The 109710-nt window shown below is 58.0% G+C and carries 97 protein-coding genes, 1 pseudogene and 1 riboswitch; of the genes and pseudogenes, 43 read left to right on the top strand and 55 right to left on the bottom strand.

Features of this window, described 5'->3' with window-relative positions; translation table 11 throughout:
- From L6966_RS08650 to hemE, 4 genes are all read right to left on the bottom strand, one after another.
- Positions 1-1097: ferrochelatase (locus L6966_RS08650; RefSeq protein WP_237233225.1), on the bottom strand; the 1097-nt coding region annotated here is incomplete at its 3' end.
- Positions 1097-1903: a hydrogen peroxide-dependent heme synthase gene (gene hemQ / locus L6966_RS08655; protein WP_083093822.1), complete on the bottom strand. Its 807-nt coding sequence runs from the start codon at positions 1901-1903 to the stop codon at positions 1097-1099. The genes hemQ and L6966_RS08650, both read right to left, overlap by 1 nt.
- Before the next feature lie 23 nt (positions 1904-1926).
- Positions 1927-3402, bottom strand: coding sequence for a protoporphyrinogen oxidase (hemG, locus tag L6966_RS08660; protein ID WP_237233226.1), 1476 nt, complete (start codon positions 3400-3402; stop codon positions 1927-1929).
- An 11-nt stretch (positions 3403-3413) separates the two neighbouring features.
- On the bottom strand, positions 3414-4541 hold the full coding sequence (gene hemE / locus L6966_RS08665) for a uroporphyrinogen decarboxylase (RefSeq protein WP_237233227.1): 1128 nt from the start codon (positions 4539-4541) through the stop codon (positions 3414-3416).
- 88 nt (positions 4542-4629) lie between these two features.
- Between hemE and L6966_RS08670 the strand changes: the two genes are divergently transcribed.
- The 4 genes from L6966_RS08670 (at position 4630) to L6966_RS08685 (ending at position 8816) form a co-directional block, all read left to right on the top strand.
- Positions 4630-5925: a glutamyl-tRNA reductase gene (locus L6966_RS08670; RefSeq protein ID WP_143539251.1), complete on the top strand. Its 1296-nt coding sequence runs from the start codon at positions 4630-4632 to the stop codon at positions 5923-5925.
- A gap of 61 nt (positions 5926-5986) precedes the next feature.
- Positions 5987-6634: a TetR/AcrR family transcriptional regulator gene (locus L6966_RS08675; RefSeq protein WP_083093826.1), complete on the top strand. Its 648-nt coding sequence runs from the start codon at positions 5987-5989 to the stop codon at positions 6632-6634.
- A 123-nt stretch (positions 6635-6757) separates the two neighbouring features.
- Positions 6758-6982 carry a DUF3107 domain-containing protein gene (locus L6966_RS08680; protein WP_083093828.1) on the top strand — a complete coding sequence of 75 codons (225 nt, stop codon included), beginning with the start codon at positions 6758-6760 and terminating at the stop codon, positions 6980-6982.
- Positions 6983-7319: 337 nt separating this feature from the next.
- Positions 7320-8816, top strand: coding sequence for a DEAD/DEAH box helicase (locus L6966_RS08685; protein WP_237224606.1), 1497 nt, complete (start codon positions 7320-7322; stop codon positions 8814-8816).
- A 90-nt stretch (positions 8817-8906) separates the two neighbouring features.
- Here the strand turns inward: L6966_RS08685 and L6966_RS08690 are convergent, their stop codons facing one another.
- Both L6966_RS08690 and L6966_RS08695 read right to left on the bottom strand, forming a co-directional pair.
- The gene (locus L6966_RS08690) at positions 8907-10340 is read right to left on the bottom strand and encodes a GuaB1 family IMP dehydrogenase-related protein (RefSeq protein WP_237233228.1); all 1434 of its coding nucleotides are present in this window, start codon (positions 10338-10340) and stop codon (positions 8907-8909) included.
- An 88-nt stretch (positions 10341-10428) separates the two neighbouring features.
- A complete protein-coding gene (locus L6966_RS08695; protein ID WP_237233229.1) occupies positions 10429-11250 on the bottom strand; it encodes a PHP domain-containing protein in 822 nt (273 codons plus the stop codon).
- Positions 11251-11505: 255 nt separating this feature from the next.
- Between L6966_RS08695 and L6966_RS08700 the strand changes: the two genes are divergently transcribed.
- The gene (locus tag L6966_RS08700; RefSeq protein WP_237233230.1) at positions 11506-13056 is read left to right on the top strand and encodes an aminopeptidase P family protein; all 1551 of its coding nucleotides are present in this window, start codon (positions 11506-11508) and stop codon (positions 13054-13056) included.
- 41 nt (positions 13057-13097) lie between these two features.
- On the opposite strand, the gene L6966_RS08705 is transcribed toward L6966_RS08700, so the two are convergent.
- Positions 13098-14180 (bottom strand): YflT domain-containing protein, encoded by a 1083-nt coding sequence (locus L6966_RS08705; RefSeq protein ID WP_237233231.1) that lies wholly within the window; start codon positions 14178-14180, stop codon positions 13098-13100.
- Positions 14181-14302: 122 nt separating this feature from the next.
- On the opposite strand from L6966_RS08705, the gene L6966_RS08710 reads away from it, so the two are divergent.
- Genes L6966_RS08710 through L6966_RS08720 form a run of 3 tightly spaced genes read left to right on the top strand, consistent with a single transcriptional unit; the run spans position 14303 to position 17442 of the window.
- Complete coding sequence (locus L6966_RS08710) at positions 14303-15610, top strand: magnesium transporter MgtE N-terminal domain-containing protein (protein WP_083093841.1); 1308 nt, start codon at positions 14303-14305, stop codon at positions 15608-15610.
- Complete coding sequence (locus L6966_RS08715; RefSeq protein WP_237224609.1) at positions 15603-16298, top strand: DUF1003 domain-containing protein; 696 nt, start codon at positions 15603-15605, stop codon at positions 16296-16298. Before L6966_RS08710 ends, L6966_RS08715 begins: the two co-directional genes overlap by 8 nt.
- Before the next feature lie 13 nt (positions 16299-16311).
- Entirely contained in the window at positions 16312-17442 is a 1131-nt protein-coding gene (locus L6966_RS08720) for an Mrp/NBP35 family ATP-binding protein (protein WP_237233232.1), read from the top strand.
- Positions 17443-17455: 13 nt separating this feature from the next.
- On the opposite strand, the gene L6966_RS08725 is transcribed toward L6966_RS08720, so the two are convergent.
- Positions 17456-17821: a twin-arginine translocase TatA/TatE family subunit gene (locus tag L6966_RS08725; protein WP_083093847.1), complete on the bottom strand. Its 366-nt coding sequence runs from the start codon at positions 17819-17821 to the stop codon at positions 17456-17458.
- 101 nt (positions 17822-17922) lie between these two features.
- On the opposite strand from L6966_RS08725, the gene L6966_RS08730 reads away from it, so the two are divergent.
- Entirely contained in the window at positions 17923-18564 is a 642-nt protein-coding gene (locus tag L6966_RS08730; RefSeq protein WP_180377922.1) for an O-methyltransferase, read from the top strand.
- A gap of 102 nt (positions 18565-18666) precedes the next feature.
- Here the strand turns inward: L6966_RS08730 and L6966_RS08735 are convergent, their stop codons facing one another.
- The 3 genes from L6966_RS08735 to L6966_RS08745 all read right to left on the bottom strand — a co-directional run bounded on the left by L6966_RS08735 (position 18667) and on the right by L6966_RS08745 (position 20675).
- Positions 18667-18828 (bottom strand): DUF3117 domain-containing protein, encoded by a 162-nt coding sequence (locus L6966_RS08735; RefSeq protein ID WP_083093851.1) that lies wholly within the window; start codon positions 18826-18828, stop codon positions 18667-18669.
- Positions 18829-18955: 127 nt separating this feature from the next.
- Positions 18956-20287: a hypothetical protein gene (locus L6966_RS08740; RefSeq protein WP_237233233.1), complete on the bottom strand. Its 1332-nt coding sequence runs from the start codon at positions 20285-20287 to the stop codon at positions 18956-18958.
- Positions 20274-20675 carry a DivIVA domain-containing protein gene (locus L6966_RS08745; RefSeq protein ID WP_237233234.1) on the bottom strand — a complete coding sequence of 134 codons (402 nt, stop codon included), beginning with the start codon at positions 20673-20675 and terminating at the stop codon, positions 20274-20276. The genes L6966_RS08740 and L6966_RS08745 overlap by 14 nt, the downstream gene beginning before the upstream one ends.
- A 154-nt stretch (positions 20676-20829) precedes the next feature.
- On the opposite strand from L6966_RS08745, the gene L6966_RS08750 reads away from it, so the two are divergent.
- The 4 genes from L6966_RS08750 to L6966_RS08765 all read left to right on the top strand — a co-directional run bounded on the left by L6966_RS08750 (position 20830) and on the right by L6966_RS08765 (position 24175).
- Positions 20830-21618, top strand: coding sequence for an amino acid ABC transporter ATP-binding protein (locus L6966_RS08750; RefSeq protein ID WP_419721889.1), 789 nt, complete (start codon positions 20830-20832; stop codon positions 21616-21618).
- Positions 21619-21626: 8 nt separating this feature from the next.
- A complete protein-coding gene (locus L6966_RS08755; RefSeq protein WP_083093858.1) occupies positions 21627-22487 on the top strand; it encodes a glutamate ABC transporter substrate-binding protein in 861 nt (286 codons plus the stop codon).
- Positions 22488-22574: 87 nt separating this feature from the next.
- Entirely contained in the window at positions 22575-23258 is a 684-nt protein-coding gene (locus L6966_RS08760; RefSeq protein ID WP_237233235.1) for an amino acid ABC transporter permease, read from the top strand.
- Between the two features lie 11 nt (positions 23259-23269).
- A complete protein-coding gene (locus L6966_RS08765) occupies positions 23270-24175 on the top strand; it encodes an amino acid ABC transporter permease (protein WP_083093906.1) in 906 nt (301 codons plus the stop codon).
- A gap of 99 nt (positions 24176-24274) precedes the next feature.
- Here L6966_RS08765 and dapE read toward each other — a convergent pair whose 3' ends face one another.
- Positions 24275-25423: a succinyl-diaminopimelate desuccinylase gene (dapE, locus tag L6966_RS08770; RefSeq protein WP_237233236.1), complete on the bottom strand. Its 1149-nt coding sequence runs from the start codon at positions 25421-25423 to the stop codon at positions 24275-24277.
- 50 nt (positions 25424-25473) lie between these two features.
- On the opposite strand from dapE, the gene dapD reads away from it, so the two are divergent.
- From dapD to galE, 3 genes are all read left to right on the top strand, one after another.
- Positions 25474-26439, top strand: coding sequence for a 2,3,4,5-tetrahydropyridine-2,6-dicarboxylate N-succinyltransferase (dapD, locus tag L6966_RS08775; protein WP_237233261.1), 966 nt, complete (start codon positions 25474-25476; stop codon positions 26437-26439).
- Positions 26440-26543: 104 nt separating this feature from the next.
- Positions 26544-28640, top strand: a complete 2097-nt coding sequence (locus tag L6966_RS08780) for a bifunctional metallophosphatase/5'-nucleotidase (protein ID WP_237233237.1) — start codon at positions 26544-26546, stop codon at positions 28638-28640.
- 128 nt (positions 28641-28768) lie between these two features.
- Positions 28769-29782: a UDP-glucose 4-epimerase GalE gene (gene galE / locus L6966_RS08785; protein ID WP_083093867.1), complete on the top strand. Its 1014-nt coding sequence runs from the start codon at positions 28769-28771 to the stop codon at positions 29780-29782.
- A gap of 298 nt (positions 29783-30080) precedes the next feature.
- On the opposite strand, the gene L6966_RS08790 is transcribed toward galE, so the two are convergent.
- The 5 genes from L6966_RS08790 to L6966_RS08805 form a co-directional block, all read right to left on the bottom strand.
- On the bottom strand, positions 30081-31361 hold the full coding sequence (locus tag L6966_RS08790) for a citrate synthase (RefSeq protein ID WP_237224616.1): 1281 nt from the start codon (positions 31359-31361) through the stop codon (positions 30081-30083).
- Between the two features lie 236 nt (positions 31362-31597).
- Positions 31598-32728 carry a succinyldiaminopimelate transaminase gene (gene dapC, locus L6966_RS08795; RefSeq protein ID WP_237233238.1) on the bottom strand — a complete coding sequence of 377 codons (1131 nt, stop codon included), beginning with the start codon at positions 32726-32728 and terminating at the stop codon, positions 31598-31600.
- Positions 32729-32920: 192 nt separating this feature from the next.
- Positions 32921-33055, bottom strand: coding sequence for a hypothetical protein (locus L6966_RS12100; RefSeq protein ID WP_272878611.1), 135 nt, complete (start codon positions 33053-33055; stop codon positions 32921-32923).
- Positions 33056-33077: 22 nt separating this feature from the next.
- Positions 33078-33398 carry a ferredoxin gene (gene fdxA, locus L6966_RS08800; protein WP_083093873.1) on the bottom strand — a complete coding sequence of 107 codons (321 nt, stop codon included), beginning with the start codon at positions 33396-33398 and terminating at the stop codon, positions 33078-33080.
- Between the two features lie 121 nt (positions 33399-33519).
- Positions 33520-34809 carry a PIG-L family deacetylase gene (locus L6966_RS08805; protein WP_237224617.1) on the bottom strand — a complete coding sequence of 430 codons (1290 nt, stop codon included), beginning with the start codon at positions 34807-34809 and terminating at the stop codon, positions 33520-33522.
- A 178-nt stretch (positions 34810-34987) separates the two neighbouring features.
- Between L6966_RS08805 and L6966_RS08810 the strand changes: the two genes are divergently transcribed.
- A complete protein-coding gene (locus L6966_RS08810) occupies positions 34988-36586 on the top strand; it encodes a GH25 family lysozyme (protein ID WP_237233239.1) in 1599 nt (532 codons plus the stop codon).
- 195 nt (positions 36587-36781) lie between these two features.
- Here the strand turns inward: L6966_RS08810 and typA are convergent, their stop codons facing one another.
- Together typA and L6966_RS08820 are read right to left on the bottom strand one after the other, a co-directional pair.
- Positions 36782-38695, bottom strand: a complete 1914-nt coding sequence (typA, locus tag L6966_RS08815; RefSeq protein WP_237233240.1) for a translational GTPase TypA — start codon at positions 38693-38695, stop codon at positions 36782-36784.
- 186 nt (positions 38696-38881) lie between these two features.
- Positions 38882-40744: a BCCT family transporter gene (locus tag L6966_RS08820; protein ID WP_237233241.1), complete on the bottom strand. Its 1863-nt coding sequence runs from the start codon at positions 40742-40744 to the stop codon at positions 38882-38884.
- Positions 40745-41160: 416 nt separating this feature from the next.
- On the opposite strand from L6966_RS08820, the gene pgi reads away from it, so the two are divergent.
- The 6 genes from pgi to L6966_RS08850 all read left to right on the top strand — a co-directional run bounded on the left by pgi (position 41161) and on the right by L6966_RS08850 (position 48437).
- Entirely contained in the window at positions 41161-42840 is a 1680-nt protein-coding gene (gene pgi / locus L6966_RS08825) for a glucose-6-phosphate isomerase (RefSeq protein ID WP_237233242.1), read from the top strand.
- Between the two features lie 20 nt (positions 42841-42860).
- Complete coding sequence (locus tag L6966_RS08830) at positions 42861-43442, top strand: DUF805 domain-containing protein (RefSeq protein ID WP_237233243.1); 582 nt, start codon at positions 42861-42863, stop codon at positions 43440-43442.
- A 106-nt stretch (positions 43443-43548) separates the two neighbouring features.
- Positions 43549-43974 carry a DUF805 domain-containing protein gene (locus tag L6966_RS08835; RefSeq protein WP_237224622.1) on the top strand — a complete coding sequence of 142 codons (426 nt, stop codon included), beginning with the start codon at positions 43549-43551 and terminating at the stop codon, positions 43972-43974.
- A 266-nt stretch (positions 43975-44240) separates the two neighbouring features.
- The gene (locus tag L6966_RS08840; RefSeq protein WP_237233244.1) at positions 44241-46463 is read left to right on the top strand and encodes an NADP-dependent isocitrate dehydrogenase; all 2223 of its coding nucleotides are present in this window, start codon (positions 44241-44243) and stop codon (positions 46461-46463) included.
- A gap of 250 nt (positions 46464-46713) precedes the next feature.
- Complete coding sequence (locus L6966_RS08845) at positions 46714-47307, top strand: hypothetical protein (protein ID WP_237233245.1); 594 nt, start codon at positions 46714-46716, stop codon at positions 47305-47307.
- The gene (locus L6966_RS08850; RefSeq protein ID WP_237233246.1) at positions 47304-48437 is read left to right on the top strand and encodes a DUF262 domain-containing protein; all 1134 of its coding nucleotides are present in this window, start codon (positions 47304-47306) and stop codon (positions 48435-48437) included. The genes L6966_RS08845 and L6966_RS08850 overlap by 4 nt, the downstream gene beginning before the upstream one ends.
- Before the next feature lie 1029 nt (positions 48438-49466).
- On the opposite strand, the gene L6966_RS08855 is transcribed toward L6966_RS08850, so the two are convergent.
- Positions 49467-49736, bottom strand: coding sequence for a hypothetical protein (locus tag L6966_RS08855; protein WP_237233247.1), 270 nt, complete (start codon positions 49734-49736; stop codon positions 49467-49469).
- A gap of 200 nt (positions 49737-49936) precedes the next feature.
- A riboswitch (SAM riboswitch) is annotated at positions 49937-50052 on the bottom strand.
- 92 nt (positions 50053-50144) lie between these two features.
- A complete protein-coding gene (locus L6966_RS08860; protein WP_237233248.1) occupies positions 50145-50786 on the bottom strand; it encodes a hypothetical protein in 642 nt (213 codons plus the stop codon).
- A 258-nt stretch (positions 50787-51044) separates the two neighbouring features.
- On the opposite strand from L6966_RS08860, the gene L6966_RS08865 reads away from it, so the two are divergent.
- Together L6966_RS08865 and L6966_RS08870 are read left to right on the top strand one after the other, a co-directional pair.
- Positions 51045-51419 carry a hypothetical protein gene (locus L6966_RS08865; RefSeq protein ID WP_237233249.1) on the top strand — a complete coding sequence of 125 codons (375 nt, stop codon included), beginning with the start codon at positions 51045-51047 and terminating at the stop codon, positions 51417-51419.
- A 542-nt stretch (positions 51420-51961) separates the two neighbouring features.
- On the top strand, positions 51962-52600 hold the full coding sequence (locus L6966_RS08870) for an HXXEE domain-containing protein (RefSeq protein ID WP_083093897.1): 639 nt from the start codon (positions 51962-51964) through the stop codon (positions 52598-52600).
- Between the two features lie 691 nt (positions 52601-53291).
- On the opposite strand, the gene L6966_RS08875 is transcribed toward L6966_RS08870, so the two are convergent.
- The 5 genes from L6966_RS08875 to L6966_RS08895 form a co-directional block, all read right to left on the bottom strand.
- The gene (locus L6966_RS08875; protein ID WP_237233250.1) at positions 53292-54053 is read right to left on the bottom strand and encodes a hypothetical protein; all 762 of its coding nucleotides are present in this window, start codon (positions 54051-54053) and stop codon (positions 53292-53294) included.
- Positions 54054-54430: 377 nt separating this feature from the next.
- Entirely contained in the window at positions 54431-55051 is a 621-nt protein-coding gene (locus tag L6966_RS08880) for a thymidine kinase (RefSeq protein WP_237233251.1), read from the bottom strand.
- A 156-nt stretch (positions 55052-55207) separates the two neighbouring features.
- Complete coding sequence (locus L6966_RS08885; RefSeq protein WP_237233252.1) at positions 55208-56707, bottom strand: amino acid permease; 1500 nt, start codon at positions 56705-56707, stop codon at positions 55208-55210.
- Positions 56708-56820: 113 nt separating this feature from the next.
- A complete protein-coding gene (locus tag L6966_RS08890; protein WP_083090660.1) occupies positions 56821-57276 on the bottom strand; it encodes an OsmC family protein in 456 nt (151 codons plus the stop codon).
- Between the two features lie 83 nt (positions 57277-57359).
- Entirely contained in the window at positions 57360-57797 is a 438-nt protein-coding gene (locus L6966_RS08895) for an Lrp/AsnC family transcriptional regulator (RefSeq protein ID WP_083090661.1), read from the bottom strand.
- Between the two features lie 80 nt (positions 57798-57877).
- Between L6966_RS08895 and L6966_RS08900 the strand changes: the two genes are divergently transcribed.
- Positions 57878-58684: an AzlC family ABC transporter permease gene (locus L6966_RS08900; protein ID WP_237233253.1), complete on the top strand. Its 807-nt coding sequence runs from the start codon at positions 57878-57880 to the stop codon at positions 58682-58684.
- Positions 58677-59003 (top strand): branched-chain amino acid transporter permease, encoded by a 327-nt coding sequence (locus L6966_RS08905; protein ID WP_237233254.1) that lies wholly within the window; start codon positions 58677-58679, stop codon positions 59001-59003. Before L6966_RS08900 ends, L6966_RS08905 begins: the two co-directional genes overlap by 8 nt.
- Before the next feature lie 106 nt (positions 59004-59109).
- Here L6966_RS08905 and tpx read toward each other — a convergent pair whose 3' ends face one another.
- From tpx to L6966_RS12260, 3 genes are all read right to left on the bottom strand, one after another.
- A complete protein-coding gene (gene tpx, locus L6966_RS08910) occupies positions 59110-59604 on the bottom strand; it encodes a thiol peroxidase (protein WP_237233255.1) in 495 nt (164 codons plus the stop codon).
- A gap of 92 nt (positions 59605-59696) precedes the next feature.
- Positions 59697-59990 (bottom strand): DMT family transporter, encoded by a 294-nt coding sequence (locus L6966_RS08915; protein ID WP_237233256.1) that lies wholly within the window; start codon positions 59988-59990, stop codon positions 59697-59699.
- Positions 59972-60313, bottom strand: coding sequence for a DMT family transporter (locus L6966_RS12260; RefSeq protein ID WP_369127135.1), 342 nt, complete (start codon positions 60311-60313; stop codon positions 59972-59974). Before L6966_RS12260 ends, L6966_RS08915 begins: the two co-directional genes overlap by 19 nt.
- Positions 60314-60394: 81 nt before the next feature.
- Between L6966_RS12260 and L6966_RS08920 the strand changes: the two genes are divergently transcribed.
- A complete protein-coding gene (locus L6966_RS08920; RefSeq protein WP_237233257.1) occupies positions 60395-62797 on the top strand; it encodes an ATP-binding cassette domain-containing protein in 2403 nt (800 codons plus the stop codon).
- Positions 62798-62901: 104 nt separating this feature from the next.
- On the opposite strand, the gene L6966_RS08925 is transcribed toward L6966_RS08920, so the two are convergent.
- The 10 genes and pseudogenes from L6966_RS08925 to L6966_RS08965 all read right to left on the bottom strand — a co-directional run bounded on the left by L6966_RS08925 (position 62902) and on the right by L6966_RS08965 (position 75052).
- On the bottom strand, positions 62902-64278 hold the full coding sequence (locus L6966_RS08925) for an MFS transporter (RefSeq protein ID WP_237224639.1): 1377 nt from the start codon (positions 64276-64278) through the stop codon (positions 62902-62904).
- Positions 64279-64502: 224 nt separating this feature from the next.
- Positions 64503-64892: a YtxH domain-containing protein gene (locus L6966_RS08930; RefSeq protein ID WP_237224640.1), complete on the bottom strand. Its 390-nt coding sequence runs from the start codon at positions 64890-64892 to the stop codon at positions 64503-64505.
- Positions 64893-65045: 153 nt separating this feature from the next.
- Complete coding sequence (locus L6966_RS08935; RefSeq protein WP_083090669.1) at positions 65046-66611, bottom strand: hypothetical protein; 1566 nt, start codon at positions 66609-66611, stop codon at positions 65046-65048.
- Between the two features lie 413 nt (positions 66612-67024).
- Positions 67025-67330, bottom strand: a complete 306-nt coding sequence (locus L6966_RS08940) for a helix-turn-helix domain-containing protein (protein ID WP_083090699.1) — start codon at positions 67328-67330, stop codon at positions 67025-67027.
- Between the two features lie 45 nt (positions 67331-67375).
- A pseudogene (locus L6966_RS08945) lies at positions 67376-67522 on the bottom strand (type II toxin-antitoxin system RelE/ParE family toxin); the annotation flags it as partial.
- Positions 67523-67713: 191 nt separating this feature from the next.
- Positions 67714-67842, bottom strand: coding sequence for a hypothetical protein (locus L6966_RS12105; RefSeq protein ID WP_272878612.1), 129 nt, complete (start codon positions 67840-67842; stop codon positions 67714-67716).
- A gap of 30 nt (positions 67843-67872) precedes the next feature.
- The gene (locus L6966_RS08950; protein WP_237224641.1) at positions 67873-68289 is read right to left on the bottom strand and encodes a hypothetical protein; all 417 of its coding nucleotides are present in this window, start codon (positions 68287-68289) and stop codon (positions 67873-67875) included.
- On the bottom strand, positions 68282-69766 hold the full coding sequence (locus L6966_RS08955) for an ApeA N-terminal domain 1-containing protein (protein WP_237224642.1): 1485 nt from the start codon (positions 69764-69766) through the stop codon (positions 68282-68284). Before L6966_RS08955 ends, L6966_RS08950 begins: the two co-directional genes overlap by 8 nt.
- A gap of 879 nt (positions 69767-70645) precedes the next feature.
- Positions 70646-71731: a redox-regulated ATPase YchF gene (gene ychF / locus L6966_RS08960; protein WP_083090670.1), complete on the bottom strand. Its 1086-nt coding sequence runs from the start codon at positions 71729-71731 to the stop codon at positions 70646-70648.
- A gap of 87 nt (positions 71732-71818) precedes the next feature.
- A complete protein-coding gene (locus L6966_RS08965; protein ID WP_143539034.1) occupies positions 71819-75052 on the bottom strand; it encodes a DEAD/DEAH box helicase in 3234 nt (1077 codons plus the stop codon).
- Positions 75053-75241: 189 nt separating this feature from the next.
- Here L6966_RS08965 and L6966_RS08970 point away from each other — a divergent pair, with 189 nt between their 5' ends.
- From L6966_RS08970 to L6966_RS08990, 5 genes are all read left to right on the top strand, one after another.
- Positions 75242-76147, top strand: a complete 906-nt coding sequence (locus L6966_RS08970; RefSeq protein WP_237224643.1) for an ABC transporter ATP-binding protein — start codon at positions 75242-75244, stop codon at positions 76145-76147.
- A 46-nt stretch (positions 76148-76193) separates the two neighbouring features.
- Positions 76194-76958, top strand: a complete 765-nt coding sequence (locus L6966_RS08975) for an ABC transporter permease (protein ID WP_237224644.1) — start codon at positions 76194-76196, stop codon at positions 76956-76958.
- A gap of 29 nt (positions 76959-76987) precedes the next feature.
- The gene (locus L6966_RS08980; RefSeq protein ID WP_237233258.1) at positions 76988-78091 is read left to right on the top strand and encodes a sensor histidine kinase; all 1104 of its coding nucleotides are present in this window, start codon (positions 76988-76990) and stop codon (positions 78089-78091) included.
- The gene (locus L6966_RS08985; RefSeq protein WP_083090675.1) at positions 78088-78699 is read left to right on the top strand and encodes a response regulator transcription factor; all 612 of its coding nucleotides are present in this window, start codon (positions 78088-78090) and stop codon (positions 78697-78699) included. Before L6966_RS08980 ends, L6966_RS08985 begins: the two co-directional genes overlap by 4 nt.
- Positions 78700-78768: 69 nt before the next feature.
- Positions 78769-79827: a GNAT family N-acetyltransferase gene (locus tag L6966_RS08990; protein ID WP_237224646.1), complete on the top strand. Its 1059-nt coding sequence runs from the start codon at positions 78769-78771 to the stop codon at positions 79825-79827.
- A gap of 92 nt (positions 79828-79919) precedes the next feature.
- Here L6966_RS08990 and L6966_RS08995 read toward each other — a convergent pair whose 3' ends face one another.
- On the bottom strand, positions 79920-80243 hold the full coding sequence (locus L6966_RS08995) for a DMT family transporter (RefSeq protein ID WP_237224647.1): 324 nt from the start codon (positions 80241-80243) through the stop codon (positions 79920-79922).
- A gap of 43 nt (positions 80244-80286) precedes the next feature.
- On the opposite strand from L6966_RS08995, the gene L6966_RS09000 reads away from it, so the two are divergent.
- Positions 80287-81483 (top strand): DNA recombination protein RmuC, encoded by a 1197-nt coding sequence (locus tag L6966_RS09000; protein WP_237224648.1) that lies wholly within the window; start codon positions 80287-80289, stop codon positions 81481-81483.
- A 784-nt stretch (positions 81484-82267) separates the two neighbouring features.
- Here L6966_RS09000 and L6966_RS09005 read toward each other — a convergent pair.
- On the bottom strand, positions 82268-83356 hold the full coding sequence (locus L6966_RS09005; protein WP_083090679.1) for a 4-hydroxy-3-methylbut-2-enyl diphosphate reductase: 1089 nt from the start codon (positions 83354-83356) through the stop codon (positions 82268-82270).
- Between the two features lie 20 nt (positions 83357-83376).
- A complete protein-coding gene (locus tag L6966_RS09010; protein WP_083090680.1) occupies positions 83377-84540 on the bottom strand; it encodes a hypothetical protein in 1164 nt (387 codons plus the stop codon).
- Positions 84541-84634: 94 nt separating this feature from the next.
- Here L6966_RS09010 and xseA point away from each other — a divergent pair, with 94 nt between their 5' ends.
- Together xseA and L6966_RS09020 are read left to right on the top strand one after the other, a co-directional pair.
- Entirely contained in the window at positions 84635-85966 is a 1332-nt protein-coding gene (xseA, locus tag L6966_RS09015) for an exodeoxyribonuclease VII large subunit (protein WP_083090681.1), read from the top strand.
- 25 nt (positions 85967-85991) lie between these two features.
- Entirely contained in the window at positions 85992-86237 is a 246-nt protein-coding gene (locus L6966_RS09020) for an exodeoxyribonuclease VII small subunit (protein ID WP_083090682.1), read from the top strand.
- Here the strand turns inward: L6966_RS09020 and L6966_RS09025 are convergent.
- The 3 genes from L6966_RS09025 to L6966_RS09035 are packed head-to-tail and all read right to left on the bottom strand — an operon-like array spanning position 86234 to position 89017.
- A complete protein-coding gene (locus L6966_RS09025) occupies positions 86234-87451 on the bottom strand; it encodes a pyridoxal phosphate-dependent aminotransferase (protein ID WP_237224650.1) in 1218 nt (405 codons plus the stop codon). The two genes, L6966_RS09020 and L6966_RS09025, sit on opposite strands and share 4 nt — an antisense overlap.
- A 10-nt stretch (positions 87452-87461) precedes the next feature.
- Positions 87462-88544 (bottom strand): glycine betaine ABC transporter substrate-binding protein, encoded by a 1083-nt coding sequence (locus L6966_RS09030; RefSeq protein ID WP_083090684.1) that lies wholly within the window; start codon positions 88542-88544, stop codon positions 87462-87464.
- Entirely contained in the window at positions 88544-89017 is a 474-nt protein-coding gene (locus tag L6966_RS09035; RefSeq protein WP_237224651.1) for an NUDIX hydrolase, read from the bottom strand. The genes L6966_RS09030 and L6966_RS09035 overlap by 1 nt, the downstream gene beginning before the upstream one ends.
- Positions 89018-89104: 87 nt before the next feature.
- On the opposite strand from L6966_RS09035, the gene L6966_RS09040 reads away from it, so the two are divergent.
- Complete coding sequence (locus L6966_RS09040; RefSeq protein WP_180377783.1) at positions 89105-90082, top strand: mechanosensitive ion channel family protein; 978 nt, start codon at positions 89105-89107, stop codon at positions 90080-90082.
- 27 nt (positions 90083-90109) lie between these two features.
- Here the strand turns inward: L6966_RS09040 and L6966_RS09045 are convergent, their stop codons facing one another.
- From L6966_RS09045 to galU, 5 genes are all read right to left on the bottom strand, one after another.
- Positions 90110-91009 carry a LysR substrate-binding domain-containing protein gene (locus L6966_RS09045; protein ID WP_237224652.1) on the bottom strand — a complete coding sequence of 300 codons (900 nt, stop codon included), beginning with the start codon at positions 91007-91009 and terminating at the stop codon, positions 90110-90112.
- A gap of 6 nt (positions 91010-91015) precedes the next feature.
- Positions 91016-91516, bottom strand: coding sequence for a DedA family protein (locus tag L6966_RS09050; RefSeq protein ID WP_237224653.1), 501 nt, complete (start codon positions 91514-91516; stop codon positions 91016-91018).
- Between the two features lie 81 nt (positions 91517-91597).
- Positions 91598-93274: a CYTH and CHAD domain-containing protein gene (locus tag L6966_RS09055; protein ID WP_237224654.1), complete on the bottom strand. Its 1677-nt coding sequence runs from the start codon at positions 93272-93274 to the stop codon at positions 91598-91600.
- Positions 93275-93289: 15 nt separating this feature from the next.
- Complete coding sequence (locus L6966_RS09060; RefSeq protein ID WP_237224655.1) at positions 93290-94264, bottom strand: hypothetical protein; 975 nt, start codon at positions 94262-94264, stop codon at positions 93290-93292.
- A gap of 230 nt (positions 94265-94494) precedes the next feature.
- Entirely contained in the window at positions 94495-95400 is a 906-nt protein-coding gene (gene galU, locus L6966_RS09065; protein WP_083090701.1) for a UTP--glucose-1-phosphate uridylyltransferase GalU, read from the bottom strand.
- A gap of 228 nt (positions 95401-95628) precedes the next feature.
- Between galU and L6966_RS09070 the strand changes: the two genes are divergently transcribed.
- Together L6966_RS09070 and L6966_RS09075 are read left to right on the top strand one after the other, a co-directional pair.
- Positions 95629-96267 carry a 5-formyltetrahydrofolate cyclo-ligase gene (locus L6966_RS09070; protein WP_237224656.1) on the top strand — a complete coding sequence of 213 codons (639 nt, stop codon included), beginning with the start codon at positions 95629-95631 and terminating at the stop codon, positions 96265-96267.
- 62 nt (positions 96268-96329) lie between these two features.
- A complete protein-coding gene (locus L6966_RS09075) occupies positions 96330-96512 on the top strand; it encodes an FmdB family zinc ribbon protein (protein ID WP_083090691.1) in 183 nt (60 codons plus the stop codon).
- Positions 96513-96574: 62 nt separating this feature from the next.
- Here the strand turns inward: L6966_RS09075 and L6966_RS09080 are convergent, their stop codons facing one another.
- The 5 genes from L6966_RS09080 to L6966_RS09100 form a co-directional block, all read right to left on the bottom strand.
- On the bottom strand, positions 96575-96793 hold the full coding sequence (locus L6966_RS09080; protein WP_083090692.1) for a hypothetical protein: 219 nt from the start codon (positions 96791-96793) through the stop codon (positions 96575-96577).
- A gap of 4 nt (positions 96794-96797) precedes the next feature.
- Positions 96798-100751 carry a DEAD/DEAH box helicase gene (locus L6966_RS09085; protein WP_237224657.1) on the bottom strand — a complete coding sequence of 1318 codons (3954 nt, stop codon included), beginning with the start codon at positions 100749-100751 and terminating at the stop codon, positions 96798-96800.
- Positions 100752-100830: 79 nt separating this feature from the next.
- A complete protein-coding gene (locus L6966_RS09090) occupies positions 100831-101286 on the bottom strand; it encodes a hypothetical protein (RefSeq protein WP_083090693.1) in 456 nt (151 codons plus the stop codon).
- Positions 101283-102077: a MurR/RpiR family transcriptional regulator gene (locus L6966_RS09095; RefSeq protein WP_237224658.1), complete on the bottom strand. Its 795-nt coding sequence runs from the start codon at positions 102075-102077 to the stop codon at positions 101283-101285. Before L6966_RS09095 ends, L6966_RS09090 begins: the two co-directional genes overlap by 4 nt.
- Before the next feature lie 94 nt (positions 102078-102171).
- Positions 102172-103818, bottom strand: a complete 1647-nt coding sequence (locus L6966_RS09100) for an alpha-glucoside-specific PTS transporter subunit IIBC (RefSeq protein WP_083090695.1) — start codon at positions 103816-103818, stop codon at positions 102172-102174.
- Between the two features lie 527 nt (positions 103819-104345).
- On the opposite strand from L6966_RS09100, the gene L6966_RS09105 reads away from it, so the two are divergent.
- The 4 genes from L6966_RS09105 (at position 104346) to L6966_RS09120 (ending at position 109222) form a co-directional block, all read left to right on the top strand.
- Positions 104346-105176, top strand: coding sequence for an endonuclease/exonuclease/phosphatase family protein (locus tag L6966_RS09105; RefSeq protein ID WP_237224659.1), 831 nt, complete (start codon positions 104346-104348; stop codon positions 105174-105176).
- Between the two features lie 22 nt (positions 105177-105198).
- Positions 105199-106932 (top strand): glycoside hydrolase family 13 protein, encoded by a 1734-nt coding sequence (locus tag L6966_RS09110; protein ID WP_237233262.1) that lies wholly within the window; start codon positions 105199-105201, stop codon positions 106930-106932.
- Positions 106933-106936: 4 nt separating this feature from the next.
- Positions 106937-108676: a glycoside hydrolase family 13 protein gene (locus L6966_RS09115; protein WP_237233259.1), complete on the top strand. Its 1740-nt coding sequence runs from the start codon at positions 106937-106939 to the stop codon at positions 108674-108676.
- 126 nt (positions 108677-108802) lie between these two features.
- On the top strand, positions 108803-109222 hold the full coding sequence (locus tag L6966_RS09120) for a VOC family protein (protein WP_237233260.1): 420 nt from the start codon (positions 108803-108805) through the stop codon (positions 109220-109222).
- Positions 109223-109710 lie beyond the last annotated feature (488 nt).

A 109710-nucleotide genomic window follows, 5' to 3' on the forward strand; every position in this document is an offset into this window, starting at 1 on the left:
GTGCCGGGGGTGGGGGTGCGGGTGGCTGCAAAGCCGAGGCGAGCGCAGGTGTCAAGGGCCTCTGTATCGAGGTCCCATTTCACCTCCATGTGGTCAGAGACGAAGCCGAGAGGTACCAGCACAACACCGTCCACCTGACCTTCGAGGGCTTCGAGGGCATCGTTGACGTCGGGTTCGAGCCAGGGCATGGAGGGCGGGCCAGAGCGGGACTGGTAGACCAGCTCCCAGTCGACCTGGTCGAGCAGGGCGGGGTCAAGGGCCTGAACACCGGCAAGAACGGCGCGGGCAGCTTCCAGGTGCTTCTCAACGTAGGCAGAGCCGCCTTCGTAGTCAACACCGCGAGGGCCGGCCTCATTAGCGGCGCTGGTGGGTACCGAGTGGGTGCAAAACATGATGCGGATTTTTCCGTTGCCCGCAGCGGTCTGCCCGGCGGTGGCCAACTGGGCGCGCACGTCTGCTAGCCCCTCAACCAGGCCGTCAACGAAGGGGGTGACGAAGCCGGGGGTATCCCAGAATTGCCGCACCTTGTCGATCTGCAGTTTGCCTTCTAGGCCTAGCTTTTCGAGGGCAAGCCCATAGTCTTCGCGGTACTGGCGGCAGGAGGAGTAGCCGGGGTAGGCGCTGGTGGCCAGCACCAGAATCTTGCGTTTGCCGGTCTCATAGGCTTCTTTGACTACGTCAGCCACGTAGGGGTCCCAGTTACGGTTGGCCCAGGTGATATCAACGGCCGGGCCTTTCTCTGTCAGGGCCTCACGCAGGGCTACCAGCAGGGCCCGGTTCTGCTCGTTGATGGGTGAGACACCACCGTTGGCCCGGTAGTGGGTGGCAACTTCTTCGAGGCGTTCGTCGGGGATGCCGCGGCCGGCGGTGACGTTGCGTAGGAAGGGAATGACGTCGTCCTGCCCTTCGGGGCCACCGAAGGAGGAGAGAATCACCAGGTCGTAGTCCTGCGGGGTGGACGCACGGGGGCGGGTGAGCGTGCGCTCGCTGGTGTAGCTGGCGACGGTGCTCTCATCAAGTACAGCCGGGCCGTTGGAGGCGGTGTTGGCCGGGTCGGTTTGGTTGGGGATGATGTCGGCGGGGAGCTGGGCTGTCATTAGGCGATCACCTGTGCAACCTCGGCGGCTTCGATGCGGCGGCCGGTGTAGAAGGGGGTTTCTTCGCGTACATGCAGGCGGGCTTCAGTGTTACGGAAGTGGCGCATCATATCGACCAGGTCAACGAGCTCGGGGGCTTCGAGGGCCAGCACCCACTCGTAGTCGTTGAGGCCAAAGGTGGCGATGGTGTTGGGCAGCACCTGTGGGAAGTCTCGGCCCTTCATACCATGGTTTTTGAGCATTTCGGAGCGGCGCTCAGCGTTCATGTAGTACCAGTCCCAGGAGCGCACGAAGGGATAGACGCAGACCCAGGCCTCGGGGGCGATTCCTCGCGCAAAGGAGGGGGCGTGCTGGCGGGTAAATTCTGCATCGCGGTGCACGCCCATGGTTGACCACACAATGGTGGTGCCTGAGAAGGCTACAGTGCGGCGAATTTTGCGTACAGCAGCCTGCAGGTCTTCGGGCTTTTCAGCGTGGGTCCAGACCATGATGTCTGCGTTGTCGCGCATGGCTGAAACGTCGTAGAAGCCACGCAGGGTTACACCGTCAGCCTCAAGAGTAGAAACGAGCGATTCGAGTTCGGCTGTGGCGGCCTCCCCGGTTGCGCCGTCTGCCGGTGCGCCCGAGCGGGCGAAGACGGTGTAGAGGGCGTAGTAGAGCTGGTCATCTCCTTCAGCGGGGGCACCGGGAACCTGCCCCTGAATCTTCTTCGTTTCGGTGCTGCGGGCAGCGGAACTGTGGGCACTGTGTATATAGCCGCCTGGCTTGCTGTGACCGTGTTCGTCAGGGTTACTGCTGTGTGACATAGTGTTACCTTTCGTGGTTGGGTTTACAGGGTCTGGTCGTTCCGGGCGGCAAAGGCACGGATGTGGTTTTGGGTGTCTTCGGTGACGGCTGCTAGGCCGGTTCCAGCAATCCAGGCGCCGACTGCGGTGGCTCCGGGCACATCGGCCAGTGCCGAGCGGAAGGTGGTTACCCGGTTGCGGTGCCCCGGGGTTGTGGATGGCAGGGCGCTACGCCACCGCACAACGTCTGCCGCAACGAGCTGGCTCTTGCCCAGCGAGGTGTCAAGTAGTTGCGCGGCATCGTGCAGCCCCAGGGTGACGAGCTGGTCATCGTGCAGGGCTAGTTCTGAAAGGGGTGAAGTGTCGTGCTCTTTGCCGCGCCCGTAAGAGAGTCGCACCACATGGCGGCCTTCGCCTACCTTCTCAGCGATCCAGGCCCACTTGGCGGTTGCGTGGGTCAGTGCCTTGGCGCGGACGCCCGTCGCAGCTTCGCTGACCAGCAGGCCGGTTCCGCGCGGGGCTGCGTCAAGTGCGGGGGCGTGCAGGATGAGGGTGACCAGAGCAACTTCGGGTCCGGGATTAACTGGGGGTAGGGCCTGCGCAGGCAGGTGGGGGCCGAGCAGGCGGATGGAGGTCTGCGCGTCGGTGGCTACCACGAGCAGATTGCCGTGGATGATGGCTGATTTTTCGCCGTAATCGGGTTGGCGCTGAATGGCCGTCCAGCCCCCGCGAGCGGGGTTACGGTCAACGGCAATGGTGTCAAAGCCGGTGACGATGCGTACCCGGCGGCGCAAGAGGTCATCGACGAGAGCTTCGGAGAGCTGATTCATGCCGCCTTCGATGCTTGCAATCTGGGCACCTGCCGGTGAGGCCTCGCGCAGGCGGGCAGCTGCTGCGGTGAGTGACCCCAGCTCCTTCAAGCCGGTGAGTAGCCCGGGGGCGACGGAAGCGATGTCTAGCTGGTTGGGATGGGCCGAGTGCACACCCGAAACTACGGGGGCAACCAGCTGGTCGAGCACGCGCTGCCCCAGACGCAAACGCACCAGCTCTCCCAGTGTTTGGGCGCGGGCTCCTGCGGAGCGAGGCAGGACGGCGTCCAATTTGGCTCGGCGGTAGCCTGCCCGCCCCAGGATTTGTTTGAGGGCTGGGTCATCAAGGCTACCTGGAATGCCTAGCAGGCCGGTGGACGGTGCAGGAAAGGGCCCCTCGGGCAGGTAGAGCCAGGAACCTCGCGGCTCAGGTGCCACTATGCGGTTCTCGAGACCCAGATCAGCAAGGAGGTCACGGACGGCCGTGGTGCGGGTGGCAAAGGATTCCGCGCCGGAGTCAAGCACCAGGCCCGCCAGCTGGTGGGCTCCAACGGCACCTCCCAGGTGCTCCTCGCGTTCGACCAGGGTGACCTTATACCCGGCGGTAGCCAGTTCACGGGCTGCCAGCAGGCCTGAGATGCCACCGCCAATGACCAGGGCGGTCGAGGGTACCGGGTGTGGGGGGTGAGTGCGCGAAGTCTGCTCTGACATGCGAATTTTGCCTAGCCTTTATGGGTTTGGGTGTGGATATAGTCAACGAGCTTGGTCAGGACGGTGGGGTCGGTGGTAGGGGGCACACCGTGGCCCAGGTTGACCACGTGAGCGGGGGCGGAGCGTCCGCTCTCTAGAACAGCGTCGGTGTGGGCGGCAAGAGCTTCCCAGCCTGCAGCTAGCAGGGCGGGGTCAATATTACCCTGCACCACTACTCCCCCACCCAGTCGGCGCTGGGCTTCTGATAGGGGTAGGCGGTAGTCAACACCGATGACGTCCGCCCCAGCCTCGTGCATGGCAGAAAGCAGCTCAGCGGTGCCGGTACCAAAGTGGATACGGGGCACACCGTAGTGTTCAACAGCGGCCAGGGTCGCGGCCGAATGGGGCATCACAAAGCGGCGATAGTCGGCTTCTCCCAGGGAGCCAGCCCAGGAGTCAAAGAGCTGAATAGCTGAAGCGCCAGCCTCTATCTGCGCAGCCAGGAACTGGGCAGATGTGCGGGCAGCCCAGGCCCCCAGAGCCTGCCAGGCTTCGGGGTCTGCATGCATCATGGTTCGCGGGCGTAGGTGGTCACGGGAGGGGCCACCTTCGACCATATAGGCAGCCACGGTGAAGGGGGCACCGGCAAAGCCGATGAGCGGGGTAGAGCCCAGCTTCTCGACGGTGATGGAAACGGCCTCACGGATGGGGTCAAGGGCAGAGTCTTCGAGCTCGGGCAGGTTTTTGATATCGGCCAGGGTTCGCACAGGTCTATCGAGTACAGGGCCACGGCCGGGCACAATATCTACCCCCACCCCAGCCAACTTCATGGGAATCACAATGTCAGAGAAGAAAATGCCGGCGTCAACGTGATGGCGGCGCACCGGCTGTACAGTAATCTCAGCGGCGAGTTCAGGGGCGAGACAGGAGTCCAACATAGAAATACCCTCACGCACCTGCCGGTACTCAGGCAGTGAACGCCCTGCCTGGCGCATAAACCAGACCGGAGTGTGTTGGGTCCGACGGCCCGTGAGGGCTCGCACCATAGAGGACTCCCCAGTGCCCGCCGTTTTAAGGGGGTGGTTAGTAGGTAGGTAGGTCAGTTGCTCGGCGGTGAGCAGGGGGCGCTGACGTAAGGAGGTATGCTGGGTGAGACTCATATAATCCATTGTGCCAACTTTAAAGACAGTTTTTAGAGACACTCTGTCATCGAGGTGTCTGCTACCCAATGTTTATAATGGGGGTGTTGTGACTATTTTTACCCTTGTAGCATCGCATCAATCAGTCGACCTCACCACCGTGGCCTACCTCAGCGAAGGCGTTGAGAAAATACACCGGGATCTTGCACCCACTGGCATCCGTGGCGAGGTCATTCTGTCTACCTGCAACCGGCTTGAACTCTACGTTGAGATTCCAAGCAAGCCCGGTGCTACCGACCAAAATATCGCCAACGACGTCGCCGCAGCCTCCGAAAGAATTTTTGATACCATTGCCAGGCGCTCTGGCCTGAGCTACGACATCGTGGAAAACAGCTTCGATGTACTCATTAACACTGATGCCGCCCACCACCTGTTCACCGTGGCTTCTGGGCTGGAGTCGGCGGTAGTCGGTGAACGCGAGATTACCGGCCAGGTGCGCCGTGCCCTGGCTCTGTCACAGGAGGCGGGGCGTGCCACAGGCAATCTGGTGCGACTTTTTGAACACGGGGCACGGACCGCCCGAAAGGTGGGCCAGCAGACCATGCTGGGCTCGCGTGGTCGCTCAATCGTGTCAGTTGCGCTTGACATGGCTGACGATATAGCTGAAAAGACCTGGGACACCCGCCGTGTGCTTGTGTTTGGTACAGGCGCCTACGCCGGGGCAACCGTTGCGGCCCTCCACTCACGCGGCACGACCGATATATGGATTTATTCACGTTCAGACCGTGCAGCCATTTTTGCTGACAAGCGCGGGGTGAGCGCCGTGCCCCACGGCAATCTCTACGAGCACATGGCTGCCGCTGACATTATCATCGGCTGTTCGGGGGGTGCTTCACCCATGCTTCCCATCGAAATACCCTCAGGCAAGCGGGTTATTCTTGACCTAGCGCTCTCGCGTGACTTTGCCCCCGAGGTCGCTGACCTGCCCCAGGTCGAGCTCGTCACCCTAGAGTCAGTGCGCCTAGCGGCCCCCGAGGAAACCATCGAGTCCGTACGCACTGCCCACACAATTGTGGGCAAAGCGGCAGCCGAATTTTCCATCAAAGAAAAGGCTCGTAGCGTTGATGCTGCTATTGTTGCACTCAGACAACACACGATGAGTGTGCTCGATGCTGAACTAGCTAAAGTACACAACCAGTACGGGTGTACCGCAGCCACAGAGCAGCTTGAGCTGGCCATGCGTCGCATGGTCAAGTCGCTCCTGCACACCCCCACCGTACGTGCACGCGAGCTTGCACGTGAGGGGCGAGTCGATGATTACGTCACTGCGCTCGAAGCTCTCTACGGAATTGAAGTGCAAGAGAATACAGTGGCTGAGGCTCAGCCCCAACCCGATGCCTCCTAATGCAGGCGGCGCCCACCGCACCACGTCCGCACACCACTCTGATAGGTTCGGTAGCAAATCTATGTCCACCAAAGTTTTCTCAGCGTCCCAAGAGCACGACGACGCTACCGGCGCTCTCCGCCTGCCCAAAGACCTCAGACGCCAACAGCTCATCGGCAACGCTGTGCTTGTCTTTGCCTCTCAGGGCTACCACGCCACTACCATGGATCACATTGCAACTGCATCCAGCGTTACCAAACCGGTTCTCTACCAGCACTTCACCGGCAAGCGCGAGCTGTACCTCGCCGTGCTTGATGAGCAGATTGATAACCTGCTCACCCAGCTGGTGATTCCGCTACACTCCACCACCATCAACCGAGATCGTGTTCAGAGAGTGATTGCGGCCTTCTTCAATTTTGCCCGCACCAACGTAGCTGGCTACCGGATTATTTTTGAGTCAGATATTCAAAATGACTACGCGGTTCAAGACCGCACCGAAAATATGCACATCACCATCGCCGAGCACATCGCCAAGGTGCTATCACCCAACGCGGGTATGCCCTTCGATGAGGCGCTTATGACAGCCCGCATGCTCACCGGTATGGCCCAGTCTGCAGCCCACATGGTCATCGGAACCGAAGCGGAACCCGAAAAAATCCACATGGCTGAACGCGCCCTCTTCCGCCTCGCCTGGGGCGGTATCTCAATCATCGATGAGGATTGGGAGTAACCATTCCACCCGCGTACCCTGTCAGCTCAGACCGAAACCCGGCACGCGAACCATTTTTACTGGCGTAAACTGGTTCCAGCAAAGCCCCGTTCCAGTGGGGCCTGATTGAAAGAGAAAAGACCCATGGAAGTTAAGATTGGCGTGCTCAACGTACCCAGCCAGGTCGTCCTTGAAACTAACGACACCGCAGCAGAAGTGCAATCCAAGGTAGCAGCAGCCCTCGAAAAGGGCGGAATCCTCGAACTGACCGATTCTAAGGGTGCCACCACCCTAGTTCCTGCCGCCAACATCGGCTACGTAGAACTAGGGGCTGAGACCAAGCACCGCATCGGGTTCGGCATAGCCTAAACCCAGCCCGGCCGCCGCTCAATCAGTGGTCGGTGCCGGAGCTATCTGCCAGCTTGCTCGCAGGCTATGGTACAGATAGCCCCGGCATCTTATGTTTTAAGCCCCTCCCCCTGTAGAATGAAACAGTTATAGGTTGCCCGGTCGTCCCTAGATTTTATCTTCACCTGCCCCTAGCCCTCCCGCCCCGCCTCTCTACGGAGCTCCCCTTCGTGAGCCACTCGTAGGTTAGGTACAACGGCGCGGTTGATGACGCTAACTCCCCGCATGAAAAACCGCGATCGGCTCCCCTCGCCTGTGCCCGCTTGCCCGGGCCGCACCCCCTAAGGAAGACCGTTTCGTGACTACTCTCGACACCACCAAAACCTTTGCTGACTACGGCGTACGCCAAGACATCACAGATGCTCTGGCTGCCCAAGGGATTACCAGCCCCTTCCCCATTCAGGCCCTTACCCTGCCCGTGGCGCTTTCAGGCCAAGATATCATCGGCCAGGCAAAGACCGGCACCGGTAAAACGTTGGGCTTCGGCCTGCCTGCCCTACAGTCCGTTCTTGGCCCCCAGCAGGAGGGCTTTGACGCCCTGCCCTCGCCCGGGGCACCTCAGGCGCTCATCATCGTCCCCACCCGCGAACTCGCCATCCAGGTAGGTGACGATCTTTCGGTTGCCGCCGCGCAGACCGGTGTGCGCGTGGCGACCCTCTACGGCGGCCGCCCCTACGACTCCCAGGTCAAGGAGCTCGATCGCGGTGCCGAACTGGTTGTTGGTACCCCCGGCCGCCTGATTGACCTGCACCGGCAGAAATATCTGAACCTGAACCACATCAAGATTGTGGTGCTCGATGAGGCCGACGAAATGCTCGATTTGGGTTTCTTACCCGATGTGGAACGTATACTCGCGGCCGTACCGCAGAAGCGCCAGACCATGCTCTTCTCCGCAACCATGCCCGGGCCCGTGCTCTCTATGGCCCGCCGCTACATGAGCCGCCCCATGCACATCCGGGCAGAATCAGGCGAAGAAGAGACCGCGACCAAGGCTTCTATCCGCCAGGTAATCTACCGTGCCCACCCGCTCGATAAGGACGAGCTGGTCGGGCGTATTCTGCGTGCCGAGGGGCGTGGCCGAACCGTCATTTTCACCAAGACCAAGCGGTCCGCCGCTAAACTGACCGACGAGCTCCTTGACCGAGGTTTTGCTGCCGGTGCCATTCACGGCGATCTGAACCAGGGCGCCCGTGAACAGGCCCTGCGGGCCTTCCGCAAGGGCAAGATTGATATTTTGGTAGCTACCGATGTGGCTGCCCGCGGTATCGATGTTGAGGATGTAACCCACGTCATCAACTACCAGTGCCCCGAGGACGAAAAAACCTACCTGCACCGGGTGGGCCGCACCGGCCGCGCCGGTAAGGAGGGCACCGCCGTCACCCTGGTGGACTGGGAAGACGTACCCCGTTGGAAGCTCATCAATAAGGCCCTGGAACTGGGCGTGGACGAGCCGGTTGAGACCTATTCTTCCTCCCCACACCTGTTTGCTGACCTGGGGATTGCTCAGGGCACCAAGGGCAGACTGCCCAGGGAAGAGCGCACCGCAGCAGGCCTGGGAGCCGAGCAGGCCGAAGACTACGGGAGTGGGAGTGCTCCCAGGCGTGGGCGCACTGAGCGCGGTGGCCGTTCCCGTAATCGTGACGCGCGCCGCGGACGTTCGGGGGCAGCTACCTCGCGTCGTTCAAGTGAGCGCGCTGGCGAGGGCCGTAGCGAGCGTCCTGCAGCTGAGGGTAAGAACGAGGGCGCACCGCGCCGTCGCCGCCGAACCCGCCGGGTAGAGGGCAGCGACAGCTAACCCCTAGGTACCATTTAAATTAGAAATGACCAGCAACTAGCTGGTCATTTCTAATTTAAATGGTCTTTTCTGATTTAGGTGGTACCTACCCTAGCGGGTGGCGCGGGCCTGGCCCTCCGTATAACCAGCAACAGACTGAATACCCACCACAGCACGCTCCGCAAACTCTTTGATGCTGGAGGCACCGGCATAGGTGAAGGAGGAGCGCACGCCGGCAATAATGGAATCAATCTGGTCTTCCACACCGCCTGCACCCTCGGGCAGGTAGATGCGGGCCGATGAAATACCCTCTTCAAACATCTCGCGGCGGGCCTTTTCAAAGGCCTCTGTTTTGGAGTTGCGGTTGATGACGGCGCGGCGGGAGGCCATGCCGAAGGACTCCTTGTAGAGACGGCCGTCGGCCTCCTGCAATACGTCGCCGGGGGACTCGTAGGTGCCCGCGAACCAGGAACCAATCATCACGTTGGAGGCGCCTGCCGCCAGAGCCAGGGCTACATCGCGCGGGTCCTTAACACCGCCGTCGGCCCAGACGTGCACTCCCAGTTTCTTAGCCTCAGCGGCGCATTCCAGCACAGCTGAGAACTGGGGGCGGCCCACGCCGGTCTGCATGCGGGTTGTGCACATGGCACCGGGGCCTACGCCCACCTTAATGATGTCGGCCCCAGCCTCGGCCAGGTCGCGCACACCCGCGGCGGTGACCACGTTACCCGCAACGATGGGGATTGGCGGGTTCAGTGCCCTGACCTTTTTGAGGGCCTCGATCATGGTTTCCTGGTGGCCGTGAGCGGTATCAACAACCAGCACGTCCGCGCCCGCCTCAATGAGTGAGGCTGCGCGACCCGCTACGTCACCGTTGATACCGATAGCTACACCGATGCGGAGCCCACCCTCTGCGTCAACGGCCGGGGTGTAGAGGCTGGCGCGCAGTGCAGCCTTACGGGTGAGCACGCCCACCAGCCTGCCTCCGGCGTCCACCACGGGGGCAACCTTACGAGATTTTTCGTGCAGAATGTCGAAGGCTTCACGCGGGGTAACGGTGGCTGACAGGGTGAGGAGCTCGGAGCTCATCAGGTCTTCGACCTGGTCAAAGTTATCAGCCCCGCGCAGATCCTTGGGAGTGATGACGCCGATGGGGGTATCGCCGTCCATGACAATAGCGGCGCCGTGGGCGCGCTTGGGTAGGAGGTGACGCACGTAGCCTGCGGTATGGTGGGGTTTAACGGTGATAGGGGTGTCAAAGACCGGGTGAGAGTTCTTAACACGCCGGATAGTTTCAGCCACGATGTCGGTAGGGACGTCCTGGGGAATGATGGCAATACCACCGCGGCGGGCTACCGTCTCTGCCATACGGCGGCCAGATACGGCGGTCATGTTTGCAACGACTAGCGGAATGGTTGTGCCGGTGCCGTCGTGGGTGGTTAGGTCCACGCTCATGCGGGAGCCCACGGACGAGCGGGAGGGCACCATGAATACGTCGTTGTAGGTCAGGTCGGTGGTCGGCTGCATGCCATTGAGGAACTTCATGCTCACCAGTTTAGGGGAGCCGCCGAAGGGGATGAGCAGAGTCAGCTAGGGGCTGAGGGTTTGCTCCTTCTGCAGGGGCCTCGATTTATCACCCCGCCAGGTCTCTGATACGGGCGACGGTCTCAGGTCCAGTTGTGTTCTCGCCTAAGCGATTGGGCTTGCCAGCTCCGTGGTAGTCCGACGCTCCCGTCACGAGAAGATCGTGTTTGGCCGCTGTTTCTAGTAGCCAGGTGCGGCCTTCTTGGGGGTTGTCACGGTGGTAGACCTCAAAGCCCGCCAGGCCTGCATCAATCATGGCGAAAATAGTCTCGTCTCTAGCTAGCCTGCCGCGGGCGGCAGCCTTGGGGTGGGCCATGACCGGTACGCCGCCGGCGGCTCGCACCAGTTCTACCGCTGTTACCGGGTCAACCGCGTAGTGGGGCACATAGTATTTAGATCGGGTGGTCAGGATAGTTTCAAAGGCCTCGGAGCGGCTGGCTACCGCACCAACTGCCACCAGGGCGTCCGCGATGTGGGGGCGGCCGATTGTAGCCCCCTCATACACGTGGCTTTGGACTATTTCCCAGGTCAGCGGATAATCTTCGGCGAGTCGTTCGACCATGCGCTGAGCGCGGCTGACGCGCGAGTCACGGGCCCTGTTGATTTCAGCAAGGAGGGGGGTATCGGTGGGGTCGTGCAGGTAGGAGAGCAGGTGAATGCTCACTCCCTGCGCTGAGCAGGAGATTTCCATGCCCGGAATAAAATCGAGGCCGAAACTGTCTGCCAGTTCTGTAGCCTCTGCCCAGCCAGCGGTCGTGTCGTGGTCCGTGAGAGCAAAACCGGCCAGCCCGGTGGTAGCGATTTCGGCGATGAGCTCAGGCACCGACTGGGTGCCATCAGAGATGCGCGAGTGGGTGTGCAGGTCGTACATGCAACCATCCTACAATTCTGAGGTTTATTCAAACGCCCCAAACACAACTGGCGCACTCAAAGAAACCACGCGCCCCTGAGCCCCAGCGGGCACCGGATGGCAGAACTCACGAGACCTTCAAAGCCCAGGGACCTGCCTTAACGAACGATCCTCCAAAATTCCCGGGTCAGCTCTCCATGCTCAAGCTTTTCTTACGTATCACCCTAAGATGCATCAGGTGGACGCCCTGCGACCGCGCTCACTAGACTTGAACCCATGACCACTACTGATTCAACCCCCACTCCGGGCGACGACCAGCCCATCGAAGAGCGCGTCACCAACCGCTCTGCTGCCCCCAAGTCCAGCGCTTTTACTGACTTCATGGCCGCCAACTGGGCGCCCGCGTCCAACCAGCTCCCTGCCCGCGCCCGCGTAGCCGACTTCGCTGCCGAACGCCGTGCCAAGATTTCTGCACTCTTCCCCGGCGAGCGCCTGGTTCTACCTGCTGGCCCCCTCAAGGTGCGCTCTAACGACACCGACTACCGCTTCCGCCCCCACTCTGCCTTTGCTCACCAGACCGGTCTGGGCCTGGATCATGAGCCCGACGCCGTGCTCGTCTTTGAGCCCGTTGAAGAGGGCCAGGGCGATAATGGCTCTCACCACGAGGTCACCCTCTACTTCCGCCCCCTGGCAGGCCGCGATACTGAGATGTTCTACCGCGACCCCCGCTATGGTGAATTCTGGATTGGGCCCCGCCCCACCCTCGAATCGCTGGGCGCTGAATATGGCCTGCGTACCAAGGATCTGGGTGAGCTTGAGGTAGCTATCACCAAGAATGCTGGCCCCCAGGCCCTGGGCGGTGTGCGTATCCGTCTGGTTCGCAACGTTGACCTGAATGTCGATGCCCTGGTGGATACCTCCCGCTATAACACTTCTGTTGACTTAGAAGAATCAGACAAGCTCGATGCTGCCCTGACCGAGGCCCTGTCTGAGGCCCGCCTGGTCAAGGACGCCATCGAGGTAGAGAACCTGCGCCGCTCGGTTGACCTGACCATCGAGGGCTTTGCCGAGGTGGTCAAGGCCCTGCCCGCTGCCGTTGCCCACCGCCGCGGCGAGCGCGTGGTCGAGACCGCCTTTTTCGCCAAGGCCCGTACCGAGGGTAATGACCTGGGCTACGACACCATTGCAGCGTGCGGTAACAACGCCACCATCCTGCACTGGATCCGCAATAACGGCACCGTTGATGAGGGCAAGCTGCTGCTGCTGGACGCCGGCGTTGAGGACGATACCCTCTACACCGCGGACGTCACCCGCACCTTCCCGGTCAACGGTAGGTTCTCCGAGGTTCAGGCCAAGGCTTACAACATTGTGCTGGAAGCTGCCGATGCGGCCTTCAAGGCGGCCGTTCCGGGTAAGAAGTTCCACGAGGTTCACGATGCAGCCATGCAGGTCTTAGCTACCCGCCTGTATGAGTGGGGTCTTCTGCCGGTTTCTGCTGAGGTTTCCCTGTCGGCTGAGGGCGGCCAGCACCGCCGCTGGATGCCCCACGGCACCAGCCACCACCTGGGTCTCGATGTGCACGACTGCGCCCAGGCCAAGAATGAGCTCTACATGGAGGGCGTCATCGAGCCCGGTATGGTCTTCACCATTGAGCCCGGCCTCTACTTCAAGGAAGAGGATCTGGCTATCCCTGAGGAGCTACGCGGCATCGGCATCCGTATCGAGGACGATGTGCTCATCACCGAGGACGGCAACGAGAATCTTTCTGCCGCCCTGCCCCGCACCGTTGAGGGTATCGAAGCTTGGATGGCAGAGAACTCTCGGTAGGGTGATACCGGCCCGCCCTATTCCCGGCAATGTGAAGCCGGCTAACTGGCGGGCTTGTCACCGGATTCGTTCTGGGCCTCGTCTTCAGGTGCCCTACGGATTGTAGCTTCGAACTCTTCCTGTGTTTCCACGCGCAGGCCGTAGCGCTGCTCCCCTTGCTCGGAGCGAATCGCATCGACACGCTCATGGGTGGCGGGAGGTTCAGGGGTCTTACGAATCATCTGCTCGAACTCTTCAGCAGACTCTACCCGCAAACCGAACTTACCAGCGGCCCTGGAGCCGTCACGGTTGGTCGCAGCGGGCGGAGTGAACACCGGGGCGGCAGGCTCCTGGGGCTGGGTCCCCGGCTCCTGCTTCTGGTCGGCGGGGTTGAAACCCGGTAAAAAGGGTTCGGGGGCAACAGGACGCTGTGACGCAGGAGCGTTGGGGTCAAACCACTGGGGGGCGCCCTGTGGGGTACCAGCCTGGCCGCCTGGCTGCCCCTTCTGCTCCGACTGACCTGCCTGTGGCTGCTGGGCTGAGTAGCCCTGAGGGTTAGCCTGGCTCATACCCGGGTGAATATAGGGGCTGGAGGTAGGCCGGTTGTTTTCAAAGGGGTGAGCGCCCGAGCCGTGTACGCCGCTCTGAGGGCCGCTCGGATGGACCGTAACCCGCAGCAGGTGACGAGCGGCTTGGGCAGTTGCCGGAATAGCCATCAAATCAAAACGAGAAGGCATGAGCTGGGTGCGGGTACGGATACCGCGCCCCTTAGCGCGAGAAGCCACAAAGATTGAGTAGATTATGCAGAAGGCGATAGCCAGCGGAACAATCGACAGAAAGTTAGCCATAATCGAGGTCTGCGTAATCACCGCGTTAAAGAGAGCAACCAGAGCACCCAGGCTCAGCCCCTGAAACACCCCGGCGAGGGCGGCACGGGGGTAGGTGGCCTGGCCGGTCACGTAGTCAACCTGTTGCACGTCATGCCCCACCACATACAGAGAATGCACGGGGAACTTCTGGCTGGCCAGAAATTCGATAGCCTTGTTGACCTCACTCCGGTCGGTGAAAGTAGCAACCAGTTCACCGGGGGGCAGGTGGTTGGCATCAGCCATGGCCAGGGCAGGGGGTGCTTTGAGTTGATCCATGCCCTCTATTTTTTCGTATACAGCGGTGAGAATGCTGGGAGCTCGCCGAGGTATCGCCACAGGTGAACTCCCGAGGTGGTCGACGTGGCAGGTACAGGCTAAGACGAGTACCCTTGATAAGTGTGAGTAGCGTACCAAACAAAATCTTTATCGCCCGTCTCCTGGGCCTTGACGTTTTCGACCCGCACGGCGACCGCCTAGGTCGTTTGCGTGATGTGGTGGTGCTCAAGAGCGGCTTTACCCAGTTCTCTGCGGTGGGTTCACTGGCCAAGCTTAAAGAGCCGGTTGTTGTGGGAATCGTCATCGAGATTCTGGGGAAAAAACGCATCTTTGTACCAATGACCCGCGTGACCTCTATTGACTCAACCCAGGTGATTCTGACTGGTCTGGTCAATCTGCGCCGTTTTGAGCAGCGCGGCACCGAAGCCCTAGTGGTTGGTGAAATCTTTGACCGCAAAGTTCAGTTGCGTGACGGATCGGGCCTGGCACAGATTGAGGACGTTGCTATGGAGCAGCGCCGTAACGGAGACTGGTTCATTTCTGAGCTCTTTATTTCTCGTGGCCACGCAGGTCTCATGCGCCGCCGCAAAGAGACCCTAGTCGTTAACTGGGATGAGGTTATACTCTCCACCGATTTTGAACCGCAGGCCGCCACCGCCTTTGTTGCCACACACGAAGACTCCAACCCCGCAGACCTGGCAGATGCTATTCACGAGATGCCAGATAAGCGCATGGTTGAGGTAGCCCAAGAACTCCAGGACGAGCGTCTAGCTGACGTTCTCCAGGAGCTCCCCGAAGAGGACCAGGTACAGATTCTCTCCCACCTTGAGGTGGAGCGTGCCGTCAATGTCCTTGAGGAGATGGAACCGGATGACGCCGCCGACCTACTCGGTGAACTCTCTGACTCCCAGCGTGAAGAACTTCTGACCCTCATGGATCCCGATGATTCGGACGATGTGCGCCGCCTGCTTGAGTACGATGAGGGAACAACCGGGTCACTCATGAACCCCGTGCCGATTATTCTTTCCCCCGAGGCCACCGTGGCTGAAGCCTTGGCCCATATCCGCCAGGAGGAAATCTCTCCCGCTATGGCGGCGGCCGTCATGGTGACCCGTCCGCCCCTCGAATCTCCCACGGGTAGATACCTGGGAATTGTGCACATGCAGCGCCTACTCCGGCACTCCCCCAGTGAGCAGGTGGGCAACATCATCGATACCTCCATCGAGCCGGTCACCGACTCCGCCAGCATCGAAGAAGTCACCCGTGTACTAGCGACCTACGATCTCACCATCATTCCGGTGGTTAACGACCACAACCGCCTGGTGGGCGCTGTAACCGTTGATGACGTACTCGATGAGATGCTGCCCGATGACTGGAGAACCTACGACGATGGCACCCCGATTCGAAAGGTAGGCCGCCGCTATGAGTGACTCCCACGAGCGTGACGACTTCGCGACCCTGGGCACCCCCCAGCCCAAGAAACGGCGCCCTCTCTTTCAGCTGACCCCCAACCCAGATGCGTTTGGGCGGATGACCGAGAAAATCGCCCGTTTCATGGGCACTCCCGTGTTCTTGCTCTGGATGACGATCTTCTGTGCCCTCTGGCTGGGCTGGAACACCATGGCCCCCGAAGAGTGGCAGTTCGACCCGCGTGCTCTGAACTTCACCCTGCTGACTCTGATGCTCTCGCTCCAGGCCTCCTACGCTGCCCCCTTGCTGCTGCTGGCTCAGAATCGGCAGGACGACCGCGACCGTGTGGTTGCCCGCCAGGACCGCCAGCGCGACCAGCGTAATCTCGAAGAAACCGAGTATCTGACCCGGGAGATTGCGTCGCTACGTATCGCTCTGCGTGAGGTCGCTACCCGTGACTTTGTACGCGGCGAGATGCGCGACATCATGGAGGAATTGACTGAAGTGCAACGCCGCCAAGAAGAGCTTTTCGCGCGTGCCGAGTCTCTGGCCGCGCGGGCTGGGGAGGCCGTTGAGGCTGAGGACACGGTCTCTTTTGATCCCCATGCTGCCCAGCCTGCCACCAGCGCCTTTGACGTGCTCTCAGATGACCATCCCAAGATCCGCAAAAAGAAAAAGGTAAAGGATATCGACCGCTCCTTTGAGTAGCGGCTACTGCCCTATGCATACTGAAGAGAACGAGCAGCTACGCACTGCCCTAGCCACCGTCATCGACCCCGAACTGCGCCAACCCATCACTGATTTGGGCATGGTAGAACGCGCCGAGCTGGTAGACGGCACCGCGTATGTTGGCATTGTGCTGACCATCGAGGGTTGCCCCCTCAAGTCAACGATTGAGCAGGACGTCCGCACTGCCCTGGGCGCGCTCGAACAGGTTGAGCGCGTGGAGCTGACTGTCGGCTACATGTCTGCTGACCAGCGTGCTGAACTACGCAGGCGGCTAGGCCACACCAAAACCAACCCCTTCACCGAGCCGGGAGTGTTGACCAGGGTGTTTGCTGTGGCATCGGGTAAGGGGGGTGTGGGTAAGTCCTCGACCGCCGTCAACCTGGCAGCGGCCTGTGCCTCAGCAGGTCTGAGCGTAGGCATTATTGACGCTGACGTACACGGCTTTTCGGTCCCGGGCCTGTTGGGTATCACCGGCGGCCCCACCCGTATGGACGATATGATTCTCCCGCCCGTAGTTGAAGCACCGGCCGGCGGCGGGGTCATCAAGGTGATTTCTATCGGCATGTTCGTTGAGCCTGACCAGCCAGTTGCCTGGCGTGGGCCCATGCTACACCGCGCCCTAGAGCAGTTTTTAACAGACGTGCACTTTGGTCACCTGGATGTGCTCTTTCTCGACCTACCTCCGGGCACCGGAGACATCGCAATCTCCATGGCCCAGCTACTGCCCCACGCCGAAATTCTACTGGTCTCTACCCCTCAGCTGGCTGCGGTGGACGTGGCCCAGCGCGCGGGTACCCTCAGCGTGCAGACCGGGCAGAAGGTCATTGGGGTGCTCGAGAATATGGCCGCTCTGGTGTTACCGGACGGTTCCGCCCTCCCTCTCTTTGGCGAAGGCGGCGGTGAGGCACTTACCCGGTCGCTGACCGAGTCCCTAGGTTACGAGGTGCCCCTGCTCGGTTCGGTTCCCCTCGACATGGCGCTGCGTGAAGGAGGTGACGCTGGCCTTCCTCTTGTCTGGAGCGCCCCCGAGTCGCAGGCAGCCTCCGTGCTCATCGATACCGCCCGGAGGATCACCCACCGCCCGCGCGGGCTGGCGGGAACCCCGCTCCCTTTCACGGTCTAGTTAGGCGCACGGTTCAGGTGGCTTCAGCGTCGAAGGGAGCCCAGGCCCCTTTGGGCAGGCGTGAAATCACGGACGGCGCTGGGGCGGCCGTTGCTTTCTCCTCAAGTTCCTTGCGGCGCTCCTCGTCGTCCTCGGCGAAGGCCTCGCGTACGATAACGCGGGGGTCATACTGGCGGGGGTCATACTGGCGCCAGTTGATGTCACCCAGGTCAGGGCCTAGAGTCTCTTTGAGGTCGTCCTTGGCGTCGAAGGCCATACGGCGAACCCATTTGATAAAGTCTTTAAGTTGTTGGGCGTATTCGGGCATACGCTCTGGCCCGATGACAACAAACACCAGGACTGCAAGAACGATAAACTCTAGGCCGCTAATTCCAAACACACCAAGAGATTACCAGCTTTGTCTGAGGGTTATCCCCCAAACGGGGCAAGGTTGACTAAGATATTCCCAGAATCATGACCACGTACTCAGGAGGGTCACCCGTGAATGCACAGGAACTTGCCCGCAGCTGGGCCTACACCGAGGGGTTCCCCAGAGAATCCGCTGTGCTCACCAGGGCTCGTCAGGCCGCTGAGCGCCTCGATGCCTCCCCTGTGACCCCCTCAGTTGCTTCTCTTTTGACGGTGCTCGCGGCAGCAACCGGTGCCGAGCACGCCGTTGAGGTAGGCTGCGGTGCCGGTGTGTCAACGGTTGCCCTGCTCACCGGCCTGCGCCGGGGAGCAGCACTGACCGCTATCGACATTGACTCCACCCGCTGCCAGGCCACGCGATCCTTGCTCACCGGGGCGGGCCTGGGCTCCACCCACAGGGTACGAGTCATTACCGGGGATGCCGCCCAGGTGCTCCCGCGCCTCTCTGCCAATTCCTATGATTTAGCTTTTATTGATGCCGGTGCCGACGTAGCTGAACAACTGGTTTATGATGTGCTCGCCCTCTTAGAGCCCGGCGGCTTACTGCTACTTCACGACCCCCTCGCCGCAGGCGCGGTAGCCAACCCTACAGCACGCGACGCTGTGTCAGTCTCGCTACGCACCGTGCTCACCGAGGTCGCCGCCTGCACCGACGACGTCCACGTCTCGCTCCTTCACGCAGGTGCCGGGCTCTTTCTGGTCTACAAAAAATAGGGCACATCGCAAGCACACGACCAGGCCCCCGGCCACCCGCTCTTCACGGGGTAGCTGCCGGGGGCCTGTGTGACCGTCTCTCAGGCTTTTGAGCTCCTCAGCTTAGACGTTCTCTACGCAGGTTCGGATGGCTTCGACCTCTTCTTCGGTGATGTCGAGTACCAGACGCCCGCCGCCTTCAACAGGGATTCGCATAACGATGGTGCGGCCTTCGCGCACGATTTCGAGGGGGCCGTCTCCGGTGCGTGGTTTCTGAGCTGCCATGGGAGTCTACTCCTTGAAAAAATAAGTGTGGCCGGTGAGACCGCAGTGTTCTCGGTGGGCTCACCTTCTTTTAATGATAGTGCTCATCAGCACGTTTGGGGTGGTTTTTGAGCAGAAAACTCTAGGTTTAGGGTGGGTAGTCGCCGCCGCCGGGCAGTTGCTTCCAGTGCCAAAGCCAGCCGACCCAGCCGAATTGGGTAGTGGCGCCCAGCCCCAGCAGGAGCCAGCGATAGGCTTGGGAGGCTGAAAGCGCCACCACCGGCAGGAGCAGGGGGAAGAGCGGCAGAAGTAGCCGGAAGGTTGAGGACTGCGGGTTAAAGAAGGCCAGCATGTAGAGGGCATAAGCAGCGCACCAGGTAAGCAAGGCCGGGTGCAGCACGGCACGGGTAAGCGGGGCTGTGAGCGCCAGCAGGTAGGCGGCCAGCAGAAGCACGAGGACGGCTGGGCCCACAACCTGCCCCAGGTAGTTCTGGCTCTGAGTGAGCCAGGGCAGGAAGGGCGAAACGTGTTCACCGCCGGTACGCCAGGCTGTTTCAGTGGCTGTGTAGGCGTCAATGCGCCCAGTGGCCAGCCAGGCGTGAACCGGGTGGATAAACGCGAAGGCACATACAGCCAGTGCGCCAGCAAGCTGGCCAATCGTGGTGCTTAGGGCCCTGCCGATGCCCTCAGCACGGGCCCGGCGCACCACCGTCACAGCCCACCAGATGCCTACCGTGGCACCCAGCGGAACGCCAACTGGCCGAGATAGTGCAGCGGCTAGCGCCGGAATCAGAAGGAGTCCATACCGGCCCTGGACTAAGAGATACAGTGCCCAGGAGAGAAAGAGTAGGCCAAAGGCTTCGGCATAGCCGGTCTGCAGAATCGGGGCAACCGCGCAGAAGCTCACCGCTGCCAGCCCCCACAAGGCTGTAGTTTGTATGTTAGATACGGTGTTTTGAGCGGCGCTAGCTGTAGCAGGGGCAGCGTTACTGGCTCTTGCGGCAAGCGAGCTCTCAAAGAGCCGAAAGATAAACCAGGCTGCGCCAAAACCAGCCAGTAGCGACAGGGTGGGGGCAACAACCTGATAGCTCAGCCCTGTGACTCGCGTCAGTGCGCCCGCCACGAGGGGGTAGAGAGGGTAGAAGGCCCACTCGTTCTGGGCTACCTGCCCAGTGTCCGTCAGTGGTAGCTGACTGGGGTAGCCGGTATCAGCGATGGTGGCGTACCAGTCAGCATCCCAGATCATGACGAACTCCGAGTAAGTCATGGCTGCGCCCTTCCAGGGGCTATAGGTCTGGTGCAAGCCGACCGCTGAGAAAATAGCCCAGCCCCAGACCCGGCTGGCCGCATAAATCAAGGCGACTCGCGCCGCGAGAGGCAAGGAGGACGCCCGCTGCCAGGCGCCCAGCACCGTCAACGTCAGGCGAGCGTGGAGCTGGTCTAGGGTGGACGACTGGCCCGCTCCCCTAGCCGTTCCCATGCTCTGCACCCTTCAGACCGGCCGCGCCTTTCCCTGCACGGTGGGCCCCAGCGTCCTGATGAGAAGTAGTCGCCTGGCCGCGGGCCTCCGCCAGTTCAGCGCGCAGGCGGCCAAGCTCAGAGGCGGCCCGGGCTAGAGCGCCGTCTACCTCATCACGGTTATACCCCAACAGTGACGTTGCGAAACGAACGCGCTTCAGCTCTTCCTGGTCCGGGCGGGCCGAGAGAATAAGGGGCGGCTCAGCTGAGGGCATCAGGTCAATGCCGTCTTGGCTTACCCAATCAGTGGCCCTGCGCCCCGGTACCAGCCGGTCACTCCCCAGTACTGCACACCCCACCATGACCGCAACCAGCACCACACAGGTCAGGCCAACCAGTAAATAATTCATGCGTTATCCCTCTCAACCAGCCACCGCCGGCTGTATATCAACGTCAACTTGCTGTAAGACCAAGAAAATACACTATCTTATGTAACGTCCTGTTTACCTCATTAGGAGTAAGGTAGGGCACATACACCTAACGGTTCTGTGCCACCAGCACCCCATGCTACCGGCGCACACACATATCCACCATCAGGGAGGAACCAACGTGACCACAGAAGCACTGGTTCAACTCACCAACGTCAACAAGCACTACGGTGAAAACCATGTTCTCAAGAACATTAACCTGTCCATTGGTAAAGGCGAAGTCGTCGTCCTACTGGGCCCTTCAGGCTCCGGTAAGTCAACCCTCTGCCGCACCATCAACCGTCTCGAAACCATCACCGACGGCACCATCACCATTGACGGCAAGAAGCTGCCCGAAGAAGGTAAGGAGCTAGCGAACCTGCGCGCAGAAGTCGGTATGGTCTTCCAGTCTTTCAACCTCTTCGCCCACAAGACAATCCTCGAAAATGTCACGCTCGGGCCCCGCAGGGTTCGAGGGCTGAGCAAGTCTGAAGCAGATGACCTCGCCATGAGCCTACTCAAGAAGGTCGGGGTAGATAACCAGGCCTCCAAGATGCCCGCCCAGCTCTCCGGCGGCCAGCAGCAGCGCGTAGCCATCGCCCGTGCGCTGGCCATGAAGCCCAAGGTCATGCTCTTCGACGAACCCACGTCCGCCCTTGACCCTGAGATGGTCAACGAGGTTCTCGACACCATGGTCTCTCTCGCCCGTGAAGGCATGACCATGATCGTGGTAACCCACGAAATGGGCTTTGCCCGCAAGGCGGCAGACCGCATCGTCTTCCTCGCCGACGGCGAAATCGTCGAAGAAGCAACACCAGACCACTTCTTCACCAACCCCCAGTCAGACCGCGCCAAAGACTTCCTCGGTAAGATCCTGGGCCACTAACACAGGGGATGAAACCAATGAAACTTTCCCGCCTCAAAGCTAGAGCAGCTACTGTAGCTGCCGTACTGGCAACCGCTACCCTAGCGCTCTCCGGGTGCGGCAGCACCTCCAGCGCAGACACCATCCGCATCGGTATCAAGTACGACCAGCCCGGCCTTGGATACCAGGACGGCCGCGACTACACCGGCTTCGACACCGACGTAGCCCGCTACGTCGCAGCCGAACTGGGCTACTCTGAAGACCAGATCGAATGGGTCGAGGCCCCCAGCGCCAACCGCGAAAACATGCTCACCAATAACCAGGTTGACATGATTTTTGCGACCTACTCCATCACCGAAACGCGCCTCAAGACCGTTGACTTCGCGGGGCCCTACTTTATTGCGGGCCAGGATCTACTCGTCCAGGAAGCTAACACCGATATCACCGGCCCTGACTCCCTCTCCGGTAAGAACCTCTGCTCCGTCACCGGCTCCACCAGCGCTAAGAAGATTCAAGAGAAGTATTCCTCTGAGGTGCAACTGGTTCAGCAAAACTCCTACTCCGACTGCGTCGTTGCACTCAACGCAGGCATGGTCGATGCCGTCACCACCGACGACATCATCCTGGCGGGCCTCGCTTCTACTAAAGCCAATCAGGGCGAGCTCAAGCTCGTTGGCAACACCTTCACCACCGAAAAGTACGGTGTGGGTCTGCCCAAAGGCTCAGATAAGTGCGCCGCCATCAACCAGGCCATCAATAAGATGGTAGAAACCGGAGCCTGGGAAGACGCCGTCGAAAAGAACGTGGGTGCCTCCGGCTACACCTACAACACTGAACTCAACCCGCCCGAGCTCACCGACGCCTGTGCAGCGGTAGAGCCCAGCAGCTAGGATCTCCGCTGCACAGGAACACCAGCCAGGCAGTAGCGCCTGGCACCTACTTACTATCAACACACTTTTCTACCCTTGGAGGCTTTCATGTCATTCTCTGAACAGCTCTCCACGCTCTTTGCCACCTACGATGTCATCGGCGCCTTCTGGACCAACATCCAACTGACCTTTTGGGTAGCTCTTGGGTCGTTCGTCCTTGGCTCGCTTCTAGCACTCATGCGTATCTCCCCTGTGCCCTCTCTGCGCTGGGCCGGTACCGCCTACGTGCATCTGATCCGTAATACTCCGCTGACCATCCTGATGACCCTGGCAATTCTGGGCGTGTGGACCCAATTCCAGCTCTCCCTTGCAACCAGCTTCGAGTGGAACTTCTTCATCTACGCCGTCATCGTTCTGGCTATCTACCACGCAGCCTTTGTGTGTGAAGCCATCCGCTCAGGCGTGAACACCGTACCCGTAGGCCAGGCCGAAGCAGCCCGCGCCATCGGCCTCAGCTTTCTGCCCACAGCCCGCTACGTGATTTTTCCGCAGGCTCTGCGCGGCTCCATCACCCCGCTGGGCAACACCCTCATCGCCCTGGCGAAGAACACGACCGTTGCTACCGTGGCTTCGGTTGCAGAAGCCTCGGGCATGATGAAGTCTATGATTGAGTTCAACTCAGACCTCATCTTCATGATCTTCTTCGTCTTCGCCATGGGTTTCGTAGTCATTGTTGTACCTATCGGCCTAGTCACTACCTGGGCCTCACGAAAGCTGGCGGTGAAACGATGAACGCAAAACGCATGACCTCAACCTCCGTTCTCTTCGACGTACCCGGCCCCAAGGCCCGCGCCCGCACCCGCGTCTTCAACATCGTCGCTATTCTGGTGCTGGCCGCTGGCTTCGCCTACGTGATGATGGTAATGAACCGCCAGGGGCAGCTCGAAGCCGATAAGTGGACCTCGCTGTTCACGGGCAACCTCTGGGCCAACTACATACTGCCGGCGCTCTGGAAGACCCTTTCAGCTGCCCTGCTGTCTGTGGTAACCTCGGTCGCCTTCGGCCTCTTTTTCGGCCTGGCCCGCCTGTCTCCGAACAAGGTGATTCGTGGTATCGGCACCGTGATTGTGGAGTTCTTCCGAGCCGTCCCCGTGCTTATCATGATGATTTTCTTCTGGCTTTTTCTGGGCCAGCTTAACCTCTTTGCTCCGTCGCAGCTGCCCTTCATCGCGGTGGTTCTAGGCCTGACCCTCTACAATGGTTCCGTCATCGCCGAACTGCTACGCTCCGGTGTGCACCAGCTACCCAAGGGCCAGGGCGAAGCCGGTCTAGCTATCGGTCTGACTCCCTGGAAGGTACTGACCCTCATACTGGTACCCCAGGCACTCACCGCCATGATGCCCTCACTGCTTTCGCAGTTCGTGGTCATTCTGAAGGACACCGCGCTGGGCTACATCATCTCCTACCCCGAACTTCTGGCTGCGGCCCGCCGCTTCGGCTCCGGTGAAGGTAACATTCTGCAGATGCTGCTCCTTGCTGCCCTCATCTTCGTGGTCATCAACTTCGCTCTGACCCTGTTTGCGGAGTGGCTGGCTAGGTACATGAACTCCCGCTCAGACGTGGAGATTAAACATGCAGACGGTGTTCCCGGCGAAGTGGACGAAGCCCGCCCGCAAACCCAGATGATGTTTAAGATTCCTAAGCACTAGCGTCCGCGCCTCGCACTTCGACTCCAGGACCTAGGGACCCCATCTCCTGATGGGGTCCCTACTTTGCTCTCTAGCTCTGGGGCGGTAAAGGCTGACGGGTTAGGACGCCGCCAGCCACGTCTCCAGAGCCGTGTAGCAGGCGCGCACCTCCGTAGCCTTCACGTGCTCGTTGTCTGTGTGAGCCAGCAGGGCGTCACCGGGGCCGAAGTTCACGGCGGGGATACCGATTTCGCTGAAGCGGGCCACGTCCGTCCAGCCATACTTGGGCTGGGGCTCCTGGCCTACTGATTCAATCAGCGAACGTGACATGGGGGCGTCCAGGCCGGGGCGGGCTGCTGAGGACTTGTCCACAAAGTCCAGCTCGTAGCCCTCAAAGATCTCATGCAGGTGGGCTATGGCCTCGTCCAAGGTCTTGTTGGGGGCAAAGCGGTAGTTGATATGCACGCCCGCCTCATCTGGAATCACGTTCCCGGCAACACCTCCCGATATCTGCACGGCGTTGAGTCCCTCGCGGTAGGCCAGACCCTCCACCTCATAGGTGTGCGGCTGGTAGGCGACCAGGCGGTTTAGCACATCTGCCATCTTGTGGATAGCGTTGACGCCCTTCCAGGCCCGACCCGAGTGGGCTGCGATACCGGTGGTGCGGATCCAGAAGCGGATGGTGCCATTGCAGCCGCCTTCGATGGTACCGTCGGTGGGTTCTAGCAGGACGGCAAAGGCCGCATCGGTCAGCTTCTGCCGGTGGTTACGCATCAGGCGGGCAAGCCCTGAAAGCTCGGAGGCAACCTCTTCGTTGTCGTAGAAGACGTAGGTTATGTCGTAGCGGGGCTCCTTCAGGCTGGCCGCCAAAGCCAACTGGACAGCCACTCCACCTTTCATATCCACAGCACCCCGGCCGTAGAGCACCCGCTCCCCCGACTCGTCCGCCCAGGTAGCAGGCACGGTGCCTAAAGAACCTTCGGTGCGGGGTAGGGGAACGGTATCCAGGTGCCCGGCCAGCACGATACGGGCATCCCGCCCCAGGTTCGTACGGGCAATAATAGCGTCGCCGTCGCGGGTGATTTCTAAGCCACCGATTCCTTCTAGGGCCGCCTGCACGGCGTCCGCCAGGCGCGCCTCCGCGCCCGATACAGAATAGATGTTGAGTAAATCAGCGGTGAGGTCTTCAACGGGCTGGGTCAGGTTCAGGACGTTGGGGCCCAGGTGCGCGAAATCTGCGGCTTGGATGGGGCTGGGGTTATTGGTCATGGTTCCACCATACAAGCCAAAAGCCCACGGCGGCGGGTTGATTCCGTAGACTGGTAGGCATGACTGAAAACAACACCCGTGTAGCCTCCGGTCTGGGCCTGGCCACCGTTGTCGCCTCAGGCGAGAACGAGGGCACCGTCCTAGATGTCTGGTACCCAGCGCCCGCCCTCACCGAAACCGCTGACGACTCCGTAGCAGCCGACCTTGAGGCCCTAGTCGAAGCTGATGAAGATCGCAATGTTGTGCGTGAGCTGGTCAACGTAACCATCAACCTGGATGAGGCACCTGCCAATGCTGCGGACGCCTACCTGCGCCTACACCTACTCTCGCACACCCTGGTGGCCCCCAACACCATCAACCTCGATGGCCTCTTTGGCAAGCTGACCAACGTTGCCTGGACCAACTTTGGCCCCGTTCTGGCGGCTGAATTTACCGCCGCTTCGCTCAAACTGCGCCGCCGCGGCGCCCTGGTGGTCACCCACGTCGATAAGTTCCCCCGCATGATCGACTATGTGGTACCCGCCGGTGTTCGTATTGGCGACGCAGACCGTGTGCGCCTGGGCGCCCACCTGGCCTCCGGCACCACCGTCATGCACGAAGGCTTCGTCAACTTCAACGCCGGCACCCTCGGCGAGTCCATGGTTGAGGGCCGCATCTCCCAGGGCGTTGTTATTGGCAACGGCACCGACATCGGCGGCGGCGCCTCCACCATGGGTACCCTCTCCGGTGGCGGTACCCAGCGCGTCGCTATCGGCGAGCGCTCCCTACTAGGCGCTGAGGCCGGTATCGGTATCGCCCTGGGTGATGACTGCGTGGTTGAGGCTGGCCTCTATGTCACCGCAGGCTCCCGCGTCACCGTGCTCAGCCCCGGCGCAGAACCTAAGGTTGTCAAAGCTCTGGAGCTCTCAGGCGTCAACAACCTTCTCTTCCGCCGTAACTCGGTCACCGGCGCGATTGAGGTTCTACCCCGCGCCAACAACACCGTGGAGCTGAACAGCGAGCTGCACGCCAACTAGTTCACCAACTTTTCAGATTGTTAGGGCCCGTATCTTCTCCACGAGAGAAAGGTACGGGCCCTTAGAATGAGAAAGCACACATTATCTGATAGAAAGCTCTGGTCATGAAGCGCTCTCTCACTCTTTTAGCCAGCCTGGGGCTGGTCTCTTCTTCCCTTCTAGCTCCCGCAGCTTTTGCGGCCCCCGGTGACACCGAGCTCGGTGACCTCACCGTACTTGCCTCCACAGACGTCCACGGCCGGGCTCTGAATTACGACTACTTCACCGGTGCCCCTTACGGTGAGGGCGATAAGGCCCTAGGCATGGAGCACCTGGCAACGGCTATCGCCCAGACCCGCGCGGCCAAGGGCGCAGACTCCACCCTGGTACTCGATAACGGCGATGCCAACCAGGGTAATCCCCTACAGACCTATTACCAGAACAACCGCACCGCCACCAGCCTTGACCCTATGGCCTCGGTCTTCAACCTGCTCGGCTACGATGCTGGCGTAGTGGGCAACCACGAGTTCAACTACGGCCCTGAAGCTGCCGCCCAGTACACGAACAATCTCACCATGCCCCTGCTGGGCGCCAACGTCATCGATTCAGCCACCGGCGCTCCGGCCTATGAGCCCTACACCATGCTTGAGAAAACCGTAGGCGGCGAACGCATTCAGGTAGCCGTCATCGGTGTGGTCACCCCCGGCGTGCGCGTGTGGGATAAGGCCACCGTTGAGGGCAGGCTGGAGTTTAGGGACGCTGCGGCGACGGTTGCCGAGTGGGCTCCCAGGGTGAAAGCCGCAGGGGCCGACGTGGTCGTCGTCCTTGCCCACACCGGCCTGGACGCTGAAGGCTACACATATAACCCGGCCGATCTCACCGAAAACGTCGCCAAGTCAGTGGTTGAGCAGTCCACCGATGTCGATCTTGTTGTGGGCGGTCATTCCCACGTAACCAACAAGGTCCAGGAATACTTCACCAACAAGAACGGTGAGCCGGTGCTCTACACCCAGCCCGGTTACTGGGCCCGCTTCCTCTCCGAAGTCACCCTGCCCCTGGTCAAGGAAGCTGACGGCGATATTGAGGTCAAGTGGTCAGAGGATGAAAAACCTACCGCTCTTGCCCTCAATGCTGGTGACTACGCCGCCGACCCGTCCGTCCTGGCAGCTATTGAGCCCTACCATTCTCAGACGACCGAGTGGGTACAGACTGTGGTTGCCCAGGCAAGCGCTGAGATGCCCGCAGCCACCAGCGCCTGGGAAGACACCGCCGTGCTCGACTTCATCAACATGGTTCAGACCGAAGAAGTCACCCGTGCCCTGACCGGAACCCAGTACGAGGGCCTGCCGGTCATTGCTGAGGCCTCCCCCTTCTCTCGTACTGCGGTCTTCAAGCAGGGTGATGTGACTATTGCCGATATGGCCAGCCTCTACATCTATGACAACACCCTCTACGCCGTTGAGCTGACCGGTGCCCAGCTCAAGGACTACCTGGAGTGGTCTGCCCGCTACTATATTCAGCAGGAGCCAGGTACTGAGATTAGCGACTGGTCCACCGTGACCAACGCCCTCTATGAGGGAGCAACCCGCGGTATTCCTGACTACTCCTACGATGTGCTCTCGGGCGTCAACTACCATATCAATATTTCCAAGCCTGTTGGCGAGCGTATTGAGGGTTTGACCCTGCCCGACGGCACTGCCCTGGCTGATGATCAGAAGGTTATCCTGGCTCTGAACAACTATCGCTGGTCCGGCGGCTCAGGTTACCCGCATGTGACCGCTGCTCCCATCGTCTACGAAGAGCAGAAGGCCGTGCGCGACCTCATGATCGACTGGGCGATTACCAACAAGGCCATCGACCCGGCTACCTTCTTTGTGAAGAACTGGACGGTGGGCACTAGCTCCCTGCCTAGCTCTGAGGTGCCTCCCGCCTCCACCGCAGAACCGACCGTAGACTCCACCGAAGGGGCCACCACTGCCCCATCGGCCGGTGAAGCAGGCCCCTTAGCAGGCGCTGAGTCCGGTGAAGAGCCCAGCGCAGAACCCACTGCTCCACCCAGCCTCTCAGCGAGTGAGCCCGCTTCAGCTACTCCGCTCGCGGCTGAGCAGCCTAAAGGGATTCTGGCTTCAACGGGTACCTGGGGGCTTCCCTTAGCTGGTGCAGGTGCCCTGGCTGTGCTAGCCGGTGGCGTAGCTCTTCGTTCTGCCCGCCGCAAGGCCTAGCACCGATGGAGCATCGCTAGGCGACCTGCTGTATCTCACCTGCCCACCCGCTCCAAAAGTCGGGTAGGCGGGCTGCTCTACGGGTAAGCTAGGTAGCAAGCACCCAACAACTATCACAAGGGGAAAACGTGAAAATCCTGGTTACAGGCGGTGCCGGCTACATCGGCTCGCACACTGTTCTTGAGCTCCTGAATGCGGGGCACGAGGTCACCGTTATGGACAACCTGGCTAACTCATCCATGGAGTCTCTGGCTCGTGTTGAGGAGCTCACCGGTAAGACCGTCGAGTTCCGCAAGGTTGATTTGCTTGATTTGCCGGGCATGAAGCAGCTCTTCACCCTGGTTAAGCCCGATGCTGTGATTCATTTTGCTGGCCTCAAGGCTGTGGGTGAATCCGCTGAGAAGCCGCTCTGGTACTACCAGACCAATGTGGCGGGAACTCTCAACCTGCTCTATGCGATGGAAGAAGCCGGCTGCCGCTCTATCGTCTTTTCTTCTTCGGCCACCGTGTACGGTGAGCCCGAGTCCATGCCGCTTACCGAGAAAATTAACATGGACGCCCAGTCGTGCTATGGCCGCACTAAGGAGCATATTGAAGATATGCTCGTGGATTTGGCCGCGTCAGACCCTCGGTGGAATATTGCCCTGCTGCGCTACTTCAACCCTGTTGGAGCGCATGAGTCGGGCCGTATTGGCGAGGATCCAGCCGGTATTCCTAACAACCTGGTGCCTTTCATCGCTCAGGTTGCTGTGGGCCGCCGCGAGTATTTGAATGTCTTCGGTAACGACTACCCCACTGTTGATGGAACCGGAGTGCGCGACTATATTCACGTGGTTGACCTGGCTGATGGGCATCTCAGGGCCCTGGACTACATCACCACCCACGGTGGTTTGCACACCTGGAACCTGGGTACCGGCAACGGCTACTCTGTGCTTGAGGTCTTGCACGCCTTTGAGAAGGCTGCTGGCAAGGAGCTGCCCTATAAGATTGTGGACCGCCGCCCCGGTGATGTCGCGGTCTCTTACGCTGATCCTTCAGCGGCCCTGGCTGATTTGGGTTGGTCTGCTAGCCGCGATATTGACACTATGGTGCGAGATCATTGGAACTGGCAGAAGAATAATCCTCAGGGATATGAGGCGTAGCCGAATATCTTTCGTTAAAAAATCGCCACCGATGTGGCGATTTTAGAAAGCGCGCGTAGCGCGGGATAGAGGCGTAGCCGAATATCTTTCGTTAAAAAATCGCCACCGATGTGGCGATTTTAGAAAGCGCGCGTAGCGCGGGATAGAGGCGTAGCGAGTAGCGACCGTTAAGGAATTGCCACCGGTGTGGCAATTCTAGGTCTAGGCGTAGCGAGTAGCTCTTAAGCCGAGCCCCGGCGTCCTCCCCTATCTTAGGGGCAAGGACGCCGGGGCTCGGCTTTGCCTGCGGGTGAGTTGCTTAGCGCTGGGGGTAGTGGCGCTCGTTCTCGCCGATGTAGACCTGGCGGGGGCGGCCGATTTTGCGGTCTTGGTCCTGGATGCCTTCGGTCCACTGGGCAATCCAGCCGGGCAGGCGGCCTAGGGCAAAGAGTACGGTGAACATGTGTTCGGGGAAGCCCATGGTCTTGTAGATGAGACCGGTGTAGAAATCGACGTTGGGGTAGAGTTTACGTTCGATAAAGTAGTCGTCGTTGAGGGCTTTTTCTTCAAGACGCTGGGCGATGTCGAGGAGTTCGTTGTTTCCGCCGATGCTCTCAAAAATCTTGTCGGCTGTTTTCTTAACGATGCGCGCACGGGGGTCGTAGTTCTTGTAGACGCGGTGGCCGAAGCCCATTAGGCGCACGCCGTCTTCCTTATTTTTGACTTTCTCCATGAAGTCTTCGGGGCTGATACCTTCTTTTTTGATTTGGTTCAGCATCTTGAGCACAGCCTCGTTGGCGCCACCGTGTAGGGGTCCGTAGAGTGCGTTGATACCTGCGGAGACCGAGGCGAACATGTTGGCGTTAGAGGAGCCCACCAGACGCACTGTGGCGGTGGAGCAGTTCTGTTCGTGGTCTGCGTGAAGTAGCAAGAGTAGGTCAAGTGCTTTGGCGTGTAGCGGGTTGACTTCGTATTCTTCGGTGGGGAAGCCAAAGCACATGCGCAGGAAGTTCTCGGTGTAGTTGAGCTCGTTCTTGGGGTAGATGGACGGCTCGCCCTTGGATTTCTTGTAGGCATAGGCTGCCAGGGTGGGTACCTTGGATAGAAGCCGGTAGGTGGAGATTTCAACCTGGCGGGGGTCGAAGGGATCCAGAGAGTCTGAGTAGAAAGTAGACATGGCTGAGACGCTGGACGCTAGCACTGCCATGGGGTGCGCTTCGCGGGGGAAGCCTCGGAAGAAGAATTTGAAGTCTTCGTGCACCATGGTGTGGTGGCGGATCATCTGATCAAATTCTTCGAGCTGGGTGGGGGTGGGTAGCTCGCCGAAGATGAGCAGGTAGGTGACCTCAAGGAAGCTGGATTTTTCAGCCAGTTCTTCAATGGGGTAGCCGCGGTAGCGCAGTATGCCAGCGTCGCCGTCTATGTAGGTGATGGCGGATTTGGCGTTTGCGGTGTTCATGAAGCCGGGGTCGTAGGTTACTTTACCGGTTTCTTTGAGCATGCCTGCAACGTTGAAGGCACCGTTACCTTCGGTTGCTTCGACTGCGGGCAGAGGCAGTTCTTTGCCGTCATAGCTCAGCAGTGCGTGGTTGTCAGTCAATTGTGTTCCTCCTGTCAAACGAGGCTGCGTGCGTGCTGAGGGTTTGCCCGTGGGAGCAGGAGCGGCGGCACAGGGCCTTTCTCTGGGTGTGAAGGCTGACTGTACACCGCGCACACGCGGACGCATGTCATCTATGGTTCACATTACAGCAGAATAATGTGCGGGGTCACATCGGTTTCGCTGTGAAGGTTACATTACGTTCTTTAGCGGAGCTTATTTGACATTGTGAGTTTTACTTACTCTGACAGGCGGGTAGCGGCACGCTCGATATCTTTATCACTGCCTGTCAGGGCTACACGTACGTAGCCTTCACCCGCTGTTCCGTAGAAAACGCCGGGGCCTATAATAATCCCCTTCTCAGCGAAGCGTTGTACGGTGACCCAAGTGTCTTCGCCAGCGGTGGCCCATAGGTAGAGGCCGGCCTCGGAGTGTTCGATGGTCAGCCCAAACTTTGTGAGGGCAGGTAGCAGAGTTTCACGGCGGGCACGGTAGAGATTCTTTTGCTCCTCAACGTGCGCGTCATCAGCTAGGGCTACGGTCATAGCGGCCTGAACTGGGGCGGGCACTATCATGCCCGCATGCTTGCGCGAGTTGACCAGGTTAGCCATAATTTCAGCGTCGCCGGCGATGAAGGCACCCCGGTAGCCAGCGAAGTTAGATTGTTTTGATAGGGAGTAGGCCGCCAGTAAAAGCTCTTGGTTGCCGCCGCTGACGCGGGGGTCAAGAATGGAGGGCACGGCTTTGCCGCCACGGGCGGTGTCCCACTCACCCCAGCCGAGCTCGGCGTAGCACTCATCTGAGGCTACGAGGGCGCCAATCGCGCGAGCGTCATCAACAATTTTTTTAAGTTCTTCGATATCGCGGACGGTGCCCGTGGGGTTGGCTGGGGAGTTCACCCACACCAGGCGCACGCGAGATCGGGTGGCGGTGTCTAGCTCGGTGAGGGAGTCAGCGGCGACCGAGGTAGCCCCCGCGAGCTGGGCGCCGATGTCGTAGGTGGGGTAGGCGACGGTAGGGCGCACAACCACATCGTCCTTCCCTAGCCCGAGCAGGAAGGGTAGCCAGGCCACAAGTTCCTTGGAGCCGATGGTGGGCATGACTTGATTGGTGGTCAGCCCGGGGACTTCGCGGCGGCGGGCGAACCAGTCGACGATGGCCTGGCGCAGGGTGAGGGTTCCATGGGTGGTGGGGTAGCCGTGAGCGTCGGTGGCTGCTGCCAGGGCTTCGCGGATTATTGTGGGGGTGGGGTCTACCGGTGTTCCGATGGAGAGGTTGATGAGTCCGCCTGGGTGGGCTTCAGCGGTGGCACGGTAGGGGGCTAGCGTGTCCCAGGGGTAGTCGGGCAGGTCGAGGCCGAAGGTGCGCATGGTCTGCTTTCTCAGGTATCTAGTTACCAGTCTTAGTCCTGGTTCTGCGGGGGCAGGGCTGCAATCATGGGGGCGTCCTTGGCGATGACGCCCAGGCGGGCAGCACCGCCGGGATGGAGGGAAAAATTCCGAGCGAGCGAGGAAAATAATTTTTCCCGGAATGGGCTCGCCCGGCGGGTATACCCTTCTATTCTACTGGTTCTGCGGGGGCAGGGCTGCAATCATGGGGGCGTCCTTGGCGATGACGCCCAGGCGGGCAGCACCGCCGGGATGGAGGGAAAAATTCCGAGCGAGCGAGGAAAATAATTTTTCCCGGAATGGGCTCACCCGGCGGGTATACCCTTCTATTCTACTGGTTCTGCGGGGGCAGGGCTGCAATCATGGGGGCGTCCTTGGCGATGACGCCCAGGCGGGCAGCACCGCCGGGTGAGCCCAAATCATCAAAGAAGTCGGCGTTAGCTGCGGTGTAGTCTTCCCATTCTTCGGGAACGTCGTCTTCGTAGTAGATGGCTTCAACGGGGCAGACGGGTTCACAGGCACCGCAGTCGACGCATTCGTCGGGGTGGATGTAGAGGGATCGTTCGCCCTCGTAAATGCAGTCTACGGGGCATTCTTCGACGCAGGCGCGATCTTTGACGTCAACGCAGGGCTGGGCGATGATGTAGGTCATGGGTGCCTTTCTGGTGGTGGGCGCACCGTCGTTAAGGTGTTTGTCAGCTGTGGTCTAGTGTATCCGCTCACTGGTGTGGGGGCAGATTTTTGTGATGGAGGAGATAGCTTGTTGAGCTGGGTTAAGTTTTGTTGCGGCGGTGGCGGGTAGCGCTCATGATGGCGAGGGTGGCTGCGACGAGTGAACCGAGTGCCCACAGGGTGCCGGTGGCCCCTACCGCGTTGATTGGGTTGATGTAGACGAGTATGGAGTCTTCTTTGGCGAAGGCGAAGATGCAGATTAGTGTGAAGGCGGTCGCGCCGACGAGGGCTGCTGCCCAGTTTTTTTCTGTGTGGGTGGCTGCCCAGGTTGCTGCGCAGTAGACGGTGAGGATGGCCAGGAGCGCCCCCCAGGGTACCCAGATGGTGGTGGTGGGGTACCAGATGTGGGCGTGGTACATGGTGCCAACGAACCCGGCGAGGAGGCCGAGGGCTATGGATGTGACAGCTGAGTTGATGGGGCCGGGTGCTTCGACGGGTTCTTCAAGCACGGTTTCTACTGAGGGGTAGGCTGGGTTACCCCAGAGGAGTCTGTAGGTTTCGGTGTCACTGATGGGCTGGGGTACGCGGTTCGAGTATTCGAAGGTGGTGTCGTCGCTGATGATGATTTGGGTGGCGTGGGCTCGCATGGCTTCGCGTTTGACGGCGAGGTCACCCCGGATGACGGCTTGGGGGCGCACGTCGGCTGGGTCGAATTCCCCTTCGATTCCCCATACAAGGCGTGGGGCGGCGGGTGTTTCGCGCAGGGTGGCGAGCGCCGCCATGACGGCTTCGTAAGTGCGTTTGTGGTCGGGGTGCCCGTAGCCGCCGTCGGAGTCGTAGGTGACGACGACGTCCGGGCCCATCTCGCGGATGGCGTAGGCAACAGCCTGGGCCTGGGGTTTGATGGGTAGACGGGTGAGGGAGTCTTCGGTTGCGGAGGGGTGAGCGGCGGCGCGGCCGTTGGAGTCCCACACCATACCGGAGTCTCGGTAGCTGGCGTGTTCGCTGGGTATGGCGCTGGCTCCCTCGCCGAGAAAGAGGTGGCGGCTGACACCGAGGTGTTTGAGCGCGGTGCGCAGTTCGTCGGTGCGCATCTGGCCGAGTGCCCGGCCTTGGTCTGTGTTTCCGGGGTGTTCTGCTTCGAGGTGTTTGAGGGCGGGGTTGATGACTTCGCCCATTTCGCCACGGGTCATGGTGAGCAGGTGGACGGTTACGCCGGCGGCTGTGAGGGCGCCAATGGTGGCCCCGGTTGATGAGGATTCGTCGTCAGGGTGGGCGTGGATGAAGAGCACCGTGGCACCCTGCGCGTCTAGCCCCGGAGGCAGTAGGGTGGTGACCGCTCCGGGGGCAATGGTGAGGCCCTGGGCTGGATAATAGGGGGTCTGATTCACAATGATTTTCCTACTGGTTTTTAGCTGCTCGTGGTTGATCTTATAGCTCCGTGCAATTTTATCGCCTGCTACCTGCAGGTGGTTGCCTTGGCCGGGGTGACTTATGATGGAGAGCGGTCATGCACAAGCATATGTTAGTCAGATTTCCCCAGTGAGGGGCAATCTGCAGAAGGTAATCATGAAATCTATTTTTTGGGCAAAATCTGGGGTTTCGGTAGCTGTTGCTGCTCTTGCTTTGGGTTGCCTTTCTCCGGTCGTTGCTGTTGAGCCGACTCAGGAGGTCTCCCCCACCGCTGCTTCTGCGTCCGCAACCTCCCCCAATCAGGGCCAGATCCCCTACGGTGAAGCCGCCATGGGCGCTGGAGCTTACGATATAGGAGCTGATGCGCCTACCACCGATACGGGTCGTATGGCGGCAGCCGCTCCGCCGGCTCCCGGTGTTTTGGGTATGGACGTCTCAAGTCACCAGCCGTCTGTTAATTGGGTGGCGAACTACCAGGCCGGTGCACGGTTTGCCTTGGTTAAAGCCACAGAGAGCACTTGGTATACCAACCCTCGCCAGCGGGATCAGTACGCAGGTGCTGGTGCTGCTGGCATGTTCAGAGGTGTCTACCACTTTGCGATTCCTTCTGACTCTTCAGGCGCAGAGCAGGCTAGGTTTTTTGTGGCGAACAGTCAGAAGTGGGTTCAAGACGGCACTACCCTACCCGGTGTGTTGGATTTCGAATGGAACCCCTACCCCAACGACGGCAACACCTGTTACAACATGACTCCGGCCCAGCTGAAAGCGTGGGCTCAAGAATTCGCGGTGACCTACCGGCAGCTTACCGGCCGCTACCCTATTCTTTACACGGCAACCAGCTGGGTGAATCAGTGTCTTGGGTCTCTTGAAGAGCTCTCGTTCATGCCTCTGCATCTAGCCAGATACACCCAGACGGTCGGCCCGATGCCTACCGGTTACAGTGCATATGACATCTGGCAGTACAGCGCTACCGGGCCCTTTGACGGTGACTCTAACGTGTTCAATGGTTCTACGGCTGAACTCACGCATCTGGCAGTGAATCCCCGCTACCGCCCGCTCGGAGCAAGGTCCGCCGGCACGACCAGCGGCCTTTACTCCCTGCGAGGAGCTATTGGTGGCTACTACCGCGCTAACTATAAAACTCTCTATGCGCCCCGGGCTGATGAATACCCGGTGAGTTCCGGCGGTGTTACCCAGCCGTTTGAGAACAGCCGCCAGGTCTACTGGCACCCCAGCACAGGAACCCATGCCGTGTACCTGGCAGGCGCGATTGGGGCCAGGTACGCGAACACCGGCTATGAACGTACCTGGGGCTTTCCCAGCATGGATGAAGCTCCCCTAGGCTATGGCGTCCAGCAACAGTTCGTCACGGCCTCAGGCTCCACCACCGCGGTCTACTGGTCACCTCAAACCTCCGCCCGGGTACTCAACGGTAGCGGCGGCATTCACAACCGCTGGAACCAGAACCTTGCAGAGTACGGCCTGCCTGCCACAGATGAGAGTGCCTTGGGCCGGGGCGCGGTCGTCCGGTTTGAGAAGAACGTTTCTCTCTACTGGAGCCCCTCAACCCCCACCGCTAAGGTCAACACCGGCGGTGCCCTGCGAGCCGCCTGGGTGAAGGCAGGCTACCACCAGGCACTTGGTTTTCCCCTCCACGATGAACGGTGGGAGGCTGACGGTGACGTCCACCTGCGGTTGAGCTCTGGTGCCCATTTTGTGTGGAGTGAGCAGCAGGGGGTCCGCCGCCTGAGCTAGCGAAGCTAGTAGCGGCAGGCTTGCTGACCGGATACTTTTGGGGATTGAATGTAACCGCCCCTACCCGGGTGTCCGTTCAGCCTGTACGGATCCGCTCAACAAAAGGGTGTGGTTCTTCCCCCTGTCAGGGGGAGAACCACACCCTTTTTAGATGAGGGCGGGGTCAGCTACCCGGGCCCTCCTTGCGCGGTGGGCCTAGCCCTTGGCGCGGCGGCGGGCTTCGCGCACGCGCTCGTTGGAGTCAAGGATGACCTTGCGGATACGGATGGCTTCGGGGGTGACTTCCACGCACTCGTCCTCACGGGCCCATTCCAGGGACTCCTCAAGAGTCAGTTTCTTGGGCGGGGTCATGTTTTCGAAGTTGTCCGCTGAGGCTGAGCGCATGTTGGTCAGCTTCTTTTCGCGGGTGATATTGACCTCCATGTCATCTGCACGGGAGTTTTCACCAATGATCATGCCCTCATAGACCTCGGAGGTGGGCTCTACGAAGATGGTTCCGCGCTCCTGTAGGCCGATGATGGCGTAGGGGGTGACCACGCCAGCACGGTCAGAGATCATGGAGCCGTTGGAGCGGTAGTCGATGTCGCCTGCCCAGGGCTCGTAGCCGGTGGAGTAGGACGATGAGATACCGGCGCCGCGAGTTTCGGTCAGGAACTTGGTACGGAAGCCAATCAGACCGCGGGCGGGCACGGAGAACTCCATGCGTACCCAGCCGGTGCCGTTGTTGGCCATATTTTCCATGCGGCCCTTACGGGCTGCCATGAGCTGGGTGACGGCACCCAGGAACTCTTCGGGCACATCGATAATCATGTGCTCCATGGGCTCGTGAATCTTGCCGTCGACGGTCTTGGTCACCACCTGAGGTTTGCCCACGGTCAGTTCAAAGCCTTCGCGGCGCATCTGCTCAACGAGGATTGCCAGGGCGAGTTCGCCACGACCCTGAACCTCCCAGGCGTCGGGGCGCTCGGTGGGCAGAACCTTCAGCGAGACGTTACCGATCAGTTCCTTATCCAAGCGGTCCTTGACCTGGCGGGCAGTCACCTTGGCCCCCTTGACTCTACCGGCCAACGGTGAGGTGTTGATACCGATGGTGACGGAGATTGCGGGGTCATCAACCTTGATGAGGGGTAGGGGCTTGGGGCTCTCGGGGTCGGTGAGGGTTTCGCCGATGGTGATGTCTTCAATGCCGGCAACAGCGACGATTTCACCGGGGCCAGCGGACTCTGCGGGAACACGTTCCAGGGCCTTGGTGGCCAGCAGCTCGGAGATACGGACGTTCTTGGTTTCGCCGTTCTGGCGCACCCAGGCAACGGTTTGGCCCTTCTTGAGGGTGCCGTTGAAGATACGCAGCAGAGCTAGGCGCCCCAGGAAGGGTGAGGAGTCGAGGTTGGTCACGTGGGCCTGCAGAACCTCATCGGGGTTGTAGGTGGGGGCAGGAACATGTTCAAGGATGGTCTGGAACAGGGGTTCGAGGTCGCCGTTATCGGGCAGGTCGCCGTCAGCAGGCTGGTTGAGAGAAGCCGCGCCTGCCTTGCCAGAGGCGTAGACCACAGGGACGTTCAGCAGGGCGTCCACGTCCAAATCGGGCACCTCATCTGCCAGGTCGCTGGCTAGCCCCAGAAGTAGGTCCATGGATTCGCCGACGACTTCGTCGATGCGGGCGTCGGGGCGGTCAACCTTGTTGACAACCAGGATGACGGGTAGTTTGGCGGCCAGGGCCTTGCGTAGCACGAAGCGGGTCTGGGGCAGGGGGCCTTCGGAGGCGTCCACGAGCAGCACCACGCCGTCTACCATAGAGAGGCCGCGTTCCACCTCGCCGCCAAAGTCGGCGTGGCCGGGGGTATCAATCACGTTGATGGTGATTTCTTGGCCACCGGCTGCGGGGCCGGAGTAGAACACGGTGGTGTTCTTGGCCAGAATGGTGATGCCCTTTTCTTTTTCAAGGTCACCGGAGTCCATCACGCGGTCTTCAACAGCTGCATGGGCTGAGAATGCGTTGGTCTGCTTGAGCATCGCGTCAACGATGGTGGTCTTACCGTGGTCAACGTGCGCCACAATTGCCACGTTACGGAGGTCGCTCCGTGACGCGGTCTTCTGAGTTTCAGACATGCGGAAGGTATCTCGCTTACTCTTTGGGGATGATCAGGACGCCGGGGCGCAACCTAGCTACCGACTATTTCGGCAGGCGCGCACAGGGCTCTCGCACCGATTATACCGGTGGCATCTAATCCCAGGGCTATCTTCTGGAACACATTAGAAGTTAAGGGGCTTATTCAAAACGGTTCCGCCCATTTCCTACTTGTTCCAGGGTGTCTGCTTAATATCCTGGGGTTTGGCCACCGGAATGGAACCGGTAACAGCACGAATCTGTTCAATCGCAGCGGTATTAGCATCGACTTGAAGGGCTACTTCATCAACTGCCTTTTCCACAGCTTCTTCTACCTTGGCTTCGACCGCCTTATCGACAGCTTCTTCCAGGGCGGCCTCCAGGTGCCCATCAAGCCGTTCGTCCAGGTGCTCGCCCACGGCCGCGGTGACCTTATCTTCAACGCCCTCTGCTACAAGTACGTTGACGCGGTCATCGATGTGTTCGGTCAGTGAGGCTTCAATCTCATGGCGGGCGTTGCGGCGCTGGGCTCGCACAAAAAGGCGGTGTTCAACGCTCAGCGCCTTGTACAGCGAGATGCACATGAGCACAATGACCACAGAGAAAGGTAGGGCGGTCAAAATGGCAACTGTCTGAATCGCTGTGAGCGAGTCTGTTCCGCCGATCACAACCAGGGAGATAGCGGTGGCCGCTGCAACCAGCACCCAGAAGACTCGAATCCAGGTTTTAGGTTCGGGTGAGCCGTTGGTAGAAAGCATACCGAGCACCAGAGCACCGGAGTCAGCTGAGGTCACAAAGAAGACGGTAATCAGCAGTACGGCGCCTGCAGTAAGAATCGCTCCGCCCGGCAGGTTGTGGAACATCTCAAAGAGAGCGTTTTCAGCAGAAACGGAGCCGTCTTCATTCAGCAGACTTTGTGAGCCGAAAATTTCCTGGTGCAGGGCGGTACCGCCGAGCACAGAGAACCAGAAGAAAGAAGTGAGAGCCGGTACCAGCAGAACACCGATGACGAACTCGCGCACCGAACGCCCCTTAGATACACGGGCGATGAACATGCCGACGAAGGGCGACCATGAAATCCACCAGCCCCAGTAGAAGGTAGTCCAGGCGGCCTGGAACTGTTCACCCTCAACGCCGTACAGGGCCAGGGTTTCAAAGGTCATGGCAACTATGTTCTGTAAGTAGTCACCGATGGAGCCAATAAAGTTACGGGAGAGAAAGAGGGTTGGGCCAACGACAAGGACAAAGAGGCAGACAATGGCAGCCAAAATCAGGTTGCCGTTCGAGAGCCACTTCATTCCCTTTTCAAGGCCGGTTACCACAGAGAACATGGTGATAGCCATGAGCGCAATAATGATTCCAACCAGCCAGGCATTGCCCTGTGCAGGAATATTCATATAGCCGAGCCCCGCAGCGATCTGCATGACTCCCAGGCCCAGGGAGGTAGCTACGCCGAAGAGGGTACCCACCAGGGCCACAACATCAATAAGGTCACCGGCCCCGCCTTTGACGCGGTCACCGAAGAGGGGCTTGAGAGCGTAACGGATAGAAAGCGGAAGTTTGAGACGGTGGGTGGCATAAGCAATTGCCAGGCCAACAATCACGTAAATTGCCCAGGGGTGTAGCCCCCAGTGCAGAAAGGACTGGCTCATGGCCGCCTGGGCAATTTCCTCACTTGTACCGTTGCCAACGCCGGGGCGCGGGTCAACGTAGTGCATGAGCGGTTCGGTGGCCCCATAGAACACCAGGCCAATGCCCATACCTGCCGCAAAGAGGAAGGCAAACCAGGTGCTGAAGGAGTAGGCCGGTTCGTCGTTGTCGTCACCCAGCTTCACGTCGCCCATACGAGAAAAACCCAGGTAGAGGGCGAAAATAACGAAGAAGGCCACGATGGCAACGTAGTACCAGCCAAAGTAGTTGATGACGTCGGCCTGAAGGGCGTCAAAGATACTCTTGGTTTTTTCTGGGAAGGCCAGGGTGATGCCAATGAAGACCGCCATGATGACGGCAGCGGGGATAAAGACTCGGGGCGCGAGGGAGCCTTCGCGCATGTTTGCTTTTACCTCTGCGTCGATATCCCCCTTCCTCAGGTCGGGGCCGGAGCCAGGCGGTGATTGCAGTTCTGTTCTTTCCATCAGAAAGTCCTTGGTATCTCTAGTTACGAATCATTTCTGGTCAGACACGCAAAAGCATCTCTTTACATCCACCCTCTCATCACCCAACGCGCAGTAAGGTAACCGAGTGTTTAGGTCAGAAAGAGATGCTTCAACTAGCCCAATAATAACACCACTGATAATTCAAGTTGCATTAGGGGCTTGGGTTTGGGACGCCTGGGGTGGTGGTTGATGTGTTGAGCTTCGTGTGATGGTTGGAACTAAAGCCAGGACATATCACCTGGCGGGGTTCACAAACCAGGTCACCACCTTAAAATAGAGGGTAAGACTCCACCAACAGGAAGGCAGAGCGCATGTCTCTCCCCGCAATTACCGACCCCACCACTACAACCGCCTGGGCCGCCCTCACCGACCATAAGGCCTCCACCCAACCCGACCTACGCGCCTGGTTCGACGCCGACCCAGCCCGCGCCCAGAAGCTGAGCTTCACTGCCGCCGACCTCCACGTTGACCTATCCAAGAACCTCATCACTGAAGAGACTCTGGCCCTGCTCGTTGAGCTGGCAGAGCAGGTAGGTCTCACCGAGCGCCGCGATGCCATGTTTGCCGGTGAGCACATCAACGTCACCGAAGACCGCGCCGTTTTGCACACCGCCCTGCGCCGCCCCGCCGATGCCAGCCCAGCCCTCACCGTCGATGGCCAGGACGTTGATGCCGACGTTCACGAGGTCTTAGCTAAGATTTACGACTTTGCCGATCGGGTGCGCTCCGGCGAGTGGGTAGGTGTGACCGGCAAGCGCATCGAAACCGTGGTCAACATTGGCATTGGTGGCTCCGACCTGGGCCCCGTCATGGCCTACGAAGCCCTGAAGCCCTACGCCCAGCACGGCCTGAACGCCCGCTTCATCTCCAACATCGACCCCACCGACGCCGCAGAGACCGTTGCGGATTTGAACCCCGAGACCACTCTCTTTATTGTGGCCTCCAAGACCTTCGGCACGCTAGAAACCCTCACCAACGCCCGCGTCTGCCGTGACTGGCTACTGACCTCCCTGCGCGAGGCAGGTGCCCTTGACGGTAAGGACGAAAAGGACGCCGTCGCCGCCCACTTCGTCGCCGTTTCCACCGCCCTGAACAAGGTCGAAGCCTTCGGCATCGACCCCGAAAACGCTTTCGGTTTCTGGAACTGGGTGGGTGGGCGCTACTCCGTTGACTCCGCCATCGGCACCCCCCTGGCTATTGTGCTCGGCCCCGACGTCTTTGAGCAGTTCCTGGCAGGTTTCCACGCCATGGACGAGCACTTCCGCTCCGCTCCCCTAGCCCAGAACGTCCCCGCTCTCATGGGCCTGCTGAACATCTGGAACGTCAACTTTCTGGGTGCCGAAACCCACGCCGTCCTCCCCTACGACCAATACCTACATCGTTTCCCCGCCTACCTGCAACAGCTGACCATGGAGTCCAACGGCAAGTCTGTGACCGTTGACGGCAAGCCCGTAGCCACCGCCACCGGTGAAGTTTTCTGGGGAGAGCCCGGCACCAACGGCCAGCACGCCTTCTACCAGCTAATCCACCAGGGTACTCGCCTGATTCCCGCAGATTTCATTGCCTTCGCCAACCCGGTACACGCAACCCGCGACGGTGACCAAGACGTTCATGAACTCTTCCTGGCCAACTTCTTCGCCCAGACCAAGGCTCTAGCCTTCGGTAAGACCGCGGATGAGGTTCGCGCAGAAGGAACCGCCGAGCAGATCGTTCCTGCCCGTGTCTTCTCGGGCAACCGCCCCACCACCTCTATCATGGCCTCCCAGCTGACCCCGTCAGTTCTCGGCCAGCTGGTTGCCCTCTACGAGCACATCACCTTTGTGCAGGGCGTTATCTGGGGCATTGATTCCTTCGATCAGTGGGGTGTGGAGCTCGGCAAGCAGCTAGCCCTGCAGCTGGCACCGGCCGTAGCGGGTGACCGCACCGCTCTGGCCGAGCAGGATTCCTCAACCCGGGGCCTGATTGATTTTTACCTGACCCACCGCAAGTAAAAAGGAGCAAAGTTGCGCCCATGAGCTCAACACCGCATCCCCCGCCGCCACCCCAGGATCCTCACCCGGGCCAGGGTGGCCCTTGGGGGCAGAACCCTAACCCTGCGCAGGGAAACTACGGAGCTCCGGGTTTCTACGGTCTGCCTACCGGGTATCGCCGCCCCTCTGTAGGCATGGTGCAGGCGCTCAAGCTCAACAAGAAGTACCTCTGGCATTTTTCGGGCCGGGCCTCTCGGAGTGAATTCTGGTGGGCCTATCTCGTGTGGACTGTGGGCACCTCTTTGGTGGTTCTAGTGGCCTACCTGGTATGGGTCATAGCTATGTTCGTGGTATTTTCACGCACAGAGAACAGCCAAGATACGTCAACATTCTTCGTTGTAGGAGCAGTACTTTTTCTACTGCTGGGTGTTGCCCTTACTATCCTCTCCATTATCTTTACCCTGTCTGTTTGCTGGCGCCGTCTTCAGGACGCTGGTTTTCCCGGCGCCCTGTGGTTCCTCAACTTAGTTGGGCTGGGCATCGTCCCTTTCATCATGTGCATGCTGGACTCCAGCCCAGATGGCCTGCGATACGATAAGCCCGAGGACGTCAATCGTCCTTAGCCAGAAGCTACCCACCGGCAGTGCCGTGAGCTGGTGGCCCTGCCAGAGGGCCTCCCCTGCTCGGGCCGGTGGTTGCGCTCTCTGGTGATTCTGTATTCTTGAGGGTATGTCTGAGCATAAGCCTAACCGCCTGCACACCTATGACTCCCCGACCGCAGATACCCCCGAGGCTCTCAACCTTGAGGGTTTTGACGACGAAGAATACCCGGACGAACGCCGCTCAGCTGCGAGGGCTGAGCAGGTTGGTTTTGGGCGGGCTGTGCGCCTCTTTTATCGGCACTATTGGAATGGCCGGGGCGAGGCCTCGCCCAGCGAGTTCTGGTGGGCTCTGCTTTACCTTGTGCTGGGCACGGTGCTCTATTTTGGGGCGACAATCTGGCTGAACCGAGTGACGCTGGCTGAAGACTCGTCATCGGTACTACGCACCCTGTTCATGTTCCTGGTAATCACAAACCCGCTCTGGGTGGCGGTGAACATTGGGCCTACCATCACGCTCTTTAAACGACGGGCTAACGCAGCCTACAAGCGTTGAGGTTGGCCTGCCCCGGGCCTAGGGTTTTGGAGGGAGCTGGCACCCAGAGTTCCAGACGTTCGTAGCCATGTGGTGGTAGCCGCCCGCTGACACAATACAGCTGAGCTACCTATTTCTGAGGTCTTGTCGCCCCCAGGCCAGGCAAGCCGAGCCTCGCCCCCCCCTGTCACACTTACCAATTGAGCTGACCAATTTTAGAGAGCTGGGGCACATCGTTGTATTCTTGGAGAGGAAACTGCCCACACGCGACAAGGGAGACGCCCTTCATGGCAAAGATTATCTACACCCACACCGACGAGGCACCGCTACTGGCGACCTACTCCTTTCTGCCCATTCTGGAGTCCTACGCATCAACCGCCGGTGTTGAGGTAGAAACCCGCGATATCTCACTGGCCGGCCGCATCCTGGCCCAGTTCAGCGACATTCTCCCGCCCGAGCAACAGGTCGCTGACGCCCTGACCGAGCTGGGCGAGCTGGCCAAGACCCCCGAGGCTAACATCATCAAGCTACCCAATATCTCGGCGTCCGTGCCCCAGCTCAAGGCCGCTATCGCTGAGCTACAGGCCAAGGGCTACGCTATTCCCGACTACCCCGATGAGGTTACCTCTGAGGCTGATGCGGACGTCCGCGCCCGATACGACCGAGTCAAGGGCTCGGCTGTGAACCCGGTTCTGCGCGAGGGCAACTCGGATCGCCGAGCCCCCCTCTCTGTTAAGAACTACGCCCGCAAGAACCCCCACTCTATGGGCGACTGGTCTGCCGAGTCTAAGACCAACGTTGCCACCATGGGCCACGACGACTTCTTCTCCAACGAGAAGTCCGTGATTATTGAAGCTGACGACACCCTGAAGATTCAGCATGTAGGCACCGACGGCACCGTGACCGTCCTCAAGGAATCCGTGCCCGTTCTAGCCGGTGAAATCGTAGACGGCACCTACATGAACGTGGCTGAGCTCGATAAGTTCCTGGCAGAGCAGGTTGCCCGCGCCAAGGCTGAGGGCGTGCTCTTCTCGGTGCATCTGAAGGCCACCATGATGAAGGTTTCTGACCCCATCCTCTTCGGCCGCGTGGTGCGTGCCTACTTCTCTGAGCTCTTTGAGACCTACGGTAAGCAGCTGGACGCCGCTGGCCTGAACGGCAACAACGGCCTGGCCGCCATTATCTCCGGCATTGATACTCTGCCCGAGGATATCCAGGCCGGTGTGCGTGAGCTGATTGAGAAAGGCCTGGCCGAGGGCCCAGAGCTGGCCTACGTCAATTCCGATAAGGGCATCACCAACCTGCACGTTCCTTCTGACGTCATTGTGGACGCTTCCATGCCTGCAATGATTCGTACTTCCGGTCAGATGTGGGGTAAGGCCGGTCAGCAGGCTGACACCCTGGCCGTCCTACCCGATTCCTCCTACGCTGGTGTCTACCAGACCGTGATTGAGGACTGCCGCGCCAAGGGCGCCTACGACCCCACCACTATGGGTACCGTGCCTAACGTGGGTCTGATGGCTCAGAAGGCTGAGGAGTACGGCTCGCACGATAAGACCTTCCAGCTTGAGGCGGACGGCAAGGTTCAGGTTGTGAACTCTGCCGGGGAGGTGCTCATTGAACACGAGGTTTCTGCCGGTGATATCTGGCGCGCCTGCCAGACCAAGGACGTCCCTGTGCAGGACTGGGTCAAGCTGGCTGTGACCCGTGCCCGCGACTCTCAGACCCCCGCTGTCTTCTGGCTCGATCAGAACCGTGCCCACGACGCGAACCTGATTGCCAAGGTTGAGAAGTACCTGCCCGAGCACGATACTTCAGGTCTGGATATTCGTATTCTGGCTCCTGCTGAGGCTACCCAGTTCTCGATTGATCGTATTCGTAGGGGTGAGGACACCATTTCGGTGACCGGTAACGTGCTACGTGACTACCTGACCGACCTCTTCCCTATCCTGGAGCTGGGCACCTCTGCCAAGATGCTGTCGATTGTTCCGCTGATTAATGGTGGTGGCCTCTTTGAGACCGGCGCTGGCGGTTCTGCCCCTAAGCATGTTCAGCAGGTTCTGGAAGAGAACCACCTGCGCTGGGATTCCCTGGGTGAGTTCCTGGCTCTGGCGGCTTCTTTTGAGCACCTGGCTAAGAAGACCGGTAATGCTTCTGCCCAGGTTTTGGCTGACACTCTGGATAGGGCGACCGGTACTTTCTTGAACGAGAACAAGTCGCCTTCCCGCCGTGTGGGCGAGATTGATAACCGTGGTTCGCACTTCTATCTGGCTAAGTTCTGGGCTGAGGAGCTGGCTGCTCAGGGTGAGGACGCCGATTTGGCGGCTAAGTTCGCTCCGGTGGCTGAGGCTCTGGCTGCGAATGAGGAGAAGATTGTGGCTGAGCTGTTGGACGCCCAGGGCTCCCCCGCCGACCTGGGCGGCTACTACAAGCCCGAGGACGCCAAGGCATCAGCGGTGATGCGCCCGAGCGCCACGCTGAATGATGTGATGGAAGGCCTCGCTAAGTAAAACCTCGTAAGTGAAGTGTGGCCCCGGTAGAAACGCTGGGGCCACTGTCGAGGGCTTATTTACGAAACTGTTAGAGTAGCCTCATTCCCGCTGCGAAGTTACCACCTGCCAAGTGGTTGGATGGCGGATTATCTCCATCCCTTCATGCCAGCGTACATTCGCTTCCCTTTGTGAAACCTATATACCCTTAAGACATATTTCATTTACCTCTATGAGCAATCATTAATCGCTTACACAAAAGGCTTTTAATATGAAAAAAAGGATAGGCAGAGAAAAATTTGAAGAAGATTTAGCATCTGTCAACCATGACCCTGAATACTTTCTTTCTTCTTTGATGTTAGATGGAGTGCCTAGAACTTGGAGTGAAAATCTATTAGATTTTACGAAATGGCGACATCTAGTGGCTAAATCAATAGAAGTAAACCCTCTTTGTGTACTAGTTGTTGGAAGCGCAAGATTAGGCTACTCACTGAACCCTGATAAAAATTTTAAAATTTTTGACAAGGAATCCGACATTGATATCGCAATCATCTCGTCAGAATATTTCGAAAGGTGCTGGAAAGAAATAAGGAATTTAATAAAAAATGAAGACATTCCTAAACATGAGATTGGAAATATTCGAAGACTACTGGTGAATGAGTGCATACCACTTGATTTAATCTTACCTAGTCTTTCCTTTGGCCAAAAATGGAAATCCCATGAGGATAAGATAATCATGGATTTAGGAGAAAATTTTTATGGGAATGAGATAAAATACAGAATTTATAGAAATCATGATGCTCTCTTAGACTATCAACGCTTAAGTATAAAAAATTCCATGCTATTGATTGAGTCAGAAAAATGAATCCAAACACTATTAAATTTGAAATTGAATCAAAAACGATTGCAGAGTTCAACCAAATGAGAGCTAACCATGATTTAGTACTCCAGCCTGATTATCAGCGCAAGGTTGTTTGGTCTCAGGCTGCAAAGATCAGTCTTATTGAAACAATTCTTCTTGGCCTACCAATCCCTGAGGTCTATCTTTCCTACGAAACCAGCGCAGATGGTCGTTCTATTGCATCAGTTGTCGATGGCCAACAAAGATTGACTTCAATTTTTAACTTTATCGATAACGGATTTTTCCTGGAAAACTTAGAGACCAGTGAAGATAGTGAATATTTCAAATCAGCCTATGAAGGGAAGTACTTTAAGGATTTAGAAGACGAGACTAAAAAAGAAATTTGGAAATACAGGTTGCCGATTAGACGACTATCAGATATTGATGATGATGAGATTCGAAAGGTATTTGCGCGTGTAAATAGAGTAAACATGGTACTGACTTCTCAGGAGATCAAAAATGCACTATACCCAGGGCCTTTCCAGGACTTTTTGAAAGACTGTGCTTCACATCCAATCACAGAAAAATCAGGTATATTCAGCGGTTCGCGGCGCAACAGAGGTGGAGATTTAGAATTTTTCGCTGAATCTTTTGGCGCATGTTTATTCGGACTAGTAAATAAAAAAACTGATTTTGACACTCGGTACGATGAACTTTCAAAGAATTTTGATCTTGAATATTCAGATCAGGCAAAAAGGTATATTGAAATATTAGATTATCTCGAAAAAAATGTAAACTGGAGTGGCAGAACTAGATGGTCCAATATTATTGATATGTATACTTTAATATATGTCACCTGGAATCTAGATCTCGAAAACATTCTATCCGAAATTGCACCCGCTGATTTTAATCGATGTACCGACCTTTTCCAATTAATCGTGAACGATGTCAAGAAAAATCCTGAAAATAAAATCTTTGAATCCTCTAAAATTGGCCCCCTGCCTAGCGGGTTATCGGATTCATCCCATAAAGCGATTAGAGAAACGATTGAATTTTATATATCAGGTATTAGAAACTCTTCCGACATCAAAGCTAGAAGAAGCAGAGTGAAATCACTTGAAAAATGGATTAAAGGTTTTATTGAGAATGACTAAATCTTGAACCAAAGTTTCAGCACGCCCAAAAGAAACATATAGAGGCTTATTCAAAAGTGCCTTCACCCCGGCTTCCCAGGCTCGCGCTTGCTGCCAACCCTCTCGCCTGGTTCGCTTCGCTCACGAGGCGATTCACGCCAGCCGCCGAGCCAGCAGCTTCGCTGCGAGCCTGGGTCGCCTGATTACTTTTGAATAAGCCTCATAGATAACTAGTTATGTCATATTTTAACTACCAAAACCAAAATGCTCGAAGAAAATATCGCTCCCCCATATTTAGTAGTCAAATCAGCGCTTCCTCCCATCACTGGTAGAGCTTGCTGCCCGTTTCCTCCAGGTAGTAGGTGAAGCAGGCTCACAGCGAAGCTGCTGGCTCGGATGAAGTGAGCGGGTGCGAGCGCGCGAGCACACAAGAGCGAACGGAATCCGCCGTACGGCGGGGCGTGAATCGCTGGTGATGAGCACCGAGATTCCGAGCGCGCGAGGAAAATAAATCTCGGTGCGAATCTGGCGAGCCAGCTAGCGAACCAGGCGAGAGGGTTGACAGCGAGCGTGAGCCTGCGGAGCCCCTTATGAATAACCCTCAATATTGAAGCTTATTTCAAAGTTACTTTAATTCAGAGGCTTATTGTAAGGCTATTCATAGCGAGGCTTATTCAAAAGTAATCAGGCGACCCAGGCTCGGATGAAGTGAGCGGGTGCGAGCGCGCGAGCACACAAGAGGGCACGGAATCCGCCGTCAGGCGGGGCGTGAATCGCCTGGATAAGCAACGATTTTTCGCGAAGCGAAAAAGAAATCGTTGCGCATCTGGCGAGCTTGCGAGCCAGGAGCGAACCAGGCGAGAGGGTTGGCAGATGAAGTGAGCGGATGAGCATCAGTTTCCGCCCACAGGCGACAAAGAAACTGGTGCGAATCATCTGAGCGAAGCGAAGATGCAGCACACTCAGCGAACGGAATCACCTGAGCTTGCGAAGGTGTGAGCCTGGGTAGCCGGGGTGAAGGCACTTTTGAATAAGCCTCATGGCCCTCAGTTAGCGATTTTCAACGGTAGCGCAAGCGGTCAAGGGTTCAGGTGATAGATGCGCTAAAGAAAAGACCTTGCCGTCCCTTACTCCAAGAAGCTGATGCTCCTCATTCCAGAGAAGAACGGGGGCACCTGCGTCCTTTCTCTCACCCGATGCGTCGCGCACCTGGCCGTCCGTCGCATCTAAGAACTCAAAGAGACGAGCCGAATCATGGTTCCAGAAATACCGGCTCTGCCCATCGATTTTCAGTTGCACACGCGTACCGCGAACAGCCATAATCGTAGCCTCTTGCCAGGTCATATTCGAAGCGTTGATACCAACTGCCGGGACAATTCCGTGACCAGCCGAGTGCAAGATACACCGCTGATTAAGCCGTGCATTTTTCTGCTGGTCATTGTGTGAAGAGCCTGAAGCAGCTTTTGAGGAAGGTAAAAACTTAGAAAAAGAGAAAAATGAAACCACAGGGGCCTCCTACATAATCGCGCTTTCACCACACCTTGTGGCGGGTGACCGATTTTCCTTTGAGGGCACCGTCTGCGTCAGGCGGTTGCCAGCCAACAAGTCAAAGGGCTTTACGTTGGGCTTCTGAATCGTGAGAAAAACGTTAGCAGGAGTAAGGGGGCTCGCGCAAGCATGAAGCGAAAGCACTCGTCAGCCGGGGCCGGCGTCCTCGCTATCAAAGTCCTAGAAAGTTTCGTAGCCCTCCCGGCTCATTATCACGCCGCGGCCGGTCACCGTATTGGTACACGTCATAGCCTCGGTCTCTGAAGCGCACTCAACCGCCCCGTAACGGGCGGTTGTACCGTATTCGACCACCTGCGGTGCAGGGCCAACCTGCTGCCCCATCATAAAGAACATGGCGTCACCGCGCGGCGCAATCTCGATGCTCTCAATGTCATTTCCCAGCGGAAAAACCCAGGCAGGGCCAACAACCGAGTCGTCCGGGTACTTGGCATCGTCATAATACGAAATCACGCCGCAAGCGGCATAACCTTCAACCGCCCAAATATCGCAGCCAATGTTTCCCGTAGGGCTCATCAGAATACCGATCTGACCGTCTGCAGCTGTGCGCGTGTCAACAGGGAAAACGCTGGTGACCGGAGTGACCGCATCCGCACTTGGGGTTGGGGACGAGGACGCCCCGCCCTCCTGTGGCGCGGTGCTTGACTGTGACGTCGCCTGAGGTTGAGCACTGGTCGACTCCGCCACCTGCGAGCTGGCTTCTGTAGGCATGTGGGTATTCTCAGGCGCTGAGGTTGAGGAGCCTCCGCAGGCGCTGAGAAGCAGAGCTGTGGCTATGACGCAAGAGAGGGAGTGGGTCTTCATTGGCCGTTCCTTTCACTACCTCTCTCAGGGTATCGAGAGCACGGTTAGGTAGGCAAGCTAGTCAGCCTGAACAGTTCTGAACGCCCTAGAGCTGAAGTGCTATGGTTTTGACGGCACCGTCTGACTGGAACTTTAATAAAATCAACGAACAAGGTCTGAAATCAACGGGAACGGGTATGGCTACCGGCTTAGGTAAGGCGGGTAGTAGGGCTTTGAGCTCTGATGATTAGGTAAGAGTTTTTGTTTGGAAGGAGTGTTATGGGGCGGAAGAAAAGTTCTGTGGCTGGGAATATTACTGCTGTTATTGCTCTAATAATTGTTATTACGGTAGCAGTGCTCTTGTATATCAATGATCGGGATGCGACTTATAAGGTGTGTACGGTCTCGTCGGTTAAATTGGTGTCAGACCCATCTGGTGGGGTAACATCTACGTTTTTGCGTGTTCAGACTGAAGAATGCGGTAGTTTAGGTATTACCAATATGACCATGCCTGAGGGGATGAATAAGGCTGGGTTGGCTGAGTTTCTTGAGGCTAATATTGGTAAGAAGTTTGAGTTTGAGGTGAAGGGCTTGTCATTAGGTAATGATGCCCGTGATTCTGGTGGTATTACTTCGACGACTCCTATTGAATAACTTTTTGGAAAGGTAAAATGTTATGATTCTTGGTGTGCTTGCTGCTTTGATTGTGGCTGGTGTGAATATTCCCTTGGCTAATATGTTGGCGGGGCGTACGTCTAGTGCGCTGAAGTTTAGTCTCTTGTATTTCCCTTTGAGTTTGGTGAGCGTGGTTCTTGGGTTTGTTCTTTTGTCTTTGTTTTTGACGTTTTCTGCTCAGGGAGACTGCAAAAAGTTCTGCTAGGAGTTGACGCTGAGGTTGTGGCGGTGGTAAAGCAGGGTGATTTTGAGGGCTGGGTGAGGGCTGATGGCCTTCCGCCTGGTTTTGCCCAGGTGAGGTGGTGGGTGAGAGGGCTGTGTATAGCGTGGCGAATTGTGTGGCCGTCAGCCCGGTTGTACGCTGGTGTGGTAACGGTCTTTTCCGGTGTGGTTTGAGGTTATTTGTAGAGATTTAACGCTCATATTTTTGCCGCTTGGTGGGGTCGTTGTCTAGTTTGGTAGGGGTGGGTGTGTTTCTACTTTTGAATAAGCCTCATTGGACATTAAAGAAACATTGGCACGTGAATGGACACGTTATTTACATGGTGAGGTTCAAGTTAGGCCAATTAACGGCGACCACTACTCAATTTTTCGGGAAGCAGACGGATTATCTACACTTAAGGAGGTTCTTTCTGATGTTTGCCAATGAGAGACGTTGCGCGAAATTACTACTAGTGTTTTTTGCGATTCATAATTTGGAGGAGATCTCCCATTTTTCACAGGATCTGGAAAAACTACCCTACTGGGTTAGAGCAAAAGGGCCTTGGAGGGATAGAAACTCTTTTGCCCTGGCAACTGCTCTGCTGACTGCGGTAGTAGGTGCTCTTTCGAAGAGGGGGCACAGGTCAAAAGAAATACCTCATGCTATCCTTTTGGGCGGCCCTTCGGCAGCATTAGCCGGAAACGCTTTATCTCATGTAGTAAGAGCTGTGTTTCAAAGGCGATATAACGGCGGGCTTTTGACTGCACCTATTATGGGTTTATTCTCAGTTCGCGTGTTCTTCTTATCAACCCGATCGATTAGCGATTGTCTGCGACGAAGAATTTTTATTTTCGGAAATATAGCAGCATTTCCAAGCATTTTAGGTTCTCTATATCTCGGGCTATTCATAAATCGTCTTCTCAAAAATTTATATAATTTTCCAAAATATCTTATTTAGAAAAATATGTTATGACAGTTAAAATTATCAGCGGCAAAAGTCTTCAAAAAACTATTGGAGCTTATTCATAAGGGGTTCCGCAGGCTCACGCTGGATGCAGCCCAGCGGCTTCGCCTATTCCGTCGTCAGCCCTTCTTTCCTCGCGCGCTCGGAAGCTGCCGACTCCATCCGAGCAAGTGAGGAAGTAAATCTGCGGGCTTCAATGACGTAAGCCCGACCCTCTCGCCTAGTTCGCTCCTGGCTCGCAAGCTCGCCAGATGCGCAAGGCTTTCTTTTTCGCTTCGCGAAAAATCCTTGCTTATCCAGGCGATTCACGCCCCGCCGCCTTGCGGCGGATTCCGTGCCCTGAGGGCGTTGCATCTTCGCTTCACTCAGATAATTCGCACCAGTTTCTTTTCGCTTGTGGACGGGAACTGTTGCTCATCGGCTCACTTCATCCGACCCAGCAGCTTCGCTGCGAGTCCGGGGTGCCTCTATCCTTAGGAATAGCCTCTAAACAAGTCAGTTCTCCAAGCAGTACCCGGTGAAGGCGTAAAGCTCATCCACTTCGGCGAACCCGTAACCCCTGGAGCGCACCCGTCCAACAAGGTCCCGAGAAGGAGCCTACTGCCTCACTACCGAACAAAGAGAGGCTGTTTACCTGTTAGCACCAGGTAAACAGCCTCTCTCTCAGGAGACGAGATGGTGGCCCTTACGCCTTCGTCAGAGACTGGGCAATCTCGGTCAGAAGATCCTGGGTGGCAGTTGCATCACTCGTAGAAACAGTAATGATGCTAAAGCCCTGGCCCGTACCAGAGGGAACAATGAGGTAGGCTCCCTGCACAGACACACCTGAGACATCGAGGGTGTAGCTCTGCTGAGCACCCTGCCCCAAGGGGGTATCAACAGTCTTGTACTCGCCGGGAGTAGCGCCTGCAGCCTCAACCATCTGAGCCATATCAGCTTCGGTAGGAACGCTACTGGCTGCAACCGGCTCCGAATTGACATTGACGTTCTGAGTGAATCCTGAGCTGTCGGGGGTAGTAGATGAAGCCATCAAATCAAGCTGTGCCAGCTGTTGCTGAATCTGTTCAGCAGAAAAAACGCTTCCTTCTGCGGCCTGCTCCAGGTAGCCCTGAACTGCAGCATCATCAGCCAGAGCTTCACTGTTAAGCTCCGTCCAGTCACCAGGAACACCAAAAGAGATTCCATTATTAGGAGCAACCACTGCCTTGTACCCCTCGGGCATAACCGGTTCAGCTGCGGCCTCTGAAGATGCAGACTCACTAGTAGACTCTGTGGGGGCCGCTGAGCTTGAAGCAGAACTCTCAGCTGAAGAAGAGGATGAGGAAGCAGAAGAAGATGAGGACGAAGAGGAGCTAGCATCGTTGTTTGAGCCGCAACCTGCCAGTACTGCAATGGCCATGAGGGCTACCGAAGGGGCTGCAACCAAGCGTGACTTTACCGAAATCATTCTGTGTCTCTTATCAAAATCGAAGGTACGTGACCTGCTCAGTTTATCGTTTTGCAACCCTATTGCCTACTCAGGCGGCCCCTCTTATGCAAGGCCACAGCCCATTTCCCCAAAACAGAAGCGCATCTGGCGGATGGATATTAATGCTTTATACAAGAGGGGAGAACAGATAAAAAATCCCTTTTACCTGGGTTTTCATCAATTTCATATCATATTTTATATTTCCAATGAAAGTAAATTGATGAAAATTATTTTACTGTGCGTAGCCATTTATAGGGATAAGATTAGACCGCAATTTGAGACCAAGCCACAACGCGCGACAGGCCTTTTAAGCTCCCGTCCGAGCCTCATAGGTCATGCCAACAAGTGGGAGCAGCTCACTGGTAGAGCTTACCTCCCGATTCCTCCAGGTAGCAGCTGGGGCAGAGCGACTCATACCCAACGTATACGCCGTCAATAGCAACCTGGTCACCGGCAAAAACAAACTTTCCATCAACGGTACGGCCGTTAAAAAGCGCCTTGCGACCGCACCGGCAAATGGTCTTCAACTCCTCAAGGGTGTGGGCGATCTCCAGTAGACGGGCAGAGCCGGGGAAGGCCCGCGTCCTAAAGTCCGTACGAATGCCGTAGCACATGACCGGCACGTTCTCTTCCACCGCAATCCGCATCAGGTCATCCACCTGCTCAGCGGTCAAAAACTGGGCCTCATCCACCAGCAGGCAGGAGACGGGCAGGTGCCAGTGCATGCGGTCATCATCGGCGTTAGGCTCAGCAGCAGCGTGGAAGAGCTCGCCCACCGAGTCATCCGAACCCACCAAGAAATCAGCCTGGCGGGTCACCCCCAGGCGGGACACGATCTCAGTATCGCCCTTGGTGTCCACCTGCGGCTTGGCCAGCAGCACCCGCTGGCCCCGCTCCTCATAGTTATGGGCAGCCTGCAGCAGTGCAGTAGACTTACCCGAATTCATGGCACCAAAACGGAAATAGAGCTTAGCCACGCGGCCACACCTTTCAACCCAGAACACGTACACAGAGAACAAAAACCAAACCACACCATTCTAGCCCGGCCCACTCCCCCGCTCACAGGCGTCCTACCCTATGAAAAAGGGAGGGCCCCGGAAAACCCGGTACCCTCCCCTTCCTCACAAAGAAACTTACTTGCCTGAGACCTCGAGGCCTGAGGCGTCCACGTCTTTGAGCGGGATAGTCTTTGAGCCGGTTACCAGCTTGTGCACCAGCCAGACACCCACAATGATGGGCAGGCCGATGTAGGCCGAAACAACCTCAAACCACTGGCCCGCAAAAATAGCGTTGTAGTTCTGGCCAGCAATCACCAGAAGGCACATTAGGAGCGCAACGACGGGGCCAATCGGGAAGAGCGGTGCCTTGTAAGGCAGATCGTTGACGTCATTGCCCTGGGCCACGTAGGCGCGGCGGAAGCGGTAGTGACAGATAGCCACACCCACCCAGGTAATAAAACCTGAGAGACCAGAGATGTTAATGAGCCAAGTATAGGCAGAGCCCTCACCCACAATGGCCGACACAAACCCAAAGAGACCAATCGCTGCGGTCATCAACAGCGCGGGCATAGGGATGCCTCGGGAGTTGATTCGCGCAAAAATCTTGGGCGCGCGGCCCTCCAGCGCCAGGGCGTAAAGCATACGCGACGACACGTAGAGACCCGAGTTGCCGGCTGAGAGGATAGCGGTCAGAATGACGGCGTTCATCACCGAGGCCGCGAAAGCGATACCCAGATTTTCGAAGACCATGGTGAAGGGTGAGTAGGCGATGTCAGTCTCATCTGAACGGAGCAGGTTGGGGTGGGTGTAGGGAATCAGGGTGCCGATGACGGCGATGGCACCGATATAGAAGAGCATGATGCGCCAGAACACGCTTTTGAGGGCGCGGGGCACGTCGCGGCGGGGATTCTCAGATTCACCGGCAGCAACACCAATCATTTCGGTGCCCTGGAAGGAGAAACCTGCAACCATAAAAATCGCCAGGATTGAGAGGAAGCCACCCTTGAAGGGGGCTTCCCCCTCGGTCCAGTTAGCGAAACCGTTGTCGTGGTTGCCTAAAATACCGAAAATCATGGCGACGCCGGCAATCAGGAAGACGATAACGGTGACCACCTTGATGGTGGCTAGCCAGAATTCTGATTCGCCGTAGGAGCGGGCTGAGAGCACGTTGATGCCCAGAATAATGGCCAGGAAGACGCCAGCCCAGACCCAGCCTGGGACGTCCGGCAACCAGTAGGACATAATGACGCCGGCGGCCACCAGCTCGGCAGCTACGGTAATGGCCCAGTTGAACCAGTAGTTCCAGCCCATGGCAAAGCCGAAGGAGTCTGAGACGTAGCGAGAGGCAAAGGTCTGAAAGGAGCCTGCCACCGGCAGGTTGGCAGCCATCTCGCCCAGGGACTGCATGAGCAACAGCACCATGATGCCAATCAGGGCGTAGGCCAGAAGGGCGCCGCCGGGACCGGCTTCTGCGATGGTGGAGCCTGATGCTACGAATAGGCCGGTACCGATCGCGCCGCCGATGGCAATCATGGAGAGGTGGCGGCTAGCCAGCCCGCGTTTGAGCTGTTCCTTGCTGTTCGCCGAATTCTGCGGGGAGCGCTGCCAGGGCGCGGAGTTCGCTTCAGTAGGCATAGTGTGGTTGCTACTTTCGGTGGTAAGAGGCCCCAACAGTTCAGCTTAAGGGGCATAAGACAAACTTTAGATTACCACCGCGAGCGCTCTGGTCTACAGGCAGTCGGCGTGATTTAGCTCTGCTTACCCTGGTTGGTGAAGGTCACGGACGCGCCGTGCTCAACGGTGCGGGAGACGGTGCAGTCTTTTTCGGCTGAGAGTTTGATGAGTCGGTCGACCATAGAGCGGGCCTTGATGCCGCCGTCGGTGGCAGGGAAGCGCACGTTGAAGCTGACTTCGATGTCATCGAGTCGAACGGCCTTGTTTTCATCTACCTGGCGGATGCCCGATGAGTGCACCTCGAAGATTTCGGGTTCTGCTGCGCGGCCGGTCACCACATCAACGTCAATAGCGGAGCAACCCGCTATGGCAGCTAGGAGCAGTTCGACGGGGGTGAGCAGGCCTTCGCCCTGGCCAAAGTCTAGCTGTGCACCTTTGGCGTTGGTCGCCTGATAGTGGCGGGAGGCTACACGCTCTACGGTGACGGCGCGGTAGTTAGGGTCGTCGGTGCGGGCGGTGTTTTCGGTCATGGTTTTTCCTTTTCGTTTTTGAGGTAAGGACGCTCGTGCCCGGCTTAACGCCGCCGGGCACGGGTCTTATTCCAGGTGGGTTTCTAAGGGGCTTTGAGAAGTTTCATGGTAATGCGCGAGTCGATGCGGATGATGAAGTCGTGTTTGGCGGCGACTTCTGAGTACCAGCGTTCGTAGGCCTCGGAGTCTTTGACGCGTACTTTGATGTAGTAGTCGGGTAGGCCGTACATGCGGCGGAATTCGACGACCTTGTCACTGGCCATGATGGTGGCTTCGAAGTCTTGCACGCTGGTGATATCGTTGCGGGAGAGGTCTGCAAAGACGAGCACCTCGAACCCTTCGTCCATGGCTTCGTAGTTGATACGGGCGGTATACCCTTCGATGATTCCGGCTTCTTCGAGGCGGCGGACGCGGCGCAGGCAGGGGGCTGCTGTGAGTCCCACGCGGGTGGCTAGTTCTTGGTTGGTAAGCCGCCCATTCAGAGTTAGCTCTTTAATTATTGCCCTATCAAGAGAATCCATGGGTTGATTATTGCTGATACGAGCAATATAAAGCAATCAAAGGCAAGCACCTTGCGCGGCTTTTTACTTACACTGGTGACATGTCTTCACAGTCATCGCCGCACGAAGCTCAGCCCCTTACACCCCGGCCCAGCCAGCGGGGTGCGTCCACGCCTGCAGTCGAGCCTATCCCCGCAGGTTACACGCCCACCTTGCCCGGGGAGTCGGGCCTACGTGAGGGGCTACGCGTTGCGGGAATTCTCTGCCTCGGCTTTGTGGTTATGGGTATGGGCCTGGGCGTACTGGTAGCCTCGGTGGGCCTGCCCTGGTGGGTGGCCCCGGCCCTCTCGGCCATTGTGTTTGCCGGATCGGTAGAGTTCCTGCTGGTGGGCATGATTGCGGCCGCAACACCCCTGACCCTAATCGCTTCAACCACTCTGCTCATGAACGCCCGCCATCTGGTCTACGGCATCTCTTACCCCCTGCAGAACGTCAAGGGAAATCTGGCTAAGGCCCTGGCTATTTATATGCTCTGCGATGAAGCCTACGCCCTGAATACCGCCCCCGGGTCGCAGCATTTTCGTAGCTCACGCATTATGACGGTTTCTGTGGTGCTCTGGTTTTCCTGGTGGGGCGGCTCCACCCTGGGCGTCATTCTGGGGGCTACCTTCCTCTCCCATCTAGAAGGCGTGGACTTTGTGATGACCGGTATGTTCGTCGTCCTCTCCATTGACGCCTACCGGGCGGTCAAAGACAATATCACGGCCTCTCTAGCAGTGGTGGCCTCACTCACCGCCATTGTGCTGGCGCCCCACTCCATGTTGCTGGTCTCTCTACTGACCCTGGTAGCCCTGCTCATCATCCGCCACCTCGTCACCCGCAAGACTCAGGAGCCCACCCATGCCTAGCACAGGCTACATTCTTTCAGCCATTTTTCTGGCCGCCGGCATTACCTTCGCCCTGCGCCTGATTCCTTTCGGCGTGAAGTCGGCGCTCAAAGACTCAGCTCTAGTTGCTCACCTGGCCGCCTGGCTGCCCATGGGGGCCATTATCTGCCTGGGCTTCTATGTTCTGGCTGAAATTGACTACGGTTCCCGTGAGACGGCATTCCCCTACCTAGCAGGAGTCGCCGTGACCGTAGCCCTGCACCTGTGGCGGAAGAACCTGGCTCTCTCCCTCATCGTAGGTACGGCAACCTGCGTCGTCCTTGCTAACTGGGTGCTGTAGAAACAAGAGGCAGGGGCGGGCATATCTGTGTCTCACAACTACATAAAACGGTGGGCGTGCTCCTACAGTCTGAGGACTGAGGGCATGCCCACCGTTTGTTAAGGTTTTAGAGAGCGGCGAGAGCTGCCTTGTAATCGGGCTCGGTGGTGATTTCGTCGACCAGCTGGGTGTAGATAACCTCGCCGGCTGGGTTGATGACCACAACGGAGCGAGCCAGTAAACCGGCTAGGGGGCCGTCGGCCATGGTCACACCGTAGTCTTCACCGAAAGAGTCGCGGAAGGCAGACGCTGAAACAACGTTTTCGATGCCTTCGGCGCCGCAGAAGCGGCCAAGCGCGAAGGGCAGGTCCTTGGAGACACACACCACGGCGGTGTTCTCAAGCTGGGATGCTTCTTCGTTGAACTTACGGACGGAGGAGGCGCAGACGCCTGTGTCGATGGAGGGGAAGATGTTAAGAACCAGGTTCTTACCCTCGAAAGAGTCTGAGGTGACGGTGTCGAGGTCGGTATTCACCAGGGTGAATGCCGGTGCTGTGGAGCCTAGGGCGGGCAGGTCGCCTACGGTTTGTACGTCATTGCCTTCAAGATGTGTAGTAGCCATAGTTGTATTGTGTCCTCCCTAACCGTTTGATGCAAGAGTTTTGCTCAGCGCATAGTTTTGTAATTCGGGCCTAAAGGTCAGCCGGATGAGCACTACACCCAGCGGGATAACGACCACGCCAGCCACTTGTACCAGGCGCACAAGACGCTGCGGCGCCTGGAAATTCCGAATTTATCGACGATGAGAGACAGCGAGATCATGCCGGCAAGGGTTGCCACGGCTGCCGTCCCCGTGCCAAGAACGGGAACAAGCAAAGCATTGAGCGTCACGTAGCACGCACCGAGGGGCCCGCCAAGCCACATCCAGAACGGGTTTCTCGTTTGCCCCTCAGGAACACGCACCCGCACCTTCAGACGCAGGGCGCATGCTAAGGCAAAGAGCAGCACGGTACCCACCGCAAAAGAATTGGCAAGATAACAGCCTGCACTCCTCCACTTGTGGGAAACACCAGAATATTGGTGGTCAGCCCAATCAGGCCGAGCAGGCCACCTACCCAAATCCATCCAGGTTGACCGGCAACAGCTGACTCTGGGAAAAGAAGCGACCCGTTGAGAGCCCACGTCAGCACAGCTAAGAACACGGTTCCGCCCGCGAAAGACATTAAAGAAGCAAGGTAGGGGGAGCACACCGATATTCTCAGGCGCGAGTTGAATGTGGTTTGAATGGGCAAAAGAGCGCCCGCCAGCATGAGGGCAGGCACAGCAAACATAAGGTCTACATTTTCTCCGCCAGTAGGTGAATTTACTTGGTAAACTCTACTCTCAGTTCACCGAGCTAAATCCTGCCCCTCATGTGTATTGCTCGCACCTCTCAAGAAAGTTGCTCGCCCGTGGTCCACCCTGCAGATCATCACCAGGTTATCCGAATCACCGGAGCTCGTCACAACAACCTCAAGAACGTTTCGGTAGAAATCCCCAAGCGCCGCCTGACGGTCTTTACCGGTGTTTCAGGCTCAGGTAAGTCATCCCTGGCTTTTGGTGTGGTAGCTGCCGAGTCCCAGCGTCTCATTAACGAAACCTACTCGGCCTTTGTGCAGGGCTTCATGCCCCACCAGGACCGGCCCGATGTCGACGCAATTGAGGGGCTCACCAGCGCTATTATCGTGGATCAGGAACGGCTCGGAGCGAACCCGCGCTCCACCGTGGGCACCGCTACCGATGCCCTGCCCATGCTCCGCATGCTCTTTGCCCGTGCGGGCACACCCAATCTGGGCTCCCCCACTGCCTTTTCTTTCAACCAGGCCACGGTTCAGGCAACCGGTGCCCGTAAGGTCGGTGACGGCAAGGCTGAGCACGTGACCTTCTCCCGCGCCGGCGGTATGTGTAACCGCTGTGAGGGGCTGGGCCGCACCAGCCAGATTGACCTGGCTGAACTCTTTGACGAGAACCTGACCATGAACGATGAAGGTTTCTTCAAGATCCCCGGTTTTTCTGCGAGCGGCTGGTCAGCCCGCCTCTACAAGGAATCAGGGCTCTTCCCCGCCGACGTCCCGGTCAAGGATTTCACCGAAGAACAGCTCAAGGAATTCCTCTACAAAGAGCCCACCAAGATGAAAATTGCGGGCATCAACATGACCTATGAGGGCCTGGTTCCCCGCATTGAAAAGTCCATGCTCTCCAAAGATAAGGAGGGCATGCAGCCCCACATTCGCGCCTTTGTTGACCGGGCCGTCACTTTTGTGCCCTGCCCCGACTGCGGCGGCACCCGCCTTTCCCAGGCGGCCCTGGCCTCAAAGGTTAACGGCGTCAACATTGCTGAGCTCTGCGATATGCAGGTCACCGACCTGCTGGCCTGGGTGCGCAACCAGAAGATTCCCGAGGTCGCTCCCCTGTTGACAGCTCTGGAACATCTACTGGACTCCATGGTCACTATCGGGTTGGGCTATATTGCCCTCTCCCGCTCTGCCTCATCGCTCTCTGGCGGTGAGGCCCAGCGCGCCAAGATGGTACGTCACCTGGGTTCCCCGCTGACCGACGTCACCTACGTCTTCGATGAGCCAACTGCGGGCCTGCACCCCCACGATGTCACCAAAATGAACCAGCTACTGTTGCGCCTGCGCGACCGCGGTAACACCGTGCTGGTGGTAGAGCACAAGCCCGAAACCATCGCCATCGCAGACCACATCATCGACATGGGCCCGGCCGCCGGTTCAGCCGGTGGCACCGTGGTCTACGCCGGAGAATTTGCGGGCCTGGCTCAGGCTGATACCGTCACCTCTCGCCACTTCTACGACCGGCAGGGGCTCAAGGACGCCGTACGACCGGCAACGGGTGCCCTACAGGTTACCGATGCCACCCGCAATAATCTCAACAAGGTCTCCGTGAAAGTGCCCACCGGCGTCCTTGTGACCCTAACCGGGGTTGCCGGGTCGGGTAAATCGTCGCTGGTCGCTGAACTTATGGAGCAGCACGACGGCGGGGCCGAACGCATCATCTTCATCGACCAGGCCCCCATCAGGGGCTCCCGCCGGTCTAATCCGGCTACCTACACCGGCCTGCTCGAACCGATTCGCAAGGCCTTCGCCAAGGCCAACGGGGTCAAGCCAGCCCTCTTTTCCGCTAACTCCGAGGGGGCCTGCCCCGAATGCAAGGGTACCGGGGTGATTGAAACTCAGCTGGGTTTTATGGAAAAATCCACCGCCGTGTGTGAGGCCTGTGAAGGTAAGCGTTTCTCCCCCGGCGTGCTCGAATACCGCCTAGGCGAAAAAAACATCAGTGATGTGCTAGCCCTCTCAGCCGCAGATGCCCTCACCTTCTTCAGCGCCAAGGAGACCAAGCTGGCAGCTGCCACCAAAATCCTGCAACGCCTGGTTGATGTAGGGCTTGGCTACATTACTCTGGGTCAGCCCCTCTCCACCCTCTCAGGCGGCGAGCGGCAGCGCATCAAACTCGCCACCCACATGGCTGAAGCTGGCGGTATCTATATCTTCGACGAGCCCACCACCGGCCTGCATCTGGCCGATATTCAGCAGTTCCTCACTCTGCTCGACCAGCTGGTCGACGCGGGTACCACCGTTATCTGTGTAGAACACCATCAGGCGGTGATGGCCCACTCCGATCACATTGTCGATATGGGCCCCGGTGCAGGCCATGACGGCGGCACCGTGGTCTTTGAGGGGTCGCCACACGAACTGCTGGTAGCGCAGACCGTTACCGGTCAGCATCTGGCTACCTACGTGGAGTCCCGGGCATAGATAGAGCCACGCGTAGAGATTGAGCCCCGCGCTGAGAAAGCCGTGCCCGGGAGGCTCATACCTGGGTCGCGTGCGGCTTTCCCACTCATCAACCTGGAGGGAGGCTAGGAGCGTGAAAGCAGGTCTCGTTTCGCCCGGGGGTAGAGGTAGGCAATCATGATGAGGCCTACCAGGATGACCGGTATGTGGCTGGCCATGGCCCACCGAAAGGCGTCGAGCGTGTACGTCTCCGGGGTGCCCGCGCCCAGCCGATCAAGAACCAGGCCGATGAGTAGCACCGTGACGAGGGCACCCACAAAGCCACCCATGTTGGCTACGCCCGTAGCCAGGCCGCGCTGGTGAGGCTGGGCATGCGCTCTCACTACCTCAAAGGCGGCCATGGAGATAGGCCCGTTGACCCCTAAGGTCACAGCTGCCGCATAGACCAGGGGTGGCGGGGCGATACCGGGCCACAAGAAAATTGTTGACCAGAGCACAAGGTTCAGTAGGGCCGATCCAGCCGCAATGTGCACCCGGTAGGTGGCGAAGCGGGCCAGCAGGGAGCCGGTGAAGAACCCTGCTACCACAATTGCTGCGACCACCGTGCTCAGCACCCCCGAGGCTTGCGCTGTGGAGTAGCCCAGACCACCGGTTAAAAAGGGCATACCCCACAGCAGCATGATGGAGAAAATCATGGACGCTGTCGCGTAGTGAACCCAGAAGGCCAGCCGCACACCGGGGTAGGCCAGCACCTGTTTGATGGCTGCCACCAGGCCTGGTCGGCTATCTTTGCCGGGCTGGGAGGGGGTAGGGTGCGGAAGGATAGGCAGGGAATCTGTGACCGGGTAGGGGTGGTTGGTGCGGGCCTCCGTAGAGGTAGCCTGTGGTGAGGACGCCGCTCCCCCGCTCTGCTTGTGCCTGCCGGTGATGCCCTGCGCCAGCGTCCTTGTGCCGGGTCGTTGCCGGAGGGTGAGGACTGCCAGCAGGGCGAGCACCAGGCCAATACCCGCCAGCGTGAGAAAGCCTCGCTGCCAGCCCAACATACCTACCAGCAGAACTAACGGGGTCACCGCAATGAGCTGCCCCAGCTGCCCCAGGTTAGCGCTGATCTGGTTGACTACCGGTATCTGCTTGGGGGTGAACCAGTCAGAAATGAGACGAATAAGGCTCACAAAGATACAGGCATCGCCAGCGCCCACGAGCACGCGAGCGACGATTGCTGACGAAACTACGTGGCTGCCGCTGAGTAGCAGCTGGCCTGCCGTCATCAGGGCTAAACCGGTTGAGATGACCAGGGGCGCTCCCCTGCGGTCCAGTAGAGCTCCTACCGGGATCTGACACCCCGCGTAGACAACCAGTTGCACCATGATGAAGAGTGAGATAACCGTTGCCTCAACCCCAAAGTGGGTTTGAGCGGTGGCTCCAAGGGCTGAGAAGGAGCTGCGGTTGATAATCGAGAAGACGTAGGCTGTAACCGCAACTGCCCAAACCAACCATTTCACAGTGGGTGCGCCTACTTTCTCTTTCTTCTTATGTACCCTGCGGGGAGTTTTACGAGGCTTCGTCCGTGTGCGGCAGGCTCTCCCTTGCGCTCATTCTACGCGGTGCTTGAGATTGATGAAGCTGAATATAGCGGGCGGCCCCGGGTCTTGTGTCAGTGTATAACAGAATCTCCCGGCACCTACGGTGCGGGCCGGGAGGTTCTGTGAGGAGGGGTAGCGGCCAGCTAGCTGCTGGTCGGGCCCTCGTTCTGGGGGTCGGTAGCGGGGTCTGAAACTACGTCTGCGGGGGCCTCGTCGACTAGTTTCTGAGCTTCTCGATCAGCTTTTTCTGCCTGCTTCTCGGCCCTGGCCTCGGCGCGAGCCTCCTTGGCTTCTTCTACCTTTTCCTTGGCTTTTTCGGCACCGGCGGTAGCGGCTTCTTTGGCTTTCTCGGCGACAACGGGGGCCTGTTCCTTGATGGTTTCTTCGGCAGTTTTGATGCCGTTCTGCACCTTGGGATCGTGCCACAGGTTGGTGGCCTGGGTTTTAATTTTTTCGTACTGGCCGCGGCCTGCGCGGGCTCCGAGAACGTAGCCGATGCTCGCGCCAGCAACGAACGCTAGACGTGCTTTCATAGTAACCTTCTTTCATCAGGGGGCTTGTGATTCACTATTGTGCCAAAAGCATACTTATGGGAGGTAGACGACACACCGTACCCCAGCTTTGAGACGCTACACCTACCGCTCGCACATCAAGAGGTAGGTGCATTCCCAAACGTAAGTTACCCCCTAATTACTTTCAAGCGACAGTTGTTTCCGGGCTGCTATCTCAAATATGGGGTCGCTTCTTTTCTCCTCTGAGGGAAGGTTCATCGCAGTCGCCAAGATATCTGCCAGTCTGCGAGCATGAGCCATGTTCTCTTCGGAATTAATCCATCGATCGAAATCAAGCTGGAAGTTTTGATCTTTTGTAATGATATGCAACTGTGGATCGTGAGAATTGCGTTCGTCCAAACGAACATAACGAATATCTACCAGAGGGTGAAGCTCTCCAATCAGCCCTTTCTTTCGTAGGTCCCCATAACTAACGATAAAGAAGTCTGTCTCGGTAATACCCAGATATGAGTTGGTGAACCCCTCATTGACATCAGCGAAAGCCAGGAGCTGAGCGTCCGAAGGCAAAGCCCACCGTAGAATACAGTAAAGAGATTCTTCAACATCCTGATTGAACACGGTGAAGCTAGGCGCAGGTTGAGCGGGTTCACAGTAAGCCTTTCCGGCAAGTGCAGAGACAGATTGTGCCAATGCTGCTGCCCTGTCAGCAGAATTCAGGTTACGCCGCCCCTTACCAAGAGGAAGGCGGGCCAGCCCTCCCTCGGGAGTGAGTGCTTTCATGAGGTTTAGCTGCCGAACAAGTATGCTCAAGAGGTTCTCAAGCTTTGTACGCGATTCCTTGTACTCACTTTCGGTGGTAGCTAGAACGGTTTCTAACAGGTCAGTTGCGCTCTCGTCCAGGCTGATATGGGCTGACCGTAGCACGTTCCAGCGGTGCCTCGTCCACTCAGCCAGCAGAAGTCCGTTGGCATCGTTGAGGATGCTCTGCTCATGATCTTTAATGTAGGTTTGTTGTTCTTTTATGTTTGTTTCTAGCGCAGAGACGTGCTTTTGCACATTGTTCGTAAAGAGCTCACGGCTCCTAATAATTTCAGCTTCCTTTCCTTGAATAGGCTCGAAGATATGCCCTGTGACCTGACCAATTGCCCGAGCTTCGTCAAGGGCCTTCGAAACCACTTTATCCAAGGAGATGAGCGTCGCCCACCGATCCTCTTGGGTAGCCTGACGAGCTTCGTTAATAGCTTGTCTGGTTAGCTCTAAATTTTTATCGAGCTTGCGGTTAATGGTTGCAATCTGATAGGCAACGCCTGCTAGAGCGAGGGTGGGCAACAGGCCTGGTCCGCTGAGAAAGGCGTACTTTTCTGGCGAAAGATAGTTCCACTGCAGGGAAGCGCCGATACTATTCCCCTTCATGAGGGAACCGAGGTTGACCAAGCCATTTGTCATGGGGGTCATGGTCTGCAGGTCATGTAGGGTCTTGGGTGTTAGCTGTACCAGCCCCTGCAAGATAGCTCCGGTCTGGACGAGTTGGCTACCCATGCTACCGGTGTTAAGCACCATTGATAGACCATCGGCAAGGCGGCTACTTGTCTCTTTGTTCAGCAGGTCGAATGACATGGTTTCCAGCCCAGCTACTGGCTCTTTTGAGTAAAGGGCAGCAACACCAGGGCGTAGCTCAATAAGGGCAATTTCAGCTGCGGCTTGCGGGTTCTGCTCTTGATTGTTTCTTTCTTCAGACATAACACTTCTTCCTTGAATGTAAGTTATATCGCGGCTTTTCTAGTCAATCATATAACAGAAGTTACTCACGGGTAATTTGTTAATGAGAGATTTTTCGAGGGTTGCCCACTCAATCTACACCTTGTAATTTTTGTGAGTCTACAGACGACAGATAGAAACAGCCTGGAGTCATACGCCTGCAGAGGGTCTAACAAATTCCCAGGACTGGCATTACGGCGAAACCACCCCGTTACCTTTTAAGAGCGCACACTAAACAGCCAAAACAGGCCAAACTAGAAACGTAAGTAACCTTCCCGCCCGGCATGGCTCAACGCCCCAGCTCGTAACAAAAAGCCGCTAGGCTTCATCGAACACGAGCTGTGGGTGCCTCGAGAAAGAGACCTTATGAATAAGCTTCCAAGCCTCTCAGCAAGCTAGGCGACCTGAACACGGTGGTCGCCCGAGACATATTCAAGCGCAAGACTTCCGCCGATTGCCTCAAGATAACTTCTAATGGTGCTGACTTTAGTGTTTTCGATATCGCCGGCTTCAATCTTAGAGACCTGTCGTTGGCCTACACCGATCTGTCGGGCCAGTTCAGCCTGGGTGTATCCCGCCTGAATACGCAGTTCCCGTAAACGGTAAGAACGAGTCTCCGCAACCATGCGTCGCTTATGAGCATCTACAGATACTCGGTCTACCGGGTATTTAGCGACTAGTTCTTCAAAGCTAAGTGCCATTTCATTTCCCCTCAATCTGTCTTGGTGTCTATCAAACAGTCGATCAGCTTTAGGAATATTCTGCTTGTACCGTCGCCGCCAGCTACCCGCTTTGTCTCCTGCAAGTAGCATGATGGCTTTCCGCTCGATATCGAAAGCGAACAGAACTCTTATTTCAGAACGACCGGTGGAGCCAGGGCGAAGCTCCTTCATATTGCGATGTTTAGAGTCTGACACTGTGAGGTTTATTCAAAAGTGCCTTCATTACAGCTCCCAGGCTCGCGCTCGCTGCCAACCCTCTCGCCTGGTTCGCTTCGCTCACGAGGCGATTCACGCCAGCCGCCGAGCCAGCAGCTTCGCTGCGAGCCTGGGTCGCCTGATTACTTTTGAATAAGCCTCTGTATCTACCAGCGGTCCGTCAAACGAGGGCCATGCTGCTGTAACAGCTCTAAAGCAGCAAAAAGCTGGGCACGCGAATCATAATCTAGTTCTGAGACCCAGTGCTCAATCAATTCAACGTCGATGCTCCACATGAAATAACTTTAGAATTTACAAGGAACGGCCTAAGGAACCATACGGAGACTGTAGGGACGCGGCATAGGTGTGGCGCTGAGCCTGAGTTCGGCTCGAAAGCTATTTCGGAGTGCATCAAGAAGCGGCTCTAAATCGGCACTTTCACTTTCCTGTTTATTGGCCATCTGCTGCATGAACTGCTGTACTACACCGACCTCCGCACGTTCGCCCAGGAGAACGATATCTGATAAGGCAGTCTCCAGGCCCTTGCACTGATCATCAGACAAAATTTCCCGGTTAGAAGCGTCGGTCAGCCTGCGGTAGGCCAGAATTAGAAACTCAACTCTTTGGTCTCGTCTAGCTTTGTGCAGCCCTCTCCGCGCCGTGAACAAGTGCACAACGACCCCACCCACAATCGCACCAACGAGCGCAGACAGGATTGGGATTACCGCCATCCAGTTAGTCATGAGAACCTTCCGAGACCGATAGATACTTCTTCGCCCGTCGCACCGTTGCACGTAGCTGCGGGTGCTCAATCAGGATTTTTCGCTGCTGCTCAGCAGATAGGCCGACCTCGTGCAACAGATTCAATATCACCACTGCTGTGGTTACATCGACGATGGCAATGAGCTCCTCGAAGGAGTGTTTCGAGGTTCGCCCCTCGTGGGCAAGGTAGTTGCGTGCTCGCGTCGTCTGTTGCGCCCAGCGATCAACGTCTGGAAGAAGCATGGACATCGCTTCAGAGTCTGGCCGAGCCGCAAGGGCACATAACCGTTCACGCAAAGTAGGGTCATTACGTAGGGAGCCCATAATGCGCTCGCGGTGCTCCTCGGGCACGTGCGCCCGAATCGCTTCACGTATCTGCTTGAACTTTTCACGCGGCATCGGCGGCTCGTCTATGTCAAGACCGCGATGGAGCACCTCAGCCGCCCCAACCGCTGTCAGCAGGTTGTTCTCGATATACCGAGCGGGTCCATAGCGGAGCCCAAGAATCATGTTCAGCGCCGGTTGTAGCCGCTCGTGCACCTCGCACCAGCGTGGGATAATCTCTTCGAATGGAAGCGTCTTGCATGTAAAGAACACACGGTGCGGTTCGATGGCCTTCGCATCGCGATTTCCCACTATCGGAGGAGAGTAAATTGCCTCAATATTGCGGGCGTCTTGCAGAGTAGTTGCACCTGCTTCCGCGTCGCTTTCCACCAATCGCAGTCGCAGCCAGATTACTCCCGCAGCACGATGTGTAGCTAACGCAATCAAGTCCTGAACAAGCCGAGCGGAATCTATCGCCTCGCTCCACGAGAACGATGCCTCGGGCACAACTCGGATAAACGTCGTGTCACGCACACGACCTGTAATCCTGCCTCGACGCTGATCGAAGAACGGCAATGTGTGATGGTGCGCAAGAATGAACTCTGATTCATCAACCTTGACCGATTGAGCCTCTACTGGCTTTACGGAGATAGTGCTACTACCATTCAATCGGCCTCCGGGAGCACCCTTGAAATCGATGACAGAGGATGCTCCCCAGACCCCGAGGTTTTCCACTGAGACCTCCACTGCGGAGAACACTGCCTCATCCTTGCTACTGATATGCGCTCCGATGAGGGCAGTGCTAGACGTAATAGTCTGCTTGTCGGGAGTTTGGACGCGTGCACCGTACGTACGTTTGGAATAATTCGGGATACAGCCGAAGAGAGTAATCTCTCGTTGCTCGGCAGCGCCGTGGATTACTTCCCATGTTCGGAACTCTTCGTGAATCGCCTCCACACCAGGAGAGATTTGTGTGCTGATACAGTCCTCGAACAGACCAATTAAGGTAAGTTTCAGTCCGTCCGCGCTGGTGTATCTAAGGATGCCCGGCACCTTGTAGTCGGGCTCGTCCGGAAGCCACCACTCTCCGGCCCACTCGCCATCCTCATCGAGGTTTAGCAGTTCACGAGACATGTTAATCTCCTAGGTGATGCACGAGCAAAAGCAGGGGCTGATGGAGCAGATCACAGGCACTGCCTACCTCCGACTCATATATGACCTTAGCGATCTGCGGATTGCGGATTTGCTCACGAACGCGGGGCTCGGTGAAGCTAAGTGCATGCAAGAATCGATTGTCGCCACCCCTCAGCCCTCTCCGTCAGTCTTATCCACAGGCCACCAGTGCTCATCGTTCTTGACACATTCCGCAGCCATCTGTCGCTGTGTCACTTTGCGCTTCCCCTTGTCCAAATCCACCACCCAATCAACAGGTTTGTCATAGAATAGCAGTCGACCACCATCGATTGGACACGTTCCTTGCAGGCGCGCGAATCCAATTCTCCCACCCCAGCCGGTAAGTGCGGGGAGCCAAGACAAAGTTGGGAAGTGCAGCGTCTCGTTCTTTGCCACACGGCGGAGAAACATGGCCAGGGCGAAGACGAAGATGAGACCCATGAGGATAAAAGTCCAGACTGGTTGGATAGGCTTGAGGTTTCCTGTACTATCCGCGCCGAGAATCGCGCTGACTAAAGATTCGACGACCTTGTAGGCCGAGCCCAGGCTAAGAAGACCAAAGATTACGCTAATCCAGGTGAGGACAGCAAGCGTGAGAGGACTTCGCCAGGACCATTTGGCCTCATATGTGGCGCCAGGTTCCGGAGGCTTCCCCCCTAGGTGAATGTCGCCTCCAGCCTGATACACGCTACCAGAGATAGCACCGCCACCTGTGTCGATTCTCTGCTTGGCTCCGTTATTGCTGTCGTCGCCCAGTCGTGTCCCACACTCGTGGCAGAACCGTGCGTTTGGCGGGACTGTCGACCTGCAAGCCTTGTTCGGGCAGATCACTTCTTCCTCCTAGACGTTGAAGCGGAACTCCACCACGTCGCCGTCGGCCATGACGTAGTCCTTACCTTCGATGCGCACCTTGCCCTTGGCCTTGGCCTCAGCCATAGAACCGGCGTCGTCCAGGTCGTCAAAGGAAACAACCTCAGCCTTAATAAAGCCGCGCTCAAAGTCGGTGTGGATAACACCAGCAGCCTGGGGTGCAGTATCGCCCTTAGTGATGGTCCAGGCGCGGGACTCCTTGGGGCCAGCGGTCAGGTAGGTCTGCAAGCCCAGGGTGGAGAAGCCCACGCGGGCCAGCTTGTCCAGACCGGATTCGTCCTGCCCGCTCATCTCCAGCATCTCACGGGCCTCCTCCTCAGAAAGCTCCACCATGTCAGCCTCAAGCTTGGCGTCCAGGAATACAGCCTCAGCGGGAGCCACTAGGTCGCGCAGAGCCTGCTGCTTCTCTTCAGAAGCCAGCACACCCTCGTCCGCGTTAAAGACGTAGATAAAAGGCTTAGCGGTCAGCAGGTTCAGCTCCTTAAGCTGAGCCATCTCAATTTTTGCCTCGTCAACCTTAGAAATCAGAGTATCGCCCTGCTCCAGTACCACCTGAGCCTTCTTGTATTCCTCAAGCTGGGCGGGGTCACCCTTCTTGATTTTGACGGCCTTCTCCAGGCGGGGGATCGCGTTTTCCAGGGTCTGCAAGTCTGCCAGCACCAGCTCGGTGTTGATAGTTTCCATATCAGAAGCCGGGTCAACCTTGCCGTCCACGTGAATCACATCAGGGTCGTCAAAAGCGCGCACAACCTGAGCGATAGCGTGGGCCTCACGGATGTTGGCCAAAAACTGGTTACCCAAGCCCTCCCCCTCAGAGGCACCGCGAACAATACCGGCGATGTCCACAAAAGAGACAGTCGCGGGCAGGATCCGCTCAGAGTTGAAAATCTCAGCCAAGCGGTTCAGCCGCTCATCGGGCAGGTTCACCACACCCACATTCGGCTCAATTGTAGCGAACGGATAGTTCGCTGCCAGGATGTTGTTTTTAGTCAGTGCGTTAAAAAGGGTCGACTTGCCAACGTTGGGCAGACCCACAATTCCAATAGTTAAAGCCACGGGCCCATTCTACCCTGCACGGTCAAGACACACGGGGTAAGACGCCACATGACCGGCTTCTTCTGGGTACCACCGGTAAGAAACTACTCACTGGCTCTCTGAGAGAACCTGCCGGCGGTGAATCGAGAGCATCAGGCTGAGATCAGAGAAGTATGGAAGGCCAGACCAGCTATCGTGATCCCCAATAACATACAGACGGCGCTTAGCCCGGCTCACCGCCACATTCAGCAGATGCGGGCTCTGGGCCGCCCATTCCCGAGACCGGGCACTCTTCTTACCCGTTCCCAGCACAAGAATCACAGCCGTAGCCTCCTTGCCCTGGGTGATGTGGATTGTCCCCGCACGCAGCCCCCTCTTTCTGTCTTTACCCATCTTGGTCAGATGAGCGGCTACCTTTCTATAGGGAGAAATAACCATAATCTCGCTATCGGGCACACCCGCCGCATTGAGTTTGGCAAGCAAGAGCTTAAGTTGCTCTATCTCACCAGCTTGAACCTTCTGGGTATCGTCAGAAGCCTGGCAGTGAATCCACTGAGATATAAGGTTTTGGTTGAGTTCAGGGCCATTGGGCTCAAGCACTGAATCCTTGAGAAACCTTGAGTCCTCAGCCCTAGACACGCAGTGAATCATGGCCCCGTCATAGGCGATTGTGTTTGAGATAGAAAACATGGGGTCATCACACCTGCGGTGTGCCCGCAGCGGTGAGCTCACCCATCTGGCCTCCTCATAGTGACCGAGCATAGTGCCGTAAGCCGACACCCTGTCGGTCAGTGACTGAACGGATGCCTGGGGGGCCGTCCAGTCACTGCTGATTCCCATGTCTCGGGCGAATCGTCGGCTCACTGACTCAGGGAGGGTCACAACGGGGCGAAGCTGTAGCGGGTCACCCACCACCAGAGCATTCTGAGCAAGTTGCAGGGCACCTACCGCCTGTTGCGGTTTGGCCTGCCCGGCCTCATCAACAATGACCCAGCCGATGCTACCTCTGCCCATGCCTGTAAATAGTTTTGATACAGAGGCAAAGGTCGAAGAGACAAGCGGAACCGCCATAAAGAAGGCAGCCCAAATATCTGGAATGTGGTCTTTCTTTATTTCTATGCCAACCATAAGTTGGCAGGCAAGACTCAAAAGAAACCTAAACTTTCCGCTGTTGTGCAGAATAAAATCACGGTGAAGGTTCATGGCTTCTAGAAAAAGCTCACTTCGTGCACGGTCTAGCTCGTTGGTGAGCCAGGGCGGGTTGACCTCCCCAGAGTCCGAGCTATCAGGGTGCGCCGCTCCGTAATGCTGACGGTCAGCTTCAACACTCTGCGCTAGTTCTTGAAGCTCCCGGCTCCGCACAGCCAGAGACTGTTTCAGCTGCTCAAGGTCTGCCCGAGCGCTCACCTTCTGATCTTGAAGCTGGGCAAGAGACTGAGCTGCCTCGGTAAAAACAGCGTCAATGCTCACTATTTCATCTTGTAGCTCCTTATAACCGGCAAACCATTCCTTATAAGCTGATCCAAAACTAAACAGGTTCGCCCAAAAGCCGGGCTTAGCCTGCTGGTAAAAATTTAACCGGGATTCAATTTCTTTTTTCTGTTTCTCAATCTCAAGTATCTGCTCGCCCAGCCGCTTTTCCTGGGGAAGGTAGGATTCATATCTGGTTTGAGTTCTTTCAAGATCAGCTGTGATATTTTCTAGCTGCTGGCCTAATTCCGATAAATTTTTATACCGTTGCTCGGCCTTATGCGCGGCGCTGATAAGTCTCTTCACGGTTTCATTTTTATGGTGAAAAGCTGTGACGGCTTGGGCCCACGTCCTTGTAATATTAGGATTATTTAACACATCCTGCATGGTTTGTGTGCCCTCTGGCTTGGCTGAGTACCAATAGTTGCCAGTGAATTTTCTACAATTTGCTCGATTACCCAAGCGAGCTGCGACCATGCCCCACGCCCCCGTCGCAGAACGGGAATCCGTGAGCACTTTGGAAGCCTGCTCAGCAAAGAATTGCGGCTGATCAAATTCAGAGTCAATCGCCCCAGCACTTGGCAGTTCCAGTGAGATATTCTCTACAGCGGTGTTGTTTGCGCTCACCACCACCATTTCAAAGCCACGCAGCTCAGGGGCTAAAAGGGCCAGCTGGTACTCACCACTCTTGAGGGCAACGCGCTGAAAACCCCTAAACCCTTCTTCCGGCCTTTTTAGTCGGGCGAGGCGGCTGGCGCGCTCAACCATTGCATCAGCGTAAACGTCTCGGAGCAAAGTCGTCTTACCCGTTCCTGGTGGGCCGTTCACCCCTAAGAGGTTCCCCGGCTCAGACGATTGGGCGACCCTGTTCACGGTAAACTGCTGGCTTCTAGCTAGGTGATGGGAGGGCGGGGACGGCCACCGCCCACGGGCCATCTTGCTTGGCCTCACCCCGTCCTCAAGAATGCTGGGGTCACGCCGCACGTCCTGGCGTTTTATCGAGGCAACCTGTGAGTCATCTGATAGGTATCGGTCTAGAGGCAGGCTCAAAGAACCAGAGCCAGCATCAATGATTGCGGCGTCCAATTCATCGAGGTGGAAGCTACCCAGTAGGTGGTCGCTGTCGTCCTCGACGGCGGGTGCACCCGGGTCAACCCTGATGCGGGTTCTTTTGTATCGAAAGTTCTGCCTGTTCAAGACCTGCTCAGCGGTATCACTAATCTTTCCACCAATCGCTTTGGGAGAGCGTTGAGCCCGAAGGCAGAGTTCGTGCAGTTCCTTGAGGAACCCACGGTCAAGAGGAAGCTGTTCCTCCAGAAGATCCTTATCCGTCATTTCTTCATCAGCCCGGGTCAACCCTTTAAAATTACGGACTCTCTGAGCCTCTTTCTTCAGAACGTAGTCATTAAGTATCTTGTTGGTTTCTGAAATAGATAGGTGATGGTCCGTGGTGAGTAGCTTCTGGCGGTAGAGGGCCCACAGGGCCGTGGTAAGTTGGATACTCCCCAGAACCAGACGGCCCCTGTGGTCAACCTGCAGAGTTGCTATAGCGGTCTCGTCCTGGGGGCTGGGGCGTCTCTCCTCTTTCTCTTCTTCGTCAAGCCCCTGACTCAGCTCATCAAAAATAAGACTCTGCGGAAAGATACCCACATAGACGTAGTAGGCCCACTCATAGACTTCCCAGGGCTTGTACGGGTTCTGCGGCACCGGGGCAGGGTTCACCCAGGGGAGCAGGTGTTGCCCAGTGACGTCTTCAATCCGCACGTGCTCCCGCGGTGATGAGGAGATCTGTGGAATTTTTTGGGGTTCAAAAAGTTCAAGAATCCGCCAGTACCTCAAGATATTCTGTTGGAAGGCAGCCTTTGAGCGCATGGTGTTCACCTTAGATTTTTCTTAACAGATACCCTCAGGGTACACAGAGTTTATGCAGGTAATAGAGCTTTTAAGGGCAAAAAGTGCAGAAAAATGTGCTGGCTTCTTCTCACCGCCGTGACGAATGTCAGAGCCTGACCGTGACATTTGGCCTGCCACTTCTGGGGGAATAGTGGGGAAGCTAGATGTATGAACACAGCGGTACACCTGAGCAAGCTCAACAAAACTTTTACCACGCGTAGCGGCACCGTTAAGGCCGTGCGCGATCTTAGCCTCACCATAGAAACCGGTGAAATCGTGGCCCTGTTGGGTGAAAACGGGGCCGGGAAAACCACCCTTATTGATATGGTTCTGGGTCTCTCCTCCCCCACCTCGGGCTCGGTCAAGCTCATGGGCACAAGCCCCGCCCAGGCGGTGCGTAGCTCCCAGGTCAACGCGGTGTTGCAGACCGGGGGCCTGCTCAAAGATCTCACGGTACACGACCAGGTAGCCATGGTCGCAGCCACCTACCGGCAGACACCCAGCGTCACCGAAGCCCTGCGAGCAGCAGGTATAGAAGATATAGCCCGCCGTAAAATCGGCACATGCTCGGGCGGGCAGCAACAAAAAGTCAAATTTGCCCTTGCCCTGCTTGGGGACCCTAGCGTCCTCATCTTGGATGAACCAACCACAGGCATGGACTCCAACGCCCGCCGAGCTTTCTGGGCCTCGATGCAGGCCCTGGCGCACCAGGGTAAGACCATTATCTTCGCCACCCACTACCTAGAAGAGGCACAAAATTTTGCCCAGCGAATCGTCATGATGGCTCACGGGCGTCTTATCGCAGACGGCTTAACCGAAGACATCAGGGCGACCTCAGGTGCGCGCACCGTCAGCTTTACCCTCAAGGACGCGAGTCAGCAGCTCACCCTCACCGAACAGCAAACAAGAGCGTGGGGCCTCTCAAACCTCACTGAAAATCGGGGGGCTATCACCCTCAGCTGTGTTGCTGTTGAAGAGTTCCTGGGCTTCGTTCTACCCCGCTACGAGCTAGCTGAGCTGACCGTTACCCGGCCCAGTCTTGACACCGCTTTTGCCCAGCTGGCTCGGACCTAGCCACCAACCTTTAGCCCTACCAGACTGCACAGAAAGATACAGACCAATGGCAACTCTCACCTTCATAGGGTACGACCTCAAACAGTCACTTGTGAACGCCTCATCCTTCTTCTACCTCATCATCATGCCCGTTGGCTTCTACCTGCTCTTTGGGGCGATTCAGGACTACGGTGATTTACCGTTGAGGGATGGAAACGCCGCTGCATACGTCATGCTGGGCATGGCTGTCTACGGGGCGGTGCAGGGCGCCATCTCCTCAGCAGGCAACGCTGTGATTGAGATTCAGTCAGGTTGGGGCAGGCAGCTGGCTCTCACCCCTCTGAGCCGGGAACAGCTACTCACCAGCAGAGTCGCCAACGCCTTCGTTACCACCGGCTTGCCCGTTCTTTGCGTCAACGTCACCGGTCGGCTAACCGGAGCAGAAATCCCCTGGCAGCAGCAGCTGGTCTGTGCCCTTGTCACCGTTGCTGCTGCTTCTATTTTTGTCTCCTACAGTGTACTTATAGCCCGCCTCTTTAAAAACGCCAGAGCGGTGTCTGTTGCCAGTGGCCTGGTGGTTTTTATGTCCTTCTTCGGTACCACCTTCAGCCCGCTGCCTGCCGACCTCATGCCCGCCGCCCGGTTCAGCCCCATGTACGGGGTCACCGGGCTATCACGCTACGCCTTCACCGGTGGAGACATCATCACTATCGATTCCACAAACTGGTTCGTCACCGAACCGCTGAGCTATGCCCTGCTGAACGTGCTAGCCTGGGGCATACTCTTTGGTGTGGGTAGCTGGGTACTACGCAACCGGGCGCAGGCCCGTTAGCCTGCGTTCCCCCTATGGAAACGGAAAGTATGAAACAGCGACTAAAAGATTTTGACTGGATTTCGGTAGGCTTTGCAGGAATCTGGCTTGTCTTTCTTGCCTACCCGCTGTCACGGGTGCTCACTAACCCCACCTATTCCCCCGTCCTCAAGCTGCTGGGGGCCAGCCTCATCCTGCTTTTCTGCTTCATCTATCTGCTCTCCTACGGGGCTAACTCGCTACTCCCAGCAACGAATCAGCTCCTACGGACGCTGGGCTGGACTCTTCTTCTCCTTCTTCCGGCCCTTGGGCTCACCTTCTTGTTCGGCCCCTGGTTGCTATATGTGTCTAGCTACCTGGTGGCGGTCTGGGCTTTTCAGATGCCCCCTCGAGTTGGGCTACCGGTTGGTGCCCTGATTGCTTTTATCTCAGCTTTCTGCATTTTTCTGTGGTTCCCACACACCTATTCTGCAGGAGTACTAGGGACCCTGTTAGGATCAGGTTTTGTACTGATGATGGCTTACTTAGTGGCACAAAGCGAGAAGCGGTCTGCTCACAGACAGGAGTTGCTACATGCCAAGCTGTCAGAAGACATAGCTCGCGATGTCCACGATATATTGGGCCATTCACTGACTATTATCAAAATCAAGGCCGAACTGGCCGTAGCTCTGGCACAGACTCAGCCAGAGCGAGCCCACCATGAGATGCACCAGGTTGCCCAGCTATCAAGTACAGCCTTGGCTGAGGCCCGGGCAGCCGTAACTCGCATCAAATCCCCCAGCCTAGCCGGAGAACTCGAAGCGGCCCGTCGCGCCCTAGAAACAGCACAGGTTAAGGCCCATCTGCCCACCGCAAAAATCGCTCAAACTGTGGGAACCAACGAGACCCTTTTCAGCTGGGTGTTGCGCGAGGCAATCACCAACGTGGTACGTCACTCAAACGCCAGCGACTGCTGGGTAAGCCTATCCCCCAAACATATTGAGATTAGTGATAACGGCCCCCATACCCAGATTCAAGCGGGCAATGGGCTCACCGGCCTAGCCCAAAGAGTAGAAGAAGCCGGAGGGACCCTCAGGATTACGACCGACGGCCGCACCCGGGTTCTCGTCAGTATGATGGATTTCAGCCCCACCACAGCAAACCACCAGCCATGAACCCCATTAAACTTCTTATAGCAGATGACCAGCAGTTGATGAGGGAGGCCCTCGGCACCCTGCTCACCCTGCAACCTGATCTTGAAGTGGTCGGCTCCTGCGGGCGCGGGGACCAGGTACTCGCCCTAGCCCAGAAGACTGCCCCAGACGTCGTCCTGCTCGACATTGAAATGCCCGGGCTGAGCGGGCTAGAGACAGCCCAACAACTCCGTGAACACAAGGTGCCCTGCCGGGTGCTCATGGTGACCACCTTCGGCAGGCCCGGCTACCTCTCTCGTGCCCTTGAGGCAGGTGCCAGCGGTTTTATTGTTAAGGACGCCCCGGCCAGCCAGCTGGCTGAAACCATCCGTAAGGTCCACGCGGGACTACGAGTGGTAGACCCGGCCTTGGCAGCTGAAACTTTCAGCGTTGGGCCCTCACCGCTGACTGACCGCGAGCGCCAGGTGCTTAGAGCCGCCCAGCACGGCGACTCTATTGTGTTTTTGGCGCAGAAACTACACCTCGCTCAAGGTACGGTGCGTAACCACCTCTCAAATGCTATGACTAAGCTGGGTGCCCAGAACCGGTTTGATGCTGCAACCAAGGCAAGAGAAAACGGCTGGCTCTAAATCCTTAGGGGCTCATTGTGCTCTAGATTCACTTGCTCTCTAGATTCACTCAAGCAGTTCTTGTTGTTTATGTCATATCGCTTTATGCTGGTCAGCATGACAGCCGAGCAGTTTTTACCCGATGCTATCGCCATTCGCCCCATCGATATCACGTCTGATTCTGACATGGAGCAGCTCAACACCCTGGACTCGGCCTGCCATGAAAAGCTCTACGGTTTTCCCTCAACCACAACGGTTGAAGAGCGGCGGGCTATTCTCGCCCCATCTAGCTACCATGAGAATCACCGCTGGGTTGCCGAAGTTCAGGGACAAATTCTCGGTATTGTGCTGGTTTCTCTCCCCCTCAAGGAGAACCTGGACGGCCTGACCTTCCTGCTCGCCGTCCACCCCGATGCTGAGGGGCGGGGTCTTGAAGAAGCGCTCACCCGCCACGCCCTGGCAGCAGCGATTGAACCCAGCGGGCGCACCCACATCACCTACTACGGCAATCTTATGCAGGGTGAGAGCAAGGACGCCCCTGCCCTACCCATCAACAGGGTTGCGGCTCTTCTGGGCCTAGAACCCAAAAATTCAGCAATCACGAGGATCGCTCCCCTACCGCTTCCGGCCAGCCTAGTACAGGCAGCCGACCACAAGAAAATGACCGACTCCACCTACACCTTTGAGGTCTGGGATCAGGAAATTCCCGAACAATACCTAGAATCAGCTGCTACGGCCTACCACCAGCTAGAGGTAGATGAGCCCACGGGAGAGGCCTACCAGGAGGCCGCAGACTTCACCCCTGAGCGTCTTCGCGAGATAGAAGCTAAAACCCGCGCGGCCGGTGAGGGAATTATCTATGCGGCGGCCCTCAGCCAGGGGAAAGTCGTAGCCCTGACAGCCCTCACCTACCCCGTCCACCCGGGCAATGTCTCAGCCTGGCAGGAATCTACAGTGGTCATGCCAGAACACCGAGGCCGGGGCCTCTCTCGTACCCTCAAGGTTCTGAGCCATACCCGCCTGCCGGTGAGCGCACCCCACATTCAGCAAATTATCACCATGAACTCGGCCGTCAACCCGGCCATGATCAAGGTCAACGAGGAGCTAGGCTACCGACCCGTCTGGGAAGAAATCTGCTACCAGAACTAGTTAAACCAGGACGCCAGTGGGGGCGGCTAGGTGCCATACCGCATCTGGCCGCCCACCTGCGTCCTGGTAGGGTTACAGGGCCTGGGGTGAGGCTAGTGGCTGGCCCCGCCCAGGTTCAGCACCAGAACCCCGGCCACAATCAGGGAAATACCCACCACCTTGACCAGGGTCAGGGGCTCCCCCAGAAACAGCGCCCCAATGGCAACAATAGCGGCGGTACCCAGCCCGGCCCACAGGGCGTAAGCCACCCCCACCGGTATATCACGCACCGCTAGAGACAGCATGTAAAAAGCAAAGCCGTACCCGGCCAAACAACCCACCGTGTACCAAAGCCTGGTGAACCCCTCGGTATACTTCAGCAAGGTGGTGGCAAGGAGCTCAGAGGCAATCGCCAGGGCAAGAAATAGGTAGGGCATACCAACCAGTCTAAGCTAGTTGCGGCACCGGTACAGTAGAGGTATGGCTACACCCACTGTTCTTCTTTCTGTTCTGCTGGCTCTGCTGCTAGGCGGGCTGGCCGGTTTTCTCTGGGGCCGGGCAGGTTCTGGCTCCACCGACGCTCTCAAGGAAAAGAACGCCCAGCTCACCGCCGATTTAGCGGCCGCTCAGCGGGCTGAAACCCTGCTGACCGACCGTGTCGCAGAGCTGACCGCGCGCGCTGAGGAGGACGGCGACGTCCTACTCGCCCTCGCTCCGCTGAAAACCCAGCTAGCTACCATGGAGAAATCCGTGCGCACCATGGAAACCCAACGTGCCCAGCAGTACGGCGGCCTGGCAGAAGCCTTGGCGGAGTCTAACCGTACCGGTGCCCAGCTACGGGAAGCCACCGGCGCACTAGCCGGTGCCCTGCGGTCATCCTCTGCCCGCGGCACCTGGGGCGAGGCGCAGCTACGCCGTGTGGTTGAGGCTGCCGGTATGACCCGGCACGTTGATTTCACCGAGCAGGCCACCGCAACCGCGACCGATGCCCGCGGGGCCGACCGCACCGTCCGCCCCGATATGGTGGTCCACCTGCCCGGCGGCAAAGCAATTGTGTGCGATGCCAAGGCGCCACTGGCCTCCTATCTGGCAGCTCAAGAAACCGAGGACGCCGGTGAGCAGGCTGGCCTGCTGGCACAGCACGCGCGGGCTCTGCGTAGCCATGTGGATGCCCTGACTGCCAAGAACTACTGGGCGGGTTTTGAGTCCTCGCCCGAGCTGGTACTCTGTTTTGTGCCCGCCGAATCGGCTCTTTCAGCGGCTTTGACCGCCGACTCCGGCTTGCTGGATTACGCCTCAGCCAAAAACGTAGCCCTGGTCTCGCCGGTCTCCCTGCTGGCTGCGCTCAAAGCGGTCTCTTTCTCCTGGCGGCAAGATGCCCTGACCGATAACGCCCGCGAACTCTTCACCCTAGCTAACCAGCTCTATGACAGGCTGGGCACCGCAGGAAACCACCTGGCGGGCATGGGGCGCACACTAACGCGAACCGTTGACTCCTATAACGCCCTGGTGGGGTCACTAGAAACCCGTGTCTTCGTCACCGCCCGCAAAATGACGGCTCTCTCGGGGCAGGGCGCCGCGCCCGACTCCCTCTCGCCCACCCCGCTTGATGCAACCGTCAAGCCGCTCACCGCCCCCGAATTCACGCAAGACCGGGCACTCGACGGCCCAGACTGAAGCACCTAAAAACACACGGTGCCCTCCTACGCCGAGAAAGGAGGGCACCGTGGAAAGAAAACCTAGGAGGTTTGACCCGGCTTCGGGACCGGAGTGAAAAGCTGCTTATACCAGGGAAGTTGCTTCCATTCCTCAAGTTGCCGGGCTTCTCTAAGCTGCTGCGTGAGCAAATCATTGGTTTGCTTCAAACGGCGAAGGGTTTCTGCACCTTCGCGGTCTAGCCTGGAGCTAACGTCCTCAAATTCATGGTAAAGATCCTTATAGGGGTTAGAACCCATAGAACTTTGCGTGTTAACGGTCATTCTGTTGGTCCCCGCTCTCTGCTATACGCCGGTATACCTCTACCGTTCTTTGAATTCTATTCAGCCATAAGCATGTACTGGACATCTTTGTTATATTGGCTGAGTCCAAACCTCAACTCTCGGAACTCCCGTTGAAGAATCTGCACCTCAGCGTCAGTTGGTAACACAACATCTTTGTACTCGTTCCACAGCAATTCCAAACTCTCTGAAACAATCCTTTTGTACTCAGCAGCGTGGTTTTCAAGCTACTCTCTTACGGCAGACTCGTCGCTCAACCTAACCGGTCGCTTCGCGATTTTACCCACCTCTGCCCCTGCCTAAAAAGGCCCCACTGGGGCCTTTTCTTAACGGCAGACTCGTCGCTCAACCTAACCGGTCGCTTCGCGATTTTACCCACCTCTGCCCCCTGCCTAAAAAGGCCCCACTGGGGCCTTTTCTTAACGGCAGACTCGTCGCTCAACCTAACCGGTCGCTTCGCGATTTTACCGGTTAGGTTTCGCTCCTCGTCCTCCCAACGGCGCAGGCTCCCCCGAATCATTCTTCAAAGCCGCACGTAACTCCTTGGGCAGAGAGAAGAGAATATCTTCCTTAGCTGTTTCAAACTTCTCAACGTCCACATAGCCATAGTCAGCCAGCAAACGCAACACGTCCTGCACCAGCACCTCAGGCACCGATGCACCAGACGTCAACCCCACAGTAGTGACACCCTCAAACCACGCCTCATCAACCTCATTGGCAAAATCCACCAAATAAGCCTGCTTCGCCCCGTACTCCAGGGCAACCTCCTTCAGGCGCACCGAGTTCGACGAATTGGTTGAGCCCACCACAATCACCAAATCAGCCTGAGGGGCAATCTCCTTAATAGCACCCTGGCGGTTAGAGGTAGCGTAGCAAATATCATCCGAAGGCGGATCCTGCAAAGTCGGGAAGCGCTCACGCAGACGAGCCACCGTCTCAAGAGTCTCATCAACCGACAGGGTGGTCTGTGAAATCCACACAACTTTCTCGGGGTCACGCACAGTAACCTTGTCAACCTCATCAGGCGAATTCACAATCTGAATGTGGTCAGGGGCCTCACCGGCGGTACCCTCAACCTCCTCATGGCCATCGTGACCGATCAACAAAATGTCGTAGTCCTGCTTAGCAAAACGCACAGCCTCCCGGTGGACCTTAGACACCAGCGGGCAGGTCGCATCAATAGTGTTGAGCTGCCGTTCTTCCGCAGAAGCCACAACAGCAGGTGACACACCGTGAGCCGAGAACACGGTAATGGACCCCTCAGGGACCTCCTCCACCTCGTCCACAAAAATCGCGCCCTGAGCCTCAAGGGTCTCAACCACGTGACGATTATGCACAATCTGCTTACGCACATAGACAGGGGCACCGTAGTGTTCCAAGGCTTTCTCTACAGCAATGACGGCGCGGTCAACACCCGCGCAGTAGCCACGCGGGGCCGCCAGTAGCACCTTCTTGGCACCGGTAGGGGCAAGGGCTTCAATATCTTCACGAGAGCGGCGCACACGCGGCACGGCAGGTAGGCCAAGTTCAATGGTCTTTTCAGCAGTCGACATAGTCTCTATGGTACGTGGTTCTAGCGGGTGCGTGCAGTGGTGGCTCTCGCAGTCAGCCTCAGTATCGCTGAGAGAATAGCGAGCAGGGTCAGCACAGCTGCGGCAATGAGAACCTTGAGGGCTACATCATTGTGGTAGGTAGCGAAGGAAGCGGTAATGGCCTCAGAGAGTTTCTGCACAAAGACCACCGCCGTGTTGCTGGTAGGCAGCTGAAGCCCGGCAGTGAGTGAGGCCCCTCCTCCCATAATCCCGGCAAGCCAGAGAAGACCAGCCCCAACAAAACCGATAACCGCCAGGTAGGCGAAACGGTTACGGGGCCAGAGCACAAAGCCGACCAGCGCGGCGAGCGCGGCAACAAACAGCAGGGGCTGCCAGAGATTCGCCAGGGCGATAAAGGAGTTAATAGCGGAATTAATCGGCCAGATATTTTGACCGGTGTCGAGGGTCACTGTGCGACCGGGTAGGGTGCCAGTGTCAATTCCGAGCCCCGTGGCATCAGTGACCGAGCTCCCCGCCGAGTCGTAGATGGCGGAAAAATCGAGGATAGCTGGGCGGGCCTCACCCGAAAAATTGTAGGCGTGAGTATCTGCAATGACCTGCGCCCAAAGGTCGGGGTAGGCTTCGGAGGTCACCAGGGACTGGGTGGCCGTATCTACCACCCCGCGGGTTTGGTCATAGAGCCAGTTTTGCACTCCGCCGTACCAGGCGGTTGAGTTGCCGTCACCCAGGTAGGTGGTGATGGTGGGCGAGGCCATGATGTCGTCAGTGACGGCGGTGGCTAGGCTGGACTGGAAGTCCTGATCGTAGGCTATCGGTTCGGTCATCGCAGTGAAGTTTTGGGTGTCTACCAGGGTTGTTTGTGCCCAGTAGGCGGTAGCCCCGGTCAAGCCCGTTGCCAGTGTGAGCAGTGCCAGCAGGACGCCAGCGAAACGGCGGGCGAGTGAGAAAGCAGGTTTACGACGGGGTGACCAGGCGGATGCCGGTGCCACCTGTGCTGGGGTTGGCTGGTAGGGGTCGGTATACCGGTAGGGGGCCGGGTGCGGAGCAGGCGGCCCCTGGTCGTACCCCGGTTGAGCATAAACCGGCTGACGCTGGCTGGCCAGGTAGCTTTGGTTCTCAGCCTGCACCCGGGGGTTAGTCCAGTTGCCGTCGCCGTAGTCTTCAGTGGTATTACGAGTGCCCATAGTTCTGTTATGGTAGCGGGATTTACCGGGTTTTATCTAGGTGAAGCCCGGTCTAGATTCTTAAAATGTCAGTCACCGGTGGTAGAAGTGGTGTATGAACACTTTTGGTAATCCAGAGCAAGGGCAGCCGAGCCTGATCCAGCTACAGGAGTCCCAGGCCCAGCAGGAGCAGAGCCAGCATCCTCGTCAGCTGGCGCCAAGGGCTGGTCAAACCACGATTGATAACCCCTGGCCCCTGCACGTTCTGTCGAATAAAATGCACGAATACATTGCCCGTTGCGTGCCGACCTGGGTAGAGGGCCAGATTATTGAGCTCAACCACCGGGGCCGGGTTTCGTACGTAACCCTACGTGATATAGAACAAGAGGTCTCAGTCTCGGTGACGGTGTGGGGTTCAGAACTAGCCAAGGTGCAGGGGCAGTTGGAGCGGGGCTCGCGCGTGGTCCTACAGCTCAAACCCGATTTCTGGGTCAAGACCGGCCGTCTGTCTATGCAGGGGTCTAACATCAAGCCGGTGGGCGTGGGCTCCATGCTAGAACTCATTGAACAGCTTCGAGCCACGCTGCAGCACGAAGGGCTCTTTGAAGCCGACCGCAAGAAGCCCCTGCCCCTGCTTCCCCGCCGTGTTGGCCTCATCACCGGCCGTGATTCCGATGCCATGAAAGACGTGATACGTAATGCCTCCCTGCGCTGGCCAGCCGTTGATTTTGAGGTGCGCGAGGTAGCAGTGCAGGGGGTCAACGCGGTAGCCCAGGTAACCGCCGCCCTGGCGGAACTTGATGCCCGTGACGGCATCGACGTCATCGTGATTGCCCGCGGCGGCGGCTCTTTTGAAGATCTTCTGGCCTTCTCTGAAGAGGCCATGGTGCGGGCCGTCGCTGCCGCCCAGACCCCGGTGGTGTCGGCGATCGGCCATGAAGCTGACTCGCCACTCATAGACCATGCCGCGGACGTGCGGGCATCAACCCCCACCGATGCGGGTAAGCGCATCGTCCCGGACGTCCGTGAGGAACGAGAACTCTTCTCCTCCTCGCGCTACCAGCTGGTACGGGCCCTAGAGAACTTTGTATCGCGCGAACGGTACGGCCTGGAGCAGGTGCGATCCCGCCCGGTTTTAGCGAACCCCGGTTCTACCCTCCTTGCCAAGGCAGAAGACCTTGATCGGCTGAGGGCGCGCGCACTCAGCGCAACTTCACACCGGGTGAACCGGGACCGCGATATAATCGGGCAACTCCGCGCCCGCGTCACCGCTCTTTCGCCCCAGCAGACCCTGGAGCGTGGCTACGCCGTGATGCAGACGGGTGACGGCGCCCTCGTCCGCGATGCCACAGAACTCACCGAAGGTAGTAGCATCACGGTACGGGCAGCCCGCGGTGCCGTTGACGCGAACGTCACTGCCGTCCATACAGAGAACCACTCATTTTAGATTCACATAGACTACGGAGAAACCCATGAGCGATAACATCGAATTCACCGCTGAACTCAACGCAACCCCCGTGGACCAGCTGACCTATGAGCAGGCCCGTGAAGAACTACTGCAGGTGGTGGCCCGCATGGAGTCCGGTGCCAGTACCCTAGAAGAATCCATCGCCCTCTGGGAGCGTGGCGAGGCGCTGGCCACGCGCTGTGAGGCCTGGCTTGACGGTGCCGCCGCTAAGCTGGATGCCGCCCGCACAGCCCAGGGGCAAAGCGCCTAGTTCTGCTTGTAATCTGCCAAGAAGTTGCCCAGACGTTCAAGGGCATCGCCCAGGGTGCGGGTATCGGGCAGAAATACCAGTCGGAAGTGGTCGGGCTCTGACCAGTTGAAGGCCGTGCCGTGGCTGAGCAGAATCTTCTGCTCCCGTAACAGATCAAGCATAAACTGCTCGTCACTGGTGATGTTGAACTTATCAACGTCAATCTTGGGGAAGAGGTAGAGGGCACCCTCAGCCTGTTGCGCGCTCACCCCGTCCATCTGGTTCAGCAGCTTATAGGAAAGGTCACGCTGCTCCTTGAGACGGCCACCGGGCAGAATCAGGTCGTTGATGGACTGGTAGCCGCCCAGGGCAGTTTGGATAGCATGCTGGGCAGGCACATTGGAGCACAGGCGCATGTTAGCCAGCAGGTTAATACCCTCAATGAAAGGGGCTGCCGCCAGCTTAGGCCCTGAGATGGCGACCCAGCCAGCCCGGTAGCCGCAAACCCGGTAGGCCTTGGAGAGGCCCGAGAAGGTCAGGGTCAGCACGTCGTCCTCGGCCAGTGAGGCCACGTGGGTCATCTGCGCACCGTCATAGAGAATCTTCTCATAAATTTCGTCAGCAAAAATAATCAGTTCGTGGTCACGCGCCACGTCAACAATCTGCTGCAACACCTGCGATGGGTAGACAGCGCCGGTCGGGTTATTGGGGTTGATGACCACAATACCTCGAGTGTTGGGGGTGATTTTGGCCTTGATGTCTTCGATGTCAGGTAGCCAGCCGTCCTCCTCCTTGCAGAGGTAGTGCACCGGCCTGCCGCCTGCCAGCTGGGTTGAAGCCGTCCACAGGGGGTAGTCGGGGGTGGGTATCAGAATCTCGTCACCGTTATCAAGCAGGGCCTGTAGGGTCATGGGAATCAACTCAGATACACCGTTGCCCAAGTAAACATCATCTGTGGTGATGTTCATGATGCCCTCGTTCTGGTAGTACTGCACAATGGCTGTACGGGCAGAATAGAGCCCCCGCGAATCAGAGTAACCCTGCGTATAGGGCAGGTGTTCGATGATATCCATCATGATGGTTTCAGGCGCTTCAAAACCAAAGGGGGCAGGGTTGCCAATATTCAGCTTGAGAATACGGTGGCCGCGTGCCTCCAAGCGCTGGGCTTCTTCAAGAACCGGCCCGCGGATGTCATAGAGAACGTTTTGAAGTTTTTTTGATTGCTTGAATGCCATGAGACTCAGATTACCCCCTCATGGTGGTCAACCAGAAATAGGCGGCATCGGTTTCTGAGACGGGGTTATCGCCGCTGGTGAGGGTGTTGAGGCGCACCAGGGAGTCTGTGTCAAGGTCGGCAGAGACATCGTTGATAATGTCTTTGACCTGTTGCGGTAGCTCCCCTGCTCGGGTGACAGGCACAATATTCTGAGCCAGCTGGGTGCCTTCAGGGTCGTCAAGGAGCAGGAGGTTGTTGGCGCTGATTTGGGCCGAGGCCGAGTACATGTAGGCCAGCTCTGTTTGGCCGGTAATCAGTTGCTCCGTCTGCTCGTCGCGGCCCTCCACCGTTCGGACGGCACCCGGGGTACACCCATAGTGGTCACTGAGCGAGGACGCCCCACTCAGGTTCGTATCGTAGTTGGCCGGGGCAACCAGGCCTAGCTCACCGCAGACAGAACCCAAATCACTCATGGTTGTGAGTTGGTGGGAGGCAGCTGTTGCCTGTGTAATGACATACCCGTAGCGGTCGGTGGCACTTGATGGGTTGAGCAGTTCAACGGTGCCGGGGAGGGCCCGGTCCACGTAGCTGACGATGTCATTGCTAGAGAGACCGCGAACGTTCAGACCGGTGGCGCTGGGGCTGGGCAGGGGGTTGGTGGTGGTATCCGATGTCACCGTTGATGTGGCGCTAGCTGCGGCAGCCTCACGGCGGCCCTCAATGATGGTGGGGCTCAGCTTTCCGTTATCGGTCAGGTACAGTAGCAGGTCACCCGAAAGATCGGGGGTGATGTGCACCAGGTCGGACGCCGGTGCCGTACCGGTTGCCTCAGGCGGGGCTGTGCTGGTGGGGTCAATCCCCATAGACTCAAAGTAGCTGGGGCGATTAGGGTCGGTTTCAACCACATCAACGCTGTAGCCCGCCCCTTCGAGGGCGGCCTCATAGATATAGGCCGCATGACGGGTCTCGGGGGTCAGCCCGGTACCGATGCGGAGGGTACCGATGGAGGCATCAGGGGTGGCGGTACTACCTGACTGCGGCGCGGTAGAAGAGCAACCACCCACAGTCAAAGTAACAATCAGGGCACAGGCTGCCCACGGTGTGCGGCGCATCAGGCACTCCTCTCACGGGCCACACGCGCCCAGGCGGCGGCGTCCTGATACCCCACCATGCGCGCAGCCTCATCAACCAGAGAATAATAAAAATGCGAATCTAGCTCAGTGAGCGGAATCCACTCTGCCCTGTCTGTGCTCCCGCCCACCTCATAGGTGAGCTCTCCGCCCGTCACATGCGCGGTGTAGATGGTGCGCAGGGCGCAAAAAGGACGGTCTTTGCCCGGCTCCGGCTCAAAATAGCCAGCGTGTACACCGAGCAGGGCATCAAGTTCTACAGTGTAGCCGGTCTCCTCAAACACTTCCCGCACCGCGGTCTGCCCCGGTTGCTCCCCCGGGTCCATACCGCCGCCAGGCAGCGTCCACCCCGGCTGAAGCTCCGGTAGGTGCGGTACCCACCGTGACAGCAGAATCCTACCCTCCTGCACGATCAGTGCGTAGGCAGCTGGGCGGGTATCCATAGACAGAGGCACAGGCACAGTCCTTTCGATGGGAACACACACCAGTCTAGTCTTTTTCGGCTTTACCCAGAGAAAACCGTTAGGCTCAAAGGTATGAGTATGACCGGCATGTACGCAGCAGAGACAAGCACCCTTGAAACCAGTGCCGAAACCGCCGGCACCATCATGGCCCGGCTCGCTAGCCTGGATTTTTGGCTCGGCGCTCCCCTGCGTATTCTGATTATTATCATTGTTGGCTTTATTCTGCACGGGCTGGTGCGAGTGGTCATCCGCCATGTTACAGACTCCATAGCCCGCGGCACCCAGCAGCGCGTTGTCACCGCCGACCGCAAGAAACCGGGCCGTGCTATCCGCTGGAAAACAGATACCTCCCTCTCTAGCGCCCGCCAGTCCCAGCGGGCCCAGACCGTGGGTTCGGTTCTACGGTCGGTCTCATCCATTGTGATTTGGATGGTTGTGGTTGTCATGATTATTGCCGAGCTGGGCTTTAACATCGCGCCGGTGATTGCCTCAGCCGGTGTGGTCGGTGTAGCCCTTTCCTTCGGCGCCCAGTCACTGGTGAAAGACTTTCTCTCCGGTATCTTTATTGTCGCCGAAGATCAGCTAGGTATCGGCGACTGGGTTGATTTAGGCGAGGCTGAGGGTGAGGTTGAGGGCGTAGGGTTGCGCACAACCCAGGTGCGTGACGCCGCTGGCACCCTCTGGCATGTACGGAACGGTGAGATTCTGCGGGTGGGCAATTCCTCTCAGGGCTGGGCCCGCACCATCATTGATTTACCTATTCCGTACGAAGCTGATATCGACGAGATGGCAGATTTTCTTCTCACCTCTATCCGAGAGGCTGTCAAGCTACCAGGGATTAAAGAGAACGTGTCTGGGCGGCCTCAGTACCTGGGCGTTCAGTCGGTCACCGGTGAGCAGGTCACCCTGCGACTGACCGTTAAAACCGCTCCCTCAGAGCAGTTCGCGGTGGGCCGTAAACTCCGTGAACATCTCAAGAAGGCTATGGACGAGCGCGGTCTACGCATCCCGCCGGTCAACCAGTCGGTGGTTTCCCACGAGGTACCCGAGTCTTAGACAAGACCGGGTACACAACTCACTGATTTATCTGCCTTTGTTGCGGGGCGTCTTTTTCTGGGCCCCATGACGGCGCGGCTTGCCGCTTTTCTGCCCCCTGCGGCGTTTGCGGTCTTCGGCTTCACGTTTTTTGTTGGCGGCAACGCGTTTGCGCTTGGCCTCCTCCTTGTCACGGCGCCGCTTTTCAAGGGCTACCTCGCGGGAATCGCTTCCGCGGTGAGACGCAGCCGTGCGGCCACGTGTAATCCCCACAAAGTCCTGAATAATCTGCTCGCGGGCATCCTCGCGGGGTTCCTTCTTCCAGACCAGCAGAACTGGGTAGTAGCTCTCGCCCCCCTCAAGAGGGCGGTAGGTGAGGTCCTTGCGATGGTTGAGGCGGGCAACAGACAGCGGCACGATCAGCAACCCAAGACCGGCAGCGACCAGCTCAAAGGCATCAGCCTGATGCCGGATCTCGGTCAGAGCGCTGAGGGGTGCCACCCGGTGGGGATCTGCCCCCTCGGCCCAGCCCGGCACGTGAGCTGGGTTCTGGAGCAAAACCTCGTCGGCCAGCTCAGCTACGGGGACGCTCTCTAGGACGGTCAGTAGGTGGTCTTTGGGGAGGACGACTACGGGGGTCTCACGGTAGAGCTCGATCGCGTGATAGCGCTCTGTATCGCGGGCAACGGGCTCCTGGTCACCACGCAGTAGCACCAGGTCAGCGAAGGCGTCCAAGGCTGCCAGGCCCTGCCCCTCCACTAGAGCCACGTCAACGAGGGGAACAAGCGCACCGTAGCGCTCCCTCCAGCGGCTCACCCATTTGCCGGGCATCACACCGGGTACGAAGCCCACGCACAGCCCCGGAGCCTCACCGACCTGCGGGTAGCGGTCGGCGCGCTGCTCCAGCAGAAGATGGGAATGAGCCAGGATTGCTTCGTGCAGAGACACCGGTAGCTACTTTCGGTCGGAGGGAGAAGATACAGCCGCCGGTAGATTGGGCATGGAGCGGCGGCGTTCAACCCGTTTGACAATGACGATGACGGTGACGAGGGCGACCAGCACAAGGGCAGCGACGATGGGGTTTTCAAGCCAGAGCCACAGCACGGACAAGCCCACGGTTGCGTAGATGGCTCCCCAGATGAGGGTTCCTACCAGCATAGCCGGCACCCACCGGCGCAGGGGCATGCGGGTAACACCGGTGGTGAGAATAACTGCCGTCTGAAAACCCACTGTGAGAAAGCAGGCAGGTACAGCCAGAACACCCCAGCGGTTAACAAAGAGCTGAGCCCTCCGGTAGAGGGGGTGATTCATGAGAAGCCTAATCTTAGCGAATCGTTCCCCGCCGGTTGCCGCTAGCCGCCCCAGCCAGTAGATAAGAGAGGTGCGCACAATACCCACCGACCACATAAAGCCTGTGGCAGCAGTCCAGTGCAGACCTTCTAACCATTCCCTCACCCCTTTAGTCTACCGGGTACTTCGCACCGGCGGAGCTGACGGTACCGGGTGCTCTAGAGATGTGAGCAGGTGCCCACCCCGCTAGACGAGCTTAAGAGCCTTCATCTTTTTGAGGGCCTTGGGCAGTGACGCGTATATGTCCATGCGCAGTCCCACCGCCAAGAAATCGCTGCGGCCAGCCAGGTAGCCTAGGGCGTAGGCGTCCAGACCCGCGCCGGTAGCCTGTGGGCGTAGAGTGGCCAGCCAGTGACTCAGCGTCAGCTCATCGGTGAGCACACCCAGTTCACTCTGGAGGGCCTTAGCTCGGGTGAGAAGGGTGAACTGAGCTTTGGTCAAGGGCAGGCCTGCCTCAGAGCAGGCGGAGAGGCAGTAGCGCGCCGCCTTGGCCGCCTTGCGTATATCGTGCAAGCCTTCATCCCAGGTAGTGCTTTCTGAGAAGTCAGAGGCTCGCTGCGGCCAGGTACTCACGGTACGCTCTGCCTGTTTGACCAGGTTCTTGCGCAGGCGCTTAGCCACCTTGTTCAGATAATTTTCGCTGTTCAGGGGAAGATCTAGCACCTGAGGGAGCTCCTGTATCAGGGCAAGTAACCCCAGGTGAAGATCCAGGCGGCTAGCCGACTGCACACAGCGCTGGGCCTCTTTGAGGGCACTGCGGTCAGCCTGCTCAGCACATGCCTCAAAGGCTGAGTTTTCCTGCTTGGTCAGCAGTCCGTACTCTGCGAAGCCCTGGCGGGCCATGGGGTAGACCAGCTCGCCGTTACGGTGACGCTCCAGCTGACGGGCATAGGCCGCCAAGCCCTTCATCAGCCCGGCCACCTGCACCTGAACGGCATCGGTTCGGGTGTAGGGGGCGACCATATATTTGAGCACGCTCCGTAGTGCACGCGCAGCAACTCGCCCCCGGTGGGTTGAGTCAGGGGCACCTACCTGTATCAAAAGATCGGCCTGCACCAGTTGCCCCACCAGGCGGCTCATAATCCGCTCCACGAGCTGAACCGAATTCGGCAGGTCCGCAGGTTCCTCGGCCCTGGAGGCAACTGCCTTCTTTTTCTTCTTAGCCGCTTTCTTTGAGGGGGCAGGCGGGGTACCGGGCTTCTCTTGCTGTTCCCGATGAATTGCCAGACGGGCCTCGTAGGCAGCATCTTGCCCCAGGGCCCGCACAAGTTTGGCGGGTGACGACGACGGTTCGGCCCCCACCTTCTTCAGCACGGCACCGATTTCTTCAAAGAGGTGTGTGGCCTCGTCGCTCCTGGGTTCTACCCCCTCAAGCAGCTCGACCTCCCATTCGTGCCAGGTGCGTTCTTGCCCGGTTACGAGGTCTTGGGCGGTCACTGTATCGTCGCAAATTTCTGCAAGCGGGGTACCCTGCGCATCCGTAATTACCGTTCGCAGGCGACGGGTGTTCAGGGAGACCCGTGGCTGGGGCTCCTGGCCTGCGGCAGCTACTCGCACAAATTTTTTGACGGCGGCTGGCATTGTTGCACGATGGGCAAGCAGTGTAAAGCTGACCTCGTGGCGTGCATCTGCCGCATCGAACTTGATATGCCAGCCTTCGTCGTAGCCGCCCAGCCTGCGGCGCAGGGCAACCTTGTTCTTCCCTAAATCTCCTGCGGCGGTGTCATAGTAGGTGGCAGCTAGCTCCTCCAGCACTGGTTCACGTGCCTGCCAGCGATCAAAGCTCCAGACGGGCTGCGGGGCCGGGCGGCCCACATCGGTTATTTCAAACTTCTGTTCTACTTCGAGGTGGTGGTCGGCCATATAGCTGCCTTTCCGCTAGGCCCGACGGCGTTTCAGTACATCATCTAGGTTGAGAGCTGCAGCTTCTGCCAGGGTTGTGGTTTGGCTCAGCGGAGGTTGCTCGGTCTCGACCGGCTGTGGGAGAGGCCGCTGGGCCACAGGGGCGTCCAGGTAGGTGGGCCTGGGCACCTCGGTCACCTGCCAGCCGGTGTCGGGGAGGGCCTCATCCATACGCAGGCGGGATGCGGGTTGCTCGGCTTCGGCTACAGTTTCGGGGCTGGAGGCATGAGTACTGGGAGCTAGACGGTCGGGTAGGTGGTGGGTGCGGGCCTGGCGCAGGGCCTTGGCTGCATGGCTAACCGGCAGGGTTGTACGGGCCGGCGCTGGACGCTGTGGCGCAGGTGTGTGGGCTTCCTCCGGTATGGAATCCGCCGCGCTCTCCCCCGCTACCACCTGAGTAGCTGCTGCCCGGGCAGCGGGTACAGGGTGGCTGGCGGGGCCCAGCCGGTGGCCAGAGCCAGGGGCCGTACGGGCACGGCGATGAGCCCGGTCACGAAGCGCCAACAGACGCAGAGTAGCAAGGCAGGCCACCGATCCCAGGAGCAGGAAAAGAGCAGTTACACCCGAAAGGGTGGTCCAGATACTGGCAAGACCGACGCCCGCCGCAGAAAGTAACAGGGTCACAGCAAGACCAAAGAGGGCTACCCTGCCCCAGCGGTAGGTGAAGCCGGTACCCTGGGTGTCTGATGCCCGGTCTACTGAGCCCGATTCACCCCGATTCAGGTGGGGTGTGGCATCGCGCTCCGGCCCATCTGCCCCCTCAGAGGGTTCACTCACAGGGCCATCCCCGTACCCATCGTAGGTCTCTCGGTGGTTTTCAAGAATGTCAGCGGCAAACCGTTCAGCCCCAAAAGAAGTGGAGGTAGCTGCCTGACGGCGGCGGCTTACGATGGAAAAACCCACCACAACACACACCAGCAGAATGATGCCCGAGGTGCCTATCCAGCCCATCGGTACCCCCGTTCACGGTTCACGCATTCAAAGAATCTACGGCTCCTTATTCTACCCCAGCCCGCCTGCCAGCTAGGAGTAAAAACACCTTAGTTTCAGGGCCGAAAACATACGTGGCGGGGTGAGCGGTCACCCCGCCACCCCGCCGGAGGTATCACCCTGACTGCTCGGCCATTGCATCAGAGAGCAGACCCCTCACCTGCTCCGGCTCAGAGCACAGAATTCGTTCGCTAGATTGTGGCGGCAAAGTCCTTAATCCAGGCCCTGAGCTCGGGGCCCATGTCTTCACGCTCGGCAGCGAGAATCACGTTGGCCTTGAGATAGGAAAGCTTATCGCCCGTGTCAAAACGGCGCCCCTTGAAGACCACACCGTAGACCCCTTCACCTTCACCACTGCCCTGAGCAAGGGTTTGAAGGGCGTCTGTCAGCTGGATTTCATCACCGCGGCCGGGGGCGGTGTTCTCTAGGGTCTCAAAGACCCTGGGTGAAAGTACGTAGCGACCAATGACAGCCAGGTTAGAGGGTGCCTCTTCTCGCGCAGGCTTTTCAACGAGGTCGGTGACCTTAACGAAGCCGTTCTCACCTGCCACAGCCTCAACGGCTGCACAGCCATAGGCAGAAATCTGGTCTTCGGGTACCTCCATGAGAGCGACAACCGAGCCACCGGTCTTCTGCTGCACCTCAACCATGGTTGAGAGCAGGTCTTCTTTCTCATCAATCAGGTCATCTCCCAGGAGCACAGCAAAGGGCTCGTCACCCACATGAACCTTGCCGCGCAGAACCGCATGGCCCAAACCCTTGGGGTCACCCTGGCGGACGTAATGGATTTCGCCCAGTTCGTTGGAATCCTCAACGCTCTTCAGCAGGGCGTCCTTACCCTGCTCTGCGAGCTGCTGTTCCAGGCCGGGAACACGGTCAAAATGGTCTTCGAGGGCGCGCTTGTTGCGGCCGGTAATCATGAGGACGTCATACAGTCCAGCTCGGATAGCCTCTTCAACAACATATTGAATGGCGGGGCGATCAACGACCGGTAACATCTCTTTAGGAGTAGCCTTAGTCGCAGGAAGGAAGCGAGTGCCGAGACCTGCGGCAGGGATTACTGCCTTAGTCACGGAATGCGATTTTTTTACAGTCATACCCACCAGAATACCCAATCCCAGAGTTTGTTTACTCTAGGTCAGGTTGCGTGTAACGGTAAATTAATGGTTTGAGGCTTATTCAAACCTCCCACTGCCCCGGCTCCCCAGATTCGCGCTCGATTGAACCAGGGCTGCGCTCGGGCTTCATTGCCGGCCTGGACCACCTGACCACTTTTGAATAAGCTTCTTTGACGCCCCACATTCACAGGCAGAAAGTTCACCGCCATGCCCCAGCCCTCCCGCCTTTTCCCTGCTCACCGGGTGGCCCAGCACAAGGCCCTGGCCCGCTCTTACATTCGTCGGCGACGCAAGCACACACCTGTGACCGAAGAGATAGAGAGAAGGTTCACGCAACACCTATCCCAACTCATCGCCGAGCTAGAACCGGGGTCAACCCTCGCTGGTTTTCTCCCCCTGGCTACCGAGCCGCCTATTACCGGTGCGCTCCGGGAAGCTGTAGAACAGGGGCACACGGTGCTGGCTCCAGTCGTGCTCCCCCACCACCACCTAGGGTGGGTGCGCTGGCACCCCCAAGAGCCTACTCAGGTCAATTCCCTCGGCATCACAGAGCCTACCGGTGAACGTCTAGACTCCGGTGCCTTCGTTGAGGCCGACCTACGTCTGGTGCCTGCGCTTGCCGTTGACCGTCAAGGACGACGCCTGGGGCAGGGCGGTGGCTACTACGACCGGCTCTTTGAAATGCTGGGTGAGAAGGCACTCAGTCCCTCAACGGCGGGGGTAGTTTTTGACCGCGAGCTCCTGGATGGCCTGCCTGCCGAACCCTGGGATGCTCAGCTGAGCACCGTCGTCACTGAGGAGGGGGTTCGCAGGATCACCCCCAGCTCAACGCCGCCTGCCCGGTAGCGAGTACAATAACAGCCAGACTATATTCAGTGTCACTAAGACCCTATTGAAGTGGAGTACCTGTGCCCGTTTACGTGTATCAGTGCAAGAATTGCGGCTATGTTTTTGAACAGCGCCAGTCCCTGAGCGAGGAGGCGCTCACCACCTGCCCGCAGTGTAGTCAGGGCACCCTGCGTAAGAAGTTTGGGCAGGTCGGCGTGGTTTTCAAGGGCTCCGGTTTCTATGCCAACGACAAGGGCAAGTAGGGTCGTCTAGTTACCGGTGTGAGGGGCTCCTACCAGTTCGTTGGGAGCCCCCTGTTTTCCCCCTAGTAGTGGGGCGGCCGCTGTTCTTTGAGCCAGGTGTCCCGGTCATCCTCAGATGACGGGGGCACCCCAGTGGCTGGAGGCTGGGTCAGCCCCGCAAGCTGGGGCTCTTCCCCGCTGAAGGCTGAGCCTCCGGTTGCCCGCCTGTTACCCTGGCGTTTCTTCGGAACCGCCCGGTAGGCGGGGGCTTCTTGAACTTCGTCCCTGTTCTGCTCACTCACTCCGCTACTCCTGACCGATGCCCAGATAACTGGTGATGCGCCCTACAACAGCTTCGGGGTCGGTAAAGACCTCGATAGTCCAGCAGCTCAGGTGGTTCCATCCGGTGCGGGCCAGAAGTTCAGGGATCAGCCGGGAACGTTCACGCACGGTGAGGGCAGCGTAGGCATCTGATCCGTCAGAGATGAGGGCCAGGGGGACGCGCACAGGGCTGGTACGGTCAACGTCGTGCAGCACAGTGCGGCGAGTGCGGGGGCTTGCAACTGCGCCAGCATTCAGCGATTCAGCCTCACCGGTTACGATGAGCGACAACAGTGGCGAGTTGCTCTCGTGCAGGGTCACGCCGTGGTCGTTTAGCCGACGCACCACATCGCTCAGGAGCCAGTCACCCATGTCGATGGCTTCGAGGTTGTCGTTCGTCAAGAAATCGTTGCCCAGAAGCTGGCCGGTTATAGTCTGGGTACGTTTCCGGTCGGCATGGGCCTCCTGCTCCTTTCGGTAGGCCAGGAGCAAGCGGTAAAGATCAAAGGCACCGTATTCCAGACGTTGCGGGTCAAGGTCTTCAGGGGTAACGCAGGTGACTAGCCGGGTCAGGTGGCGCGCCCGGGTCACCGCGAGAACGAAGCTGGATCGCCCGTTGCGCTCTGATAGATAGCCGAATCGGTGGGCGGCACCTTGCGCACTCTTGCCCGCGCCCAGGGCAAAAATGATGACGTCCCGTTCCATATCAACGGCCCGCGACACATCAACCACGCGGAAGGGTTCTTCTTTTGCCACGAAAAAGGGGGCAAATTGGGGGTAGCGGTCAAGTAGCTGGCGCACAGCTTCAGCGATGCGCTGGGCGTGTCGGGCTGTTGTGGTGACCACCGCGAGGGACTGCTGGGGGCTCCGGTAGGCATGTTCGATGACCAGTTCGGCTACGCGCTGCACCTCCGGGCTAGGCGAGTCGAGGGAGGCGTTGTCTGAAACCCGCCCCGCCACGTCCAGGTATTCAACGGTGAGGGCGGGAACGCCGTCCGTTATCTCCTCCCCCCAGGGGTAGTGGGTCAGCGCCCCCTCGTAGAAGTGCTCGTTCAGGTAGCCGAAAAGGGCGGGGTCAACGGCACGGTTGACGGTGGACAGTGACCTGCCCGGGAGTACTTTCGAGAGCGCCTCAAAGGTGCTCACAATCTTCTGGTTGCGGGGCACAGGGGCGTTGTGGGCGACGGCTGACACCATGAAGGGAGCCGGGAAGCCGCTGTGTGGATCGCCCAGGGCGATGACCTGCTCAGCTCGAATCAGAGCCGGCAGGTTCGCCGCTAGAGGGGTAGATTCGGCATCCAGCAAGATGGCTGCGTCAAAGCGCATTCCCGTTGGGATTTTGCCAGAGAGGGAGAAGGGGCTGGCTACCCAGAGGGGCAGGAGCGTGGTGGCTACGGTCGGCGCCTGCTCTAGTACCTGGGCCAGGTTGAACTCGTGGCTGCGTAGCTGGCTCCGAAGAAAAGCCGCCTCCTGCTCGTAGTCACTGATTCGGCGCCGCCAGGTATCAGCGACAGTTGCGTGCAGACGGGCCGGGGCCGAGGCGATGTGAGAGTAGTCGGCCCGGCGGAAGCGTGTTTCGAGGTCACGGAGGGCGGCTCCACCCAAAATCTCAAGTTCCTGTGAGGCCAGCATCATCTCAAGGGCGGTCTGCCACCAGGCCAGTTCTAGCTCGGCCGCTACGTGCTCTTCGGTGAGCTGGCGCTCGTACAGGTCTTCAATGAACTCGCCCAGCCCCTGGGCGGTGAGTTCTTCCATCAGACTGACGCGCTCAGGAAGGGTGTGAAGTAGCCAGTCGTCATCGATGAGGGCGACCAGGCGATTTTCGAGCTGCCCCAAGGAGGTTCGGGCAAAGTCGGTTCCCGCTGGGGAGTCTTCAAGTACAATGGCTAAGCCAGCGAACTCCTGGTGAAGGGCAAGGAGGTCGGTGTGAAGCTGTTCCAGGTTGTGCGGCACGGTGGGTACCCGCTCGTCGGTCACCCAGCTCACCCATTCCTCGCGTTGCTCCTGAACTATAAAAAGGCTCTCGTGTAGGTCGGAGATGGTGACGCCAGGAACTATGTATTCTTTGGCAGCACGGCGTAGGCGGGAGCGCTGAACGCTGGACATTTCAATGCCGTGTTCCCTGCGCCAGGCACCGCTTGCTGTGGCGGCGATGAGGTCGGTAACAGGGCGGTCAAAGATTTCGGGGCGAAACCGGGTCAAGGTTTCAGCAATACGGGTAAGCAGGTCAAGCTGCTGGCCCCATTCCTCCATCGTGTCAGCCAGGCGCATGCCGGTTGTACCGCTGAGCAAACGCATCTGAGCTGAAACCCTGTCAAGACCAAACCGCAGTGACTTGACCAGGCTGTGCGCTGCTGCCGTGTCGTCACCGGTAGTGAGCTTGGCCCGGTGCCAGGCTGAGGCACGGGTGGAGGGGCGGTAGCCACCCAGCTCCCCCAGGCGTTGCAGTCGGGCCACAGTTTCGGCACGGTGCGTGAGAGCATCCATGGTGGATTGGCTCAAACGCACGTGGGTAGAGGGCGCGGGGTCCTGGGCCGTCAGGGCGGCCAGAGTCTGCAGGGCATCATAAACCGAGCACCCCCAGCGGGACTCAGTGAAGCGCAAGGATTCGGTGTGAGCACGGAGCTGGTTTCGGGTGGCAACAAGCTCCCGGTGCACCTCGGTGACGTTCGGTGCTGGGGCTTTCTCGTTACGAGAAATAGCCGCGATGAGCTCCCGGCGATACTCTTCTGCGTGCTTGTCAGCTAGCAGGTTAAAGGTGAGGTCGGTTAGGTGGGTACGTTCCAGCAGGCGGGAGAAGTCTGCCAGGGTGGAACGTTTCTCGCCCACCACCAGCACGGACTTCCCCTGACTGATTAGGGCTGCCGCCAGGTTAGTGGCTGCCCCCAGCTGATCAGTTCCGGGAGCAGCCGTCACGGTAAAAGAATGCCCTAGGTGGGCAAGATCAACGATTTCTTGGCCGCTGGAGTCCGCATCGACTACCAGCATGTCTGTATCAGGGTCCCGGCTATCGAGCGACTCACGGGTGTTGTAGATGGGGGCGACAAAGGGTTGCTCTAGCGGGTTCAGCTTGAGCTGGGCCAGCTCGCGCACCAGGGCTGTATGCGCGGTGGCGGGCAGCTCCCCGGTGCTTTCCTTCAGATCGGCAAACGTAGAAATCAGGTAGGTGGAGTGAATGGTCATGCCCGGAACCTCGCCGGTTGTGGCACGCATACGCTCAATGACAGGCTCGGGGTCAAGCCTGCGCATGGAGTTAGCCAGCTGGGCTACGTCCATGGTGCCCAAGTCTATGCCGTACTCTTTTTTAATCTGACGGACCATAGCCGGGTTCAGCTGGGCGGGCCCGGTCAGCTGAACCTCAAAATCGTCGCTGCTAGGGTGCGGGGTGAGGGCCAGGGGGGCCATCAGAATAGGAGCGATAAAACGCTTCTCGCCCACCAGGCCGTCCTCGCGCACGCTCCGCGATAGCCAGGAGGCAGTACCCGCTACAAAGTAACCCGCATCTAAGCCGTGGCCCGAAGCCAACTCAAAAATCTTGGTGCGCAAAGTGCGGGCAGCCACCATACCTGCCTCTAGCTTGGCCTTATCACGCAGGATCGTAGAGAGGCGGGTCTTACGGCCCATGAACATTTGGGCTACGCCCGAAGCGTTCGCATCCGTCAAATCAAGATGAACGTAGTCAACCTGGTTAAAGTCAAGCATGGCATCGGGGCCGGTGTAGATTTCCATCTGCTCTGCCCAGGCCTCAAGGCCTGCATGCACCTGAACTGCGCTTTCGGCATCAAGCCCTTCGCTATCAACTGTATCAACTGGCACGGCTGGATAAGCCGGAGATTGCTGGGGCTCGGGGGTGTGGGTGTGGCGCTCGGACTCGGGGGCGACCTGCTCGTTCACTGATGTACTCTGGCTTTCTGCACGCGTTTGGTTCTTTACCATCATAGATCTTTCTCTGCCCAAGCACCCGGAGCAACTGCCCTCTGTGCACCCGGGCTCACAGCTACATGCCTGCTTCTTATGCCTAGGCGGTAGCCAGGTTGAAATAGGCCAGCAGGGTCACCAGAGACAGGAGGCCCAGCAGGGCCATGCCGCCCAGCAATACCCAGCGCAAGCGGGGGGCGAAGGGATCTCGCGGTTCACCCCAGAGAGAGCGGGTGTAGAAATAGCTGAGCAGGAATCCGGGGATGTTACCCGTGAGTAGCTGCTGCACCACGGCAAACATACCGAAGATTCGTTCCGTGTTCTCGTTTTCGTTTTCTGCAGCGCGGAGCAGGCCGGCCATAATCAGCGACATACAGCTGACCATAAAGGCTAGGGCGATAGCAGGCTCATTCAGCATCTGACGGAAGTCAACGTTTTCTCCGCTAGAGACCGCAAACTGGTAGAAGAAGAATACAAAAGGGCTGATAAGCCAGTACCAGAACATAAAGGTGCGCAGGCGGTGGGTGTCGCGTAGGGCGTAGAGCAGGGAATTCATGGTTTCTTTTCTTTGCTATCAATGTACTGAATGTACTGGCGCACCGTGTAATCCAGCAGAACAGTCAGGGCGACGAAGGAGTGGTAGGGCTCCTTGGTGCTGAGAGTAACGGTAGGGGTCGACTCATAGTGCAACGAAAACTCAGCGGCAGCCGAAATGGTATTGACACCCAAGGCTGTAATGGCGATCATCGGAACCTTACGGGCAGCTAGGGCACGCACGGTCGGCAGGGCACTGGCGGTCTCCCCCGAGAGGGAGGCAATAATAACCAGGTCTTCGGGCTTCATGACCCCGATAGACCCCCGGAATTCGCTGGAAGCGGGGATAACGTGGGTAAACTTGCCGCAGGCCAGCATTGATTTTGAGAACTCTTGAATGGCGGTACGCTGGGCAAAGCCGGTGCCGTAGCAGTATATAGTGCGGGCGTTTTCAATTTTGCGCACAATAGGGTCGAAGTCAATATTCATCAGCCCCTCATAGGTTTTGAGAATATCGTTGCGGCCGCTTTCTAAAAAGTTGGTGGGCCGGTCGCTCGACTCGATGAGTGAATTTTTCACAAAAAACTTAAGTTCTGCAAAGCCCGAAAAACCGAGCTTCTTGGTCAGACGTATGATGCTGGATGTCGAGGAGAAGGTCTTGTGAGCCAGCGCGCTAATGGTGGAGTCAGCAACGAATTGTTCGTTGTTGAGCATGAAAGCGAGAATCTCGCGTTCAGTATCGCTCAGACGGCTCTGATGCGCGTTGACGAGTTCCTGTAAGTCCACCAAAGGGCTCCTGAGTTTTGCGGTCACTGCAGTTCTATACAGTATAGGTGCAAAATCTTCAGGAGCCCTGAGGTGTGGGGTGGTGGGTTGGCGGCCGGTTCAACTCCGGCGCAGAACCCGTTTATTTACCGGCGTTGACCATTTCTTCAAACTTGTCACGCACCTGGGGTACGTCCATACCGACGATAACCTGCAAGGCCTTACCCTTGTTGACCAGGCCGAGGGCACCGGAAGACTTGAAGTCAGCCTCGGTGGCGACCAGTGAGGGGTCATCAACGGAGACGCGCAGGCGGGTGGCGCAGTTGTTCACATCGGTGATGTTCTGTGCGCCGCCCAGCAGGGCCAGGAAGTCGGTTGCGCGCTGGGTGTAGGGGTCAGCGGCTACAGCGGTGGCCGTAGCAGCGCCTGCACCAGCGGCAGCTGCATCATCAGCGCCCAGGGTTCCGTTCTTCTTGGCTTCCTTGTAGTCAGCCTTGCTGTAGAGCTTGGTTTCTGCGCCGTCTGCCTCACGACCGGGAGTCTTGAAGTCGAACTTGAGAATCAAGAAGCGGAAGACCACGAAGTAGATCAGGGTAAAGCAGAGACCGATAGCAATCTGAGTCATGACCATGCCGGAGTGGTTCTGCCAGAGCGGAATCCAGTTCTGGAAGAGGAAGTTATCGAGCAGACCGCCGCCCATATTACCGACCACACCGAAGGCGTACATGGTAGCTGCCATGGTTGCTGCTAGAACAGCGTGGACCGCGAACAGCGGGGGTGCCAGGAAGAGGAAGGTAAATTCGAGGGGCTCGGTGATGCCAATCAGCATAGCGGTCAGAGTCACGGGGAGCAGAAGCGCCAGGGTTTCCTTGCGCTTTTCCTTGCGGGCGGTGAAGTAGAAGGCTGCTGCGATACCGACAGAACCAAAGACCTTGGAGTTACCGTGCAGAGCAAAGCCACCACCGGGGAAGATTTCCTTCAGGGGGCCCTGGTGGGCTGCAAACTCTGACAGGTGCAGAGCCCAGTACTTGGTAATGCCGTCCGGAACAACTGCGGGGCCGAAGACAAAGGGAGTGTAGATGAAGTGGTGCAACCCAGTAGGAATCAGGATGCGTTCAAGGAAGGTGTAGAGCCACACGCCGAAGATGCCGGACGAGATGAAGAACTCCTGCATGTTGCCGATGCCGTGCTGGATAGTGGGCCAGACAGCAACGAAAGCCAAGGCGATGGGCATCATCAGGAAGAAGCCCAGGATGTACACAAACTGGGTGCCCTGGAAGATACCGAGGAAGTCGGGCAACTTGGTGTTGAAGTAACGGTTGTGCAGCCACACAACGATAGCAGAGATGATAATTGCACCGAAGATGCCGGTGTCGAGGGTCTTGATACCCGCAATCATCTTCAGACCGGTGCCTGCGGCTCCTTCTGACAGGTCAACGGTGTAGTCAACCCCGAAGTTGCTGCCCCAGATGTTGAGGATGGCGGCAACAAAGTAGTTGAAGGTCAGGTAGACCATGCCCGCTTCGAGTACAGCACGAGCCTGCGCGTGCTTAGCCAAAGCGATGGGAAGACCTAGAACAAAGAGGAGTTCCATCTGGTTGAAGACAGTCCATGCACCGGACTCCCACAGGGACCAGAAGTTGTACCAGCCGGTACCTTCGGCAGCGATGCCACCGAGTAGCTGCTCGTTCTTGCAGATAATGGCGATACCCACTGCAAGACCGGCGAAAGCAAAGAGAAGCACCGGGGCCAGCATGGCTGAGCCGAAGCGCTGAATCTTCTCCATCATCGGATAAGAACCTTTCGTGATTAGGTGCCCGCTCCCCCAGCTCTTAACTGCAGCCCTGGGGTGTGTGGAGCGACACCCGTGTGATTACTAGGCTTATCTAACCACTCTTTGACGTGAAAAAGCGGCGATTAAGCTCACTTTGGCATTAATGCCACGAAACGGAACAATTTTCGACAGGAGGTAAAAGTTTCGTCGTTTCTGAACCTTACCCAGGAGAGCCAGAGTGGGGCTACACACCTAGGATTAATAGAGCATAGAGGTTTATTCAAAGTCCTTTTACCAGCTCCCCAGGCGCGCACTCGTGACGGGCCTTAGGTCACCTGATTACTTTTGGATAAACCTCATCAATCCCCTCAACACCGAGCTCAGCTTCCACACAATTGTGGCGGTTCACTCGAAGGCTTACTCACAAGAATCTAGTTCTTTGCTGGCACCCAGGCTACACCCCTGTAGCCGACCGGCTGACAGCTGACCCTAGGGGCACTTGTGGTGAGGGGCACGTGAAGAATATTTGTTGAATGAGCCTCATGAAACTTTTAACCCTTAACACCCACAGTTGGCTAGAGGTGCATCAGATACCGAAAATATATGAACTGGCTCAGTTCATCGCTCAAGAAAAAATTGATGTGGTGGCCTTGCAAGAAGTCAACCAGTTCATTCATTCACCGGTGGTTGAGGCCCCCGCCCACTTTGGCGGCGGGGCTGATCGCCCGGTGCGGGCCGATAACTACGCCCTGCTCCTGAACCAGTTCCTAGCCAAACTTGATCAGCCCTACCACTGGGGTTGGTCAGTGGCCCACCGCGGCTTTGGACGCTACGACGAGGGCGTCGCAGTGCTCACCCGCACCCCTTTCCAGCGGCTTGAGATGCTTGACCTTTCGCCCAGCCACACCTATGAGGACGTCCCCCGCCGGGTGGCCATAGCCGCGCAGCTGGGCGCTGAGTTCGGTGGCATCTGGGTAGCGAGCGTCCACATGAGCTGGTGGGCGCTGGGAGCCGCCCCGCTCTTTGCCGACGAGTTCACTCAGCTAGAGACGCAGATCCGTGAACTAGCCGGAGGCGCCCCCGTAATCTTGGCAGGAGACTTCAACAATGCGGCCCAGGTAACGGGTGAAGGCTATGACCTGATGCAAGATAGAGGCTGGATTGATACCTACCAGGTCGCCGAGCAGGTCACCGGTGAGTTCACCGTTCACAAGTCTATTCACGGCTGGGATAACCTGAACCAGGCCCTGCGTATCGACCTGGTACTCACCGACCGGCCCACGCGCGTCACTACCCACGACGTCATTTTCCCCGATACCGACGAAACCGCAATCTCAGACCACTCCGGCCTGCTACTCACCCTCGATATCTAGCCAAACCGCAAAGGAGCACATGATGGAACGCGAAACCCAGTGGTGGCAAGAACCCGTTGTCTACCAGATCTACCCTCGGTCATTCAACGATTCCAACGGCGATGGGATCGGTGACCTACCCGGCATCACCGAAAAGATCCCCTACCTGACCAAACTGGGGGTAGACGTCGTCTGGCTTTCCCCTATCTATGCCTCGCCCAACGACGATAACGGCTACGACATCAGCGACTACCGGGCCATTATGCCCGAGTTCGGCACCATGGCCGATTTTGACGAGCTACTCGCAACCGCCCATGAGGCCGGTATCAAGATTATGATGGATCTGGTCGTCAACCATACCTCTGACGAACACGACTGGTTCGTACAGGCCAAGAGCAGCCGAGATAATCCCTACCGCGACTACTACATCTGGAAGGACCCGGCAGGCTACACCGCAGATGGTACCCCCATTCCACCCAACAACTGGGTGGCCGCCTTTTCGCCTTCGGTCTGGGAGTGGGAGCCGGTGACCGAGCAGTTCTACCTGCACCTCTTCTCCACCAAGCAGCCCGACCTCAACTGGGAGAACCCGGTGGTGCGCGGCGAAGTCTATGACCTGATGCGCTTCTGGCTAGATAAGGGAGTCGACGGCTTCCGCATGGACGTCATCAACCTCATCTCCAAGGACCCGGCCTACCCCGACGACCCCCAGGTAGCAGCCGGTGGCAGCACCGACTCCATCACCATGGCGGCCAACGGCCCCCGCGTCCACGAATACCTGGCAGAGATGAACCGGGAGGTCCTCTCCCACTACCCCGTCATCACCGTAGGTGAAGCCCCCGGAGTCACCACCACCGACGGCCTGCTCTACACCGGTTTTGACCGCGGCGAACTGCAAACCCTCTTCCAGTTCGAGCACATGGGCGTGGACGCCAACCCCAACCCGGCTTTGGGCAAGTGGAACGATGAGCGCTTCGATTTGCGCGACCTCAAACGAATCCTCACCAAGTGGCAGGTCGATCTGGCAGGTAAGGGCTGGAACGCCAACTACTGGAACAACCACGACCAGCCCCGCGCCGTCTCCCGCTTCGGCAACGATTCGGCCGACTACCGGGTGCTCTCAGCCAAGATGCTGGGAACCGTGCTGCACGGCATGGCAGGCACCCCCTACATCTACCAGGGTGAAGAACTGGGCATGACCAACGTCTTCTTCACCGACCTGGCCGACTATAACGACCTAGAAACCCACGACCACTACGCCAAGCTGGTCGGCTCAGGCGTGGTCGACCACGACACCATGATGCGCTACATCTCAGCCTCAGGCCGCGACAACGCCCGCACCCCCATGCAGTGGACGGCCGGTACGCACGCAGGCTTCACCAGCGGCACCCCCTGGATTGGGCTCAACCCCCGCTATACCGAGATCAACGCTGAAGCGGCGCTAGCCGATGAGTCCTCGGTCTTCTACCACTACCGCGACCTCATCCGTCTGCGCCACGCCCACCCAATCATGGTCAACGGTATCTACGAGCTCATTGACTCAGCAGAAGTGCCCGCTACCGAGGACGGCGAAGTCTACGCCTACCTGCGCCAGGGCACCGGCCCCACCGAGGGCCAAACCCTGCTGGTTGCCGCCAACTTTACCGACCGCGTCCTCACCCGCACCTTCACCGAACCGGCAGGTGAGCGCACCCTAATCAGTAGCAACTACACCGACGATCAAGGCGCAACCCTGCGCCCCTACGAAGCAAAGATTTACCTCTACGAAAGGGACTAGCCCCATGGCAGATCATTCAGGAAAAACCTGGTGGAAGGAAGCGGTCGTCTACCAGATTTGGCCGCGCAGTTTCAACGACTCCAACGGCGACGGTATCGGCGACATCCCCGGTATCACCGCCCGCCTGCCCTACCTGGCAGAGCTGGGGATTAACGTCATCTGGCTCTCGCCTATCTATGCCTCACCCAACGACGACATGGGCTACGACATCTCGGACTACCGGGCCATTATGCCCGAGTTCGGTACCATGGACGACTTCGACCAGATGCTAGAGACCGCCCACTCCTTAGGTATTAAGATTCTGATGGACCTGGTCGTCAACCACTCCTCGGATGAGCACGAATGGTTCGAAAAGTCACGGGCCTCCCGCGATAACGACTACCGCGACTACTACATCTGGCGGGATTCCTCAGGGGTTGATGAGGACGGCAAGCCTCTGCCCCCCAACAACTGGGGTAGCGAGTTCGGCGGCCCCGCCTGGGAGTATGACGAAACCACCGACCAGTGGTACCTGCACATGTTCTCCCGCAAGCAGCCCGACCTCAACTGGGAGGACCCGCGCGTCCGCCAGGAAATCTTTGACCTGGTCACCTTCTGGCTCGATAAGGGTGTTGACGGCTTCCGCCTGGATGCCATCAACATCATTTCCAAGCCCGAGGGCCTGCCCGATGACCCCAGTGTGGACCCCGAGAAGCACTCCTCGTCGATTCCTTTCGTAATTGAAAACGGCACCAGGGTGCACGAGTGGATGCACGAGCTCAACATGGCAACCTTCGACAGGTACGACTGCATGACCGTGGGTGAAATGAGCGCCACCGGCCCCGAGGAGGCCGTGCAGTTCTCAGGCTTCACCACCGATGAGCTGCACATGATTTTCCACTTTGAGCACATGGCCCTGGATTCTGACCTCAAATCCGGTATGGGCAAGTGGTCTTACAAGCCCGTGCAGCTGACGGAGATGAAGGAAATCTTGAACACCTGGCAGACTGAGCTGGACGGCAAGGCCTGGGGCTCTCTCTACTGGAACAACCACGACCAGCCCCGCGTGGTCTCCCGCTTTGGTAACGACTCGCCCGAGTACCGGGAGCTCTCAGGCAAGATGCTGGCCACCGTGCTGCACGGTATGCAGGGCACCCCCTACATCTACCAGGGTGAAGAGTTTGGCATGACCAACGTAAAGTTCGACTCGATTGAAGATTACAAGGACCTGGACTCCATTAACTTCTACACCGACATGGTCACAGAGCACGACCGTATGTCACCCGAGACCGCCATGGAACTCATCTACGCTAAGGGCCGCGACAACGCCCGCACCCCGGTGCAGTGGTCTGCCGAACCCGGGGCTGGTTTCACCACCGGCACCCCCTGGATTGGGCTGAACGAGAACTACACCGAGATTAATGCTGACGAGGCTGTGGGGCGTGAGGGCTCCCTCTGGCACTACTACCGCCAGCTGGTAACCCTGCGCCGCGGCGAGCTGAAAGACCTGCTGGTCTATGCTTCTTTCGTGCCCCTGGACCCCGAAGATTCTGAGGTCTACGCTTATGAGCGCCACGGGGAGGGCGAGAAGCTACTGGTCGTCGCTAACTTTACTGACGGCGTCCTGACCCGCACCTACGCCGTGCTGGAGGGCACGGACGCCCAGGTGGTGCTGGCTAACTACGCGGACGCCGCCGAGCAGGCTGCTGGCTCTGAGCTGACCCTGCGCCCCTACGAGGCCCGGATCTACCGCGTCACCTCCTAATCCTAGGTACCATCTAAATCGGAAAAACCCACCTAGTTCGTGGGTTTTTCTGAGTTAGATGGTCTTTTCTATTCACCGGTGCGTGATACGCTGTGAACGCTCAATCACTTTAGAGAAAGGCCTCTCATGGCTATCCAGTTCAACCCCTACTTCACCTTCGCCGGTAACGCCCGCGAAGCCATCGAATTCTACGCTGAGGTTTTCGGCGGCGAGCTTCAGCTGGCAACTTTCAAGGACTTCCAGGCCCCCGTCGCCCCCGAGCAGGAAAACTTGGTTATGCACGCCGAACTCATCACCGAGCACGGCTTTAACCTGCGCGTCTCCGACGGTGCAGCCCTCTCCGAAGCCCCTGCCCAGGCCACCACCAACATGGAGGCCTCCCTCATCGGCCCCACCGAGGACGTCGACACCGCCCGCCCCTGGTTCGACAAGCTCTCTGACGGCGCAACCAACGTCCAGCCCCTGACCGCTGCCCCCTGGGGCGCCACCTTCGGCTCCCTCACCGACAAGTACGGCATCGCCTGGATGTTCAACTTCGGCGGGTAAAACATAGGCCTACACAGAACCCACCACACTCTTTCCGAATGTGGTGGGTTTTACTTCTTTATGGATACACTCTTGGAGGCTTATTCAAAAGTGTCTTCGCCTCGGCTACCCAGGCTCGTGCTCGCTGTCGACTCTCTCGCCTAGTGATGAGCACCGAGCTTCCGAGCGCGCAAGGAAAATAGTCTCAGCGCGAATTTGGCGAGCTTGCTAGCCAGTCAGCGAATCAGGCAAGAAGGTCAGTTCATCGTTGCCGCGCCCAAAGCTGTCTTAAAGACTTTTGAATAAGCCTCTATGTCTAAGACCTGCAAAAAAAATTCACCTCGTTTTAAGCCAAAAACCTAGAAGCCCCACCACAGCCAGAGTAAACTCACACACCAACAACACCTACCAGCACAGAAAGACCTGCCCCATGTCTCATAACCTCGGTGCCATTGAAAGCGATGTTGAATTCAACTTCACCCACGCAGAGAGCCTCAAAACCGCTTTCA

It is taken from the genome of Rothia nasisuis (genome assembly GCF_928381405.1).
In the GTDB taxonomy this organism is placed as follows: domain Bacteria; phylum Actinomycetota; class Actinomycetes; order Actinomycetales; family Micrococcaceae; genus Rothia; species Rothia nasisuis.

Bases quoted from the DNA above. Each gene is read 5' to 3' on its own strand.
- L6966_RS08965 (WP_143539034.1), bottom strand. From the start codon at position 75,052: ATGCGCTCAAAGGCTGCCTTCCAACAGAATATCTTGAGGTACTGGCGG.
- L6966_RS09100 (WP_083090695.1), bottom strand. From the start codon at position 103,818: ATGATGGAGAAGATTCAGCGCTTCGGCTCAGCCATGCTGGCCCCGGTG.
- L6966_RS09020 (WP_083090682.1), top strand. From the start codon at position 85,992: ATGAGCGATAACATCGAATTCACCGCTGAACTCAACGCAACCCCCGTG.
- L6966_RS08675 (WP_083093826.1), top strand. From the start codon at position 5,987: ATGTCCACCAAAGTTTTCTCAGCGTCCCAAGAGCACGACGACGCTACC.
- L6966_RS08690 (WP_237233228.1), bottom strand. From the start codon at position 10,340: ATGAAGTTCCTCAATGGCATGCAGCCGACCACCGACCTGACCTACAAC.
- L6966_RS08695 (WP_237233229.1), bottom strand. From the start codon at position 11,250: ATGTACGACCTGCACACCCACTCGCGCATCTCTGATGGCACCCAGTCG.
- L6966_RS08995 (WP_237224647.1), bottom strand. From the start codon at position 80,243: ATGCCCTACCTATTTCTTGCCCTGGCGATTGCCTCTGAGCTCCTTGCC.
- L6966_RS09085 (WP_237224657.1), bottom strand. From the start codon at position 100,751: ATGATGGTAAAGAACCAAACGCGTGCAGAAAGCCAGAGTACATCAGTG.
- L6966_RS08865 (WP_237233249.1), top strand. From the start codon at position 51,045: ATGGGGCGGAAGAAAAGTTCTGTGGCTGGGAATATTACTGCTGTTATT.
- L6966_RS08680 (WP_083093828.1), top strand. From the start codon at position 6,758: ATGGAAGTTAAGATTGGCGTGCTCAACGTACCCAGCCAGGTCGTCCTT.
- L6966_RS08985 (WP_083090675.1), top strand. From the start codon at position 78,088: ATGAACCCCATTAAACTTCTTATAGCAGATGACCAGCAGTTGATGAGG.
- L6966_RS08700 (WP_237233230.1), top strand. From the start codon at position 11,506: ATGACCACTACTGATTCAACCCCCACTCCGGGCGACGACCAGCCCATC.
- L6966_RS09000 (WP_237224648.1), top strand. From the start codon at position 80,287: ATGGCTACACCCACTGTTCTTCTTTCTGTTCTGCTGGCTCTGCTGCTA.
- L6966_RS09120 (WP_237233260.1), top strand. From the start codon at position 108,803: ATGGCTATCCAGTTCAACCCCTACTTCACCTTCGCCGGTAACGCCCGC.
- L6966_RS08855 (WP_237233247.1), bottom strand. From the start codon at position 49,736: ATGGCTGTTCGCGGTACGCGTGTGCAACTGAAAATCGATGGGCAGAGC.
- L6966_RS08900 (WP_237233253.1), top strand. From the start codon at position 57,878: ATGTCTTCACAGTCATCGCCGCACGAAGCTCAGCCCCTTACACCCCGG.
- L6966_RS09105 (WP_237224659.1), top strand. From the start codon at position 104,346: ATGAAACTTTTAACCCTTAACACCCACAGTTGGCTAGAGGTGCATCAG.
- L6966_RS08940 (WP_083090699.1), bottom strand. From the start codon at position 67,330: ATGGCACTTAGCTTTGAAGAACTAGTCGCTAAATACCCGGTAGACCGA.
- L6966_RS09070 (WP_237224656.1), top strand. From the start codon at position 95,629: ATGCCCCAGCCCTCCCGCCTTTTCCCTGCTCACCGGGTGGCCCAGCAC.
- L6966_RS08765 (WP_083093906.1), top strand. From the start codon at position 23,270: ATGACCTCAACCTCCGTTCTCTTCGACGTACCCGGCCCCAAGGCCCGC.
- L6966_RS08745 (WP_237233234.1), bottom strand. From the start codon at position 20,675: ATGAATTATTTACTGGTTGGCCTGACCTGTGTGGTGCTGGTTGCGGTC.
- L6966_RS08740 (WP_237233233.1), bottom strand. From the start codon at position 20,287: ATGGGAACGGCTAGGGGAGCGGGCCAGTCGTCCACCCTAGACCAGCTC.
- L6966_RS09115 (WP_237233259.1), top strand. From the start codon at position 106,937: ATGGCAGATCATTCAGGAAAAACCTGGTGGAAGGAAGCGGTCGTCTAC.
- L6966_RS09025 (WP_237224650.1), bottom strand. From the start codon at position 87,451: ATGGCATTCAAGCAATCAAAAAAACTTCAAAACGTTCTCTATGACATC.
- hemQ (WP_083093822.1), bottom strand. From the start codon at position 1,903: ATGTCACACAGCAGTAACCCTGACGAACACGGTCACAGCAAGCCAGGC.
- hemE (WP_237233227.1), bottom strand. From the start codon at position 4,541: ATGAGTCTCACCCAGCATACCTCCTTACGTCAGCGCCCCCTGCTCACC.
- L6966_RS08905 (WP_237233254.1), top strand. From the start codon at position 58,677: ATGCCTAGCACAGGCTACATTCTTTCAGCCATTTTTCTGGCCGCCGGC.
- L6966_RS08930 (WP_237224640.1), bottom strand. From the start codon at position 64,892: ATGAAAGCACGTCTAGCGTTCGTTGCTGGCGCGAGCATCGGCTACGTT.
- L6966_RS08780 (WP_237233237.1), top strand. From the start codon at position 26,544: ATGAAGCGCTCTCTCACTCTTTTAGCCAGCCTGGGGCTGGTCTCTTCT.
- L6966_RS08720 (WP_237233232.1), top strand. From the start codon at position 16,312: ATGCATACTGAAGAGAACGAGCAGCTACGCACTGCCCTAGCCACCGTC.
- tpx (WP_237233255.1), bottom strand. From the start codon at position 59,604: ATGGCTACTACACATCTTGAAGGCAATGACGTACAAACCGTAGGCGAC.
- L6966_RS09090 (WP_083090693.1), bottom strand. From the start codon at position 101,286: ATGAATTCCCTGCTCTACGCCCTACGCGACACCCACCGCCTGCGCACC.
- L6966_RS09110 (WP_237233262.1), top strand. From the start codon at position 105,199: ATGGAACGCGAAACCCAGTGGTGGCAAGAACCCGTTGTCTACCAGATC.
- L6966_RS08955 (WP_237224642.1), bottom strand. From the start codon at position 69,766: ATGTCTCGTGAACTGCTAAACCTCGATGAGGATGGCGAGTGGGCCGGA.
- L6966_RS08875 (WP_237233250.1), bottom strand. From the start codon at position 54,053: ATGATTTCGGTAAAGTCACGCTTGGTTGCAGCCCCTTCGGTAGCCCTC.
- L6966_RS12105 (WP_272878612.1), bottom strand. From the start codon at position 67,842: ATGTGGAGCATCGACGTTGAATTGATTGAGCACTGGGTCTCAGAACTA.
- L6966_RS08705 (WP_237233231.1), bottom strand. From the start codon at position 14,180: ATGGATCAACTCAAAGCACCCCCTGCCCTGGCCATGGCTGATGCCAAC.
- pgi (WP_237233242.1), top strand. From the start codon at position 41,161: ATGTCTCTCCCCGCAATTACCGACCCCACCACTACAACCGCCTGGGCC.
- fdxA (WP_083093873.1), bottom strand. From the start codon at position 33,398: ATGACCTACATCATCGCCCAGCCCTGCGTTGACGTCAAAGATCGCGCC.
- L6966_RS08980 (WP_237233258.1), top strand. From the start codon at position 76,988: ATGAAACAGCGACTAAAAGATTTTGACTGGATTTCGGTAGGCTTTGCA.
- L6966_RS08835 (WP_237224622.1), top strand. From the start codon at position 43,549: ATGTCTGAGCATAAGCCTAACCGCCTGCACACCTATGACTCCCCGACC.
- L6966_RS09005 (WP_083090679.1), bottom strand. From the start codon at position 83,356: ATGTCGACTGCTGAAAAGACCATTGAACTTGGCCTACCTGCCGTGCCG.
- L6966_RS08970 (WP_237224643.1), top strand. From the start codon at position 75,242: ATGAACACAGCGGTACACCTGAGCAAGCTCAACAAAACTTTTACCACG.
- L6966_RS08885 (WP_237233252.1), bottom strand. From the start codon at position 56,707: ATGCCTACTGAAGCGAACTCCGCGCCCTGGCAGCGCTCCCCGCAGAAT.
- L6966_RS09030 (WP_083090684.1), bottom strand. From the start codon at position 88,544: ATGCGCCGCACACCGTGGGCAGCCTGTGCCCTGATTGTTACTTTGACT.
- L6966_RS09040 (WP_180377783.1), top strand. From the start codon at position 89,105: ATGACCGGCATGTACGCAGCAGAGACAAGCACCCTTGAAACCAGTGCC.
- L6966_RS09060 (WP_237224655.1), bottom strand. From the start codon at position 94,264: ATGGGCTGGATAGGCACCTCGGGCATCATTCTGCTGGTGTGTGTTGTG.
- L6966_RS09010 (WP_083090680.1), bottom strand. From the start codon at position 84,540: ATGGGCACTCGTAATACCACTGAAGACTACGGCGACGGCAACTGGACT.
- xseA (WP_083090681.1), top strand. From the start codon at position 84,635: ATGAACACTTTTGGTAATCCAGAGCAAGGGCAGCCGAGCCTGATCCAG.
- L6966_RS08860 (WP_237233248.1), bottom strand. From the start codon at position 50,786: ATGAAGACCCACTCCCTCTCTTGCGTCATAGCCACAGCTCTGCTTCTC.
- L6966_RS08760 (WP_237233235.1), top strand. From the start codon at position 22,575: ATGTCATTCTCTGAACAGCTCTCCACGCTCTTTGCCACCTACGATGTC.
- L6966_RS08715 (WP_237224609.1), top strand. From the start codon at position 15,603: ATGAGTGACTCCCACGAGCGTGACGACTTCGCGACCCTGGGCACCCCC.
- dapE (WP_237233236.1), bottom strand. From the start codon at position 25,423: ATGACCAATAACCCCAGCCCCATCCAAGCCGCAGATTTCGCGCACCTG.
- L6966_RS12260 (WP_369127135.1), bottom strand. From the start codon at position 60,313: ATGTTTGCTGTGCCTGCCCTCATGCTGGCGGGCGCTCTTTTGCCCATT.
- L6966_RS08820 (WP_237233241.1), bottom strand. From the start codon at position 40,744: ATGCGCGAAGGCTCCCTCGCGCCCCGAGTCTTTATCCCCGCTGCCGTC.
- dapC (WP_237233238.1), bottom strand. From the start codon at position 32,728: ATGCGCACCTTCGGCCTCGACCTGCCCGACTACCCCTGGGACACGCTA.
- L6966_RS09055 (WP_237224654.1), bottom strand. From the start codon at position 93,274: ATGGCCGACCACCACCTCGAAGTAGAACAGAAGTTTGAAATAACCGAT.
- L6966_RS08750 (WP_419721889.1), top strand. From the start codon at position 20,830: ATGCTACCGGCGCACACACATATCCACCATCAGGGAGGAACCAACGTG.
- L6966_RS08810 (WP_237233239.1), top strand. From the start codon at position 34,988: ATGAAATCTATTTTTTGGGCAAAATCTGGGGTTTCGGTAGCTGTTGCT.
- L6966_RS08850 (WP_237233246.1), top strand. From the start codon at position 47,304: ATGAATCCAAACACTATTAAATTTGAAATTGAATCAAAAACGATTGCA.
- L6966_RS08990 (WP_237224646.1), top strand. From the start codon at position 78,769: ATGTCATATCGCTTTATGCTGGTCAGCATGACAGCCGAGCAGTTTTTA.
- L6966_RS08890 (WP_083090660.1), bottom strand. From the start codon at position 57,276: ATGACCGAAAACACCGCCCGCACCGACGACCCTAACTACCGCGCCGTC.
- L6966_RS08845 (WP_237233245.1), top strand. From the start codon at position 46,714: ATGAAAAAAAGGATAGGCAGAGAAAAATTTGAAGAAGATTTAGCATCT.
- L6966_RS08840 (WP_237233244.1), top strand. From the start codon at position 44,241: ATGGCAAAGATTATCTACACCCACACCGACGAGGCACCGCTACTGGCG.
- L6966_RS08755 (WP_083093858.1), top strand. From the start codon at position 21,627: ATGAAACCAATGAAACTTTCCCGCCTCAAAGCTAGAGCAGCTACTGTA.
- galU (WP_083090701.1), bottom strand. From the start codon at position 95,400: ATGACTGTAAAAAAATCGCATTCCGTGACTAAGGCAGTAATCCCTGCC.
- L6966_RS08935 (WP_083090669.1), bottom strand. From the start codon at position 66,611: ATGTCTGAAGAAAGAAACAATCAAGAGCAGAACCCGCAAGCCGCAGCT.
- L6966_RS08950 (WP_237224641.1), bottom strand. From the start codon at position 68,289: ATGACTAACTGGATGGCGGTAATCCCAATCCTGTCTGCGCTCGTTGGT.
- hemG (WP_237233226.1), bottom strand. From the start codon at position 3,402: ATGTCAGAGCAGACTTCGCGCACTCACCCCCCACACCCGGTACCCTCG.
- L6966_RS08975 (WP_237224644.1), top strand. From the start codon at position 76,194: ATGGCAACTCTCACCTTCATAGGGTACGACCTCAAACAGTCACTTGTG.
- L6966_RS08920 (WP_237233257.1), top strand. From the start codon at position 60,395: ATGTGTATTGCTCGCACCTCTCAAGAAAGTTGCTCGCCCGTGGTCCAC.
- L6966_RS08735 (WP_083093851.1), bottom strand. From the start codon at position 18,828: ATGGCAGCTCAGAAACCACGCACCGGAGACGGCCCCCTCGAAATCGTG.
- L6966_RS08830 (WP_237233243.1), top strand. From the start codon at position 42,861: ATGAGCTCAACACCGCATCCCCCGCCGCCACCCCAGGATCCTCACCCG.
- L6966_RS08895 (WP_083090661.1), bottom strand. From the start codon at position 57,797: ATGGATTCTCTTGATAGGGCAATAATTAAAGAGCTAACTCTGAATGGG.
- typA (WP_237233240.1), bottom strand. From the start codon at position 38,695: ATGTCTGAAACTCAGAAGACCGCGTCACGGAGCGACCTCCGTAACGTG.